The sequence below is a fragment of the Shewanella sp. YQ_9 genome (assembly GCF_043103185.1).
Lineage (GTDB): Bacteria > Pseudomonadota > Gammaproteobacteria > Enterobacterales > Shewanellaceae > Shewanella > Shewanella algae.
Map to the genome: position 1 here is coordinate 1 of NZ_JBICJO010000070.1, position 115,343 is coordinate 115,343.

Consider the following 115,343-nt stretch of genomic DNA (forward strand, 5'->3'; position numbering starts at 1 on the left):
TGAGACCGTTTTACCGCACGATTAAAGACAGATTTCCCCGCCTGATTAACACCACAGACCTGAAAGATATTTTTTGCGAGATCAATTCCAATTAGTGTAACGTTCATGTCAGGACACCTTTTGTTGTTTGAATGTGCAAATTCAATATGGCGCTAATGACGCCTTCTTAACAAGAGGTGTCCATCCCATCATCCTTGTAAGCTCTGCCTCGGCATCCATGCCTCGGAAGGTCACAGTTCCGCCTGTGCCTGGGAATTAGGTGTATATCTTTAGCAACTCAGTTGTGCTTCGGGTATTCCGGCAGTCAAAACCAACCGCTACGGCGATGAAGCCTTAACCCGCCTTCGAGGCATTGTCAGCTTTGGGGTGAAAGTCATCACCCGAGTGCATACATGGGTGCTTTCTCAACGAGAAATCTACAAAGAGTATCAGGCAGGAAGTACAAACCGCTTTACCTTGGAGTGCTGTCAATAAGTGTACAGACTATGTAAAAACCGAAAACCAGCTTTGACACTAATCATTTAAAAGCCAGATCAAAGACGGTAATATCTTTAGCTAACTAAAGGGAAGCCAAGCTTTTACATGCAAGCAGCTACTTAAGGATGAGCTATGGATCCACTGTCGCAACTGTTCGCCGCCTATCTGGAGATGGTGAGCAATAACATTGCCAATGCCTATGTTGATGCGGCAAACACCACTGTCACAGCCCAAACGCTCACCTACAAGGGCACCGACATTCGATTCCAGCACTTTCTCTGGCAGGTAAGGCAAGAAAGTGTCTGTGCCGACCTTAAGCAGCAAGCAACCGCCTATTCCAAATGCACCCTGCAAGCGAAAGCCATGTTCACGGATTTGTGCAATCAGCTATCCAGCATGAAAAACCTGAACTCAAAGGGCCGCAGCTTATCGCGGATGTATTGCAGTGCATCCCTTAATTACAGACCCGTGATAGCCAAAATAGGCGAACCGACCCCAAAGACTGGAAGATCATTTCTTTTCAATCCAAAGACAGGCGCCGCAGGCGAACCCGTACGGCAAACAGAGCAGCAGCTTAAAGAGAAAGAATGTAATCAGCTCATACTAAAAGCGATGAAGGACAGCAGCCCTGAATTGGCTAAACGCCGAGATAAAATCTGCGCTGAGGCAAAGTAACTGAAAAGTACCGTGTGGCACAGTACGAGTCGGACAAGAAGCCTGAAGACCCGTTTGTTGAGCAAACGCAACTTTTTGTAAGAAAGAGCAAATGTCCTAGAGACGATCGAAAAGAGCTGTGATACGTTCGAGCTAAGTGGAACACTTGTTCCATACAATCATACCCTTAGGGGGCGGCAGGAATGCTGGAATCCGAAATCCATGGGCGGTAGCGTGTCCGAAGGACAAGAAACAGAATAGTTTCTGTCGCTTAGCTGGCCCGCCACACGACAAAAATGTCGGGAACATTTTTGAACGGCTTTAGCAGTCCCGAAGGGTGAAATACAGGATGTGCGGAATAATTGGAAGCGTGTCCGAAGGACAAACAGCCTGCGCAGCAGCCAAATAAACGACCTGCTGATTGTACATTTAGCTTCGCCGATACATAAATCACCTGCTTCCTTAGAAGGTAGAACAAGCTTGCAAGGTAAGCTATCTTGCAGGGTCTCACTATTAAAATGTTAGCCTCTGAGGAATATATGGCAATTGAATTCACATTAGATCAGATTCCTGCAGGTTTCTCTGCTGGATTTGGTGTTGCGGGCGATAAAGTCCCAGTTATATCTAGAGAGCTAGTATATCCTCGTGACTCAATCCGTTTGCTTGACCGGCTTGAAGGTCTGCATCAAATGATATTCTCGAGGATACCTAATCTTCCGAAACCATCGGAAATAGATCATTTAGTTGTAATCATTAACCCTGATTTAAGCTGTACAGCCTACATAAATGAGTTAAAAATTGAGGCAATGGTTAAAGTTAATCGTAGTGTCCGGGCGGGAGATCCTTTATACAAAGGTGATATAAGACATGTTGAATCAGTTGATCTTGGAATTGAAATACCGTCGGACGTAGGAGTTATTGTTCTTTTATCCAGTGGCTGGAAGCGTTCGGTGTATTTTGATTTTGAGCCATTACAGCCCGAGTTTGACTCCGATGCTATCGATCTAAATAAAATTCTGGCTGTTCAGCAGTTGCTTCTTATGGATCTTCCTATTATGAATGGGACCAAAGAGGAAAGGATTAGTGAGTTCGAAAGAATGCAAACAGGCTACAAAACACTCAGCGAATATTTGAATTCAGGTATAAAGGAAGAAAGTAAATATCAAGAATTATTTTGTGAACACGCCTGGATGTTTGGATCGCAGTATAGTTCCGTTGATCGACACTCAGCTTTCAATGATGCGAATATACCAGATTTTACAGCCGTTAGGTGTCACGACAATTTCAGAGATATTATTGAAATTAAGCAGCCATTCTTAACGTGTTTCAAAACTGATGGTAATTTTGCTGCTGGCTTCAATGATTCATGGAATCAGGCAGAGAGATACTTATCTTTTGTGTTGAATCAGCGTAGCTACCTCAGAGATGAAAAAAATATGCTTTTTGAAAATCCCAGCTGTAGCCTAGTCATCGGACATGATCTAACTGATGAACAGTTGAAAAAGATTAGAGAAAAGGAAAGTCTTAGTAAAATCATTAGGATTTATACCTACAATCATATATTACGTTCGGCTGGCCACATTCTAAATCTAATTAGTCGAGCTGGTACAGAGCCTGTGTAATAAAGGCTAACAAGGCGCTGCCATTGGCCTCCGGCGGCTGAGCGCGGCGTTTGGTTTTACAGGAGAAATCTATGAGTTTCTTATCCAAGATATTTAGAACATTCGGTAATAGTCGTACCGAGGGAAACAAAACAACTGAGATACCTAGAGTAGGAAACAAAGAGCCCATTTGCCCTTATTGCAGTAGTACTTTGGATAAGATGCCTGGGCGAAAGATAAAATGCCCTAGTTGCAGTCAGATTATGTATGTTCGAACTTGCCCTGATGAACGAGTTAAGATTTTAGTACGTGAAGATCAAATTGAACTCATAGAAGAAAAGTGGTCAATTGAGAACGGTACTCATGAACAATTCTTAGCGGAAAATCGGGATAGAGAAGCAACAAAAAAAGCTTATGAGTCAAGGCTTCAACACTCCTACGGACTTAGATGTTAAGTGGGAAGAATTAAAAGTCTCATTGCCTAAACTAGCATCAGCGTATAAATGGGGGCTATATCGTAATGCTCGATTGGGAATGGGAGATGTTCTAAAGAAGCAAGGTAAATTATCTGAAGCGTTGGACACATATCTTGAGGTCTGCTTTATAGATCTAAATGGTCCAAATAATTGTGGAACGAAGGACCCTGAGATATTGAAGATGTTCCCCCCCATTCGATCCTAAATCTGCATTTTTAGCCCCGGGCGTACTAGTCTACATAGACAAACTGTATAAAGAACTTAATATAAATCCAGAAGACTTAGGCTCTAGGTTTATTGGTCTTTCGTCCAAAGTAGAATATCAACTGAAGTTACCTATATCCGCTAATGAAGCATGGAAAGAACTTACTGGTGAACTACGTTGAACCAAAACCATACAAAGCATTTAAGAGTGATTCCCAACGCTTGGCATTTCCAGTTCGAGGTTGGGTTTCGTGTTTACGGTGGTAAGGTTAAGTTTCGTGATGGCGTTGCTCACACCCTAACTCAGCGTTATAGCACAATGCAGAAAAGGAGTGTACGTTGATTATTGATTTCCCAACAAAAGACGATTTTTTCAATGCAGCTACGGATTATTTAAATTCCTCTTGGGATTCAGTTGTCGAACTAATTAGTGAGTTTGAAGAAATAGTAGGTCTAATTGATATTTCAAAGCAATCAGCTGAGAGTGAGAGGTATTGGGGGTCAGCCAAACAAACACTGATTAGTGCTACAGCTCTCGTGCAACAGGCAGTGGAATTCTATATAAAAGGCAGAATTACTGATATATCACCTTATTTGCTAATTTCTGGTAGCCCTCAATCTTGGCCAAAAGGTTGTAATAAAAAAGATATTGAGTTTTCACTGTTTAGAACTCTAGATGCGCAAGACTTACTAAAAGTACATGATACCGTCTGTGAAACAAGATTTACTGTTCAATTTGTACAGTGGTATGAAAAACTTCGTGTTATAAGAAATAAAGTCATGCATACGGTAGACAAATCGTTAACTGTAAAGCCTGTGGAAGTTATTGAATTTATATTATTTGCCTATCATTATTTTTCTGATTCAAGTAGTTGGTTCGAATCAAGAAAGCAATATCTCGATAAAACTCCTGTAAATTCAGTCCAAATGTTTAAAGAAGAAGACAATACTGAATCATATACTTTAAACGCATTACTAAACGAATTTAGAACTGTTACTGAAGTATTAACACCAACACAAGTCAATCTTTACTTTAACTACAATAAAAAGAAAAAATCATTTCATTGCCCAAATTGTTATCAAGTCGTTTCGCAAATGCACTTCTGGGATCACGAGCTTATTCATCGTTGTGCAGAGACATATCAATTAACCGAAACCGGTGATTCATATGAATGCTGCATTTGCAATTACAATGGAACACTTTTAAGTAAAATATGTGAAGAAGAATATTGTGAAGAGAAGCTGATTGATAGTAAATCAGGTCGTTGCCTATCATGTTTTTGTGAAAACGCGCTATAACAAGCAAAAGCAGGCGGACGCCAAATAGCCAGCAGGCTCGCTTCGCTCGAATTATAGCTGGCCATTTGTCGCCCCAGTTTTGGGCGTTAAATTGTACTAGCTCAGACCTGATCTGACAGTTACCCGATTTTTGGGTGCCGTTATCAGATTAGATGTACTAGCTCAGACCTGATCTGACAGTTACCCGATTTTGGGTGCCGTTGTCAGATTAGATTTGGGCTAAATTCTTTTCCGCCCAAATCCGTTGACCTTTCCCCGAGATTAGTACCAATCTCTTGATGAGATTTTCCAGCTTACTGGTGGTTTGCCCGTGGTTTCAACATCAGCCGCCACGCATCACGCTCCAACTGGTGATCGACCGACGCAGATCATGCAGATCATGAATGGTGACACTTTTGTCCTTGCCTTCGCCCGCAGTCCCGCTCTTTAAGTTATCCGGTACTAGAAGCTTCCCTGACTGGATTTTTCGGTCACACCGCCTGTAAGGCCGTTATCTGCATAAACATCATTCCAGTATTACTGGCCTATATCTATCCCATTGATTGTACAGGGCCTTCAACTCTTGTAAAATCCGGTAGCAAGCTTGAGTGCGGGCCACTTTTGTGGTCACTGGAAGGAAAATCATTAAATGGAATTAGTCAGCTCTTCGCATTGCGCAGCATCTTATGCTGCTACTCCATCTGTAATTGTCGATGTCATATTCGGTACACTTTTCGATGCACTTTACCGGGCATCTTGCAATCCATCTCGTTCTACACCTTCCAGCGCACTATCGACAGCGAATCAGGCCAAATTCAGGGCTTATGTCCCCCTAAGCCCAAGTTAATCAGAACGATAAAATCAGAACGATAAAACTACGGCGTCAAGCATCTGCAGTGGCCAACAGGCTTAGTAACTATACCCTACAATAAGTTGTTTATATTATGTCCCAGTTTATAGAATCCCTTCCCGACTACTTTAATACTGTTAAAAACAGTGACGGCTTTCCTGAGAAATTCATCAACGACCTTTTCCTGATTGGTAAATGCAGCGCCGATACCGACTGCGTGAAAGAGATCCGCCAACTGCTGAAACAGCATGCGAGCCAGGATATTCAGAATGCCTTCAAGTGCCGCAAGAAACTGATTAAAGGCGAGAAAGAGCCTGATATGAGAGATGTCTTCTGTGTCCTTTGCGAATATGCCAGCCTGTCGGCCGAGCTGGATGTCGATTATCTCTATGCCAGGCTTGGACATACCATCATAGATATTCGAGCCGGTCAGCCACTGGAGGCACTCTGCGAGCGCCCCGAGCTGTTGGCACGTTTCCCCTCGGTGACTTTTCTGGCCATCGAAGACGAGCCCTTTTGTGGACAACAGTTGCCGGAAAGTATCGGTAGCCTGCCACTGCTTGAAAAGCTCAACATTGAAGGCGATTACAAGACACTGCCCAAGAGCATTGAAAAGCTAAAGAAACTGCAAGAGTTTAAAATTGACTCAGTGCCGCTGGAAAGTCTGGATCTTGATTTTCGCCAACTGACAAACCTCAGCAGCCTAACCTGGTACGATACCCCTATCTGCGGCGCCGAGCTGTTTGATTTACCGGCAGGATTGACCAAGATTGATCTGGGCCGAATCCCTGATTTACAGCGCCTTGGCACTAATCTGGATAAGCTGCCACAGCTGCAACACTTGAAAGTCTCATGCTGTCCCCAACTTGCATCTATTGATGAGCAACTGACCTTAGCCAACCTCAATAAGCTGACACTATGGAAGAACCCGTTATTGAGTTCAATCCATGCCAATACGGTGCTTGGCAATCAAAAAACATCTTTCACTAATGGCATAGATATCCGTTTTGCCCCAAAGGTATATGAAGAGATAACCCGGCTTCAGATCCAAGAAAAGAAACTGCTGGCATTGGTCTGTGAGCATGCTGCATGTTTTCCTAATCTCAAAGAGTTGCACCTGGGTTACACCAGAGACTTAACCGGCATTCGCTTCCCTTTTGGGGCGTTTTCGCAACTGGAAAGCATCTGGGGGGCAGATTTCGTCGACGACGGCTTCTGGGATGAACTACCTCTATGTCAAAGCCTTAAAAATCTTAGTTTTAATTCGACCAGCTCGGAAACCATCCCCGAGTCGTTTAAAGAGATAGCGGCGCTGGACAGCCTCAGCATAATAAACGGCCAAAAACTCACCATAGATGCATCATTGTTGCCACGAAACATCAAAAAGTTGGAAATCGACCGTTGTCATCGCCTTATTGCCCCAACCGAGAGACTAACCCTGGATGAACTCATTCTAAGCCATTGCCCGGTGGACAACGAACGGCAGCTGTTCAGCAATATTTCTACAGCTGTGATGAAATACTACCCTGACGATGACACGCCGGACACGGGGGGAAGAGCTGTCTCAATACCTACCTCAGCCAGAGCGACTCACCTCCTTCACCACTAGACTGGCGACAACTAAAATCGCCGATCTATTAATGCATTGTCACAATCTAGCGTCGCTCAATATTGACCCGGCCCAAGTTGAGACTGAGCTTGAGGATGGGGACGCAGACCAAAGGGAGGCTTTACCTAGTTTGAATTGCCCCGCCGTTACCCAGTTGACCTCGCTGGAGCTGCACAATACAGACGTCGTTACTCTTGGCCCATTGTTAACGAATAGCCCCAAGCTAGAGACAGTTAAACTCAACAAATTCGACGATTTCCCTGCCAATATTTCGCTGCCACGGCTGAAAACCCTGTTGATTTCACGCAGTGATCTTAAAACCCTGGCCTCACTCGATGCGCCGGCATTGGAAACCTTGAAACTGGTCCTGTGTTATGAGTTTAGTCTGGAAGCCACCAAGGCCCTGGTGAAATATACCCACTTGCATCACCTTAAACTGATGGGAATGCACAAGAGCCTGGATCATTTCCCCATAGAGCTTAAGGCCCTACCGTTAAAACGGCTTTCTCTGAGAGGCGGCGATATCAAGGTTATCCCTGATTTTATCGGTGAGTTTACCGAGTTGGATACCTTATCTCTGGAGGACTTTGTCACTGAGTCTCTGCCCGAATCCATGTTGGCGTTTGAGAAGCTGGAACGCTTGAGTATCGATTGCTGCAAATTCCTTAAACCTATCCCTCCCAGCTTCAGAAAGCTCAAGCTGAAAGTCCTTTGCTACACCATAAGCAAATTCAGCGGTTTCAACATGAACCCTAAGCTGTATCAAAACTTGCTGACCCCGAATTACACCGAGCAGACCAAGTATCTCGACGATTAAGTTATTAGGTCGATTCAACAGAGACGCTCAGCGCCCCAGTAAGACTTAAACTCGAAAAAGGTTTACAAACTGGAACGCGATTTGCTGCACTGAAGCGCCATAGAGTCATCAAAGCCATTTTTTTGACAAGCGGTTGCCAGGTGGGTAAAGCGCAAAAGATTGTAGCCGGTAAACGCCTGTCGGCACTCGAAGGCCTGAGCATTGAGCCGCCAAATGCTGTGTTATGTGCCCTAATAGGCAGATTGAGGAGAAATCCCATTTGGCCAGGGCCATTAAGCTTCCAGCTTCTTGGCATACAACAAGGTGCTTACCGCCTTAAAATGAGCCGGGTATTTGAAGCTATGCTCTCTGGTACAGATTAAGACTTTGGCAAACGCTAAGTACCAAGGTACTGTATTATTTAAATTTTAAAGTCAGAATCCTATCGTCTGCCAGGCGGGGGTTACAATCTGGGTTTTAACACAGCCCATCTTCAACGAGGAAACCTCCATGACAGAGCTGTTTGCAGCCAATTTGCAAATCATCCAGTCCAGATGGCCACTGGCGGGGGCGATACTCAAACAACAAGCGCCCGGCAACCTGGATGCGGCCTTGGTGACAGGGCAAAATCAGACTATCAGTGTCGATGGTATTCAGCTCAGCAGCCGTCACAACCGTTTGGCAGAAGCCAGACTGTATATTGATACCCTGCCAGCCGGCGCGACCGAGGTCAGTCTCTATGGCGTAGGAATGGGCGATGTGCCCAGCGTATTGTTGGATAATCCTGCCATCACCAAGCTGACGGTAAATGTTCTCAACCCGGCCATTTTCGCTCTGGTACTCAGCTACACAGATCAATCAGAGTGGTTGAGCCATCCGGCCGTCACTCTGGAGTTGCAGCCGGGACAACTTAAAGTGACCCAGCCTTATATCGCTCTGATAGCCGACCTTGAACTCTGCAGTGATGAAAATGCCAGGCTCAGGGATCTCTTGGTGCTCGAGCAAAATCTGCCTTATATCAACCGCCGCCATCAGGCGACCGACCCTGCAATAATCAAGCGCCTGCAGGACAATCGCCCTTTTCTGCTGCACGACCCCGATGTGATTGAGCTTAAGCGGCAGGTTCACAGTCATAAGGCCCTGGTCATAGGCGCCGGGCCTTCGCTGGAAGAACATTACGATTACCTGGCCAAGTTGCAAACGCAGCGGCAAAGGCCGCTGATTATCTGCGCCGACACCGCCATGAAGGGCTTGCTGCACCACAATATCCGCCCGGACATAGTGGTTTGCATCGATGGACTTGTCGGCGAATACCACCTGCCTTTGGCACTCAGCGAAGGGATAGCACTGGCTTATTATCCCCGGGTCGCCCCCGAAATCCTCAATGGTTGGAGAGGCCCCAGGTTTAACGCCTATGGCAATAGCCCGCTTTATGATGCGCTGCTTAAAGAGATACCCAAGACTCGCCTTTACACCAACGGCAGCGTGATCCACCCGGCGATAGATCTGGCAGTACTACTGGGCGGACGTGAAATTACCCTGCTGGGCTGCGACTTTTGCTATTGCCACAACAAGAGCCACGCCTTTTGGGATGACTTTGCCAAGACTACTGAGGATAAAATGACCCAAACTTGGGTAAAAAACACCACACACAGAATGCAAAATGCCAGCCACTGGGTGCTGGATGGCCATGGCCAAAGAGTGGCAACCGATCTCAATCTCAGGGCTTATCTGCGAAATCTGGAAACCTACATAGCCAAGCGACCCCATGTCAGGTTTTATCAAACAAGCCTCTCAGGAGCCCGAATTAAAGGTTGCCAATACAAGGAGTTGAAACCATGATCCAAGATTCATTGCCACAACAGCTGCTCGACACGGCCACCGCGTTCAGGCTTGGCAAAGAAGCAGAGGCCTCCGGGCGGTTGAAAGATTGCATAGAGCAGATGCAAGCACGACTGGAACAGCAACAGCTGCCAAGTGAAGCGTTGCCACTGGTCCCCGGCATGTTGGCCTCGCAACAACGCCATGACTGGCTGGGGCTGGCCGACACCCTGGAATATGAACTCGTGCCTTTATTGGCCTAAGCACTCAGGAATACTCTTTCAGTGCCGATAAAGCACTTGAATCACCCAAGCGGAAGAAACTGATGAAACATACGCTTTTTATTGCCGAAGTCTCCAGCAATCATCACAGGGATCTGGAACGCTGTTTTGATTTTATCGCGTCTGCAGCGGCCATCGGCTGTGATGCCGTCAAGTTTCAGCTATTTAAAATTGATCAACTGTTCGCCCCCGAGATCCTCGAAAAGAGCGAAATGCACAGAAAGCGCAAGGATTGGGAACTGCCGGTCAATTTTCTGCCGGAGTTGAAACGCTGCTGCGATAGCCACGGCATTGCGTTTTCCTGCACGCCTTTTTATCTCGATGCCGTCAAAGAGCTTGAACCCTATGTCGATTTCTACAAAATCGCCTCTTACGAGCTACTATGGGATGAGCTGCTGATAGCCTGTGCCAAGACAGGTAAACCCGTGGTCATTTCTGCCGGTATGGCCAACTTCGACGAAGTTGATCACGCTATCTCTGTGTTAAAAGACTCAGGTTGCCGCGATATCACCCTGCTGCACTGCGTATCGGCCTACCCGACGCCTAAATCCGACTGCAACCTGGCGGTAATTGGCGCTTTTCGCGAGCGCTATGGGGTTAAAGTGGGTTGGTCTGATCACAGCGTATCAGCGGCGGTGATTCGCCGCGCCGTTGGCCGCTGGCAGGCCGATTGCGTGGAATTTCATATCGACCTGGATGAACAGGGCGCCGAATACGCCGCAGGGCACTGCTGGCTACCCCAGCAGATGCAGCCGGTGATCGCCGAATGTCGCGAAGCCGAGCTTATCGACGGTCAGAGCGACAAACTACTGGCCCCGAGCGAAGCGCCGGATCGCGACTGGCGCGCCGACCCCAGCGATGGTTTGCGGCCGCTGAAGCATATGCGGCAAAGCTATCAAGGCAATTGATAAAAAACGGGGGGCATAAGCCCCCTGTCTGTTCATGCCAAGTCGCGTTTCAGCATGCCGTTATAAAACGGATCTGCTCATAAACCCAAGTTACCCTCTGTTCCAGCTCTTGCATATTATCGGCCACGACAATAAACACCCCGACGCGATCGGCATGACTGGCAACAGGTTTAATCTGCTCTCCTGGCTTGACAAAAAACTCCAGCTTTTTGACAAAGTCTTGTTTGCTAACTTCAGCAACACCTTCAATGGCCGACAATTTTCCAGGCTCAGGAAAGAAGTATCGATTGGCAACCATCTGGTTAACCCTGGGGGTTAACGCCTCGAAGTCAGGTTTCTGCCCCAAGGCGATTTCCAGTGCCGTTTTGACATAGTTGATCCCCAGCCCGAGTGGTACCAGACTCTCGGAAAAATCCCCCCCGCTGAGGCGGGTGGCCACTTCTATCACCTTGGGACCATTCTGGGTATAAACGATATCGCCTTTAATCACCCCGGATGTTACACCCAAGGCATCAGCAACCTGATCTATCAAAGTCTCAACTTTGTTCCTTTGGCTTTGCGACAATCGGCTGGGTTGCCAACCACCATTTTCAATGATGTAGGGCGAGAACCTCTGCAGCATTTCGTAATTGCGGTCCACAAACCCGGGAGTAACGCTTTTTCCCTGATAAAACAAAGTTTCGGTGCTGATTTGTGGACCCGGCAAATACTCCTCAACCATGACTTGACCGCTAAAGGATTCATTAACCGAACGCTCATAGAGCATCTCGATATCCATTCCCTCTTTAAGAAGGAAAACCCCTCTCGCACCCGAGCGGTCAACCGGCTTAATGATCAGCGGAAGGCCACGTTCAGCAATCACTTCCAATAGCTGTTTCAGGCTATCTACGGCGCTGAACCAGGGGATAGGCAATCCATGAGCAGCGAAACACTGCTTCATTTTCAATTTATCTGTTGCTATCTCTGCCGCCTGCAAGGGAATACAGGGCAAAGACAGATGTTCAGCCAGGGCCGACACATATTGGGAAATATCACTGCCCATCACGGCGACACCGTGGACAGGATAGGTCAACCCATCCACAAATTGCTTTAACGCCGGCAAGTCTCTGGTACTGACAACCGCATATTCATCGGCAAACGCAAAGCCGGGGGAGCTGGGATTGCCATCCACAACAACGACCTTGAGCCCCATGCTCTTGGCGGTTTTGATTGCATACAGCTGATCTGCACTGCCGCCGAGCAACAAGATAGTTTTGCGCTCAGTTATCAAGAATGGCTCCTCCACTCACCGCAAGGATCTGACCGGTCATATACTGTTGCTCGTCCGATGCGAGCATAATGCAAGCGCTGGCAATATCTTCAATCCGCCCGGCCTTTTTCAACAGCGTCATATCCAACACCCTGGCACCTGCCGGAGAGTCAATTTCATCTGCAGTTTGATCTGTTCTAACCAAACCTGGCGCTACGGCATTCACCAGGATATTGTGCTCGGCGCCGTACCGGGCCAGGATTTTGGTCAGGCTATTCAGTCCGGCCTTGGATACCGCGTAATGCACGGTTTTAGGCCCGTGATACTGTCCGGCCACCGAGGAGATATTGATGATGCGGCCACCACCGTTTGCCTTCATCAGGGGAAAGATTTCCTGGCAACAGATAAAAGGCCCTTTGAGGTTGGTTCCCAAAATAAGATCCCAGGCCTCATCTGTGACTTCTTCAAACCAGCCCCTTTGATTAATACCGGCATTGTTGACCAGGATATCTACCCGACCGAAAACCTTTTTGCTCTCTTCAAGCATCGCCTTGATATCATCACGCTGCGAAACATCGGCCTTGACCTTCAATACCTTGCGGCCCATAGCCTGGATCTGTTCCGCAACAGAATTGGCGGCAGCATCATTGGCACGATAGTTAAGAATAATGTCGGCTCCCTCGCGGGCAAACGCCAGGGCTAGCCCGGCTCCAATGCCTCTGGAGGCTCCGGTTATCAGAGCCACTTTTCCCGCCAATCTACCCATGAGTCGTCTCCAGATACTCAGGCCAGCGTTGCCCAATTTGCTCATGAATTTGTGCCACACTGATCCCGGCTTCCTGGCTGCATTCCTGTTTACTGCCAGGGCGAACAAAGGCATCATTGACCCCGGTACGCAATATTCTGACTCGAATATCTGCATCGCTGAGCGTTTCCAGTACCGCGGTGCCCAATCCGCCCGCCAGAACACTCTCCTCCAATGTCACTATATCCATGCCCGGCAACAGCAGCTCTTTGAGCCTTGCCTCAGGGAAAGGCTTGATACTCTGAATGCAAATAATGCCGAAGTCTTTACCAGACTGTTGCAGCTTGGATTTCAACTCCCAGGCACAGGCCAGGGTGTTGCCTAAAGCTATCAAATAGCCATCCTGCCCTTCGGCGGCCACCGACAGACCACAAGGCTCCATCTGCCCGATAGCGGGTTCGGTTGCCAAGATGGGTTCATAAGGATGCAGGATCACCATAGGCCCCTTGGGCGCCGCAAGCCTCTGCGCCAGTACCTGCTCCGCTTCAGCAGAGTTGGCCGGATAGATAATCTGCATATTGGGGAAAGAACGCAGATAGGGAATATCATATAGACCATGGTGGGTTGAACCATCGTAACCTGCGAACCCGGCTCTGACCCCCAACACTGTGATCGGCAGGTCCATGTAACAGGCATCGTGCAACAATTGGTCAAATGCTCTTTGCATAAATGTGGTTTGCATGCACACAACCGGCTTTTTCCCTTCCAGGGCCAGGCCACAGGCCATACCCACGGCATGCTGCTCTGCCATCCCCACATCTATGACTCGGTCCGGATAGGTTAAAAATAATTTGTCCAAAGACGATGCATAGGGCGTTGCCGGTGTGATGACCTCAATATCACCATCTCTTTGCATCAAGCTCTCAAGCTTTTCAGCAAGCACTACGGCATAAGTTTTGCCCGCAACGGTAGGCGCAGCCCCCTGCCCAGTGACAGGATCAAACGGCATGGAAAAGTGCAACTTGTATGGATGCCCGGCAGCACATGCCAGACCGCGGCCTTTTTCGGTTTTCAAATGAACGACACAAGGTCGAGCCAATTGCTTGGCGGCCTCAAGAGCTTTCACTACGGCTTCAACATCATGGCCGTCAGCCACAGCAATATACTGATAACCCAAGCCTTCAAAGAAATGCCGCGACTTTTGCTGCCAATCTTTTCCCGTGGTGATGTTTCTCACGCCACCGACCGATGGCGCTATCGCCATTTCATTATCATTCAGCACCAAAACCAGTTTGAGGTCTTGTGCGCTTCCCGCGAAGTTCAATGCTTCAAATGCCATCCCTTCCACAAGGGAACCATCGCCAATAACCGCAACCGTGGAAGCCGTTTCATCCCGAGAGCGCAGCGCCGAGGCGATACCGCTTGATAATGAGATGGATGTACCGGCATGAGACGCATCTATGGTGTCGTGTTCACTCTCTTCTCTGGCTATAAATCGGCTCATGCCACGATAGGTATTCAAGGAGTCAAAAGCCGGCATTCGGCCGGTCACCAGCTTATGGGTATATCCTTGGTGGCCGGTATCGAATATGATTTTGTCTCTTGGTGAATCAAACACATAGTGAATAGCCAGCGTCATTTCCACCACAGAGAGGTTGGCGCCAATATGCCCACCAGTGGCAGATATTTTCTCGATAAGAAAATGGCGAATAGCGTCAGCCTGAGAGGCCAAGGCAGCTACAGGTAACGCCTTGAGTTCGGTTGGAGAGGTTGCAAACGGTTTGCAGGCATTATTTGCCATAGAAGTTAATCCTCAGCAATTATCGAATAGGATTGATACAGACCAACACAGTGTTTGTGCCGTAAGGATCGGCATTATCGTAGATAATTCCGGCCTTGATCCCTATAACCTTGACGACATGAAAATATTCGCCGACCAGCTTCAGGAGATAGTCCAAGTCATATTCCACCAAATGACAGGCATTAACGGGAATATGTCCCAGACTATTTTGAGGCGTACTCAACACCAGCATGCCCCCGGGGCGAATAATACGCTTGAGCTCACTGAGACACTCACGTTCAGGTACATGTTCCAGTGTTTCAAAGCTGGTGACTGCATCATAGCTGTTATCCGCAAAAGACATGGCGGTGATATCTTCAACAAAGAAATCCACGTTCTTTTGTGGTGAGTGTGCTTTGGCAAAGGCAACACTTTCCGGATCCAAATCGGCTCCGTGAACTTGCGCCAGACTCTCGGACATCATCCTCACGCCATACCCATCGGCACAAGCGATATCCAATACTTTCATATTGGGTTTCAAATAACGGAGCGCCAGTTCGTAATGAAAGCCCAACCTGTCTCCCGAGGCTATCCGCTTACCATTGACCTCCTGACGGGGGATCTCGTAAATAGCATTGGCCAGACGTCGACACTCAGACAGGTATTCATCCGAATAACTCGGGGTTGAAAGCAGGTACTCAAAACTGAATTCATGCCTGTTGAGGGCAAAATAACATTTGGGATGGACGTGAAACTTGGCATCTTCCGGAGCCTGCAATTGAGTGACAAGTTTTCTCAGCGCGCCGACTCTAAACACTTCGGAACTGAAATGGACCGGAAAATCATCGGGTAACTTAACGCAATCCAACTGACGGCTTTGAGCCAGCGCCAACATTTCCTTGCTGAGATCCGTATCAAAACAGAAGTGGATGCCATCGGCCCTTAAAATGTAATCCTCATCATTGAGATCTTCCGCGGCCGCCAGCATTCGCTTTAACGGGCTTTCATCATAGCCATAAAATGCAGTTAATCTGGGATCATTCAAGTCACTGACAATCTGATCCAAGGCGCCACTTCGATCAAATTCCGGCGCGGCAAGACGTACCTCATACTCAGGGAAAGCACTCAGGGCACGCTTAACGGTTCTGACAACGGCGATTTCGCCATCAACCAGTCCCATACATATATCGGTACCCCCGGCCCAAGAGCGGGAGCTGGCCTGAATCAGTACTCTGACCTTATTCATTGTTATCTCCTTGTTTTGTCGCGTCTGACTAGACCTTTCTGGCAAATAAAACTACTTCTCTTCCCAAGCCGGCATTGGCCAAGGCTTGATAGAAGGCCCGTTTACTCGAGTTACGACCTGCTTTATTCAATTGTGTATCGAATCTGATCCGTTTTTGATGACACGCCCGCCCCAACTGGCCGTCATCAACATAGTTGTCACCCATGAGTAAAAACATATCCATCGGAAATGTGGTTTCTTTCAGGAAGACGTCGAACCCCATCTTTTCAAGTAAGTTACCGAGTGAGTCAAAATCAAAGAAATTCAGATGATGAGGCGGAGCAACCCACCAGGGGCGATATCCCTCAATCTCTCTCAGAGTCTCTTGAAAGGGGTTATAGTCGTTGGGGACAACAACGCATAGCACTCCCCCGGAAACCAAAGACTCCCTCATTAAGGCTAACATTTCGATGGGATTGGGAATGTGTTCCAGCACGGCGTTCGCGTGGATAGCATTAAACTTACCCAGTTTGGCAGCGCTACTTTCGGTGAAGAAGTCCTCAATAACCTCAGTACCCAAGCTGCGGGCATGTTCACAAGCCCTAACAGAGGGTTCTATGCCGATGGCTGACCAACCGCGTTGCTGGCCGTGTTGGATGAAAAACCCCGGACCGGAACCCACATCCAGTATTCTGCGCTCATTCTCCGGCAAGCAATCTTCCAAAGTATCAAATCTATCAGAATACACCTGCTGCCACCATTTGCTATCTGCGGTACCTTCCTTGATAAACAATGGCTTATCACTGACATAGTATTCGTGCCGGTATACGGTTTCCAGCTCGGCTGCAGTGGGTAGCGGGTGCACATGTTTAAAACCACACACTTGGCAGTCTATGACCTGAAACCCGTCGACCTCATCGAGTAATGGGCCAGAGTGCTTATCACAACCAATTGATACCATGTGCTTTCCTCAATGCAATATGTGTCACTAATCCAACGCTGTCCGTATTGAATGCAAGTTATAAGCCAGGACTTATATATTCCTGGTTATCGGCCTCATTCACCCGGAATTGAATAATCTGTATCTAGTTTAGCGAGTTAAAGCGGGTAAAAGCGACTACTAACCTCGGATGGGCTTATCAAGTTGTTACTGGTCATCTCCATCGCATTTGTTATTATTCAAACATATACAGCTTTGACATCGACAAATGACCAGCCAAGCATCCATGCCAGCTTCAAACATACGGGTAGCCCTATACACGGTTTTTCACCTCAACCTGGCGTTTTCCTCCGTTGAAACAGAGCAGCACTCTGAGGTGGTAAAACGCTGCTACTGGCCATTGCTGCAGTTGGCTGAGGGGGGCATACCTGTTGGTCTTGAGCTAACCGCTTATACACTCGAGTGTATCAACGCGGTAGACCCGGCCTGGGTCATTCGCTTCAAAGAACTGTTGGAGCAACAAAAGTGCGAGCTGGTTGCCAGCGGCGACAGCCAAATCATTGGGCCGCTGATCCCGGCCGAGGTCAACTGTGCCAACCTGAGGCTGGGTCAAGAGGCTTATCAGCGCCTGTTGGGCATAAGCCCCAGACTCGCCTATCTCAATGAACAAGCGGTTTCAGCCGGCTTGCTTGATATCTACATAGATGAAGGCTTCGAAGCCGTGGTGGTAGAGTGGGACAATCCCTTTTCCCATAACCCAGAGTGGCAACGAGAGCGGTTAATGCGGCCACAATCGTTAAAGAGCGCCAGCGGCCGACAGATCAAGGTCATCTGGAACCATGCCATCGCCTTTCAAAAATTCCAGCGCTATGTTCACGGCGAGCTAACTCTGGAAGATTATCTGCAATATCTGCGCAAGGTGTTGAAACCCGGCACTCTGGCATTTCCGGTTTATGGCAGCGACGCCGAAGTGTTTGACTTCCGTCCCGGGCGCTACCATACCGAAGCCGAGCCAATAAGCGGCGAATGGCAACGCATAGCGCAGTTGTTCATGGCCCTCAATGACATGGACGGCTACCAGTGGAGCCTCCCCTCCAAGCTGCTGCAACATTGGCAAGGCTTAGAACCCCTGGCACTCACCAATGCCCAGCACCCGGTTTCGGTCAAGAAACAGGCCAAATACAACATTACCCGTTGGGGGCTGAGCGGCCGCAATGATCTCCACCTCAATAGCCTTTGTTACCAAAGGCTGGCTGAGCTCAAGGCGCAGCCCAATACAGACGATGCGAGTTGGCGAGACTTGTGCCGCCTCTGGGCCAGCGATCTCAGAACCCACCTGACCCAAGCGCGCTACGAGGCGCTGACATTGACCAAGATGGCTTCGGCCGCGCCAACATTTACGCCCTGGCAAACCCGTAAAGACATCCACATTCATTATGATGAGGCCAGACGCAGGCTGGAGGTGCAAACCCCGGACATCAGGCTGACACTCAACGGCAACCGCGGTCTGGCAATTGATACGCTGGCCTTTGCCAGCCATGACTTTGAAGCCGTTGTCGGTACCCTGTCACACGGCTACTTCGACCATATCAGCTATGGCGTCGATTTTTACAGCAATCACCTCCTGCTGGAGCGTTTTCGCGACCGCGACAGAGTGGCCGATCTCAATCGGGTGGAATACCAGCTAGGGGAGCAAGACGGCTGCCTGGTCATCTATTGCCGCCAAGCGCTCAAAAGCGGCGCGATATTAAAATGGTATCGGCTCGAAGGTGAGCGCCTCTTTAGCGGCTTTCATTTCGAAGAGACCTGTCGCCCGGAAGCCTCGGTACGCTTGGGCTTTATGACCCTACTCGATTGTGAGCAGCGAGCCTGGTATCAGACCCGTCTCGGTGGCCACAGGGATGAATATTTCCAGATAACCAGTGACATGGATCAGGGCGCGCCAATCTCCTCGATTGTCTCCTCATCCAGCGCTTTGGGGGCAACCTCAGGCTCCATCTGTTTTGGCACCCGGGCAAGAGGCATTCGCATTGACTGGAACCCCGCGCTTTGTGCAGCCTTGCCGATGATTTCCAGCAAAAAAATCGATGAACAGTATCTGAATCGGCTGTGGTTCTCGCTGGCTGAGGCCGATGAAACCCTCAAACCCGGCGGGCAACTGTTGAGCCTTGAGCTGTGCATCAGTCCAGATAGCCAAACTTCTCGCCCTTCGGCAACAGAAACATCCAAAACAGAGGAACAGTCGCTATGACCAAGACACTTGCCATTGTCGGGGCCAGGCTCAACTCCAGTCGTCTGGCGGGAAAACACTTATTGCCACTGGCCGGCGACCCCATGATTAGCCATATTTGGCGCAGACTGATGCAATGCCAAGAAGTAAACGACTGCGAACTGGCCACAACCGCAGATGACTTTAACCGTCCGCTGCTGGATTGGGCTACTGAGCATAGCGTCGAATGCCATCCCTATGAAGGCGATGTCAACGACCTGATGGCAAGGCTTGATAGCATAATCCAAAGGCAAGATCCGGATTATATTCTCTACGTCTGCGGTGATTGTCCGCTGATAGATCCCGGCTTTATCGACCATGGGCTGAATGCGCTCAAGGCATCGGGGAAAGACAGCATTGCACTGAACCCAGGCGTTGTTTCTATGCATGAAGGCATGGCCTTCTATAGCCGCCGGGGCTGGGACAAATTGATGTCGGTCAGTCAATGCGCCATGTCCAGAGAGCACGTAGGCTATGGGGATAAGTTAACCCCGATACTCGAACGTTTGAGCATTCCCGACAGCGGCGACTATTCAAAAGTCCAGCAGCGAATCTCTGTCGATACCCAGGCCGATTACCGCTTCATGACTGAGGTCTACCGCCGCTGGTACGCCGAGCATCCGGCAGACTCTATCGTTAGCCTCGCCTGGGTTCAGGAGCAACTGCTCAGTGACCCGGCCTTGAGCGCCATCAACGCCCATGTGCAGCAAAAGGCCGCTGATCGTCAATACGCCAAGGCCGGCATCTATTGTCACTTGGGAGCGGAGATCGGCCTGGGACACTTCAAGCGCGCCGAGTTGATCGCCGATGCCTTGCAGGAGTATCTGGCCATAGGTGCCCAAGTTCATGCGCTCTACGAAGGCTCGACACCTAACTCACTCGCCCAGACATCATCAGCAAAAGTCACTTGGTATCAAACAGAAGCGGAATGGCTTACTGCGTTGAAGGCCGATGCCAGCCCGCTGATCATACTAGATCTCCACCCGGATTTTATCGCTCTACCTGCCATCAAGCAGGCGCTGCAAAACCTAAGACACAAGGGATGCAAACTTGTCGGCATAGACAAACTGGCGCCGCTGTTACCTGAGTTGGATTGGCTGTTCATTCCCAGCTTCAATACCTCACTGCAACATCCCAAGGTATCTTCCGGCTGGCAAAACTACCTGTTCAGTCCCCTTCCCCAAAGGCCGAAGAAGCCTCAAATTTTGGTATTGACCGGCGGCAGCGATGCCCTGGGGTATGGCCAAGCGTTGCCTGGGTTACTGAGTCAACTGCATACCGATTGGCCGATAGTCTGGATCCAGGGGCCATTGGCACCGAGGCCACTATTGCCCGCCGGGTGTAATATCCAAGTGCTTAAAAATCCGGAAAATCTCAAGCAATGGATTGCCGAATCCGAAGTGGTGCTGAGCTGTTATGGCTTGTCGCTGTTTGAATCCATCTATGCAAGGGCGGCGACTTTGCTGCTGCCGCCAAGGCATCTGTGCGATGACGCCGAGCTGGCACTGTTGGAGAAAACGCAATCTTGCCTTATCAGCGACTCGCTCTCTGATGCCATTCACAAACTGGAACTGTTGCTCAGTGATGCCAAAGTGCGCGAAAATTTGCAAACAGAGGCCGCCAGGGTCTTTGCCAACCATGGCGGCATCAAGCAGTTGATGGCTGAAATCAGTTCGCTGCTAAAATAGCGACAAAGCTAGTGGCAAAAATAGTCGCAAAGAGTAAAGCAAACGGCAGCACGACAGTCTGACAATCTGACAGTCCCAAGCTGACATTTTCGAGTTTACATTCTCGAGCTTAAGACGCCGCCCTGGTATTTAAGCTGGAGGTCAACTCATCAAGCACCTTTTGCTGAGCGGTTTCATCCAGGGTCGGATAAAGAGGCAGAGTCAATATCTCCTGATAAAACTGCTCTGCAGCCGGGAAATCGCCTTCTTTGAAGCCAAGAGAGAGGTAATAGGGTTGTAAGTGCACCGGGAAGTAATGCACGTGCACCTGCACGCCCCGCTCTCGCATGGTATCGAACACCTCCCGGCGCCGCCCGGCCTCCTTGAGGCGTATCATATAAAGATGACGAGCACTCACGCTACCTAGTAAAGGCTCCACACTCACAACCGGCAACTTTGCCAGCGCTTGGCTGTAATAAGTAGCCAGTAGGTTGCGCTTGCAGACAAATTCATCCAAGCGCTGGAGTTGTGAAAGCCCCAGCGCCGCCTGCAGATCTGTCATACGGTAATTGAAGCCTAAGGTATGCTGCTCGTAGTACCAGTCGCCTTCATCGGGGCGCAATAGGGTATTGGGCTCTCGACTGATCCCATGACTGCGAAAAAGCGTCATCTTATCGGCCAATACCTGACTCTTGGTCAGTGCCATTCCGCCTTCGGCGCTGGTAATTATCTTGACCGGATGAAAGCTGAAAACCGTGATGTCCGAAAACTCACAGCTACCAAGCTTCTGCCCCCGATAACTGCCACCGATACCATGGGAGGCATCTTCGATGATCTTGAATCCATACGCTTTACCCAGCTCGGCGATAGCAGCCATATCACAGCTGTGACCACAGAGGTGAACCGGAATAACCACCTTGGGTAGAGCACCTTCTCGTTTAGCCTGCTCCAGCTTGGCCTTTAACGCCTCAGGGCACATGTTCCCGGATTCGGGATTGACATCAACAAAGTCCACTTTCGCGCCGCAGTACAAGGCACAATTGGCAGAAGCCACAAAGGTAATGGGGGATGTCCACACCCTGTCGCCTGGCCCGACATCGAGTGCCAGGCAAGCAATATGTAGAGCCGATGTGGCGCTGTTTACCGCAACGGCGAATTTGCCGCCAGTATAGTCACATATCGCCTGTTCAAACGCCGGCACCTTGGGGCCCTGTGTCAGCCAGTCGGATTGCAAAACTTCAACGACAGCATCAATATCGTCTTGGCTGATATTCTGTTTGCCATATGGGATCATACATCTGCATCCAGCTTGACTATTTCATCCCCGACCAGAAAATGAGGGTTGGTTCCCGAGTTATATTCAAATCCCATTGCTACCGGCTGCCCGGTCTCCCCAAGCGCATTGGTACAAAAGTCGATTTCACGGCCAAAGAACCGGATGCTTGGCGTGATAACAAAGTGATCATCAAACTCCAGGGTATGATGAGAGTCATCTGCAGGACACATGATTTCGTGCATTTTCTCGCCGGGACGGATACCGATAACATCATGCTCCAGGTGCGGAGCATAAGCCTTGGCCAACTCGGTAATACGCACAGAAGGAATTTTGGGCACAAAGATCTCTCCGCCCTGCATCCGCGCAAAGTTCTTCAGCACAAAATCTACCCCTTGCTGCAGGGTGATCCAAAAGCGGGTCATCTCCGGATGGGTTATCGGCAAGGACTCGGCGCCATCGGCAACAAGCTTCTTGAAAAACGGCACCACAGAGCCCCGGGACCCCACCACATTGCCATAACGCACCGCTGCAAAACGTGTTTTGCTGCTGCCGACTATGTTATTGGCAGCAATAAACAGCTTATCGGAGGCCAATTTGGTGGCACCATAGAGGTTGATTGGACTGGCCGCCTTATCGGTCGAGAGCGCGATCACCTTCTTCACTTTATTGCTGATCGCCGCCTTAATTACATTCTCTGCGCCATGGATATTGGTCTTGATACATTCCATCGGATTGTATTCAGCAGCCGGCACCTGTTTCATCGCTGCTGCATGAATCACATAGTCCACATCCTGCATCGCCTGCATCAAACGGTCACTATCGCGCACATCGCCGATAAAGTATCGCATGCAGGGATCATTAAACTGCTGCTGCATCTCGAACTGCTTGAGCTCATCACGGGAAAAGATAATTAAACGCTTGGGTTTGTAGCGAGCCAGCAGAGTTCTGGTGTATTTCTGTCCGAAGGAACCTGTCCCACCAGTAATAAGTATTGTTTGGTTGTTGAACATATATTATCCAGCCCTCTGCTTTTACGCTGACGATAAACCTGAATGGCTTTACGTCATCCTCTTATCCCGGTCAATATACAAAATCTGAGCCAAACCAAGCTATTAACCAACAACTTAAAGTATGCACAGTATAGGTTTCATTGTATAACAAAAACTTAGGAGACAAAGTCAAAAGCCGATTTTCAATACAGAGATCACTTCACCTCTTTGAAAACTGGCACATATCTTGAGATTATGGACTCAAGCACAGTAAAACGTCAGACAATTGGCGTCCAAGCCATCAGGGGCCCAGATGCAAAGCACTCCATCAGCCATGCTCAATACCTTTACCGTTAGCCGTTTCAACGAAACCTACCTGCCTGCGATCAACCGGCAGATGTTTGAACAATTCGACTCGGCAAGCCAATATCGCAATAAATTCGCCAAGCAATTAACGGCTGAAGACACCCTTTACATCTTCACCGGCATGGATTCCGGCTTGTTGGCCAACTATATACTGTCTATGGAGCTTCCAGCCGGAAGCCGCTTTATCTTCGTCGAACTGCCGGAAGTGTTGAGCCTACTCAATATTGACCTTCCAGATTCACTCAAGAGTAAGTTATGGATCACTACAGAAGCCGAATTGCCCGAGATACTCAAACAAGCCGGTAATGATATTTGTATCGCCAAAGGCCAATACCGCCATTACCACTCTATGGCCGCAGCAGCCGAGACGCTTCCCGAGTATATTTTGCTAAAAAGTGCTATTGCACAGGCATTGGATCACGAACGTTTCAATCAAGGTGTCAACTACAACCAGAAAGAGTTTGTACAGCGGCAACTGGAAAATGTCTGCGATAACCACTCTCCGGTAGAAATACTGCGAGGGCATTTTGAAGGGGAAACCGCCATTATAGTCGCGGGCGGCCCTTCAATGGACTTACAGCTCGATTGGCTCAAGGCCAATCAACAGAGAATGACCATATTCGCGGTTTCCCGCATTGCTGCCAAGCTCATCAATCACGGGATAAAACCTGACATAGTAGTGACAGTGGATCCGCAGGCATTCAGCTTTGATGTCAGTAGAGAGATGATGCAATATCCCGAAGATTTTCTCCTGGTTCATTCTTACCACGCCCACCCTTGGATAGTGGGCCAATGGGCCGGGGAAAATCTCTATCTGGGTGACCGCTTCCCCTGGCAAACCCATCACAGCAATATCATCACCAAAGGCCCAACTGTTACCAACAGTTCATTATTGCTGGCAATAGAGATGGGCTTTAGCCAAATACTGTTTACCGGCATGGATCTGTGTTACTCAAGGCATGGCGTTTCCCACGCATCCGGCACCCAGGAAGCGAAATTGGGTCCCAGCCTTGGGCATATGTGTGAATGGGTGGAGACCTACAGCGGCTATCTGGCAGAGACCCCTCTTCAGTTACTCCATGCCAGGCAGGCGATTGAAGATGAAATCGCCGCCCATCCCCAGCATGAATATATAAACCTTTCCGAGGACGCCGCCAGAATAGCGGGCATTGGTTTTTGCTCTCACGAGAACATAAAACTACCACAGCGCAAAAAACCCTTGTCAGAGCGGTTTTCAAGCTCAAACTTGAAACAAGTAAATAAGAAAGCCGATCTGCAACTGTGTTTTCAACAACTCGAACAAGCCAAGCAAAAGTTGACCCGAATTGAAAACCTTACCCATAAGGCATTCAAAGCCTGTCAGGCTGAAATCAATTCAAAAAACCCTTCGAACAAACTGTTAAAACAACTGCAGACCACAGAGGCCAAACTCAACAAAGACTTCAGTGACATGGCTCAACTGATCAAGTTTTATGGTTACCGGGAATTTTCAGCATTTCTAACCGCTCGCAGCAGCGACGAGTGGACTCAAACCCAAATGCAGCAGATGAACCTGGACTACTACCAGGCTTATTGTGTCATTGCCAAGCACTTGGGCGGGCTTGTTGACAGCGCCTTAACCCGGGTGAAATCCCGTCAAGAAGAACTCAGCCCGGATACCAAACTCGAGTCACTGGCCAAGCAGTGGCAGCAGGATAACACCCCAGGCAGAGTGCATATTTGGCGGCAAAACCATCAAATACGGCCTCAGGAACAAACTCTGGCCGATGAACTCGATAAGAACTTCCACGGGATGTTGACTACTGCACGCCAAGTTTATCGCGACGTCTTGGCCGACAGTAATACTCAGGACAGAATATTTGACAAGATAATGCTGTTTAAGAGTCAACGGCATCAACACGGTCTGCAGCAAATGGTGAATAACCTCGAATTCGTACTGCCGGAAAAACCCGAGCTCAAACGCCTCTATTGGCTGGCCAAGGCCAATTTGGAAGTACTTAAACAAGCCCCTGAACAAGCGCTGCATGCACTGCAACAGATAGATCAGCAACAAATAACCGAAACCGAGCTCAGAATGATTTCAGTGCTGGCGCTGCAGCTCAACATGCTGCCTCTGGCCGAAACCACTCTGGCGGAATTAAGCCACTTGAATGACAGTTTTCTGCCGCAATATGCCCACGTTTTACGTCTCAGTGGTAAAGGGCAACAGGCACTGGAAACCTATCTGGATTATCTAGGTAAATATCCGCAGGATCTGCAGGTATGGCTGAAGTTAGCGCAGTTCATGCAGGCAGTGCAGCAGGATGAAGCCGCAGTCACGGCGTTTCATAAAGTACTGGAGCTTGACCCGGATAATCTCAGCGCCAAGCAGGGATTAACTGAACTGCAAAACAGAAACTAAACGCCAAAGGCCGTTTCCTGCGGCCTTTCTTTTCCCCTTTCGCCACCGTTATAATGCCCCGGCAATTAAGCGCAGTTCCGGAGAACAAAACTTGAATCACAGCTATATTCCACTCGATCAGTATCGCCGCAAATGGATCTTCAACCATAAGGATCTGCCGGTCAGCGACCAGGACAAGGCGGCCATATTGCCACTGGATCAGAAGAGTGCCATGGAAGTGTGGAATCGCTGGATAAGCAATAAGAGCAGCTGCGCCGAGGATTTTACCAAGGGCGACTGGGCCAGCCGCAGTTCCACCTGGCATCAAACGGAATACTGGCAAAGCCATTGGGACAGTGAAGACAACAGCCTGCCGGAACCTCTGGCCGAATTTATCGACTGGCCGGCGGATGCCCCTGTATATTTCTGTTATGAAAAGTATCAGGTGATCCAAACATGCTGGGAAGTCTTCGCCCGGAACTGGAAATGCTTTCTATTTTTCGACGATGGTCCCTTACTGATAAGCCCCAAACACAAGCAAGCCGTCTGGTTCAGTCAGGATGGCAACTTCAAAATGGGCCTACGCGGATAGTTTTGACAAGCGTTCAATCAACAATAAAACCCTTGTTAGTTCATTAAGATACAAGCGACCAAGAGAGCAAAATGAAAAAAATAGCCTTAACCGCCCTGCTGTTGGGATTGTCTCTATCCACCACAATCAATGCCCGCGAAATTGCCGGTGAAAATATCCCGGAAACCCTCAGCATTCAGGCAGCAACCCCGCTTAAGCTCAACGGTGCCGGGGTACGCAGCAAGTTCTTTATGGATCTCTACATTGGGGGGCTCTATCTGTCTGCTAAGGCGACTACCACAGCCGAGGTATTGGAGCAGCCACAGGCAGCAGTCAGCTTAAAGATAGTCTCGGGTCTTATCACCGCAGATAAGATGCGCTCGGCGATTACTGAAGGCTTCGATGACGCAACAGGCGGTAAAACTGAGGCCATACAGGCCGATATCGACCGTTTTATGAGCCTGTTTCAGGAAGAGATCAAAGAAGGCGATACCTTTCTCCTGTATACCAGCCAGGAAAGTGGTGTCAGTGCCTATAAGAACGGTGAATTGCAGGACACCATCGCCGGGGAAAACTTTCGCCGCGCGCTGCTGAACATTTGGCTCGGCGATGAACCGGCCCAGAGCAGCCTGAAAAAGGCGATGCTGGCTAACTGAGCCTCTGAATGAATTTCCCGGGCCAATAGCTTAGCGAATGACCCGGTTTAATCGATGAAACTTGCCCGCTCATGCGGGCAAGTCAATCAAAAACTATAGCTGAGATGGATAGCGCCGGCCAGATAGTTATCCAACTCTCGCTTGATCTCCGGCTCGCTCAACTCAAGCTCGGGGTTGATGAAGTAACCCACATAGGCGTTGAGATTGAACCCTTGTCCCAACTGCCAGCCCAAACGGGCGAAGCTGCTGATTTCCGTCAGCTCCAGTGTCTGTTCGTTTTCCCCCACCAAAATCCGCTCAGTCCGATGAGATGACCCCAACCCCAGCTCCATCTCAGGCGAAATCCGATAACTGAACTCTATCCCGGCCGGACCGGTAAAACCTGCCTGAAAGGGGTTGCCCACCCGCCATCTGTCACTGAGTTGCCAATCGATAAGCAAGTAAGGAACTGTTCTTACCTCACTGATATCATTGAGATAAGCAACCCCAAAACCCAACATGTTACCCGAATCAAACCTGTGAACCGCGCCGGCGATGACACCATAGCTTCTGGCATCAGAAGAGGAAACATCATCACTGTAAGCATACTGCAACTGAGGCGCCAGCATCAGACTCCAATGCCGGTTCAGGGTATATCTCAGGCTGACAGAAGCCGAGTAACGCTGGGCCGAGTCAAACTGACTGGCAGCAAAAGCCATATCACTGGCGCCATTGGTTGGCAAAGCAGAGAAATCCCAATCCAGTTTGTCATAGCCAAGGCTGACACCCAGACCCCAACGTTCATCCAGTTGCCAATCTCCGCGCGCGCCCAGAAGATAGCTGCGGCGTCCCAGCTCTCCGCCACCGTCAATATCCGTATCGGCATTTTCAATGGCCGCCAGGCTCAGGGTATAGCGGGAGGTTGGTGCCTCTGCGGCCAATAAGCCAGTGCTGGCACTCATAGCGCCCAATAAGATAAATGCGGCCGTTTTTTTCATTTCATGTCCTTTTGCCGTTCAAAGAAAGCCCAATTATAACAGTACGCTATTCCAACCTATGCGCTTTGAGAAACAATCCCGCCGTTTCAATGCAATAATCCCTGTGTTGCGCCTCGAGTTGCCCTGTATCCAGCCCCAACTCTTTTCTGAGCCGCAGCTCACCAAACAACATTAGGCTCAGCCTCACCGCGGCCTGACGCTTGTTGCCGAAGTGATACCCGCCATGACGCTCAACCTGGGTAAAGAAATCCACCAACAGACCCAACATGTACTCGGGTCCGGCATCGAAATAAAGCTGCGCCGGTTCTGGATGAGTATCCACCTGGGAAACACAGGCGCGATAAACCGTAATGGCATCTTCGCTGACGATCAGCTCACCAAAATACTCAGCAAACACTGCCAGCGCCTGCTCCGGCCGGGCAGCGTCGGCCAACAGCACTTCAGCAATCTGGCGAACCACGCACTTGGATTCAATGGCCGCCACAAACAGCTCATCCTTACAACCAAAATGAGCGTAAACCGTTTGCTTCGACACCCCGGCGGTTTTAGCCACTTCATCCATGCTGGTATTGGGAAACCCTTGAGCGCAGAAGAGCTCGATTGCGGCTTCCAGTATCTGAGCCCTCTTCTGTTCACTACGACTTAATTGCTGAGTATTCATATCGTTATAACTAGTACCTAATTCGGCAACGCCTTGGAATGCATTAGACCACAAAATAGACTAGACAGTCCAGTTCTACCAAACTAGACTAGTAAGTCCATTTTAACCTATCAATAACAATTGTCAGTCAAAGCAGGGAGAGGACGTTGCAACAGACCATCAAGGACGCCGGAAAACCCAAGGTACCCCGGCCTGAAACCAAATACGTCAGCCACAGGAGCCTGGGCAGCGGTGCGCTGGTTGCCACCCTCACTTTGTTATTATCTCTATCCGCCTGCCAACCGCAGCCATCTGAGCACAGTGAAACCAAACCCCCAGTGGTCAACAGTGCCAACCTTGTGTTAAAGCCAGGTTACACCAAGCTGCAGCAATTCAGTGGCAGCGTGCGAGCCGGCAATACCACAGGCATAGGTTTCGAACTCGCAGGCAAGTTGCAAAAACTCCTGGTAGATACAGGTGACAGAGTTAAACCCGGACAATTGTTGGCACAGTTGGATACCAGCTTGCTGGAAGCCGAGCAGACCGAATTACAGGCAGCACTGGATCAGAATCAGGCCGATATCTCGCTGGCCCGGGCAACGTTGAAACGCTCACTGGAGCTCAGTGCCAAACAATATCTTTCCGAGCAGCAACTCGACGAGCTCAAAGGCAAGCTGGCCAGCCTGGAAGCTGGGCACGCCAGGCTGGAAGCCTCACTGAAGGCCAATGAGCTTAAGCGGCAGAAATCGCTTCTCATCGCCCCCTTTGCCGGTGTGATAGCCGCAAGAGAGCATAATCTCGGCGAAGTCATCGCCCTGGGCAGCCCGGTATTTACCCTGGTGCAGAGCGACAATCTGCAGGCACTGATAGGTGTGCCGCTGAATATTGCCGAGCAGTTGCAACCGGGAGCCATTCTCAGTCTCAGAGTTGCCGAACACTACTATCAGGCCCAACTGCAAGGGATCAGCGGCCAAATCAATCCCGTCACCCGCACAGTGCAGCTCAGGTTCAGCATCACCCCCACATCGGAAACGACACCTATCAATGGCGAACTGGCTTATTTGCAATACCGCCGTGAAGTTCCCCGTGAAGGCTACTGGGTTCCGGTATCGGCGCTCACCGACGGTATTCGCGGTCTGTGGAATCTGTACGTGCTCAAGCAAGATGTCGAAGGGTTTAAACTGCAGCGCCGCGATGTGGAAATTCTCTATACCGAAGGCGACAACGCCTTTATTACCGGTGCCATCAGCCCGGGAGAGCAGTTTGTCACCACAGGCCTGCATAAACTGGTTGCCGGGCAAAGAGTCTCACCGGGAGCGGCATTGACCGCAAGAGGTGGGCAATGAACGCTGTTATCAAGGCTTTTGTCGAGAATGGCCGCCTCGCCAGCCTGTTGATAGCCCTGTTGCTGGTTGCCGGGCTCGGCGCCATTTCCAGCCTGCCACGCACAGAAGACCCCCATATCACCAACCGCTTTGCCTCTGTGATCACCAGCTATCCGGGCGCTTCCGCCGAACGGGTCGAGGCACTGGTGACTGAAGTACTGGAAAATGAGCTTAGGCGACTTGAGGAACTCAAGCTTATCCAGTCCACCTCAAGACCCGGGGTCTCGGTGATTCAACTCGAGCTCAAAGATAACGTCATAGAAACCGAGCCGGTCTGGTCGAGAGCCAGAGATCTGCTGGCCGACAGCAGCGGCCGCCTGCCACAGAGTGTCAATCCGCCGGTACTGGACGATCAACTGGGTTACGCCTACACCGCCATCATAGGCCTGGGATGGCACGGCGGCGGAGAAGCGCGCCCCGACATTCTCAGCCGTTACGCCAAAGAGTTGCAAAGCAAACTGCGGCTCTTGAGCGGCACAGACTTTGTCAAACTCTATGGCGCGCCGACGGAGGAAATTCTGGTAACGCTGGATGGAGAGCGTATCAATCGTCTAGGACTGACACCGGGAGCCGTTGCCGGAATTCTCAATCAGGCCGATACCAAGGTGTCGGCCGGTGAAATCAACAACCAGAGCTTCCGGGCGTTGGTGGAAGTTTCCGGTGAACTGGACTCGCTGGAGCGTATCCGCCAGGTGCCGCTGAAGACCGACAGTTTCGGGCAACTGATCCGCCTTGGCGATATCGCCGTTATCAGCCGCCAGCCCAAGGATCCGCCGGATAATCTGGCGCTGCTGGACGGTGAGCCCGGCATCATGGTGGCCGCCCGCATGCTCAACAACACTCGGGTGGATATCTGGAGTGAACAAGTCCGCCAGGTTGCGGCCGAGCTGGAACAAGGCTTCCCTGCCAATATCCGCATGCAATGGCTGTTTGAGCAAGAGGGGTATACCAATGAGCGTCTGCAGGAGTTGCTCGTCAACCTGCTGCAGGGGTTTGTGCTCATTCTCCTGGTGCTACTGGTGACTGTCGGCATGCGCAATGCGCTTATCGTCGCCTTGTCGCTGCCACTGACAGCACTGTTTACCCTGGCCTGCATGAAGTTTACCGGCCTGCCCATTCATCAGATGTCGGTCACCGGCCTGGTAGTGGCACTGGGGATCATGGTGGATAACGCCATTGTGATTGTCGATGCCATTGCCCAGCGTCGCCGCGAAGGCATGAGCAAGCTGCAGGCGGTCAATGCCACCATCAGGCACCTGTGGCTGCCGCTCGCCGGCTCCACCATCACCACCATGCTGGCATTCGCGCCGATAGTGCTGATGCCGGGCGCCGCCGGCGAGTTTGTCGGTGGCATTGCCATTTCGGTGATCTTTGCCCTGCTCGGCTCCTACCTCATCTCCCACACCCTGATAGCCGGTCTCGCCGGACGCTTTAGCCGCGCCAGGGACAACAACCGCTGGTACCACCACGGAGTGAATCTGCCAAGGCTTGCCAGAGCCTATCGCCAGACTCTGCAACTGGCGCTTGATTACCCGAAAACTGCCGCGCTGCTGATTGGTATCTTGCCGCTGACAGGCTTTGTGGCCTCCGGGCAGATGACAGAGCAGTTTTTCCCGCCATCGGACAGAAACATGTTCCAGCTGGAGCTCTACCTCTCGCCCCATGCCAGCCTGGCGAGAACAGAGCAGAGAGTCAAACAACTCGATAGTGAGCTGCGCAGTACTGACGGCATAGAAAGCGTCAATTGGGTCATAGGCGGGAACGTGCCCTCCTTCTACTACAACCTGACTCAAAAGCAGCAAGGCGCCAGCCAATACGCCCAGGCAATGGTAAGAACCCGCGACTTTCGTACCGCCAATCGCTTAATCCCCGAGTTGCAACAGCGGCTGGATAAGGACTATCCGGATGCGCAGATCCTGGTGCGTAAACTGGAGCAGGGCCCTCCCTTCAACGCCCCTGTGGAGTTGAGGCTTTATGGCCCCAACCTCGATAGGTTGGCCGAGCTTGGGGATGAGGTGCGTCGAATGTTGGCCGAGACCCGGGATGTGATCCACACCCGGGCAACCCTGAGCCCGGGGGCGCCCAAGGTGTGGCTGCAGCTCGATGAAGATGCCAGCCTGATGGCCGGCCTGAGTCTGGGAGAAATCGCCTCGCAGATTCAGATGTCCACCACAGGCATCACAGGCGGCAGCCTGCTGGAGCAAACCGAATCGCTGCCGGTGAGAGTCAAGCTGGGTGCCGGTGTCGGCGAGCAGCAATCCAGGCTGTCACAGATAAGTCTGCTGTCGCCCAACGGTGAGTCGATTCCACTTTCGGCCGTGAGTCAAAGCCATGTCAATGCCAGTCGCGGCGCCATTCCTCACTATAATGGCCAGCGGGTCAATATTCTCGAAGCCTATATCGCCTCTGGCGTGCTGCCGCAAAAAGTGCTGGAGCGAGTCAAACCCAAACTGGCCGAGCTTAAACTGCCCGCATCCTACCGAATAGAGATAGGCGGTGAGAGTGCCAAACGTGATGAAGCCGTGGGTAATCTGCTCTCCAATATCGTCTTGGTGATCGCCGCATTGCTGACAGTGCTGGTACTCTCTTTCAACTCCTTCAGGCTGACGGGAATCATTCTGCTCAGCGCCCTGCAATCGGCGGGGCTCGGGCTGCTGGCGGTCTGGGCTCTGGGTTATCCCTTTGGCTTTACCGTGATAATAGGTCTGCTGGGCTTGATGGGCCTGGCTATCAATGCCGCGATAGTGATCCTGGCCGAACTCGAGTCCGAGCCTATGGCACGCGCCGGCGACACCGAAGTCATTCTCGCCGGGGTGATGAGTTGCAGTCGTCATATAGGTTCAACCACCATCACTACAGTAGGTGGCTTTCTGCCACTTATTCTGGGTGGCGGCGGTTTTTGGCCCCCCTTTGCCATAGCCATTGCCGGAGGCACGGCACTGACCACCCTTTTGTCTCTGGTTTGGGTACCTGTGGTCTACTCTCTATGGCTGAAACCTCGGCCCGAATGCTCCCGCGATTTGGCAATGGCGAACCAATATTGATCAAAAAAGGCACACCCTAACGGGTGTGCCTGAAGATCCAACGAGGATCAAGGGAGCGGCGTTAAAACGCCTGACGGAAGCCAGCCCAGTAGGTTCGACCCCGAATATCGTACAGGTTGGAGTTATAGCTGCCGTCGTAGGCCAGCACTGGGTCCTCATCGGTGAGGTTGGTTACCCCCAGCGACAAGCTGTTGTTCCAGGGCAAGGTATAGGTGTAACTGAGGTTGTGATACCAGATACTGTCGAGTTCATAGAGCTTGCCGTCATCAATAGTTTGCCCCGTCGCCGGATCCCAACTGTCATCAAGAACATCCCAGCTGGTTTGACTACCGATAAAATTACTGAAATAGCTGACGGCATGGTCGCCATAGTTCCAGTCCAGCGTCAGATTCAATCTGTCCTCCGGGGTGCCCTCTCGCCCGGCGACATCATCCCCCAGCACCTGTTCTCCGGCGCTGGCATAGGTATAGGTATACTTGAAGTAGTGTGACCAGCCGAGGCCCAACTTCCAGTCACCAAACTCTGTTTCCAAGGTGCCACTGAAGCTGAGATCCAGCCCCTCACGCTCACTGCGGCCGAGATTGAGTTTCTGACTCTGCACATAATCGATACGGCCATTACCCAAACGGGAAATCGCAGTGCCAGGATAGATATCGCTGACATCGGGTCTGGGCTGCCCCTGGGCATCTGCCGCCTGCCAGAGTCTTGCCTGGGTGCGGACGATTTCACTGGCCGACAACTCTTCGATCATATTGGTGATCTCCAACGACCAATAATCTACCGAGACATTGAAATTGTCATTGATATCCCATACCAGCCCCAGATTGTAGGATTCAGACTCTTCGGCTTCGAGTTCCAGATTGCCGCCGGTCAGGGTCGGTGCATTGTCGGTGCGGCTGCAAGAATCGATATCTTCCTGATTATCGTAACAACTCAGGTAGTTGGTAATATCGCCATAGCTTTCGCTGGTGCCCTGATAGAGATCCGACAGAGTCGGCGCTCTGAATCCTGTGCCCCAGGATGCCCTCAACATCAAGGACTCCAGCGGCCGATAACGCAGCGACAACTGGGGGTTGAAGGTACCGCCGAAATCCGAGTAGTCATCGTAGCGCCCGGCCAGATTCAACTCCAGCGAGTCAAACAGTGGCAGCATAAACTCGAAGTAGGTAGCCCAAACTTCACGCTCGCCCTCGCCGCCACTGCCACCGTTGCCGCCGGTTATCATGCCGGCCTCGGCCAAGGCATCCACCTTGGAATCCAGTGATTCTTCACGATAGGAAGCGCCGACATACAAGGCACTGAAGCCACCGGGCAACTCAAACAAATCCATGGAAGCGCCGCCATTGATATCCAGATAGGTGGCCGTCATGCGCTTATCATAGTTGGCGGTAGCGCCACCGGGCATGGGGGAATTCGGGTCTCTGGGATCCCAGCCGACAAAGCTGTTGCTGTTTGTGTCCCAATGACCGATAAGATCTGAGCTGGCGCCCTTGAGTTGATAGCCAGTCCCCCAAGTGAAGTTGCTGTATTTATTATAGTTGAATGCAAGATCCCAACTGATAAAGTCGGCAGTGCCGTTGAGCGCCAGCAGATAGTCAAAGATGTTGTCATGATGCTCGGCGACCCTGTCACCCGCGGTATCGAAGCGAAAGTTCATTCCGGCAGAAGGGTCGGCCATCAGCTCAACCAACTCGAGCCCCTCGGCTGTGGTATAGGCGGGTAAACCGTTGGGAATGCTGATCCAGGCCGGGACCGGCGCCGAAATATCCCGGGTTTCATTGGCTGCCCAATAGGCTCTGGCAGTCAGTTGCAGCGAATCACTCAGCTCATAGGTATAGTGCAACAGCGTATTGTTGCGGCTCTGATCCACTGTAGTGGCTGCGGCCTTGGTATAGTCATAGGCGCACAGGGTATCGCCGGGATAATCGCTGTCGTTCAGCACACCGACAAACTTGTCACCATAAACATCGGCGCAACCTCTGTCACTGTTGGCAAAGGGAGCCGAATAAACCCAGTTTCCTGCCGCCCCTTGGGTCAGCACCCTGCCGGTGGGCGAAATATTGACCCAATCCTGATAGTCGGATGCATCGCCACCCGGTACCACAAAGGGTTGGGTAAACCAGCGCTGCGACTGCATGATGGGTTTCTGCTCATAGTGTTCAAAGGTGAACACCAGGTGGCCCTTATCGGAATTGAGTCCACCGGTGAGCGACAGATTGGAGGAATCACCGCCTTCATTGCTGGGCCTGTCCATACGACCGTCGAGCTGGATACCCTCGAAGTCCTTCTTGAGAATAATATTGACCACACCGGCAATGGCGTCTGTACCGTAAATCGCCGAGGCGCCGTCTGTCAGTATCTCAATTCGCTCGACCGCCGCCATGGGAATAGTATTGATGTTGGCCGCGCCGCCATCCAGCACAGGGGACTTGGCCATACGTTTGCCATCCAGCAGCGTCAACGTATTGAAGGCCGAAGCCCCTTTGAGTTGTACCGTGGCCTGGGAACCCCAACCATTGTTGGAACCACCGCCCCAGGAACCGAAGGCGTTGAGGTTGGAGGAACGCAAGGCATCGCCGACCGTGGCAAACCCGGACTTGGCCAGCTCATCGGCGGTGATAGTGGTGATCGGGGTCGCGCCTTCCATATCGACACGCTTAATCCTCGACCCTGTAACTTCAATCCGTTCCACCTGTTCTGCTGTGCTCTGTTCGGCCCAAGCCGATGCCGAAGCCCCCAACAGGCAGGAAATGGCGATAGCCAATGGCTGCATTCTCATACTCGTTCTCCCTTCCTCTAATATTAATCAATCAGTTAGCTCTATTTATCTTTCTACTCCCTGGCTTGCCCCACTTTTGTTTTAACCCGTAGCGGTAACAAAACCGCAACTTTTATATCACATACTTTATTTTGTATACAATATAAAGAACTAAAAACTTGCCCAAACTGTACTGCTGTAATCAAGCTTCCTCTAAAATAAAGGGGCGAGCCCATAGTTAGATTCAGGTCAAAACTTGTTTAACGTGAATGAGATAAAGTTCAACAAACCGGTCATACAGGAATAACGATAATGAATTACCGCAACTGGCCTATCGCCAAACAGATCGGCACACTGGCTTTTGTGCTGACGATTTTGGTGTTTGGCATCCTGAGTAGCATCTCCTACCTGACAGCCTCATCGACCTTGAAAGAGAAAGCGATAACCGCCATGGAGCAACAGATCCATGGGGTCGATGATCTGCTGGCATTGCAATACGAGAGCCTGTTGTCCCTGGCCCGTCGCAATGCCGATGTATTCAGGGCCATGTATCCAGGCCAATTCCATAAACCGGAAAACAAAACTGTCAGAGTCCTGGGGATAGATACCCCGGCATTGATGCATGAAAAGGAACAGCTCAACTCCTCCCGCAGTAAAGTCGACAGATATGCCAACCTCACAGGCGGGAATGCCACTGTGTTCGTTCGTGACGGCGATGACTTTCTACGTATTGCCACCTCACTGAAAAAGGCCGATGGCAGCCGCGCTCTGGGGACTTATTTGGGAACAAAACACCCGGGCTATCAAAAACTTATTCAGGGCCAGGTCTATGAGGGCTATGCCAAGTTGTTCGGCCGCGACTATATGACGGTTTACCGTCCGGTCAAGGATGTTCAGGGCTCAGTGATAGGTATTCTCTATATAGGCTTCGACATCAGTGACTCTCTGGTGCAGTTGCAGCAGTCGGTCAAACAGCTGCGCCTGGAAGAAAGCGGCAACTACCTGCTGCTGCGCCGCGCCGACAAGGTGGTAGTGGCTCATCCCAGCCTGGCTCAGGGACAAACCGTGACAGAGGCAGAGCTCGATGGCTTGCCACTCGATGAGCTGATGAACAGTGAAGGGGTCAAGGGCTATCACAACAGCAAAGGCGTGGAGATGATTGCCTACAGCGCCACCATCCCCGGCTGGAACTGGGAGCTTATCGGTCAGGTCAAAGCCGCCGAGTTGAATGAGGAAAGCCAGACTCTTTTACTGATCAATGCCCTGGTTGCCGTGATTGGTATTCTGGTGATCACCGCCCTGCTCTCTGTCGTGCTGGTACGCACTGTCAGACCACTGCAAACCTTGCAGCGCCACATGGAAAACCTGGGCAAAGGCGACTTCAGCCATGACCTGCCCAAGCTAGACAGCCGCAGCGAAAACGAAGTGGTACGGATAAGCAACAGCGTCACCGAAATGACCCAGGGACTGAAACAGCTGATCCAGGCATTGCAGGGCTCAGTACAAACTCTGGAATACCAGGCCGAACAGGCCCAGGAAGTTGCCCGTCTCAACGGCGATGAAGCCCAGGCGCTAATGGCTCAAACCGATCAGATAGCGACCGCCATTGAGGAGATGTCCACTTCGATACGCGATGTGGCCAACCACGCCGGTGAAAGTGCCAACCAGAGCCAACAGGTAGATGAAGCCTCCCGCGCCGGACACCAGCAACTGACCCAGGTGGTGCAAGGGCTGGAAACCCTCAGCAGACAGTTGAGCGAGAGCCATACCGCCGTCGAAGGGGTGGCCAAAGAGAGTGAAGCCATCAACACCATCACTGAAGTTATCAATGGCATCGCCGAGCAAACCAACCTGCTGGCACTGAACGCAGCCATCGAAGCCGCCCGCGCCGGCGAACAAGGGCGCGGTTTTGCCGTGGTGGCCGATGAAGTGCGCACTCTGGCAAGCCGCACTCAGGCATCGATTTCGGAAATCGGCCAGACCATCACCTCACTGCAGGCCAAGGTCAAGGACACGGCTACACGCATGGATCAGAGTCATCAGTTGGGTAATCGCTCCGCCGAGCAGGGAGAGGAAGCCAACAATCAGTTGACCGCCATTGCCCAGCGAATTGCCGATCTGGCGGTATCTGTCAGCAGTATTGCCAGTGCCACAGAGCAGCAAAGCGCAGTGGCCGATGAAGTCACCCGTAATCTGCACCAGATAACCGATCTGGCCCGCGAAGGCGATATCCGCGCCACAGAAACCGTCAACTCCGCCAGAGAGTTGACCGAGCTGGCCGCCGCCTTGAAGAAACAGATAAGTATATTCAGAGTGTAACAAGTAAAAAGGCGCCCAAGTGGCGCCTTTTCATATCCTGCGGCAACGCTTAACGCTGATCCAATTGCGGTAAAGGCACCGCCTTCATCAGCACTTCGGTGGTAAATTTGTCATTGTTGATCACAGGGTATCTGTCATAGGTCTGGAATATCACTCGCCCCTGATACTGGATCATGGCCACCACACCATAGTTGACATTGGACTCAACGGTTTCCGCCGGCAAAATGAATTTGAACGGCACCGGCGCCCTGGCAATATCAAAGCTCTTTTGCGCCACGATTACCCCTGGGGTATCCAAATCTATGATGGCAATTGTGATACTTGAGCCTTGAGGCAAGGCCACTCTTTCCAGGTAGCCCGCCGCCCCGTTGACGATAACCGGTGCCTTGGGGTCAACCGTAACACAGGCACCGAGAAAGACTATCCCGGCGGCAACGACCAGCCCTTTTACATATTTAATCATCTTTCATTCCCTTATTTGGCAGTCATACGTATCAGGCCTTCCTGAGTGGCCGAAGCCACCAGTTCTCCCTGTTGGTTGAAGAACTGCCCTCTCACATAACCCCGGCCACCACTGGCATTGGGGCTCTCTATGGCATACAGCAACCACTCGCCCATATTGACCGGACGATGGAACCAGAGTGAATGATCTATGGTGGCCATCCGCATCCCTGGGGTCAGAAATGACACCCCATGAGGCTGAGCTGCCGTCACCAAAAAGTTAAAATCCGAAGCGTACGCCAGCAGGTAATCGTGCATTTCATGCTCAGGCGGCAAGGCGCCATTGGCCCGCAACCAAACATGGCGTACAGGTTCAGTCGCCGCAGGTGCCACAGGGTTGAGCGGATTGACCAGACGCATCTCTATGGGGGCATCGGCCATAAACTTCTCCAGCATTTTGGCGGGCACCTTGTCTCTCATGGTCATCGCCAATTCCTGCTGATTGAGTATCCCTTCAGGGCCGGGAACCTCCGGCATTTCTGCCTGGTGGCTGAAACCCTCCTCCGGCTCCTGGAAGGAACAGGTCATGTAGAAAATCGGCCGTCCTTTCTGAATCGCCTTCACCTGACGGGCACTGAAACTGCCGCCATCACGCATGTTTTCGACTTCGTAGACTATCGGCAACTTTTCATCGCCTGCCCGTAAAAAATAGGAATGCAGTGAATGCACCTGGCGCTCTTGCGGCACAGTGCGACGGGCAGCGCTGAGGGCTTGGCCCATGACCTGACCCCCAAACACATGACCAAAACCCAGATCCTGGCTCTGGCCCCGATAAAGTCCAATTTCTATCTGTTCAAGCGCGAGCAGTGACAAGAGATCATCTAAAACCTGGCTCATAAAATTCTGTTAACTGGCTGACATATACCGCAAAGATTAACCCAGAACCGCCCTTCGTGACCAGAAGCCTTTATTCTATCTCTATATCATGCTCGGCAGCGGCCTGCCTGGCCCATTTGACGATTTGTGCCTCTCCGCTGTCGCTGAATCCCAGCGGAGTGGCCACACTCAGCTCCGGCCATGCTCTGGCCAAAAGCTCAGGCGTACAGGCGCCGGCATGAAAATAACCCGGCTCGGTTTCAGCCATTCTCACTCGGCTGATACTGCCGGCCGCCGCCAAAAGATGCTGGCCATTAGGTGCCTGTTCACTGAGCAGAAACAACCCGGCCGCCAAGGGTGCATTCACCCCAAACAGGGGTTGCACCGGCAGTGCCAGATGTTTTTCCGTCATGGGAGTGGTGACCATGGGGCAGAGGCTGTTCACGCGGATATTGTGAATACTGCCTTCACGACTGAGACTATTGGTTAATCCAAGCAAAGCCATCTTGGCACTGGCCCAGGCACTTTCGAACAGATCGCCGAAAACACCGCTGACACCGCCGAGCAGCAGGATCCGGCCATACTCCTGTGCCTTCATTCGCGACCAGAGGCCGTGACAAAGGAAGAAACTGCCATCGAGATCCACCTGCAACTGCCGTCGCCACTGTTTGGGAGTCAACTTTTCAAATGAGCAGGGATGGTGGATCCCGGCGCAGGCCACCAGCAGCTCTATGGTACCAAAGTGGTCGCAGGCTTCATGCAACACCTTGGCGACCCGCTGTTCGTCGGCAACATCACATTGCCAGGCTTTGGCATCCGCCCCCAAAGCAGAAAGCGCATTCAAGGTATCTTTACAGCTGTCGATATCCAGCAGTGCCAGGCTGGCGCCCCTTTGTGCCAATCCTATGGCAAAAGCCCGCCCCAAGCCCGAGGCGGCACCGCTGATAAGGGCTGTCCTGCCCCCAAACCCCATCATATTAACCTCTGCATTAGCATTAAGCCCATGAAATACCGGGTATTCTTTAACAATAAGAACACATAAAACCCAAGGGTAATTTGATTATGGCTGCATTTTTTTAATCCGCACGGGTACAAATGTGCGCTGACTCAAACTCTGTTAAATGCATTTATCCGATTGTGCTAACTTTCAAGTGGAAAATTGGTATCCTTAGCTTGTTTTTCCGTCTTTAACTCTGAAGAAAGGACAAGATGAACCCCTGGATTTTAGCCTCACGGCCGCGCACCTTGCCTGCGGCGATAGGACCCTTGCTGATAGGTAACATACTGGCTCTGCAACTGGAGAGCTTCAGTTGGGCCATTGCAGTGGCGTCCATGGTCTGTGCCCTGTTGCTGCAGATTGCAGTTAATCTGGCCAATGACTATTTTGATTTCAAAAACGGTATAGATACCGAGGAGCGACTGGGGCCGATAAGGGTCACCCAGAGTGGCTTGCTCGATCCGCAGAAAGTACGCAACGCGATGATTTTTTGCCTCTTGCTGGCATTGGTAGTGGGGTCTTTCCTCATTTGGCACGGAGGCTGGCCGATTGCCATCCTGGCGGCGGCTTCCATTATGGGTGCCCTGGGTTACAGCGGCGGCCCATACCCGCTGGCCTCACACGGCCTTGGCGAAGTGGCGGCCTTTATCTTCTTTGGCTTGGTAGCCGTTGTCGGCAGTTACTATCTGCAGGCCGGTGATACCAGCACCGCAGCCTGGATTTTGGGTAGCGCCGTGGGCCTGCTCAATGCCGCCATCTGCCTGGTTAACAACACCCGCGATATCTATACCGACGAGAAAGCCGGCAAGCGCACTTTGGCGGTACGCATAGGTGAGGCCCAGTCCAAGGTGCTGTATCAGGCGTTGGTTTACTTACCCTTCGGCCTGATTATCGCAGGCTTTCTGCTGGGCTTGCTGCCTGGGCTGCCTGTGCTGCTGACGGGCCTCGCGCTGCTGATGGCCCGCAGGCTGTCCAGCGATTTCACGCAAGTATCGGGCGCGGCGCTGAATCCCCTGCTGGGACGCACAGCCAAACTGACCATGATGTTCAGTGCCCTGTTCAGCTTAGGTTTGGTATTTACCATTTAACCCAGGGAAGCAATAACAAAGGCTTCCACTGCCATGCAGTTGGAAGCCTTTTTGTTGTCCGGCGATTATGTTCTGCCCGACCCGGTTTTCCCTCAATCCAGCTTAATCAGCGGCCGCTTGGGGCCACTCCAATCCAGGTGATAACGCTCGTTGGCAGCTTGGTCTATGCGCTCAAAACTATGCGCTCCGAAAAAGTCCCGTTGTCCCTGCAACAGATTGGCCGGCAGCGTCTCACTGCGATAACTGTCGTAGTAAGAAAGCGCCGATGAGATGCAGGGCACAGGCACACCAGCAAGTACCGCCTTGGCAACCGTTTGCCGCCATGCCTGCTGGCGCGCCGAAAGCGTTGAAGCAAAGCCATCGGCCAACAGTAAATTGGCTAATTCCGGCTCGCTGTCGTAGGCTGCGGCTATGGATTGCAGGAATCTGGCGCGAATAATACAGCCGGCGCGCCAAATCCTGGCGATGGCGGCAAAATCCAACTGCCATCCCTGCTCCTGAGCCTGCATCGCCATCAACTGGAACCCCTGGGCATAACAGCTCACCTTGGCGCAATAGAGTGCACTCTCCAGGCCATCAATAAAGCTTTGTTGCTCGTCCGAGGCCGCCGATTGAGTGTCTCGCGCTTCGGGACCGACCAACTTGCTGGCCAAACTCTGGCGCAGAACCTTTTGAGTGCTGATGGCGCGGGCATAAACCGCTTCTGCGATAGTGGGCGCCGGGCAACCTATCTGCAGGCTGCTGACAGCCGTCCACAGGCCAGTGCCCTTCTGCCCCGCCTTATCGAGGATCATCTCAACCAGAGGCTTGCCGCTCAATGGGTCCTGTTGCCGCAAGACCTCGGCGCTGATTTCCATCAGATAACTGGAGAGCACACCTGTATTCCAGCGCTCGAATACCTGGGCAATGGCGTAGGCATCAAGGCCCAGCACTTGGCTTAGCAAATGATAAGCCTCGCAAATCAACTGCATGTCGGCATATTCAATGCCGTTGTGCACCATCTTCACATAGTGACCGCTACCGGCCGGGCCTATGTAAGCCGTGCAGGGCTCCCCTTGGGTAACCGGGTTGCCGGGCTCAAATCGTTCCAGCGGCAATCCGGTGTCACCATCCACCTTGGCAGCTATCGCCCGCCAAATGGGAGCAACCCGCTCCCAGGCCTTGATGTCACCGCTTGGCATCAGCGAGGGCCCGAATCTGGCCCCCACCTCACCGCCGGATACGGCTGAGCTGAAGAAGATAAACTGATCGCGATAGCGCTGCTCCCGCGCTATGGTGTCTGTCCACAGGCTATTGCCCGTGTCTATGACTATATCCTCGCGCTCAATCCCGGCATCGAGCAGGGATTGGCATACGGCGTCAACCGCCGTACCGGCCGGAATGGACAACAGCAGGATGCGCGGTGTTGCTAAATTTGCCATCAAATCAGTAAGATTATTACAGCCAAACAGCAATTGTTCCCTCTCGGTCACTTCCACCTTGGCCTGGTTTTCGGCAGCGGTCACTTTGCGACTGTCCAGATCGAACGCCGCGACCCGATAGCCGTTATCTATGATATTGAGAGCGAGATTCTTGCCCATAACACCCAGGCCTATGACCCCGATGTCAGAAAGATGCTTGTGGGTTTGCATTGTTGTTAATTCCACGGGTAGCAGAGGAGCCGGCCATTTTGTGAGCAAACAGCCGGCCTTGAGTGGATTAATTATACTGATTAACGAAAGTTAATTACCAGTCACCCTTGGCGATAACCTTGTTTGAAAAACACGATTAACAGGCAAACCTCCGGGTTCAGCTGGCCAGTTTCAGCCCCAAGACACCAATAAAAATCAACAGTAAACTGCCGATTTTCATCAGGCTGGCGCTCTCGCCGAACAGCCAGATACCCACCAATGCCGTGCCCATGGCACCTATGCCAACCCAAACACCGTAAGCCGTGCCTATTGGCAATGACTTGGTCGCCAGCCCAAGCAAACCGACACTGATGGCCATGGCGCCCAAGGTCAGCAGACTCGGAGTTAACTTGGTAAAGCCCTGAGTATATTTAAGGCCTATGGCCCAACCGATTTCGAACAAACCTGCGAGGATTAAGAGTATCCAGTTCATGGACTCGTCCCTTTTTAAAAAGGGGTCGTCCCCGGTAATAGATAAGGCGCTTGCAGGGTCGTCCCTGCGGCCTGAATGATAAGGCTACATATGTAGCTTAAGTTGCAAGCCTGAATGTAAAGCTTGGATGCAACTACTTTGAATGTAACTACTTGTTGCCCAGAACGGAGCAGCGGCATCTTAGCAAAGGCCGACTAAAAGGGCAAAGTGTAAGAGGCGCGCCTTTGCAACATGAAAAACAGCTAAAAAAACGCCTGCTGACGGCAGGCGCAAAAGGAGAAAGTCAACCTCAGGCGTGCTCTTTCACCAGAGAATCGGCATAGCCCATGCGGGTCAGTGCGGTGCGTACCAGATCCAGAGTAGCGGGATCCTCTATGGTTGCCGGCGCCTTGAACTTCTGGTTGTCGGCAATTTTACGCATGGTGCCACGCAGTATCTTGCCGGAGCGGGTCTTGGGCAACTTGGGCACGGCGCTCACCAAACGGAATGCCGCCACCGGGCCTATTTCCTGGCGCACCAGAGCCACCAGCTCCTTGTGTAGCTGCTCTTCGCTCAGGGTATTACCCATCTTGAGCACCACCAACCCCAGCGGCACCTGGCCCTTGAGCTTATCTTCCACACCGATAACCGCTGCTTCAGCCACTGCCGGATGCTGACAAAGCACCTCTTCAAAACGTCCGGTCGATAATCTGTGACCGGCCACATTAATGATGTCATCGATGCGACTCATGATGTAAAGATAGCCCTCTTCATCCATATAGCCGGCATCTCCGGTGAGATAATAGCCGGGATACATGGCCAGATAGCTGTCATGGTAGCGCTTATCGTTTTGCCACAGCGTGGTCAGGGTTCCGGGCGGCAGAGGCAATTTGATCACCACATTGCCGGACTGCCCGGGAGCCACCTGCTCACCCATTTCGTCCAATACTTCCACCTGATAACCGGGCACGGCTCTGGCCGGTGACCCGGCTTTGACCTGAATAGGGGCAACCCCCATCAGGTTGGCGGCAATCGCCCATCCTGTTTCGGTTTGCCACCAGTGATCTATTACTGGCTTGGCCAGCTTCTCGGCCGCCCAGTTGAGGGTATCCGGATCACAACGTTCGCCGGCCAGAAACACATTTTTCAGGCAAGAGAGATCGCTTTGAGCTACATAGCTTGCCTCCGGGTCCTCACGTTTGATGGCACGAATCGCAGTCGGTGCGGTGAAGAAACTCTTGACCTTGTACTTGGATATGGTGCGCCAGAAAGTGCCGGGATCCGGGGTGCCCACAGGTTTGCCTTCAAACAGCAAGGTGGTGGCGCCTACCAGCAGCGGTGCGTAGACAATATAGGAGTGACCCACTACCCACCCCACATCCGAGGCTGCCCAGAAGACATCGCCTGCGTCTATGTCGTAAATAGCCTTCATCGACCAGGCCAGAGCCACGGCGTGGCCGCCATTGTCGCGCACCACACCTTTTGGCTGCCCTGTGGTGCCGGAGGTGTAGAGAATGTACAGGGGATGAGTGGCTTCGACCGCCACACAATCGGCCGGGCTCGCCTGACAGATGGCATTCTGCCAGTCATGATCCCGCCCGGGCTGTAACTCGGCCTGATACTGGCTGCGGCCGAGAATAAGGCAATTTTCCACCTTGTGCTCAGACTGTTCCAGCGCCTTGTCCAGTAATGGCTTATAAGGCACAACGCCTGAGGGTTCTATACCGCAGGAGGCAGACAACACCAGTCTGGGTTTGGCATCGTTGATCCGGGTTGCCAACTCATTGGCGGCAAAACCGCCGAATACCACTGAATGTATCGCCCCTATGCGGGCACAGGCCAGCATGGCAAACACGGTTTCCGGCACCATGGGCATATAGATAACGACTCTATCGCCCTTATTGATACCGACAGATTGCATCCAGCCCGCCAGGCGGCTCACCTGCTGCTGCAATTCGTTATAGCTGATGCCGTACTCGGTATCTGTTACCGGGCTGACATATTGAATGGCGGTCTGTTCGCCACGCCCTGCGGCCACATGCCTATCCACCGCGTTATAGCAGGTGTTGAGCATGCCACCACTAAACCAGCGGTAAAATGGCGCCTCACTCTCATCCAGCACCTGCTCCCAGGGCTGTTGCCAATCTATGGCACGGGCACACTCGCCCCAAAACTGTGTCTTGTCCTCGAGTGACGCCTTATACAGGGCTAAACCCGGATCTATCATTATCTGTCCTCCCAAAGGACGCCGTTCTGCGACGGCACTGCGTTCCCTTCCTTCCTGAGACAATTAATAGTCTTTTTTGGCCCTATCCCCAATTAGACGTTAGCCTAAAACCCTGCTCTAACTGCGCCTTTTGGCTTGCGGGCATTTTGCTGTTCATCCGCTCCGGCCTTCAACAACGATTGGAATGCAAACATAGGCATAGCGAAGGGCAGCATGTATCGCTATCTGCTGCTGTGAGATAAATGAACAGCCAACTGAAACGAGTGTTTCAATACGGGCAAAGGCCGATGGCAGCAGGGATTGACACCTCACAGTTCGCAAAATGCCACAACAAACTTTACCTTTACGTAAACTTCATATATCTTGCCAAACAAGTTCCATTTTATGGTGTTATCGATGAGCGCAAACCACAATCCACAAACCACTTACTCCATCAGTGATCTGTCAAAGGAATTTGATATCACCACCCGTAGCATCCGCTTCTATGAAGATCAGGGTCTGCTCAAACCCAGGCGTCGTGGTCAGACCCGTATCTATAGTCTCAAGGACAGAGTCAGACTGAAACTGATCCTGCGCGGCAAGCGTCTGGGCTTTTCCCTGGCGGAAACCCGCCGACTGTTTGAACTCTACGATGCCGACAAGAGCAGCCATGCACAGCTCAATACCATGTTGGCCCTGATCGAAGAGAAAAAAACCTCACTGCAACAGCAGATGGACGATATCAAGGTGGTGTTGATGGAACTCAATTCTGCCGAACTTCAGTGCCGTCAGGCGCTGGATGACATGGAGCAGGAAAGAGCCTGAGCCATTGACCAAACACCATAATAATAAAATAAAAATATTAACTTACAGGACATCAAGCCAATGAACTCTCTCTACTCAAGCCTCAACTTTGGACTCGGTGAAGAAATCGATATGCTGCGGGATGCAGTCAACGGTTTCGCCGCCAATGAAATCGCCCCCATTGCCGCCAAGGTGGATCAGGACAACGCCTTCCCCAACGAGCTTTGGCCTCAGTTCGGCGACATGGGGCTGCTTGGGATAACAGTCCCCGAAGAGTTCGGCGGTGCCAACATGGGTTATCTGGCGCACGTCGTCGCCATGGAAGAGATCTCCCGCGCTTCGGCGTCCATAGGTTTGTCCTACGGCGCCCACTCCAACCTGTGCGTCAACCAGATCAACCGCAACGGCAATCAGGCCCAGAAGGAAAAATACCTGCCCAAACTGGTCAGCGGCGAGCATATAGGCGCACTAGCGATGAGTGAACCCAACGCAGGTTCGGACGTGGTTTCCATGAAGCTGCATGCCCGCAAGGAAGGCGACCGTTACATTCTCAACGGCAATAAAATGTGGATCACCAATGGCCCGGATGCCCACACCTATGTGATTTACGCCAAAACCGACTTGGACAAGGGCCCGCACGGGATTACCGCCTTTATCGTCGAGCGCGGCTTCAAAGGCTTCTCCCAGGCGCAGAAGCTCGACAAGCTGGGAATGCGCGGCTCCAACACCTGTGAACTGGTATTCGAAGACTGCGAAGTCCCGGAAGAAAATATTCTCGGCGGCCTCAACCAGGGTGTAAAGGTACTGATGAGCGGCCTCGATTACGAGCGGGTGGTGCTCAGCGGCGGCCCTCTTGGGATAATGACCGCCTGCATGGACATAGTGATGCCCTATATGCACGAGCGGGTGCAGTTCGGCAAATCCATCGGCGAATTCCAACTGGTGCAGGGCAAACTGGCCGACATGTACACAGGCATGAATGCCGCCAAGTCCTATATCTATAACGTCGCCAAGTCCTGCGATCGCGGCGAAACCACACGTAAAGATGCCGCCGGTGCCATTCTCTACAGCGCCGAGCTCGCCACCAAAATGGCACTGGACGCCATTCAGTTGCTGGGCGGCAACGGCTATATCAACGAATACGCTACAGGTCGCCTGCTGCGCGATGCCAAGCTCTATGAAATCGGCGCCGGTACTTCGGAAATCCGCCGCATGCTCATCGGCCGCGAGCTGTTCAACGAAACCAAGTAATGGCGAATGCCGGGGCCGTTCAAGCAAGCGGCCCTTCACGCTCCCCCATTCAGTCGAAAAGGATGACAAGCCGTGCCTCAAATCAGCAGTAGAATCAACGCCCGCAGCGATGAATTCAGGGAAAAACAAGCCGCCATGTCCCACCTGGTGGCCGATGTCCAACAAAAGCTCAACAAGATAGTCGAAGGCGGTGGCCCTGTGGCCATGGAGCGCCATCTGTCTCGCGGTAAACTGGCGCCGCGCACCCGGGTAGAGAAACTTCTGGATCCCGGCTCGCCATTTCTGGAACTGAGCCAGTTCGCTGCCTTCGAAGTCTATGACGAAGAAGTGCCCGCCGCCGGCATCATAGCCGGGATCGGCCGGGTCAGCGGAGTCGAGTGCATGATTATCGCCAACGACGCCACGGTCAAAGGCGGCACTTACTACCCGCTGACGGTGAAAAAACACCTGCGGGCTCAGGAGATAGCCGAGCGCTGTCACCTACCCTGCATCTATCTGGTGGACTCGGGCGGTGCCAACCTGCCGCGCCAGGATGAAGTGTTCCCGGACAGGGATCACTTCGGCCGTATTTTCTTCAATCAGGCCCGCATGTCCTCCAAAGGGATCCCGCAAATCGCCGTGGTCATGGGCCTGTGTACCGCAGGTGGCGCCTATGTGCCGGCGATGGCGGATGAATCGATTATTGTCCGTGAACAGGGCACCATCTTTTTGGCCGGCCCGCCGCTGGTGAAAGCCGCCACAGGTGAAGAGGTCAGTGCCGAAGAGCTCGGCGGCGCCGAGGTACACACCAAGATAAGCGGTGTGGCCGATCATCTGGCTCAAAACGACGACCACGCGCTGGAGTTGGCCCGCAATGCCGTCTCCCGCCTCAATCACCAAAAACAGATTGCCCAGACTCTGAGCCAGGTAAAGCCACCCAAGTACGATATTCATGAGCTCTACGGCATAGTCGGCACCGACTTGAAAAAGCCCTTCGATGTCAAAGAAGTGATTGCCCGCATCGTCGATGACTCAGACTTCGACGAGTTCAAGGCCGGTTACGGTGCCACTCTGGTGTGCGGTTTTGCCCGTATTCATGGCTACCCGGTAGGCATAGTGGCCAACAACGGCATTCTGTTTTCCGAGTCGGCACAAAAAGGCGCTCACTTCATCGAGCTTTGCTGCCAGCGCAAGATCCCGCTGCTGTTTTTGCAAAACATCACCGGCTTTATGGTCGGCAAGAAATATGAGCATGAAGGCATAGCCAAACACGGTGCCAAGATGGTGACTGCAGTATCCTGCGCCACTGTGCCCAAGTTTACCGTGATCATCGGCGGCTCCTACGGCGCCGGTAACTACGGTATGTGCGGTCGCGCCTTTGAACCCACCATGATGTGGATGTGGCCCAACGCCCGCATCTCAGTCATGGGGGGCGAACAGGCCGCCGGAGTGCTGGCCACAGTGCGTAAAGACGGCCTGGCCCGCAAGGGGCAGACCATGAGCGCCGAGGAAGAAGCCGCCTTCAAGGCTCCGGTGATAGCCCAGTACGATAAAGAGGGTCACCCCTACCATGCCAGCGCCCGTTTGTGGGACGACGGCATTATCGACCCGGCCCAGACCCGGGATGTAGTCGGCCTGGCATTGTCGGCGGCGCTGAATGCGCCCATAGAGGACACACGTTTCGGCGTGTTCCGCATGTAATGGAGGCCGGTATGGATTATCAATATCTGACCTTAACCACCGACTCCCGCGGCGTTTCATCCCTGGTGATGAATCGCCCTCAGCTGGCCAACGCCTTCGATGAAGTGATGATTGCCGAGCTCATTCATGCGCTGGAGTCCCTGGCCCGGGATCCCGCCTGCCGGGTGCTGCTGCTGAAAGCCAACGGCAAACATTTCAGCGCCGGTGCCGACCTGAACTGGATGCGCAAACAAGCGGCGATGGACTTTGACGACAACCTCAAAGACGCCGCCGAGTTGGCCCGGTTGATGGCCACTCTGGATCAATTCCCCAAGCCGTCGTTGGCACTGGTACAGGGTGCGGCCTTTGGCGGGGCGCTTGGGCTGGTGTGTTGCTGCGATATCGCCATAGCGACGCCCAAGGCCAGCTTTTGCCTGTCCGAGGTGAAGCTTGGCCTGATCCCGGCGGTCATCAGCCCCTATGTGCGCCGCGCCATGGGTGAGCGTCAGGCGAGACGCTATATGTTGACCGCAGAGCGTTTTGATGCCGAAGCCGCCAAGACTTTGCAACTGGTGCATCAGGTAGCAGACGATCTCGAGGCCGCCGCCGCGCCCCTTATCGAGTCGCTGCTGGGCAACAGTCCGCAGGCGCTCAACTGGTGCAAACAGCTGATAAGCGATATCCGCCACGGACTGATAGATGAACAGACGCTGGCGCTCACCGGCGAGGCCATCGCCCGGATCCGGGTGTCTGCTGAAGGCCAGGAAGGACTGAACGCCTTTTTCGAAAAACGCCCGCCGAACTGGCAAGGTTCAAGTAACAACCCGGCCAACAACTCCAGTTGCCATCCAGGCAATAGCTCAAACCCGCCAGAGCGCCGTGACTAAGGAAGGATGTAAGATGTTCAACAAGATTCTGATTGCCAACCGCGGCGAAATTGCCTGTCGCATCATACGTACCGCCAGGTCATTGGGTGTGCGCACTGTCGCACTGTTCTCGGATGCCGATCGCCATGCCGCCCATGTGGCCATGGCCGATGAAGCCTTTTATCTGGGGGGCTCGGCGCCAGCCGACTCCTACCTCAGGGGCGATGCCATCATCGATATCGCCAAGGCCTGTGGCGCCGAGGCGATCCACCCGGGTTATGGCTTTCTGTCGGAAAACGCCGGTTTTGCCGCAGCCTGTGAACAGGCCAATATCGCCTTTATCGGTCCCAAGGCCGATTCCATAGAAGCCATGGGCAGCAAGAGCGCCGCCAAACTCATCATGGGCCGCGCCGGAGTGCCGCTGGTGCCCGGCTATCACGGTGATGACCAGAGCGATGAAGTGTTGCTCAGTGAAGCCGAAAAAATCGGTTTCCCGCTGCTGATCAAGGCCGCCTTCGGTGGCGGCGGCAAGGGAATGCGGATTGTCCGCAGCCTCACGGAAGTCAAGTCGGCCATCGACTCTGCCCGCCGTGAAGCCGCCTCCAGTTTTGGCAATGACAAGCTGTTGATGGAGCGTTACCTGGAGCAGCCGCGCCATGTGGAAGTGCAGGTATTTGCCGACACCCAGGGCAATGCCATTTATCTGTCAGACAGGGACTGCTCGATTCAGCGCCGCCACCAGAAAGTGGTGGAAGAAGCGCCGGCCCCCGGCCTCAGCGACGCCCTGCGCCGCCGCATGGGTGAAGCCGCCGTAGCCGCCGCCCGCGCCATCGACTATGTGGGTGCTGGCACGGTCGAGTTTTTGCTGGACACCCATGCCACAGAGGAAGACGGCAGCTTCTTCTTTATGGAGATGAATACCCGTTTGCAGGTAGAGCATCCTGTTACCGAGCTGGTAACCGAGACAGATCTGGTGCACTGGCAGTTGCTGGTCGCCGCCGGAGAGCCTCTACCCCTGACTCAGGAGCAAGTTGCCATTAATGGCCATGCCTTTGAAGTGCGAATTTATGCCGAAGATCCGGATAACGACTTCCTGCCCGCCAGCGGCAAGCTCAACTTCCTGCGCGAGCCCAAGCCATCGCGCCATGTGCGTATCGACTCGGGTGTCCGTGAAGGCGATGAAATCTCCAACTTCTACGATCCCATGATAGCCAAGCTGATTGTCTGGGATGAGTCACGCCCAAGAGCGCTGCAGCGCCTGCAAAGGGCTCTGGATGACTTCCAGCTCACCGGCCTGAAACACAATATCGGTTTCCTGGGTAAAATCGCCGCTCACCCGGCCTTTGCCGGCGCCGACTTCAGCACAGATTTTATTGAGCGCTATCAAGCACAGCTGCTGCCTCAAGCGAAAGACAGCGCCCTGCCCTTACCGCTGCTGGCCAAAGCCGCACTGTATGAAATGCTGTGGCGCAAACGCGACTCCCAAGCCAAACAGGCAAACAGTCAGGACCCTTCCTCGCCCTGGGGCAGCGCCAGTGGCTTTAGACTCAACAGCGCCAAGCGCCACGATATCGCCCTGATGGACGATGAACACCATATTCATCACCTGCAGTTGACTGAGCTGGCCAAGGCCGATAGCTGGCAACTGACACTGGATGGCCAAACCCTGGTTATCGAAGGCGAGCTGAGCACAGATGAGGCCGGTGGTGACACGCTTCGCTGTGTGGTCGATGGGCATATCAGCAGCCAGCGAATCAGCCGCCAGGGCATGGACTTTACCCTGCTTAGCCGCTCCGGCGAGCTTAGCGCCTGTCATTTCCGCGCCATTCAGAATGAGCTGGAAGAGGAGCAGGCCAACCACGCCGATCTGCTCAAGGCGCCGATGAACGGCACCATAGTCACCCATCTGGTGGCTGTGGGCGACAGCGTTAAGGCCGGCCAAGGGCTGATGGTGATGGAAGCGATGAAGATGGAATACACCATAGCCGCGCCTTTCGATGGCACTGTGAGTAAGTTTTTCTTCCAGCCCGGCGAACTAGTCAGCGATGGCGCCCAGTTGCTGGAGCTCAGCGAACAACTCAAGGAGGCTTAAAAATGCTGCCTCCCAAGGTAAGCCTGTTTGAAGTGGGCCCAAGAGACGGCCTGCAAAATGAAACCTCGGTCAGCACTCAGGCCAAGATAGCCCTGATTGAAGCCCTGGCCGATGCCGGGGTGAAACGCATCGAAGCCGCCAGCTTTGTGTCGCCCAAGTGGGTACCGCAAATGGCAGACTCGGGCGAGGTGCTACGCAGCATTTCACGCCGCGCCGGCGTCTGCTACAGCGCCCTGACTCCCAATCTCAAGGGCCTGGAGTTGGCGCTGGATGCCGGCGCCGATGAAGTGGCGGTATTTGCCGCCGCCTCCGAAGGCTTCAGCCAGAAGAACATCAACTGCTCCATCGAAGAGTCCATCGCCCGCTTCGAGCCCCTGCTGAGCCGGGCCAAGGAGCAAGGCATTCGGGTTCGTGGCTATGTTTCCTGCGTACTGGGTTGCCCCTATGATGGTGAAATCGCCCCGGCAGAAGTGGCTCGGGTCGCCGACATTCTGCATCAATTGGGCTGCTATGAAATATCCCTCGGCGACACCATAGGCGTAGGTACACCGCTCAAGGCCCGCAAAATGGTGGAAACCGTGGCCGAGCGCGTACCGGTAGAGCGCTTGGCGCTACACTTCCATGATACCTACGGTCAGGCGCTGGCCAACATTCTCGCCTGCCTGGAAACCGGCGTCAGTGTAATAGATACCTCGGTCGCCGGACTCGGTGGCTGCCCCTATGCCAAAGGCGCATCCGGTAATCTGGCCAGTGAAGATCTTGTCTACATGCTGCATGGTATGGGTATAGACACAGGCATAGATCTCAACAAACTGGCCCAGGCCGGACGGCAGATAAGCCAGCAGCTTGGCCGGCAAACCAGTTCAAAAGTGGCCAGAGCCCTGGGAGCTTAAGGCTTCCAGGCGGAACAACAGATAAGCAGTATAACGACAGATAATAAACAGCAAGGACATCACTATGGCAGGACTCAATAAAGTCGTCGGCAGCTACGACGAAGCGCTCGCAGGTCTCACCAATGATATGACAGTCATGGTGGGCGGCTTCGGCCTTTGCGGCATTCCCGAAGGTCTTATCAATCAAATGGTCAAGCTGGGCGTCAGCGGCCTGACCGCCATCTCCAACAACGCCGGGGTGGACGACTTCGGGCTGGGGCTGCTGCTGCAACATAAGCAGATAAGCACAATGATCGCCTCCTATGTGGGTGAAAACGCCACCTTTGAGCGGCAGATGCTCAGTGGCGAACTCAATGTGATCCTTACCCCGCAAGGCACTCTGGCGGAGAAGATCCGCGCCGGCGGCGCCGGGATCCCCGCCTTCTTTACCGCCACCGGCTACGGCACCCCTGTGGCCGAAGGCAAAGAAACCCGCGAAATCAATGGCCGCCACTATGTGCTGGAAGAGGCACTGACCGCCGACTTCGCGCTGATCCGCGCCTGGAAGGCCGATACCATGGGTAACCTGGTATTTCGCAAGACAGCCGCCAACTTCAACCCCATGATGGCCACCGCCGGCAAGATAACAGTGGTGGAAGTGGAAGAGATAGTCGAGCCGGGTGAGCTGGACCCGGATCATATCCACACCCCGGGAATCTATGTGGATCGCGTCATCAAGGGTGTGTTCGAGAAGCGTATCGAACAGCGCACAGTCAAACAGGCATAAGGGCAGGAGAGCAAAATGGCACTTTCAAGAGAACAACTGGCCCAACGCGTCGCCAAGGAACTCAAAGACGGTTACTACGTCAACCTGGGGATAGGTATCCCCACTCTGGTGGCCAACTATATCCCCGAGGGCATGCAGGTGATGCTGCAATCGGAAAACGGCCTCTTGGGGATGGGTGAATTCCCCACCGAAGACACTATAGATCCGGATCTGATCAACGCCGGCAAGCAAACCGTTACCGCCGTCAAGGGCGCGTCTTTCTTCTCCAGCGCCGAGAGCTTCGCCATGATCCGTGGCGGGCATGTGGATCTCACGGTACTGGGCGCGTTCGAGGTGGATGTCGAAGGCTCTATCGCCTCATGGATGATCCCCGGCAAGCTGGTTAAAGGCATGGGCGGCGCCATGGACTTGGTGGCCGGTGCCGACAATATCATAGTCACCATGATGCACGCCGACAAACACGGCAACTCCAAACTGCTGAGTAAATGCGAATTGCCGCTCACGGGTTATGGCTGCATCAAGCGGGTACTGACAGACCTGGCCTTTATCGAAATCAAGGACGGCGCCTTCCACCTGCTGGAGCGGGCGCCAGGTGTGAGTGTCGAGGAGATAGTTGCCAAAACCGCCGGCAAGCTTATCGTCCCGGAACATGTGCCAGAGATGGCACTGTAAATCAGACCCTTTGCCCCCGCAGAGATGTGATATCCCAAACACCCGCCGTTGCGGGTGTTTTTGTATTCAGTCAACAGGGACAATTCCCCCACCAACACTTGCAGGGCTTACGGCGGTGGATTTTCTCATTACCTGCCGCAAATTTTCGCACTGGCACATCTGTGACGCGGCGCGAGTTGCATAGCTAGTTGCATAGCTAGTTGCGTAGCTAGTTGCGTAGCTAGAGCAAGGTGCTTTCGAGCACGAACCAAGGAGGGTGAGCTGGCTCATTATCCCTCGAGGCTATGTCTCGGCCATACACTTCCCTGAGTATGAGCCAGTTCGGCGTCCATGCCTCTCGTTCGTAGCCAACGCAATGCGTTACTAACCATGCTCCGGAAGGTCAAAGTTCACCTGCGCTTAGAAAATAAATGCACTACCTAAGGAAGGTGCGAACAAGTCCCATGTGTGCTCTGCGTCGACTTACAGGCCTGTATGCAAGGCGTGGTTCGCAGCAAATGGCCCTAGTCCTTTGCAAGAAGCACAACACAGCAGGCTGGCCTGTAAGCCATGTCCCCGAACAAAGTGTTTACCAATTTCCCGGTCTATACACTCTTGTATCCCCTCTTGTATACACAGTGGCTATCCATTAACCTGAAACGGCATTGGCAATGGATGGCTTGACGCGAATCTGACGCCAGTCAAGAGCGGCTAACGCTTTTATACTTTAGAGCTTGGATGCTACGACTAAGGCTCGATTCTCTGCCTGTTACATCAGGCAGCTGCATGCGACAGGGAAAGTCGGGCTCTCTCCCCTCTTAGTGAAACCCCAAAATACTGCCCAGCCGATGTTGCAAAGCCCCTTAGTCCGATGCAGCTCGTATCCAACACGGATATAGGGTAAAAAAAACAATCATAATTTGGAGACTCAATTTGGCCACCAAAGTACTGCTTCTTCTTGCCTGCCTAGCGGCATCGAGTATTGCCCAAGTTCATGCAACCGCCACAGAAGCTGCCGCTTTAGGCACAGAGAGTACAAAGAGTGCACTGCAACAACTCAGTGCCAAGAGTAAGCTGCAAACCCAGGTGATGGTGCTTGGCAGCCTGCACCTGAGCAATATCAAACAGCAATTGGACAGCTGCTCTCTATCCTCGATCCTTGAGCCACTCTCCCGTTACCAGCCTACGGCCATAGCTGTAGAGTCACTGCGGCCACAGGATATCGCCACCATGATCAACGGCTCAGGCGAGTATCAGACTGTATTGGATCATTTTGTGGGACAAAGATTTCTGGCGTTGGCGATAAAGGAGCAGCAGGAATTGCGGCTCTCGGCGCAAAAGGCGCTTGAGAGTCTGGAGCCCTTATTGGACGAGACCAGCCTTGAACCTGTGCAGCGAGCAAGGCTCATCAAGTTGGCCGTTGCCGCCTATCACAAAGAGATAGCCCTGCTGCACTGGCATTATTTGGACAAAACCGCGGCGAGCCCAACGATTTCCACCGAGTTGCGGCACTATCTGGAGCAACTCGCCGCGAGCAATAACGAGAAAAACACCCTTGGCAATAACCTGGCCATGGCATTGAAGCTCAAGCGCATTTATCCGATAGATGATCATCTGGATAAAGATCTCTACCGCCCCATCGAAGCGCGGCTGCTTGAGTCTTACAATCAGTCGCCTCATGCCGCCGCTCTGGCCAAAAGCGACTATATCAACAAGCCACAAAGGCTAAAGACAGAGGCGCTTGAGACAGGCAACTGGTTGCCGCTCTTTTTCTGGCTAAACAGCCAGGAGTACCAGAGGGCCGTCATTGACCAGGAGTGGAGCCTGTTTATCGATAAAGATTTAACCCAGGATGCGGCGCTCTCCCGGGTTGCCCTTTGGGAGATACGCAATCTCAACATGAGCTCGCACATCATGCGCGTGGTGGCAGCTAACCCTGGAGGCCGGGTGCTGGTGATAGTCGGTGCCAGTCACAAGGTGTTTCTGGAGCAGTATTTGGCCAATATGTTGGGGGTTAAACTAATCCAACCGCAGCAGTATTTTGCCGCCCCAAAGAGATCAAAGGGGCAATCACCACAGCACTTGTTCTCATATAAAGAGCAAAGATAGAGAGCATGAACTGTCCATAACACACGGTCAATAAAGCATCGCCCATGAAACATAGCTCACGAAATAGAAACAGCGGCAAAGGGTCATCAACTGCGCACAGCAAGACCCACTCCGGTTGGCTTGTTGGCCTGCTCATGGGGCAACTGGCCGCTCTGGTGTTTGCCGTGCCGACCGCGGCGCTGCTTTGGTTGGCAACCAATAAACATCTGGCCCTGTGGAGCAACGGCCAAGCCTTTATCGGCAGCCAGGGTTGGTGGCTGACACTGGCAGTATTTGCCCTAACTGCGCTGTTACTGCCGCGACTCTTCCCGAGTCTGCTGGGGAAAGTCTGGCAGTTATTGATTTGGTTTTAGTTGTAAACAAGGAACCCCATGAAACAATTGCAAAGTGTAGCCTGGCTATATGAAAAAGACGGTAAAGTCTTGTGTGTCAAATCCAAGGGCAAAGATAAGTACTTTATTCCCGGCGGCAAACCTGAACCGGGTGAAACCCTTGAACAAGCCCTGACTCGGGAGTTGAAGGAAGAGCTCAGCATAGATCTGCAGCAAGACACCATTTGCCACAGGTTCAGCATTACGGATAAGGCCTTCGGCTTCGAGAACACTGAGCTGACCATGCATTGTTTCAGCTCGGGCTTTAGTGGCGACATCATTACCGCCGCCGAGATAGAAAGCCTGGACTGGATAGACATGGTGGGTATCATCAAGTGTGCACCGGCGGCGCAGCAGGCGATTGCAAGACTGCTTGGCGACCATTGAATCGACGTTCGCTGGAGCAGCTTTGTCCATCTTGGTCTATCCTGCTGCCAGATAACACAGAGTCAGGCTCGCACTCGCAAGCGAGCCAGGGAGAACACAAATGGACAAAAAATTGCAGCAAACCGACGGTAGTGTTTCTATCGACCACAAGATTGCCGCCCTGGGCGGCTGGCGCGCCGAGATGCTTGGCCATATCCGCGAACTTATCAAGGCAGCTATTCCCGAGGTAGTTGAAGAGTGCAAATGGGTAAAGCCAACGAACCCGTCCGGCGTACCTGTATGGTCAAGCCAAGGCATACTCTGTACCGGCGAGTCATACAAAGCCAAATTGAAACTGACATTTGCCAATGGCGCTTCGCTGCCGGATCCCCACAAGCTGTTTAATGCAGGTCTTGAGGGCAAACAGCGTAGAGCCATAGATATTACCGAGGGCCAATCCTTGGATGAAACGGCTTTCAAGGCACTGATAAGCGCCGCTGCCGACTTCAACCACAACAAGGCCCTGAAACAATCAAAGCGGTAAGTGGGCTGCTAGAGCGGCAGCAAAGATGCACCAAGCTATAGCTATAGATATACAAATCTAAGGAAGGTCAATGAATAACCCGTTTATTCGCCGTTTGGCACTATTGTTTTTCCCCTTGTTTTCCCTTTACCTGGCGCCTGCGGCATTTGCCGAAGTAGATGAGCTTTTTATGCAGTATCTGCAGGGCCATTATCAGCTGGTTGGCAAAGCCATTGACTCAGATGCCAGCTACACGGGCAAGATGAGCATTTATGAGCAGGACGGCGAACTTAAGGTGCGCCGGGAGATAGAAGGCTTAAGCATTCAAGGAACAGCAGCCATAGAGCCGGTGCTGAACGGCGATGCCAAGGTGCTTAGGATCCGTTTTCAGCAACAAGAGCGGGATATTGAAGCCAGCTGCCTGTGGCGCGGCGATCTGGATAACTATGCCCGCATCAGCTGCTACCTGTATCATCCGGGGGAAGACACAGAAAACCCAGGTTTGGAGGCGTTGTTTCACTTGAGATAATTGCCAGGATTAACAACCCGGCTTGCCATTACGCGTTCAACACCTTTAACTCTCTTTAGCAATCAAACAGGGAAGTCACTATGAATCGGAAACTCATCACCTTAATCAGCAGCGCCTTCATGCTGGTTATCGGCACTACGGCGCAGGCCTGCACCCGCGCCGTCTATCACGGCGAAGAGCAGTTGGTGATCACCGCCCGCTCCATGGACTGGCGCGACGAAATCCCGGCGAGCCTCTGGCTGTTTCCCCGCGGCATGCAGCGCCATGGGGCAGTCGGCGACAACTCAGTCACCTGGACTTCACGCTACGGCAGCCTGGTCACCAGCGCCTTTGATATCTCCAGCACCGACGGCATGAACGAGAAGGGCCTGGTGGCCAATCTGTTATGGCTGGCAGAGTCGAGTTATCCCGAGTACCAGGGTAAACGAAAAGGCTTGTCGGTCGCTGCCTGGGTGCAATATGTGCTGGATAACTTTGCCACTGTCGCCGAAGCCGTCGATGCACTGAGAGCCGAGCCTTTTGTAGTGGTTTCCGCCAATATTCCCGGTACCCAACGTTTTGCCACCCTGCATCTGTCGATTTCCGATGCCGCCGGTGACAGTGCCATATTCGAGTACATAGACGGCAAGCTGGTGATCCATCACGACCAAAAGTACCGGGTCATGACCAACTCCCCCATCTTCGAGCAGCAACTGGCACTGAACCAGTATTGGCAACAGATTGGCGGCTTTACCATGTTGCCGGGAACCAACCGCGCCGCCGACCGGTTTGTCAGGGCCTCTTTCTATATGGATGCCATTCCCAAGACAGCCAATACCCGGGTGGCGGTTGCCGGCGCCTTCAGCGTCATTCGTAACGCCTCTGTGCCTTTCGGTATAGCTTCCGAGACTGAACCGAATATCTCTTCGACCCGTTGGCGCTCGGTCTCGGATCATAAAAATCGGGTGTATTACTTTGAAACCGCCTTAACCCCCAACACCTTCTGGGTCGATATGAAGGGCATCGACTTCAATAAACAGCAAGATGTGAAAAAGCTGACCATCAACAACAACAGCATTTACTCAGGTAACGCGCTGTCGGACTTTGTCACGGCCAAGCCCTTTACGTTCGCCGGGCTTTAATCTTTAAGGCAGGGAGCCAAGGCTCCCTGTCTATCTTTTTGACCTCACTGCCGAGCCTGCGTTCGCGCAAACCGTATCAAGGACTCAAAGCTGTTCAGCCCGGCTTAAGGCTGATGGCGGATACTGTGAACTCTGAGAATCTTTGCAGGAGTCCTGTGAATGAAGCTAGCCAACACCTTAGGCAAGTATTTCCCTAACCCCAAAACCGCTCTCTGGATGTTTTCGGCCCTGGCCCTTGGCACACTCTCCGGCTGCGGCTGGTTTGCCGCAGATGAAAAGGCGCAACTGGAGCAGCAGTGGCTCGCCAAAGATCAAGAGTTGCAACAAGCCATTGAGCAGATCCGCTCTCAAGGTCTGGAGGCCATCAATCGCAGCGCCGAGGTCAGCTCGGTAACCGCCTGCGTCGCTGAAAAGCTCAGCCGCGATCCGCTTGGTGAGCTGATCCAGGTCGATGGCGTATTGGCCGAGCCCGCCAGGGTCAGCGAGCTGCTCGGCCAAATTCAGCAATTACTTGAGCAGGGCTTTAGTTTTGAAAATGCAGCCGCACTGCTGAATAAGGGAGCGGATCTCGCCGCCTATGTCAGCACACTTATCGAATCCCAGGGAATAGACAAGGCTTTGGCAGATGTCGAACAGCTACTGAAAAACGGCACTGATATCAAGGATCAGCAGCTCGGTGGCCACTTGCAAACCCTGCTGAACCAATGCCGTCAATCCCCTCCTAAAGGAAATGGATAGCGGCCGAACGTCATTCCTGCAAAAGACGGTGGCTGCAAACAACTTGCCGCCGCTCTCCCCTTGCCCGCCAAGGACTTGACCACTGGCGCCACAGACTCACCAGATAAAAGAAAAATCCCAGTTATTCAATTAGCCATTCAAACCAAAAGCCAGTTTTTATTGCCACCAACACAACAAAAACCAGACAGTTGCGCCATAGCTTTAAATCTTGGCTGTGATAGAGTCTCTTTGAACAAGGATCCGAGTCTGAATGTAATGGAGGCCATATGAGCACAGCAGTTCCACGTACCGTCACATCTCCCAAAAAGTTCATTATTGGCAAAGGGTTATTGTCGCAAATGCACGAATATGTGCATGACTTCGGCGACAATGCTTTTATTATTGCCGATGAGTTTATTCTCGGCAGGCTTGAGGATGAAGCCCTGACGGGTCTTGAGCAAAATGGCATCAGCAACCAACTGGAAAAATTCAACTACGAGTGCAGTGAAGCCGAGATCCAGCGGCTTGCCGCCCTGGCTGAGCAGGCTCATGCCAACGTAATAGTGGGTGTCGGCGGCGGTAAGACCCTGGATGCCGCCAAGGCCGTTGCCTTTCACCTTAAGCACCCCGTCGTTCTCTACCCCACCATAGCGTCAACCGATGCTCCCTGTACGGCTCTGTCAGTGATTTATACCGAAGCGGGTGAGTTTGAACGCTATCTATTCCTGCCACAGAATCCGGATGCCGTGATTGCCGACACCAGCATCATCGCCGCCGCACCGGCGCGTTTCTTTGCCGCGGGTATAGGTGATGCCCTGGCCACCTACTTTGAAGCCAGGGCCTGTTATCAGGCCGATGGCGTTAACCTGGTGTTGAAAAAGCCCTCGCGTACCGGCCTTGGACTGGCGCAGCTGTGCTATCAACTGCTGAGTGAAAACGTTGCCGCCGCCATGGATGCGGTAAACAACAAGATAGTCACCCCGGCGCTGGAGCAAACCATAGAGGCAACCATCTATTTAAGCGGTGTCGGCGCCGAAGCCGGTGGCCTGGCGGCAGCGCATGCGGTCAACAATGGTATGTCGGCGGTTGCCGAGCTGCATGGCGCCCAACATGGCGAGAAGGTGGTCTTTGGCCTCTTGACCCAACTGGTGCTGGAAAACGCTCCACAGAGTGAAATAGACAATGTTGTCCGCATCATTAAAACCGCTGGATTGCCGCTGACTCTGGCAGATATGGGGCTGAAGCACTTTTGCGAAGAAGAGTGGCGCAAGGTCGCCGAAATCGCCTGCGCCGAAGGCGATACCATGGGCAATATGCCGATGGCTATCAGCGTCGATGATGTCTATCAGGCGATGATAGCTGCCAACGCCATGGCCGAGCGCTATCGCCGCCAGGACTGACAACAGCCAGAGCTGCAAACCCTCCGCGAGTTGGTTTGCAGCCTTCTTTAAATAACAGCAAGGCCCAAGGTTACATTTTTGTTAGTCAAAGATGTTTTTAAGTTTTTTAAAAACAAAGACCTAACAAAAAAGGATTAAAAATCACCGGCCGGCAGAACCCCGGGGATTTGCGTGACACTCATCACACAACTATCGCCATTTAAGGAGTAGAAAGGTTTGAGCTTTATTTCCAGCCACTCGCCTCTGAGGGCCGGAATCCACGATAAATCCAAACATTTTCACCCGATGCCAGGAGTTGGCATCAATACCCTATTACTTGCAACGCTGGGAGGAACACATGGCATATGCAACGATCAATCCCTTCACAGGAGAGCTCATCAAAGAATTCCCCAACGCCACTGACGCCCAAGTCACCGAGGCGATTGAATCGGCCCACCAGGCCTTCTTGAGCTGGCGCAATACGCCCTTTGCCACCAAGGCTGAAATACTCAATCGGGCTGCAGCCCTACTCAGAGACAGCAAGCGCCGCTATGCAGAGCTGCTGACTCTGGAGATGGGTAAAGTCATTGGAGAGGCGGAGGCCGAAGTAGAATTGTCGGCACAAATCCTCGAATACTATGCAGAGCATGCCGAGAGACTGCTGGCACCGCAGAAACTGCCGGTGGCCGATCCCGCCGAAGGGGAAGCCCTTTTAGTCAATGAACCTCTGGGGGTATTGTTGGCCATTGAGCCATGGAACTTCCCCTACTACCAGATTGCCAGGATCCTGGCACCACAGCTTTCAGCCGGTAATACCCTGCTGCTGAAACACGCCTCCAATGTGCCTCAGTGCGCCGCCGCCTTTGAGAGCCTGATGCGTGATGCCGGGCTGCCGCAGGGCGCCTTCCAAAACCTGTATGCCACCCGGGATCAAATCGAACAGATCATTAACTCACCCAAGGTGCATGGCGTGGCCCTGACCGGCTCTGAAGGTGCCGGCGCCGTTATCGCATCCCAGGCCGGCAAGGCGCTGAAAAAATCCACCCTGGAGCTGGGCGGCTCTGATGCCTTTATCGTGCTGGAAGATGCCGAGCTCGAGAAAACCATAGATTGGGCGGTGTTCGGCCGTCACTGGAATGCGGGTCAGGTTTGTGTTTCATCCAAGCGAATGATCCTGGTGGAAGCCATCTATGACAAGTTTATGGAAGGCTATACCCAAGGTGTGGCCAAGCTTAAAGCCGGCGACCCCATGGATCCTAATACTACCCTGGCCCCACTGTCATCCCAGGGCGCTGCAGATGAAGTGAAGCAGAAAATTCGTGAAGCGGTTGAGCATGGTGCCACGGCTACCGAAGTCGGCCCCAAAGTGCCGGAGCAAGGCGCCTTTGTGCAGCCGACCATACTCACCAATGTCACCCCGGACAACCCGGCTTACTACTGGGAGTTCTTTGGCCCTGTCTCCATGATCCTCAAGGCCAAAGATGAACAGGAAGCGATTGCCATTGCCAACGACTCTCCCTTCGGCCTCGGTGGTTCGGTATTCACCGCCGACAAACAACGCGGTCTGGCGGTAGCCAAACAAGTCTCTACCGGGATGATGTTTGTCAACCACCCCACCATGGTCAAGGCCGATCTTCCCTTTGGCGGTATCCGCCGCTCCGGCTATGGCCGCGAATTGATCGACTTAGGACTGAAAGAGTTCGTCAACCTCAAGCTGATCAATGTGGTGGATATCGACGCCCCCTTCTGATCTCACTTGAATCACGCAGCTATCAATGACAGACCCGGCCATTTGGCCGGGTCTTTTTGTGTAAGTCCATGAACTGACACAGATACTGACAAGCAAGGCTTACAGGCTGGACCAGATTGCTTAAATGGACAGCATCGACTATAGATTTGTGACCCGGCATATTCCCGGCAACCGGCAGTAACACAAAGACAAGGAAGCCCAAGGTTATCGCCACTTCAGCCATGTCATGGAGGACAGTCTATGAACTCACAAATAAGCCAAGGTTTTGAAATCGCTACCTGGTACGATACCTGGAATCCTGTTGGCCTGAATAATCTGGTCAACAACCTGGTCCCGTTGCACCTTGCCAGTCGCTACAGCCTGGCATTCGGCCAGTTGTCGGCTATTCACTCTGGTGGTTACTGTATTGAAATGAGTGGCAAATATGCCGATGCCATCAAAGATCAGCTGCTCTCTCAAGCGCCGGGTATCGAGCTTTATGCCGGAATTGGCAGTGAAGGCATACAGGCAAGCGTTGCCAGTAACAAGAGTGACAACAATCTCTCTACCCGCAATATTGTCTCCTGGCTCAAGGACAATCACTACACAGGGATAAACATAGACGCCGAAGAAAGAGAGGCGATGAAGCAAGTGGCCGAATTCGTCACTCAGTTGGGGCCTGAATTTCGTGCTGCCGGTCTCGGAATTGCCGTTTCAGTCCCCTGGCCCGGGGAAGGGCCGAGTTACCTCTACGGAGAGGGAGCTATCCAGGCCTTTAACGATAATGTCGATGCGGTGGAAATGCAGGACTACTCCTCCATCAATACCGCCCGCGATGCTGCGGTTTGGCTTGATGCCGGTTTAAAAGCCGAGATATTGATGGGCGGAGTCTGCAGTGAAAACTCCCGGGTACAAACCCCGCTCGAACAAGTTGAGCAGTGGACTGAGTTCGCCATTCACAATGGCTTGCGGGGCATGTTCAGTTGGCGTTTGGATAACGATCACGGCTCAGACGGCACCCGGGAAGACGTAGGCCCCAACTTTGCCTGCGCCAAGCACCTCTACGATACCCTGATGAAAAACAGATAGGCAGCACCTATCCCGGCTGGCTCACCAAGCCAATGCTTGCCAGCATTGTTGCCTGAACGGTTTCAGAGCCGCTGCCGGGAAATCTATGTCACGCGACCCGGCCGCTGCTGGCACTCTGGCATGTAAATTTAGGCAAATCCCTTATCCTTGAGAGCTCCCTGACAGTTAAAGTGTTTATTCGCTGCGCTTTTGCAATGCTGTCCCGGTTCATATCCACGCCACTGCCGCGCGGCGGCCTCTAGTCAATGGAGTCCTCAATGAAACAACACAAATACAGTATCAGTGTCGAGCATCTCGAAGATCAAAACGGTATGCCATCAAACTATCAAAAGGCACTCAAATTCGAAGTCGGCAATCACGACGATATCTTTGCCATAGTGGACAAAATCAAACAGCGACAGGACTTTGATGAAGATCAGGCTGCCGCCTTTGCCGTTGGCCTTAAACTCTTCAGTGAAGTGATGCTGGAGCAACGTAAAAATCCACTCTTCGATGAGTTTCGGCCTCACTTTATGCAGTTTATGAAACAGCTCAAGCAAGGAAACCGCAGCGCCTAAATAGCTTCATGGCAAGGAATCACCCTGGCAAGAGCCCCAGGCGTTAACAACTTGTATTTAGTGCTTGTATTCACAGCTTGGGCCGTGTCATCTTAAGCGGCATCTAATACTCACAGCTGCATCATTCATGTCTGGACTGGAAAAGAAACTGCCGCCCCTGGCTCTCTTGTTGCTGTTTGCTCTTTTGCTGCAACTGACGTCCTATTGGCTGCCCTCTTCCGGCCTGCCTTCCAGCCTCAGCCTGAGCCTTGCTTTTTCTCTGTTGGCGGCCGGGCTGATTATCCCATTGGCGGGAGTGCTCAGCTTCAAACGCCATGGGACGACACCGGATCCCAGGGTGCCGGAGCAAAGTTCAGCGCTGGTAACCTCGGGGATTTATCGCTGCTCACGCAATCCCATGTATCTGGGATTTGTGTTCTTGCTGCTGGCGCAGACATTTTTCCTCAACTCACTCTGGCTGCTGCTCTTGGTCGCCCTGTTTATTGCCTATTTACAGCGCTTTCAGATCCTTCCCGAAGAGCGGGCGATGCAGCAACTCTTTGGTGATCCCTACCGCGCCTATTGTCAGAGAGTCAGACGCTGGATCTAACCCGGGCCTCCTCTTGTAAACCTGCCCCAGGCAAAAAACCACATTCGAATGATGCCACAAGGGGACAAGCTGTGATCCAGCGCATAAAGGCTTTGCCGTCAGGCAATTGTGGCTCCCAGTTTGCACCTTTCGCGGCCACCGTCGCCTCCATCGCGATTCATCTCTGTCATAATTGCCCTTGACGGTCAACCCATACGCTTTTTGAGACACTGCCATGCCCCTGTTTGCCAGAGCCTCCGCCTTCGCCGATTTTATCTATCGCCATTCCCGCGCCGTACACACGGTAAAACTGGCCTTGGCGCTGTTTATTGCCGCCGCCATCAACGCCATCTGGTCTTTGCCTCACTTTGTCTGGAGCATGGTCACCATAGTGATCATCATGATGGGCCTGCCACAAGTGGGCGGCGCTATCGAAAAATCGCTGCAGCGGGCCATAGGCACCTGCTTGGGCTCGGCTTATGGGGTCTTGTTGGTGATCACCATGGGCGGCTATTGGGACTTGATGGGCTTACTGATCCTCGGGGTCAGCATAGTCTGCTATATCAATGCCGGCCGCTACAGCTATGCCTACCTGGTGGCTGGGTTCACCATGATCATAGTGATAGGTGACGCCAACCACGACACCTCGGAAGCCTTATGGCGCACCGCCAATATTCTCATCGGCTGCGTGATTGCCGTGCTGGTATCCCTGTTTGTGCTGCCAATCAAGGCCAAACAGGACTGGCGGGCCCAACTGGCAAGCTCACTGAAAATCATGACCCAAGTGCTGGAGCAACATCTCAATGCCGGCCAGGAAGAGCCGGAAAATGCCCGTAAGTCGCTGGAAACGGCAATGAAGGCGGTGCTGGCGCAGAAAAAACTGCTGTTTTCGCTGGAGTGGGAAAGCCAAACCTTGAAGAAAGAGGCCGCTACTCTGACCGAGCTGGCCAACAAACAGATAAGGGTGATCACGCTTTTGGAGCTACTGCTGCTCACCCGCTGGAAGGCCGAAGAGGATGAGGCCTATGCCAGAGTCAAACAGGTAGCCAGCGGGCTACAGCGAGAGTTTGCCTATCTGGCGGACTATGTGGCCGGCAACACACCCGACTGCCCCAAACTCCCCCTGGGACTCGGCTATCAATTGCAGCAACAGCTGCTTAAACAACTGCCATCTGAGCCGAGCGATGACTCGCCGGAAGCGGCCCATCAAGGTTTCGCACTCAGTGGTTACAGCTGGCTTATCTATCAACTGGCCCAGGCGCTGTTGGCCATTCATGGCGAGCTGGCCAGCCTGGATCTGGCTTATAAGCGCAAAGCATCTTCCCAGCGCCAGTTGGATATTCCCGAGTAACTGGCCACCGGGCGTTACAGCCGCAACAGGTCCTGCTGATGAAAGTGGATCACCACTTCAGGGTCAAGCTCGAGTGCCAGATCCAGTATATGGCTGATGCTGATGGGCGCCTCGCCAATCTGGCTTAAGCTGTTGTAATAGCCCAGTAAGGGTAAGGCCCAGTCGCGACGCCTTTCAATCAGCTGCTGGTACAACAGGGCGGCCTCTTGGTATTGTTTCTGCTCATAGATCAGCATGGCTTTGAGATAGACAAGCTGAAAATACGCACGGCCCTGACGCTTTAATCCCTTATCGAGCTGCGCCATAGCCTCATCGGATCGCCCCAACGCCCGCAAGCTGACGGCCTGATAAAACTGCAGCTTATCCAGATAGTCATACTGTCTCGCGGCTCGTTGATAACTCTTGAGCGCCGCCTCATGCTGGCCCATTTGTGCCAGGATATTGCCTTTGAGCATCTGGCCATCGGCCCAAAGCTGAGGCTTGTTATTGAGATAGCGGTTTATCTGCTCCAGCGCTGCCGGATAGTCCCGGGTTTCATAGAGTGTCCTGGCAATATCCAACCTGAGATCACGCTCCGATCCCAAAGCCTCGGCTTTGCGGTAATCGGCCAGAGCGCCGGCATAGTCCGGACGCAGACGCTGGGAATAAGCGGACAGCACCTGAGCCTTGGCTGCGGCGCGGAAAAAATACAGTTCAGAGTCCTTGGACAGCATGGGCTCGGCCTTGTCATAGGCCGCCACCGCCTTGGGATAATTGGGGATATTGCTGAAGTAATAAAGCTGCCCAAGCAAAAATGCCAACCGCCCGGAGTCCGGATAGTTTTCTATGGCCGCATCCAGTCTGGGCGCCGCCTCTGCCATCTTCCTTTCATAAATAAGCTTTTGAATCACTTTAATTTCTGAGGCGGGAACGGCTTTATCTGCGACGGCCTGCAATGGCAAAACTGAGCCCAGCAATAACAGCAACAAACCCGGTAACCGCTTTCTGGATATACGGCTTCCAGCAGGGGAAATTGACGACATAAGCTTCCTTTCTTTATCTCTTTATCTCTTTATCTCTTTATTTATATCTTTGGCTGTTCGCCTGGGCTTTTACTATTGAACTTGTCGCTTCGGGCTTGCAAACGCAACGCCTCGCATCAGTCCCAAATCAATTCGCGGTAGTGCTTACGACAGACAGACTCATAACTCTCATTGCCGCCTATCGCCACCTGCTCACCCTCACGCACCGGGTTACCCGCCCCATCACGACGGATCACCATATTGGCCTTGCGACCACAGTGACAGATGGTTTTCAGTTCTACCAACTTGTCGGCCCAGGCCAACAGGTACTGACTGCCAACAAACAGCTCGCCCTGGAAGTCGGTACGCAAACCGTAACAAAGTACAGGAATATCCAGGATGTCGACCACATAGGCCAGCTGTTTGACCTGCTCTTTACTGAGAAACTGGGATTCATCAAACAGCACACAATTCAGGTGCTGACGCTCATGTTCGGCGCGGATCATCTCGAGCAGATTGTCATCATGGGCAAAAATACGTGCATCACATTCAATACCGATCCTGGAAGCGACCTTTCCCACTCCAAAACGGTCATCTATGGCGGGTGTCATCACCAGGGTATGCATGCCGCGCTCGCGATAGTTATAGGATGACTGCAGTAAAGAGGTGGATTTCCCGGCATTCATCGCCGAATAGTAGAAATAAAGTTGCGCCAAAACGGCTCTCCCCTGAGAAAAATTCCGGCCGCAATTTTACACTTTTTACCACATAAATACAGGATGCATGCCCCATGCAGCCAAACTTGAGCATTGATTCAGCATTCGCTGAATCTGCCCATTAAAATCAATTTGTTACACTTCTTTATCAATAAGCTGCTGGCCTGCAAACATCGCGATTATGTAGGCTATAAACATTAAATTCAGCCACTTTTAAGCAACAAGTGCTAAGTTGCGCTAAAAAACTCATAACTAAAGATGGAAGTCATAACAATGCGAAAATCTCTTCTGGCGCTGGCCGTTGGCGCCACACTGGCTATTTCTGGCTGCAGTACTCACACGCCTCAGGACAAAAATCTGGCAAGTGCTGAAGCCACTCAAAGCAATCCACTTTTTGCCAAGAGTACCTTGCAATATCAGGCCCCGGATTTTCGCCTGATCAAAGATGAACACTTCAAGCCTGCACTCGAAGCCGGTATTGCCGAGCATTACCAGGAAGTGTTGGCCATTGCCAACAACCCAGAGAAACCCACTTTTGCCAACACCATAGTCGCCCTGGAAAAATCCGGTGAACTGCTAAGCCGCGCCTCAAGCGTTTTCTATAATCTGACCGGCTCCAACTCCAACCCTGAACTGCGTAGAATTCAGGGTGAAATGGCGCCCAAGATGGCGGCCCACTCAGACAACGTCAATCTCAACCCGGAGCTGTTTGCCCGCATCGACAGCCTCTACTCTCAGCGCCACCAACTGGGCCTGAGCAGCGAAGAAGTGCGCCTTATTGAGGTGTATCACCAGCGCTTTGTGCTCGCCGGCGCCAAGCTGACCGAGAACGAGAAAGCCCAGATCCGCGCCTTGAACGAAGAGCAGTCCAAGCTGGTGAACGAATTCCAGCAACGACTGATGCGGATGAACAAAGAGATTGCCGTAACTGTGGCTGACGTTGCTCAATTGGACGGTCTGTCCGACTCAGCCATTCGCAATGCCGCGGCCGATGCCAAGGCAGCCGGTCTCGATGGCCAATACCTCATCAGTATCACCAACACCACTCGCCAGCCGGTGCTGGCTCAGCTGAAAAACCGAGAGCTGAGAAAACAGATTTGGGAAGCCTCTGCCTATCGCGGCCTTGAAGGTGAAAACGAAACTGCCTCTCTGGTAGCCCGCCTGGCGCAGCTGCGCGCCGAACGCGCCGCCCTGCTGGGATTTGATAACTGGGCCAGTTACCGCCTGAGCCCACAGATGGCCAAGACACCCGAGGCCGTCTATGAGATGTTCGGCTCCATGGTGCCGGCCGTTGTCGCCAACACCCAGAAAGAAGCCGCCGATATCCAGGCGATGATCGACAAGACTGGTGGCAAGTTCCAGCTCAAGCCTTGGGACTGGGCCTTCTATGCCGAACTGGTGCGCCAGGAGAAATATGATCTGGATGAAGCCAGCCTCAAGCCTTACTTCGAATTCAATCGAGTGTTGGAAGACGGCGTCTTCTTTACCCTCAACCAACTCTATGGGGTAACCTTCAAGCCACGGCCGGATCTGCCGGTTTATCACCCTGATGTCAAAGCCTGGGAAATGTTCGATGCCGATGGCAGCAGCATGGCCATCTTCTACGGCGACTATTTCGCCCGTGAAGGCAAGCGCGGCGGTGCCTGGATGAGCTCTTTCGTCAACCAGAACCTGCTCAAGGGCGACAAGCCCGTGGTGGTCAATGTGATGAACATCAAGAAGGCACCGGAAGGCGAAGCCACCTTCGTCAGCTATGACGAAGTAACCACCATGTTCCACGAGTTGGGTCACGGCACGCATGGCATGTTCTCCAAAGTAACCTACCCCAGCCTGTCCGGTACTGCGGTATCCCGTGACTTTGTCGAGTTCCCATCCACCTTCGAAGAAGACTGGGCCGGTCATCCACAAGTGTTGGCCAACTATGCCAAGCACTACCAAACCGGCGAGCCTTTACCCAAGGCGATGCTGGACAAGTTGCTGAAGTCCCGCAGCTTCAACCAAGGCTTCGACACCCTGGAGTATATGGCAGCCGCTCTGGTAGACATGGAGTGGCACTCGCTGGACAAGGACGCACCGCTGCAGAATGTCGCCGAGTTTGAAGCCAAGGCGCTTGAAAAGCACGGCCTGAACATTGAAGCCGTGCCACCACGTTACAAGTCGACCTACTTTGCCCATGCCTTCCCGGGTGGCTACAGTGCCAGCTACTACGCCTATATGTGGAGCGAAATCCTCGCGGCCGATGCCTTTGCCTATGTACAGACCCAAGGCGGCCTGAAGCGGGATATCGGCATGAAGTATCGCAAGACTATCCGCGAAGTGGGTAACAGCGTGCCACCTATGGAAGCTTACAAAAACTTCCGTGGTCAGGAGCCGACAACCGATGCCCTGCTCAAGCGTCGTGGTCTGCTCTGATAAGTGAGCGCTGAAAACCGTTTAAGTCCGAGGGGCGAGATTACACCTCGGACTTAAGCATAAAAAACACCTGAGTCTTCCGGCTCAGGTGTTTTTTATGACAAGCTATTCGACTTCCAGCACCGGCAATCATTCTCCCCGTAATCGGGGCCGGGTCTATTTTGCAAACCATTGAAAATGGACATGTGATACCTAAGGAAGGTACGAATAAGTCCTCGTGACGTTCTCTTTTGTAGAGAGTGGCTTGCACAGCAACTTGCCGTTCAAGACATCTGACTGAAGGCATGCCGGGGCCTGTCGAAGTCGGATTGAATCGTTAATGTTTCTTTAAAGAATTTTTAGTGGCTTATTCCTGTGAGTGGAGAAAATGTTGAAATACACACTATCCACTATTTAAGGCTTGCCAGGTTCCAAGAGATAGGTTTATAAGGTATCCACGCAGGGAGGAGCCTCCTCCCGTATTTTCTGTCAGCCTGGATTTTGTATGTCATTGGTCACTTCCACAAGTTGTTTGCAGCCTAGTCGCCAACAAGTGACCGTCGCCAATCTCCTCCTGCTCTCTCTGGAACTCAACCGGGGCTGACAGGCTATTATCTTTTATTTTCTGTCAGTGAGAGTCGCTGGCAGAGTCATCAAAACGCTCACTTGCTGGTTACTTCAAAGCTGACATATTTGAGGAAGACTATGTTAAGTGCACGCAATATCGCCGCTTTGGGGTTTATGACCTTTGCCATGTATTTAGGCGCCGGCAACCTTATTTTCCCATCATTTTTGGGTTATCAGGCAGGCGACAACCTGTTTCAGGGCATGGCAGGCTTTCTACTGGCCGGTGTGGGCTTACCCGCCTTTGCTTTGGTCATTGTGGCTCTGGTGGGGGGCTCCGATAACCTGACTTCAGTACTTCCCCGCCCTCTGGCTACCACGTTCTGGATTATGGTATTTATCGTGATTGGCCCGGCATTTGTCATTCCTCGCGCCATCACAGTCGCTTACCAATTCGGTTTTAGCCCGTTTTTCGGGGACAACGCTCTGGGTCCTTTTTCAATTATCTTCTGCATTATCGCTGTGCTGTTTTCCCTGTATCCGGGCAAACTGGTCGACAACCTGGGGAAGTGGTTGACACCGGCGCTAATGGCTATCCTACTGGCAATGGCTATCGCCGCGCTGTTGTTTCCGAGTCAAGGAATTTCCCAGGCGACCGGCGCCTATGTAAGCAGCGCATTTGCCGAAGGTGTGACTCAAGGATATATGACCATGGACGCCTTGGGTTCTATCGGTTTTGGATGGGTTATCTTCCGCGCGATTAAAAGTATGGGTGTCACTCAGCCAAAGGCGATTACCAGGTACACCCTGATTGCCGCCTTGATGTACGCTGTGGCTATGGCACTGGTATACATCTCCCTGGCTTATATCGGCGCCAGCAGCGTCGGTGAATACAGTAACGGCGGGGATATTCTGACCACCTTTACCACAACACATTTTGGTATTTTAGGTACCTTGCTGTTGGGAGCTGTGATGATATTGGCTTGCCTGACGACGATAATCGGCGTGACGACTGCCGGCAGTGAGTTTTATAGCCGCACATTCAGTAACGTGTCTTACCGTAACAGTGTGCTGGTCACCATGATAATTGGAGCATTGGTTGCCAATATTGGTCTGGAGCAACTTTTACAGATCACCCAACCCGTCGTGGTAGCCCTGCATCCGATTGCGATTGCCTTGTTGTTGATTGCCCCGCTACGGCGCCTTGTCTCCATGTCTGGCGTACTTGCAACCTTAGCGGCTGCGTTGATCTTTGGCGCTCTGGACGCCTTGCATATTCTCGGCAGTATGCCTGCCAGCCTGGATGCAATTTTGAACCAATATCTACCCTTATACGCTTGCTATGCAGCTTGGATTGTCCCGACGATTATTGTTCTGGCCATAGCGACGAGTTTGACTCTGTTTGCCCGCTCGGCATCGGTTCGCATCATCACGGAAAACTCAATAGAGCTGCCACAAAAATAATTGGCGAGGCCGGTTTGAATCAATAGGTATTTAGCCTGAATATCCAAGACGAGAGTATGCCTCCAACTCCAATGGCCCTGAAATATAGGTAACAAAAAACGCTGCCAAAGCAGCGTTTTTTAATTGGCCGGTTAGGCAGCACTGTTTTTGGGCTGCTGCCACTTGAGCCACACCAGCCCCAGCATGAACAGCACACAACTGCTGGCAAGCCCAAGCCCTACCGACTCGGTAAAGCCGAGTACTATATAGCCGCCGAGGGAAATAACTGCTACCAAGACCGCATAGGGCAACTGAGTCAGCACATGGTCGATATGATGGCAGCTGGCACCTGTGGATGACAGAATCGTGGTGTCCGATATCGGCGAGCAGTGATCGCCAAACACAGCCCCGGAAAGCACGGCGGCCAGCATAGGCAACATCATGCCACTGTGGCTGCCCATGGCCATATCGGCGGCAATCGGCAACATGATACCAAAGGTGCCCCAGCTGGTGCCGGTAGAAAAGGCGGTAAGCCCTGCCAAAATAAATAGCACGGCCGGCAGCAAGGCAAAGGGAATATTGCCACTGGCGAGACTGGCCATAAACTTGCCGGTTTCCAGTGAGCCTATGATCCCGGCTATGGTCCAGGCAAACATCAGAATATAGATGGCCGGCAACATGGAACGGGCACCCGAGGTGAGTGCCTTGAGGATCATCTTGGCTTCAATCTTCTGGATAAAGGCCAGCAGCAGCGTCACCATCAGACCGATGGAAGCGCCGAAAAACAGTGACGAGCCCACATCGGTTTTCTCGAAGGCACCTATGATACTAAAAGGCAGGCTTTCTGCCGCCAGGGCATCGGCACCACTGGAAACCATAAAATAGAAGGTCGCCACCACCAAGACACCTATGGGCAGGAACAGGCCGTGCACCTGGCCGGTTTCCGCCTCGGGCAGATCGGCATTGGCACCGGGGGGCAACCCCTTGGACTCATCATAGAGATTGCCCTTGCGGGCGTTGAGCTCGTGTTTGCGCATGGCGCCAATATCCAGCTCCATAAAGGTGACGCACAGCAAGAGTGCCAGGGCAAACAGGGCATAGAAGTTCATCGGGATCATCTGCACGAAAGCGCTCAGATGTCCGGTCTCGGTAAACCCGTGGGCGGTGAGAATGCCGCCGATAAGGGCGATAATATAGGCGCCCCAACTGGACACCGGCGAGATAACGCACACGGGCGCCGCGGTAGAATCCAAAAGATACGCCAGTTTGGAGCGGGAGATATAGTATCTGTCGGTCAGAGGCCTAGCGATACTGCCCACCACCAGGCTGTTGAAGTAGTCATCGATAAACACCGCACAGCCGAGAAACATGGTCAGCAGCTTGGCATCACGGCGATTACGGATATGCTGTCTGGCCCAGTTGGCAAAGGCTCTGGCCGAGCCACTGACGGTGATCAGCGCAGTGATCATCCCCAGCAGCACCAGGAACCCCAGAATATACAGGTTCCAGGCATTGAAAGCGCCATCGTCCCATACCAGGGAAAGCACCCTTTGCCCCAGATAAACCCCGGTGTCCAATACCGACCATTGATTGAGCAACAAGGCTCCAATCAATATCCCCAGCCCCAGCGATAACAACACCCGACGGGTGAGGATCGCCAATAAAATTGCCACAACCGGCGGCAACAAAGAGAGTGCCGAGTCGGCATAACTTGTTAGTGTCATTGAGTCTTGTTCTTCGTTAAATACGAATGGAGGGCAACTGAACTGGTGGGAAAAGGCAATGGCATACCGAGTAGCACCTGTCCTTTCAGTAGCGCTCCATAGTAACGTCAATCTGTCATCCCGACAGAATATACTATGGCAGTGCTGCCCCTATTTGGTAACAGCCCCAGCGGTGGACCTTGATAAGTCGCAACCACTTCGGCACCAAATCCTTTCGCGATACATAAACGGAATCACCCTGCTTACCGCTACTGATATTTAGTGCGCCTCTACTTCTCAGGACGCCTGATGTCAGGCGTGAGGCACATAAAAACATAGACGGCTTTGAGGATGCTACCCCAAAGCCGTCTATCGTGACCTAGATCACAGATTAAATCAACTCGTTCAATTTAGGCACAACATCAAACAGGTCAGCTTCCAAGCCATAATCGGCAACCTGGAAGATAGGCGCTTCAGGATCTTTGTTGATGGCCACAATGACTTTTGAGTCCTTCATACCGGCCAGATGCTGAATCGCCCCGGAGATACCCACAGCGATATAAAGCTCTGGCGCCACGATTTTACCCGTCTGGCCAACCTGCAGGTCGTTGGGAACAAACCCGGCATCCACTGCTGCCCGCGATGCACCTACGGCGGCGCCAAGCTTATCGGCCAATGCTTCCAGCATGGCAAAGTTTTCGCCACTACCCATACCGCGACCACCGGAAACAATGACTCTGGCGCTGCCAAGCTCCGGACGAGCCGACTCGGTCAGGCTCTGGGATACAAAGCTGCTCTTGGCGTCAAAGACACTATCGAGCTGATTGATTTCAGCTGAACCTGTCTCGGCAACGGCGTCGAAGGCGCTGGCGCGCACAGTGGCCACTTTCTTATCGTCCAGGCTCTTAACGGTCGCCATGGCGTTACCGGCATAAACGGGACGGACAAAAGTATCGGCATCAATCACCTTGGTGATCTCAGAAAGCTGAGCCACATCCAGCAAAGCCGCCACTCTTGGCAGTATGTCCTTACCCTGGCTTGAAGCTGCAGCCAGAATGTGGCTGTAGTCGCCACTCAGAGACAAGATGAGTTCACCAATATTGTCGGCAAGATGAGCACCATAGGCAGGGTTATCGGCCAGCAGTACTTTACTGACGCCTTCAAGCTTGGCGGCAGCATCGGCGGCGGCCTTACAATCCTGACCGGCAACCAAGAGGTGAATATCTCCCCCTATGGCTTTGGCTGCGGCGACAACTTTGGCTGTGTCCTGTTTCAGGCTAGTATTATCGTGTTCTGCTATTACTAATACGGCCATTTAGATCACCTTCGCTTCGTTTTTCAACTTGTCCACCAGCTCCTCAACGGAAGCCACCATCACACCCGCCTGACGGCTGGCCGGCGTTGCTACGTCCAACACCTGTACGTGCTGCTTGAGCGCCACTCCCAGGTCATCAATGCTCATGGTCTCCAGCGGCTTGCGCTTGGCTTTCATGATATTGGGCAAAGAAGCATAGCGGGGCTCATTCAGACGCAGATCTGCGGTGACCACGGCAGGCAGAGGCATGGACAGAGTCTGTAAGCCGCCATCCACTTCCCGGGTGACCAGCAGAGTTTCGCCTTCCAGCTTCACTTCAGATGCAAAGGTTGCCTGAGGCATACCGGCGAGCGCCGCCAGCATCTGTCCTGTCTGATTGTTATCGCCGTCGATGGACTGCTTACCGAGCAGAATAAGTTGCGCCTGTTCCTTGTCCTGCACCGCCTTGAGCAGTTTGGCAATAGAAAGGGGCACCAGCTCTTCATCGGTTTCGATGTGAATGGCACGGTCGGCACCCAGAGCAAGTGCGGTACGCAGCTGCTCCTGTGCCGCCTTGGGACCTATGCTGACAACGACAACTTCAGAAGCACTGCCGGCTTCTTTCAGACGCACGGCTTCTTCTACCGCAATCTCACAAAATGGATTCAACGCCATTTTCAGGTTGGCTGTTTCAACGCCTGTGTTGTCGGCCTTGACCCTGACCTTCACATTGGCATCGACCACACGTTTTACTGGCACCAATACTTTCATAGGGTTTCCTTCCTACACCTTGTATCTAATGTGGGTTGCGTACCGATGATACCAGGGCCATCAGTACAGGATGGCTCAACTTTACGTGCTGTTGACGTTAACGTCAACAGCAACTTAAACGCTCGTTTGTCACTTCTGTCACACTTTAAGGCCAGTTTTTTGAACACTTGGCAACTTTCATGGTCATAGAATTGAGTTAAATAAAGAAATTAATGTCAATTGGCGTAAAAATATTTGATCCAGACTCTTATAGTTTCTATTATTTATAGCGATGTTCACCATAACCCAATTTATAAATTAGCGTGGGACCAAAATACTTATGAGCGATTTTCTTGATATATTGACTCACGGTCGTCGTTTTAAGGCCGCAGTAAAAGAGTTGAGCGTTGCAGATCTGCGCGATCTGGCTGCCAAATTGGATAAGATCATTATTGATCGTGAAGAGGAAGCCAAGGAAGAAGAAAAGGCACAAGCTGAACGTCTTTCTAAAATAGAAGATATCCGTAAGCAGATGGAAGCCGTTGGCCTGTCTGTTGAAGATCTGGGTAATGTTGCTGCCGCCAAGGCTGCTCCCAAGAAGCGTGCTCCTCGCCCACCAAAATACAAAATCGTTGTAGATGGTGAAACTATTACTTGGACCGGCCAAGGCCGTATGCCAACTGTATTCAAGAACGAAGTAGACAAAGGTCGTTCAATGGATGACTTCCTGATCTAATCAGGCATCTATTTACTTAAGCCTCGACAGTGTCGGGGCTTTTTTATGTCTGATAGACGTCTGGCATCTGTTAAAAAGCCTTACAATTACGCCTTGGCATTTACATTTTGACTGGGTTAACTTTTATGGGCATCAGCACACAGCCATGTATCCCGTCGGCCTCAGATACCTTTTTGTATTATGGATATCTGTAACTCTTTGGTAAAAAAGTAGTGAATATATACTGATATTCATATCTTTTTACTGATAGCTGTGACTTTTCCCCAAAAGAATAATGACAAGGTAGCCACAACAGATGAAACCCTCTTTCCCCGCCGCAAAACTGCTGTTTATCAGCCTTGTGACCTGCAGCGCCTACGCCGATGAAACGCAACTGACAGACAATACTCCGAGATTGACCGCCTTAACCCACGCCAAACTCATGCTCTCCCCGGGTAAGCAATTGGATAACGCTACCCTGCTTATTGAAAATAACCGGATAAAGCAAGTTATTTCCAATAATGAAATTCCACAAAATGCTTATAAGATAGATCTCAATGGTTACACCATCTATCCGGGGTTTATCGATCCCTTTGCCGAATATGGCTTTGAGTATTCAGAATCGCCGGCAACTATTGAAGGCCCTGTCTATCGGATAAACCCCAAAGGGGCTGTGGCTGCAAATGGGGCTATTCACGCAGAGAAAGAATGGTTTTCCTATGTATTGGCAGATAAAGAAGCCGCGTCAAATTGGATAAGCAATGGCTTTACCAGCGTTCAGAGTGCTCATCTTAACGGAATATTCAGGGGAATTGGTGTTTCACTGTCTTTGGCGGACAAGAATAGCAATCAACTGATATATAATCCCCAAAGTCGACATTTTATGGCTTTTGATAAAGGCAATTCACCACAGGACTACCCCAACTCCCTGATGGGAAGCATAGCGTTAATAAGACAGACTCTCAGTGATGCCAACTGGTATAACCAGAATAAAATGAAAGCAGCCGGTCGCGAGGATTTATTGTCACCGGAATTTAATATCGCCTTTGAGCGCTTGCACGATATAAAAACTCGTGGTGCGATATTTGACACCCGAAACCTCAATAACCAGTTGCGTGCAGCCAAACTCTTGAGCCAAGAAGATATCCAGCCAATCTTACTGGGAAATGGCCAGGAATATGCAAGAGTGAGAGAACTGCAAGAATATCGACCCGTGTTGATATTGCCGTTGAACTTCCCCGCTGCCCCTCAGGTCAGTGATGAAGACAATGCCAGGGAAGTACCACTCAGAACCTTGAGACACTGGGAGCGGGCACCGAGCAATCCTGCTGTGATGGCCGCCAACAATATCCCCTTCTCCTTCACCCAATACGGCATGGACGGTAAAGCCTTTTGGCCCAGGTTGAGAATGGCGCTGCAAGCCGGTCTCGACGAAGAAACCGCATTGGCAGCGCTGACCACAGAAGCCGCTGCGGCCGCCGGCATAGATAATTTGGTCGGTAAACTGGCGCCCGGCTATATGGCCGATCTGGTGATAGCCAAAGGCAATCTGTTTCAGGACGGCGAAATAGTCAGCGTATGGTTGCAGGGCGAAGAGCAAAAACAGCTGGCTCCGGAATTCCAGTGGCAAGGCAGTTATCGCCTGCATTTGGCTGAACTGGAATTGGATCTTGAGCTGCAACTGACCCAGCAAACGCCCCGAAAACTCAGGGGCAACCTCAGCAGTGGCGATCAACAGATAGCGCTTGCTCACCTGAAAGCCGACAGCAAACGCCTGAGTTTCAGCGTCAATTTGCAGGGTGCCGGCATAAATGGCATCAGTAGATTGACTCTATGGCAAGATGATGAAGGGTTGAGAGGAAGACTCTTGAGTGCCGATGGCGCCGTGACTCAACTGGCCGGCTCAAGATTGCCGCACGCGCCTTTAATGCCAGAGACAGAAGAGGATACACGGACAAATACTCAGGCAACAAGCCCCAAAACTGTGTCAAAGACCGGGCCAAAGACTGAACCCGAGTATCTCAGTCGTTTGACGAGTCCACTGCAAGCCTATGGCCGCAGTGAGCTGCCAGGTACGGAAAAACTGCATATCCGCAATGTCACCCTCTGGACTTCAAGCGAGGCCGGCATTATTGGCAACAGCGACCTGCTTATGGCCGATGGCAAGATTGAAAAGATTGGCACAGATCTCAGCACTCCGGCAGGTTATCAGGTCATAGAGGGAGCAGACATGCACCTGACCGCCGGGATCATAGATGAGCATTCCCACATTGCCGTCAACGGCGGCCTCAATGAGATGTCCGATGCCATCACCTCAGAAGTGCGAATAGCCGATGTGCTTAACCCGGATGATATTGCCATCTATCGCTCCTTGGCCGGTGGCGTCACTACCGCCAATCTGCTGCATGGCAGTGCCAACCCTATAGGTGGCCAGTCGCAGGTCATTCAACTGCGCTGGGGGGAGTCGGCCGAGGGACTCAAGTTCGCCCAGGCCCATCAGGGGATTAAGTTTGCTTTGGGGGAAAACGTCAAACAGAGCAATTGGGGCGAGCGTTATACCCGTAGATTCCCGCAAAGCCGCATGGGGGTGAAGGCCCTGATGAGCGATGCTTTCAATGCCGCCAGAGACTATAAAGACGCCCAAGCCCAATATGCCGAGCTACGCTCACGGGAGAAACGTAAGCAGCTCTCCCCTCGCCCCGATTATCGTTTACAGGCGATTGCCCAAGTGCTGAATGGCGAGCGCGATGTGCATATTCACTCTTATGTCCAGTCTGAAATCCTGATGTTCTTGCGCCTCGCCGAGGCTTACGATTTCAAGGTCACCGCCTTTACCCATGTACTGGAAGGCTACAAGCTGGCCCCCGAGTTGGCGGCTCATGGTGCCGGTGCTTCCACCTTTGCCGACTGGTGGGCCTATAAATTTGAGGTCTATGATGCCATTCCGCAAAACGCCTGTTTGATGATGAATACCGGCGTGCTCACCTCGATTAACTCAGATGACTTTGAGATGCAGCGGCGCCTGAATCAGGAAGCCGCCAAGTCGGTGAAATACTGCGACATGTCCCAGGAAAATGCCTGGAAGATGGTAACCATCAACCCCGCCAAACAGCTCGGAATAGACGCCATAACAGGTTCGGTTGAAGAGGGGAAACAGGCAGATTTGGTGCTCTGGGATGCCAACCCCCTATCGGTTTATGCCAAGAGCCAGGCAGTGTGGATTGGCGGCAAACGCTACTTCGACCGCGCTGAGGATAAGCAAATGACCCAGGCTATTGCCGGCGAGCGCCAGGCGCTGATCCAGAAAATTCTTGGCAGTGACCCGGCGCGGCTTCAAGGCGAAACAACGTCTGAAATCATAGAGCCCTTGTGGCAATGCGATACCCAATTCAACGCCTGGGGCCAGAATAAGGAGAGCCGCCTGTGACCAAGTTTCCTCTATTGCCACACATGGCATCTATGCTGGTATATCTGCTGCTGGGTGGTTCGCTATTGATGTTCGCACCGGCAAAGGCCCATAACCTGATCCCGGCCGAGCGCCAGCAGCAAGCCATATTATTGAAAAACGCCACGGTTCACACCGTCAGCCAAGGCACACTCGAAAATACCGATGTGCTGCTCGAGCAAGGCGTTATCAGCGCCGTAGGCCCAGGATTAACGGCTGAAAATGCCCGGGAATTTGATCTCAGTGGCAAACACCTTTATCCCGGCCTCATCGCACTGGATACCACCCTGGGTTTGGTAGAGATAGCCATGGCCAGGCCAACAGTCGACAGCCGCGATGTGGGCAGTGCCAATCCGCAGCTTGAAGCCGCCAGCGCCTTCAACCCGGATTCGGAATTGTTGCCCAGTGTGCGGGCCAACGGAATCACCCATGCCCAGATAGTGCCGAGAGGCTCGGGCATTGCCGGGCAATCGGTACTGGTCTCACTGGATGCCTGGACCATAGAAGATGCCCAGGTCCCATCCAAACCACAGTTCCACCTCTATTGGCCAACTGCGCCGCAAAAACAAGGTACCAGCGAGGCAGATAAGCAGGCGCAAATGGCCTATCACGGCGCTCTGTCACAGATACACAAACACTTTGAAGCGGGTAAACGCTACGCCTTGAGTCAGCAAGGCAGTGAAGGCGCACTTGAAGACAGCCGCTGGCAAGCGCTCTTGCCTCTGTATCGCCAGGAGGCGCGGCTATTTGTTCATGCCGACAGGCAGCAGCAGATAGAGGCTGCCATTGCCCTGGCCCGTCAGTATGGATTCAAGTTAACCCTGGTCGGTGGCTATGATGCCTGGCGCCTGGGCGCAGCGCTCAATGAAATAGAGGCAAATGTCATCTATACCCATACGCTTGACTTGCCGCTACGAGAAGATGAGCCCATAGGTCAGGCATTTAGAGTACCGGCATTGCTCAAGCGCGCCGGTATTCCCTTCGCCCTCGGCTTCAGCTCCGATTGGGACAGCCGTAACCTGCCGCTGGCCGCGGGCCAAACCGTGGCTTGGGGGCTCAGTAAAGAGCAGGCGCTCAAGGCCATTACACAAGATGCCGCCAAGATACTGGGGGTAGACAACCTGGGGGCGGTAGCGCCCGGGTTTCAGGCCAATATTGTGGTCAGCAGCGGCGATATTCTCGATCCCATGAGCAGCCGGATAGAGCTGATGTTTATCGACGGCAGGCAGGTGGATCTCAACAATCGTCATCGGCAGCTTTATCAAAAGTATTTGAAGCGATAGAATTTCCCATACAGCTCCCGGGATGGCCGGGAGCATGGACGAATAACTATAAGGCCGGGCCATGAAACCGATTTTTCTCTCCACTCTGGTACTGCTGCTTGGCGGCTGCGCCGGGGAATACAGCTTCAATTCCAACCTGGACAGCCAGGCTATCCAGGAGTATTTCAAACCCTCGGAAGTACAGCTGTTCGATGGCAGTCGGCCAACAGGCCAATATGAAGTGCTGGGATTGGTTGAAGGCAATGCCTGTCAGTCTGAGCTCGATGGTGTACCGGCCACTATGGCCGATGCCCGCACTGAGGCGCGCCGGGCGGCGGCCGATATGAAGGCCAATGGTCTTATCATTAAAAACTGTGTCGAAACCCAGGAAGCCGCAGCCGGTTGCTACACCAGCGCCATGTGTGTCGGCCAGGCTATTCGCCTGGCAACCCCGAAGGAGTAAACCTGACGTTATGGGGTTTTCGACTCAGATAGAAGCGGTTGCCTATTGCCGGACACCATATAAACAGAAGTTTGGTATTCCTCGTCAGCCGGGCTTGGTGGATTTTGTTCGCGGTTTTGTAGAACTGACAGCGCCCTACAATCATATTGATGCGGTGCGTGGGCTGGAGCAGTATTCCCACCTCTGGTTACTGTTCTGCTTTCATGAAAATCTGGCCCAGGGCTGGAAAACCACGGTGCGCCCTCCCCGGCTCGGCGGCAATGAAAAGCTTGGGGTGTTTGCCACCCGCTCCACCTTCAGGCCCAATGGCATTGGCCAATCTGTGGTGAAGCTGCATCAGATCCACCAAGGCAAAGGCAAGGTGGTCCTGGAGATCTCCGGCATGGACCTGCTCGATGGCACTCCGATAATCGACATCAAGCCCTACATCCCCTTCTCGGATGCGATACCCGAGGCGATAGGCGGCATAGCGCAGCAGGCTCCCGAGCAGGTTGAGGTCAGCTTCAGCAATCTCGCAGTAGAACAACTGATCCGACTCGAGAAACGCTATCCCGGGCTGGATAAGCTCATTCAGGCGGTGCTGGCCCAGGATCCGAGACCCGCCTACAAGAAAGGCAAGCCGGATCCCAAACGCTATCAAGTAGCTCTGTATGATCTGGATATCTTCTGGCATGCCCAAGAGCAAGGCATTGAGGTCGAAACCATACAGCCCTTTTGTGCCAAAGCGTCCGGCGCCGCCGGTGCATGAGTGATTTTACCCCCTCAGCTGATGACTATCAGGCGCAACACAAGAGGCGCCTCTCCTGGATGCCCTGGCTCTGGTATCGCCTCAAACCCAAACATCTCGAGTGGGCCCTTCCCTGGCAACAGGCGATTCAGGCCAGGCTCCAAGCCCTTGAAACCATCAGCATAGGGCAAAACTGCTTTATCGCCCCCGAGGCAGAGCTGTTTGCCGAACCCGGCAGGCCGATAACCCTGGGCGATGAGTCCATGATAGCCGCCAACTGCTTTCTGCATGGGCCGATACAGATAGGCCGGGAGGTCAGTATCAACCACGGCTGCTCGCTGGATGGCGGCAGTCGTGGCATAGTGATAGGTGACAAGACCCGTATTGCCAACAATGTCACCATCTACGCCTTCAATCATGGTATGGCGCCGGATATGCCCATCTATCGTCAGAGCAGCCAATCCAAGGGGATTGTGATTGGCGAGGATGTCTGGATTGGCGCCCAGGCCGGTATCGTCGATGGTGTTACCATAGGCGACTGCGCCGTCATTGCCATGGGCGCCATTGTCACAAAGTCGGTACCCGCGTTTGCCATAATGGCGGGAAATCCTGCTAGAGTAGTGGGAGATAGACGCGATAAGCCACTGACGGGTAGTGAAAAAAATCAATAAGAGGAAGTTGAGCGCCATGGATTGCCAAACCCGCCCAAACACACAAACACCAAGAAGCACGTCACTTGGCTTGCCGGGGATCCGCAGCCGGTTACTACTGAGTTTTTTTCTGCTTGCCGGGCTGATAGTGTTTTTTGGCGGAGCCAGCCTCTGGGTGATGGAGCGTACAGGCAAGGCCCATATCGCCGAGCTCCAGGATCAGAAACTGCTGCTGCAAACCATCAAAGCCAACCAGATGCAGCATCTGGCACTGCTGAAACTCAAAAACAACTGGCCTACCTATCCCTCCAACGAGCGGGAGGCGATCCTCGACGAAACCAGGCAGAGACAACAACAGATTATAACCACCCTGAGTCAGTTTACCCTGGCGGCCAAAGAATATGACGAGGCCCTGGCTCTTGGACAACAGCTGTCAGTGATGAGTGGTCAGCCTTTGAGAGCACCACATATGACCGGCATGATAAGTGCCATAGATAATCTTTCTCTGCGCCTATCCGGCATAGGGCTGACCCACCTGGATGCCCAGGCACAAAAGAACAGCAAGTCGCTGATGCAAACCTTGCTATGGCTGGTGCTCGGGTCACTGGCGCTGATAGTTCTGAGTCAAACTGTGGCCTGGGCTGTACTTGGCCGCCACCTGCTCAAACCCTTGTTGCAGACCAGCCACAAGCTCAGCGAATTGGCGGAACAAAACTTCGGTGGCAACTCCCCAAATGCCGTGAATCGGGAAACACTCAAGATAAACCATGCGCTGTTGTCTCTTGAGGCCCAAATGAGTGCCTTGACCAGCGAGCAACAACAGGACGAACTCACAGGGCTCTATAACCGCCGCAGCTTCAACCAACTGTTGAAGCAGGCCTGGCACAAAGCGGTAGTGAAACAGCACAGGATAGGCCTGTTGCTCATTCAGAGCGATCAGGCCATTGCCAGCGAAACCCTGTTGCATTTGGCCCAAAGGCTGCTGGACTTTGACGTTAGCGGTGAACATTTTCTGGCGCGATTGCAACAATCTCAGTTGGCACTGTTACTGCCAGACCGGGATCCGGAAGCCTGTATCCGCATTGCCCAGAGCCTCAATCAATTTGTGCTGGCGGCCAATCTGAGAGCCAAGGCCCAAAGCCCAAGACTGACAGTCTCTATCGGTGTGGCCAACATCCAACCGGCCAGGCAACTCGGTTGGGACACCCTGGTATTTCAGGCTGAAGAAGCCCTGCTCAGCGCCCAAAACCGCGGCGGCAACTGCAGCGCCGGCGCCAATCAGTAGCCGACGGGCTAAATTCGAGCAAGGAAAGGGGAATTTATCCGCCCTGGCCGCGTGACATCATCAAAGCAAGTGATAAAATGGCGGCCATTCAATTCATTTCGGACCCAAGGTAATGCGAGTCAGTCAATACCTGTTATCAACACAGAAAGAAAACCCTGCCAATGCAGAGATAGTCAGTCATCAGCTTATGCTGCGCGCCGGTATGATACGTCGCAACGCCTCAGGCCTCTATAGCTGGCTGCCGTCCGGCCTGCGCGTACTGCGCAAGGTCGAAGCCATTGTGCGTGAAGAGATGAACAAGGCCGGTGCCATCGAAATTCTGATGCCCATGGTACAGCCGGGGGATCTCTGGGTGGAAACAGGTCGCTGGGACAAGTTTGGCCCGGAACTGCTGCGCTTTGTAGACCGTCACAATCGTGACTTCGTTCTGGGCCCGACCCATGAAGAAGTGATTACCGATCTGGTACGCAAAGAAGTCAGCTCCTACAAGCAACTGCCGCTGACCCTGTATCAAATCCAGACCAAATTCCGTGATGAAGTCCGCCCACGCTTCGGTGTCATGCGCTCACGTGAGTTCCTGATGAAAGATGCCTACTCTTTCCATCTGGATCAGCAAACCATGGATGATACCTATCAGGCCATGTACACGGCTTACAGCAACATCTTGTCGCGCATGGGCCTGGCCTTCCGCCCTGTACTGGCAGATACCGGCTCTATCGGTGGCAGCATGTCACACGAGTTCCATGTACTGGCCAACAGCGGTGAAGATCTGATTGCCTACTCCAATGGCAGCGACTATGCCGCCAATATTGAGAAAGCCGAAGCGCCGCTGCCAACCACAGAGCGTGCCGCGCCCACTCAGGAAATGACCTTGGTAGACACACCCAATGCCAAGACCATAGACGAACTGGTTGAGCAGTTTGGCCTGGATATCACCAAGACGGTTAAGACCCTGATAGTCAAAGGCGCCACCGAAGAGGCCCCGCTGGTAGCCCTGATTGTCCGTGGCGACCATGAGCTGAACGAAGTCAAAGCCGACAAACTGGAACTGGTTGCCGCGCCGCTGGAATTTGCCTCTGAAGCGGAAATTCGTGACGCGCTGGGAGCCGGCCCAGGTTCTCTCGGTCCAGTCGGTCTGACTATTCCTGTGGTCATAGATCACAGTGTTGCCGTGATGAGCGACTTTGCCGCCGGTGCCAACCTAGACGACAAACATTATTTTGGTATCAACTGGGAGCGGGATCTGCCGCTGGCCAGCGCCGCCGATATCCGTAACGTAGTGGAAGGCGAAACCACCCCTGACGGCAAAGGCTCTTACGCGTTCGCCCGCGGTATTGAAGTTGGCCATATCTTCCAGCTGGGCACCAACTACTCTGCCGCCATGAACGCCACTGTGCTGGACGAGAATGGCAAGTCTCAGACCCTGCTGATGGGCTGTTATGGTGTCGGCGTCAGCCGCATCGTTGCCGCCGCTATCGAGCAGAATCACGATGACCGCGGTATCATCTGGCCGGAAGCGATTGCCCCATTCACAGTGGGTATTCTGCCGATGAACATGCACAAGTCACACAGAGTAACTGATACTGCCGAGCAGCTTTACAAAGAGCTGACCGATGCAGGTATCGAAGTGCTGTTTGACGACCGTAAAGAGCGCCCTGGCGTGATGTTTGCCGATATGGAGCTCCTGGGTCTGCCTCACACCATAGTGATTGGCGATCGCAATCTGGATGCCGGTGTTTATGAATATAAGAACCGCCGCACCGGAGAAAAGCAGGAAGTGCCTATGGCGGAGATAGTGGACTTTATCAAAAAGGCCGCTGGCCAGAAGTAAGCTCCTGAATTCAAGAGCCCCCAGGCTCCAGAAAACCCAGGAACAAGAAAGCCGAGCTTAGCTCGGCTTTTTCATGGCTGGAAACCTGCTTGCAAATAAAAAACCGCAGATAAGTCTGCGGTTTTTTAGTCTCGCCGCTATGGGCGTTTTAGTGCGCTATCAGGCTTGGGTATCGACACCTTCACCACCCTTGGACACCATTACCATGGCAGGACGCAGCAGACGCTCATTGAGCTGATAGCCCTTTTGCATAACCAGCATCACAGTATTGGCCGGGAACTCGGCGCTTGGCTGCATGCCAATGGCTTGATGCTGCTCAGGGTTAAAGGCTTCACCCATAGGATCTATCTGCTTGACCCCGAACTTCTCCACCGCGGACAGGAAGCTTTTCAGTGTCAGCTCAACCCCTTCAAACAAAGGCTTGGTGGCTTCATCGGCCTTATCGGCACCCACCAGAGCACGCTCCATGTTATCGATCACAGGCAGCAGCTCATTGCTGAACTTTTCCAGGGCAAACTTATGCGCCTTCTCCACATCCTGCGCCGCCCGGCGACGGATGTTGTCAACTTCAGCTGCGGCACGGATGACAGAATCTTTCTGCTCCTCAACTGTCGCCTGTGCGTCAGATAAAGCCTGCTCCAGCTCCTCAATACGGAAGTTCGCCTGAGTCAGCTCGTCGATAATGCCGCCTTCCTCAGCTATGCCCTCGGTGGTTTCAACCTGGTCAACCACTTCTTCGACCTGTTCCTGCTCTGCTTTAAATGACTCTTTGTTCATTTCTACTCCAGCTAAAAATGCTTTGTTTCTGCATACTCTGGGCATATTATGGGGATCAAATTGACCGTTTCAACCCCCAGAGTTCCCAAAATCTATGTCCACTGAGTTTCATACTATAGGCCTGATAGGAAAACCCCACCATCAGGGGACCAACCTGACCCTCAAGCGCCTGCATCATTGGCTGAAAATGCAAGGCTATGATGTGCTGGTGGAAGAGAGAGTCGCGGCCGAACTCGGGAAAGATGTGCGCGCGGTAGACCTACTGGATATCGGCGAACACTGTGATCTGGCGATAGTCGTCGGGGGGGATGGCAATATGCTGGGCGCGGCCCGGGTTCTGGCACGCTTCGATCTCGGCGTTATCGGTGTCAACCGCGGCAATCTGGGGTTTTTAACCGATCTGCCGCCGGATGCCTTTGAAGAATCTCTGGCCAAGGTGCTGGATGGTGAATATGCCACAGAACACAGGTTCCTGCTGGAAGCCGAGGTTTATCGCCACGGCGAAGTCAAAGCCAGCAATACCGCCGTCAATGAGGCCGTACTGCATCCGGGCAAGATAGCCCATATGATCGAGTTTGAGGTCTATATCGACAACCAGTTCATGTACAGCCAACGGGCCGATGGCATGATAGTGTCTACACCGACCGGCTCAACCGCCTATTCGCTGTCGGCCGGCGGCGCAATATTGACCCCCAATCTCGAGGCGCTGATCCTGGTGCCCATGTTTCCCCATACCCTCTCCTGCCGCCCTATAGTGGTCGACGCTTCCAGCACCATCAAACTGGTGGTGTCACCGGAAAACGGCGAAAACCTGGAAGTGAGCTGTGACGGCCATGTCACCTTATCTGTAATGCCGGGCGATGAAATTATCCTGAAGCGCAGCAAGGAGCGGCTCAAACTCATCCACCCAAAGGGGCACAACTACTTTCACGTCTTGCGCAACAAGTTGGGCTGGGGCAGTAAACTCTTTTGAAGCCGGCGCTTGGGCGATGTCAGCTTGCCACTCAATCCAACTTAGTTAAAGCACCTGAGAATAAAGGTGCTTTTTTGTTATTTATTTTCAAAAAATGTAAAACATCATTCACGTGACCAAGATCACAATTTACTGCGCTCGATAAAACAGTGATCTGCATCACTCATAAACAAAAGTCAGAACAATCACAACCTGTTGATTATTAACAATATAAGCAATATCACATAAAATCCAACTTCACCAAACACTCAATTAGTGTGACATGAATCACATTCAAGTTTTACGATATAAGCCTGCGTTTCCATCATAAATGAAATAACAGGATCACTTTATTACCGTTTTGAGCAAAACAAAGCCATAATTCCAAGGGTTTTGGGTCATTTCCAAGATTTCTATTCCCCAAAGTTATATAAGAGCCCCACCAAAAGTGATCTTGATCACATTTAGCTATTTTGTGGCGGAGATACTGCTCCCATAACCAAAAACTTAAGCCACATACGAAAGGCAAGATGATCCAGATCATTTTGGTTCCGGGTAAATTAACCATGATAAGCACGCACAACAACAAAAGGGAAAGGCGATAGCACTTTCTCAACACCACAATAAGCACAAGCAACATATGAAATGATGAGGCAACCATGACATTTCTACAGTTACTCGCAAGCCTGACACCCGTGATCAGCGTCATGCTGTTCCTGGTGTTGCTCCGGATGCCCGCATCCAGAGCTATGCCAATCTCCATGGTGATCACCGCCCTGGCCGCCGTTTTTATCTGGCAGATGGACACTACCCTGCTGGCCGCCTCCGTGGTTGAAGGCCTGCTGTCGGCGATTACTCCTTTGACCATCATCTTCGGTGCGGTCTTCCTGCTCAACACCCTGAAATATTCAGGCGCCATGGATACCATTCGTGCCGGTTTTACCAATATCAGCGCAGATGCCAGGGTCCAGGTGATCATCATCTGTTGGCTGTTCGGCTCCTTTATTGAAGGCTCAGCCGGTTTTGGTACCCCTGCCGCTATCGGCGCACCTCTGTTGGTACTCTTGGGTATCCCACCGGTTGCGGCCGCCGTGGTTGCCCTGATTGCCGACTCAACTTCAGTGTCTTTCGGCGCAATTGGTCTGCCGGTACTCTTTGGTATGGAGCAGGGTCTGCTCGAAGGCGGTACCAGCATGGCTGCGGCACAAATTGCCGAACATGGCGGCCACTTCAGCGATTATGCCCAGTTCATTGCCATGCATATGATCACCATAGATCTGATAACAGGTACGCTGATCCCCTTGGTAATGGTGTCTGTGCTGACTGGCTTCTTTGGTCGCAATAAGTCCTTCAAGGAAGGCTTTGCCATCTGGAAATTTGCCCTGTTCGCCGGTTTGGCCTTTACTATTCCTGCCTGGTTGATCAACTTCTTCGCCGGCCCAGAGTTCCCTTCCGTGATTGGTGCCCTGGTCGGTATGGCACTGGTTATCCCGGTTGCCCGCAAAGGCTGGTTACTGCCGAAAACCCCTTGGAATGACTTTGCCGAAAACGACAAGGAAGCAGAAACAGCCAAAGTGGAAACCAAGGCACGCTTCTCTCAGTTGGCCGCCTGGACTCCGTACCTGATCATGGCCGCTCTCTTGGTGCTTTCACGTGTGGTACAGCCACTGAAAGCCTGGCTGAACGGTTTCAACATCAGTTGGACCGGCCTGTTGGGCACTGAGCTCAAGGCCAGCTTCGCCACCTTCTTTGCACCGGGCGCCTTCTTTGTTGCCGTGTGTATTCTGGGCTTCTTCCTGTTCAGAATGAACTCCAAGGCCATTAAAGAATCGGTCACGGTTTCCTGCAAGTCCATGGTGCCAACCATTATCTCTCTGGGTGCCTCTGTGCCCATGGTGAAAATCTTCCTTAACTCAGGCACTAACAGTGCCGGTCTGCAGTCAATGCCGGTAGCACTGGCGGATATGCTGGCCGGAAGCCTCGGCAGTGTCTGGGCCTGGATTTCACCTATAGTCGGTATTTTCGGTGCCTTCCTGTCGGGTTCGGCTACCTTCTCCAACATGATGTTCTCCGGCTTGCAATACAGTGTGGCCGATAATATAGGAGCCAACCACGCGCTGATCCTGGCACTGCAAGGTATTGGCGCCAACGCCGGTAACATGATGTGCGTGATGAACGTAGTCGCGGCGGCAACTGTGGTCGGTATGGCCGGTCGCGAATCTGAAATCATCCGCAAGACTATGCCCGTGGCGCTTGGCTATGCTTTACTGGCCGGTACCCTGGCGGTGATCTGGGGCGGATTCTAAAAACGATAATAATCCTTCGATAAGGCAGCCGCCTTTAGCGCTGCCTTTATTATCAAATTCAATGTGTAGAGAAATGTCTTATGTCTATCAACTATGAAGCCGTGATCCGCGACCTGCGTAAACAGTTGGGAGAAGCCGCCGTCAGTGATGATCCTGTGCGCCGCTTTGCCTGGTCAACCGATGCCAGCTATTTCCGAATCGTGCCCGAGGTGGTGGTACATGCCGAAGAGCTGGAGCAGGTAAAACGTACTCTGGCGGTGGCCAGAAGCTACGGCGCTCCGGTAACTTTCCGCGCCGCTGGTACCAGTCTGTCGGGTCAGGCCATAGGTGAAGGCATCTTGCTTATCCTGGGGTTCGACGGTTTCCGCACTCTGGATATCAGTGAAGACAGCAACAAGGTCACCCTGGGTGCTGCTGTTATTGGCGCCGACGCCAACGCCGCCCTCAAACCTTTGAATAAGAAAATAGGCCCGGATCCGGCAACTCTGGCTTCGGCCATGGTGGGCGGTATCGTCTCCAACAACGCTTCCGGTATGTGCTGCGGCACGGCTCAAAATAGCTACCAAACCATCTCCTCAGTAAAACTGCTGCTGGCCGATGGCACAGAGCTGGATACCGGCAGCGAAGAATCCAAAGAAGCCTTCCGTCAGTCACACCCCGAACTGCTCAAGGCACTGGCAGATTTGGGTGCCATGGCTCGCGGTAATGAGACCCTGGCAGCGCGAATTCGTAAAAAGTTCGCCATTAAAAACACTACAGGTTACAGCCTCAACGCCCTGGTGGATTTTGAAGACCCCTTCGATATCATCAACCACATCATAGTCGGCGCCGAAGGCACCCTGGCGTTTGTTAACGAAGTCACCTATCACACAGTGGACGAAGCTAAATTCAAGGCCTCGGCCATGGCGGTATTCTTCAATATGGAAGATGCAGCCCGGGCAATCCCCCCTATTCAGGGCGAAAGCGTGGCTGCGGCCGAGCTGCTGGACTGGGCCTCCATCAAGGCGGTAACAGGCAAAAAGGGCATGCCGGATTGGCTGGCCGAACTGCCGGAAGGCGCTGCGATTTTGCTGATAGAATCCCGTGCCAATGATGATGAAACTTTGGAACGCTATACCCAGGACGTTATCGCCAAGCTGGCGCATATTGAGACCGAGCGCCCCATCAGCTTCAGCCGTGACCCGGCCGTTTACGGTAAATATTGGGCCATGCGCTCCGGCCTATTCCCCATTATCGGTGGTGAGCGTCCCAAGGGCACTTCGGTAATCATCGAAGACGTGGCCTTCCGGGTTGAAAACCTGGCCAGTGCCGCTCACGATCTGACCGAGCTGTTCCATAAGCACGGCTATCCTGAAGGGGTGATCTACGGCCACGCGCTGGCCGGTAACTTCCACTTTATCATTACCCCTAAATTCGGCTCCCAGGCCGATATCGAACAGTTCCATCAATTTATGGAAGCGGTCGCCGATATGGTGATCAACAAGTACGACGGTTCTATGAAGGCCGAGCACGGCACGGGCCGCGCCGTGGCACCTTTTGTGGAAATGGAATGGGGCAGTGACGCCTACACCCTGATGAAAAACATCAAGCAGATCTTCGATCCCGAAGGACTGCTGAACCCTGGGGTGATCCTCAACGACGACAAGCAGGTACACATCAAGAATATCAAGCCCTGTCCCGAAGTGGACGACCTGGTAGATAAGTGTATCGAGTGCGGTTTCTGTGAAAAGACCTGCCCCACCTCGGCGCTGAACCTGTCACCCAGACAGCGGATAGCCACCTTGCGTGAAATCGAGCGTCTGGAACAGAGCGGCGACAAGGAAGCGGCCGAGAAGATGCGTGCCGCCGCCAAGTATGATGTGGTGGATACCTGCGCCGCCTGTCAGCTGTGTACCATTGCCTGCCCGGTAGACAACAGCATGGGCCAACTGGTCCGCAAGCTGCGTACTCCCTACATCACCACCACAGAGCAGAAGGTTCTGGACTTCCAGGCCAAGCACTGGGGCGCCGTCAACCAGGTGCTGAGCACAGGCTTTGATGCCCTGGGCACAATACACAAACTCACGGGCACGGGTATCACCTCTGGGCTGATGAACATGGGCCGGGCGATTTCCAAAGAAGTGCCTTACTGGAACCCTGACTTCCCCAAAGGCGGTAAGCTGCCCAAGCCTTCGGCGCCCAAAGCCAACCAGGAAACCGTGGTCTACTTCGCCGCTTGCGGCGGCCGCACCTTCGGCCCAACGCCACTGGATCCCGATGACCGCACCCTACCTGAAGTGGTAGTGACCTTGCTGGAGCGTGCCGGCTATAACGTGATTACGCCGGCCAAGACCCGCAATCTGTGCTGCGGCCAGATGTGGGAATCCAAAGGGGATTTCAAAAATGCCGACATGAAGCGTGATGAGCTTATCGATACACTTAGTGCCATGACAGAAGGCGGCAAGCTGCCCGTGGTTGTCGATGCCCTCTCCTGTACCTACCGTGCCCTTTCCGGTAATCCCAAGGTTGAACTACTGGATCTGGTCGAATTCCTGCACGACAAGGTATTGCCGAAACTCACCCTCACCAAGAAGGTCAATGTGGCACTGCACCTGGGGTGCTCGGCGCGCAAAATGAAGCTGGAACCCAAGATGCAAGCCATTGCCGATGCCTGCTCCGACAAGGTACTGCGTCCTGCCGGCGTCGATTGTTGTGGTTATGCCGGTGAGAAAGGTCTCTACAAACCTGAGATCAACGCCTCGGCACTGCGGAACATCAAGAAACTCATCCCCACTGACTTCAAGGAAGGCTACTATGCCAACCGTATGTGTGAGGTGGGCCTGAGCCACCACAGTGGCATCTCATACCGCCACCTGGCCTATCTGCTGGAGGAATGCAGCCGCTGATAACCGAGAGAGGGAGCACTAAGCTCCCTCTTTTTTCATCTGTGTCAAATAATGGATTTCCGTTCGGATTACGAAACAAAAACCAAGATATTTAATCAATAAAAATCAGCTAGTTACAATATTCTCATTTTTGCAAAAAAGATTTTACTCATTTACTGAATTAGCACTATTTATTGTGTGGTTATAGGCTTATATTCAAGCATATTTACCCTATGTCAGGTGATGTTCAAATACAGAGTCAGAAAGCATCTGGCCACACCGGACATAGATGATGTCGGTTAACGCAAGCAACATCCAATTAGGAAACACCAAATGAAGATAGCCTTGTTTATTCCCTGTCTGGTCAACCAGATGCTGCCGGATGTGGCCATCGCCACCTTGGAACTGCTGGAGAAACTGGGGCACCAGGTGATCCTGCCTGAAGGCCAAACCTGTTGTGGTCAGCCCATGACCAACTCGGGTTGTTTTAACGAAGCCCGCAACACTACTATGAAGCTGCTCAACGCCTTCAAGGGAGTCGAATGCGACGCTATCGTCTGTCCTGCCGCCTCTTGCCTGGTGGCAGCCAAGGAAAACTTCCATGAGTTTGACGACAGCCCGGAAGCCGCAGCCGTTATCGCCAAGCTGTACGAACTGACCGAGTTCCTGCACGATGTCGCCCCGGTAGAGAGCTTCCCCAAGGCCTTCCCCCACAAAGTGAGCCTGCAGTTGAGCTGTCACGGTATCCGTATGCTGGATCTCGCCAGCCCCAGCGAATATATGGGCCCACGTTACAACAAGATGGAAGCCCTGCTGGAACGCATTCCCGGCATAGAGATCACCTATCCGGATCGCCGCGACGAATGCTGTGGCTTCGGCGGTACCTTTGCGGTGGATGAAGGTGCAGTGTCGGCCAAGATGGGTAAAGACAAGGCTCAGGCCCATGCGGCTACGGGAGCAGACTTTGCCGTCGGTTTCGACCCATCCTGTCTGATGCATCTGGATGGCATGATCCGCCGCCAGAAGCTGCCGATTGAAACCCGCCATCTGGCGCAGATCCTCAACGCTGCCATTTAGGGAGATAGCCATGTCACAGACACAAGGGGCCAACGCCCACGCCAGCCAGGCAGAGATCTTCTGCCGTGATGAGTCCAGAGTCGATTGGCATTCCAAAGCCCTGTGGGTGCTGCGGGAAAAACGCGACCGCGCCGCCGGCAGCCTGCCCGAGTGGGAACAGCTGAGGGATCTGGGTTCGGCTATCAAGTTGCATACCCTGACCAATCTGGCCAAGTATCTGGAAGAGTTCGAAGCCAACTGTATCCAGAACGGCATTCAAGTGCATTGGGCCAAAGACGGCGCCGAGCATAACCGTATAGTGCATGAGATTCTGGCCAACCATCAGGTGAAGAAACTGGTGAAGTCCAAGTCCATGCTCACCGAAGAGTGCCACCTAAACCCCTTCCTCGAGAGCAAGGGCATAGAGGTTATAGACACTGACTTGGGTGAACGTATTATTCAGCTGAAAAAGCAGCCACCTTCACATATTGTGGTTCCCGCCATTCACCTCAAGAAAGAGGAAGTGGGCGAGTTGTTCCATGAAAAACTGGGCACAGAAGCCGGCGCCAGCGACCCAACTTACCTGACCCGCGCCGCCCGAGCCCATCTGCGTGAGCAATTCCTCAGTGCAGATGCCGCCATGACAGGGGTGAACATGGCTATCGCCGACAAAGGTGCGGTAGTGGTCTGCACCAACGAAGGCAACGCAGATATGGGCTGTAACCTGCCCAAGCTGCAACTGCACTCCATGGGGATAGACAAGCTGGTACCTTCAGTGGAAAGTGCCTCGGTTTATCTGCGCACCCTGGCCCGTAACGCCACGGGGCAACCGGTAACCACCTACTCCAGCTTCTACCGCGGCCCACAGGCCGGTGGCGAGATGCATGTCATCATAGTGGACAACGGCCGCACCGAGATGCTCAAGGACAAGATCCTTGCCGAATCTCTCAAATGTATTCGCTGCGGTGGTTGTCTGAACACCTGCCCTGTATATCGTCGCAGTGGTGGCTACAGCTACAACTACACCATCCCGGGCCCGATTGGCATCGCCGTAGGCGCCCAGCACGATGACACCAACTCCATCGCCTGGGCTTGTACCCTGTGCGGCTCTTGCTCCTATGTGTGCCCTACCAAGGTGCCATTGGACAAGATCATCTTCCGTCAGCGTCGCCTCAAGGCCGAGTCGGGTCAACTGCCATATGGCAAAGGCAGTTATATGCCTTTGGTCGGTAAGTTTATGGCCAGCACCACTATGCTGAACTGCTCCATGAGTATGGCAAGACTGGGCTTGAGAATACTGCCCGGCAGCCTGCTCAAGCCGTTCTCCGGCGCCTGGGGTAAATATCGTGAACTGCCCAAGGCACCCGCCTCCAGTTTCGAGGCCTGGTTCAAGAAAAACAGGAGCTAACCAGATGTCCAGCAAATCTCTTATTTTGGATGCCCTCAAGTCCTGTGCACTTGAAGGACACAATATGCCGACCATAGATGTGGCCCCCCGACTGGATGACCTGATTGGTCAGTTTGAAACCAATCTGGGAACCGTTGCCGGCAAGCTGCATAAGCGTGGTGGTTTTACCGAGCTGCAGCAGCAGGTCGATGCCTTGATTGCCGAAGGCAAGCAAGTGATTTCTCAGGTGGAAGGGGTAACAGGTAACCGTGAAGTGCCCGCTGACAGCCATGATCTGCGTGATATCGATTATGCCGTGATCAAGGGTCAAGTGGGTGTTGCCGAAAATGGTGCCATCTGGGTCAGTCAGAAATCTCTGTCCCACAGGATCACGCCCTTTATCTGTGAGAACCTGTTCCTGGTACTGGAAGCCGATGCCATTGTCGCCAACATGCATGAAGCGGCCGACAAGATAATCTTGGACTCGGGTGAGTTTGGGGTGTTTATCGCCGGCCCATCCAAGACGGCTGACATTGAGCAGGCCCTGGTGGTTGGTGCCCACGGCGCCTGTAGCCTGAATGTCTTCCTTATCTAACTCAGGATGAGGATGACAAAAACGCCGGCAACCGCCGGCGTTTTTATTACCATCAAGACAGAGTTAATTGAACGACATCCGAAATTCAAGCTTTGATCTTGTAGTGGCTATGACCGGCTTACCATCAACAAACTTGGGTGCATAGCGCCACTTTGACAAAGCTTTGACTGTTTCTGTTTCAAACTGCTTGCCCCCCTTGGAATCCAGCACTTCCACATGGCTAACGGAGCCTTGCTCATTCACGGTCACTTCCACATCGACCCAACCTTCACGCTTCAACTTAGCGTACTGGGTTGGATAGCTAGGAGCAATACGGAACAATGGCTTTTGTTCCAAATTTTGCTGCCAAGGACGCATATTGCCTATCGCCTGACAATGCTGAGTCGCTTTGTCTTCTTCTCCATTGCGGGAATAGAGTTCAACCAGGTAGGCATGAGCCGTCAGTGATAAGGGAGTATCAAAGGGTAATACCTCGAGCTGCTCTATCACTTCCATCAACAGAGGTTTGGCCTTGGCGTACTTTTGCTCCGCCAGATAGATGGCGGCCACAGCTGTATCGGCATTGACCCTCTGCAATGAATCCTTTGGTGCAAGTTCGTGGTAAATCTTCTGGGCATCAAGGGCATAGGCCCGAACCTTACGGTCATAGGCTTCGGTACTATTAAGATCGTGAAATGCTTCCAGCCGCACTGCAGCAGACAGTAGCCGGTCATTTTTGCCATCGGCCAAGGCTATGGCCTGTTGGTAAAGCTTAGCCGCCTCTTTGGGATTGCTGCTGTGCGCAAGTCCCATCATAGGGTCGAGCACTTCCAAGGCCTGTTCGCCATACAGCGCTTGATAGCTTTGCAGCGCTTGCAGGTATAAGGCTTCGCTCCTCTGTTGATTGGCAATTCCCTGCTCATCCAACATCTGATTACGCGGCTGTTGCAGCGCCTTGGCCAGATTCATCGACAACGCCAAAGTCGTCCTATCGGTTGCACCCAATTTGGCTTTACCGTCGGCATAGGCCTGCTCGGCAGCACTAATTATCTGAGCCTTGTCACCCTTTTCCAACGCTTGTTGATAGGCCTGATAACTTTCATCCAACCCGGCTTGGGCAGTACCGAATATAAGGGGCAGCAGTAACAGCGACAGTTTGGATACTGAAACAGGGATAGATTTAGTAGATTGCGAGAAGTTGAACATGGCGCGTCTTCCTTAACACTGAATACTTTTTGTTATGTAGGTAATCGGCGCCTGATGACTTGCATTCGGCAACTGACTCGGCGGGCCTACTACCGAGCAAATCACAAACGCCAATAACTGCTCAAAGTAACAATATATAAACCTATTGTAAATAGCTGGTATTTTAAACAGCTCTCGGGCTAGTTTTTTGATTTTTCGGTTAAATCTTTAAATGCACCATTTAATTTACTCAGTAACTCAAGCGGCAGCGGAAATAGGATAGTCGAATTGTTTTCTGCCACAACTTCCGTCAGGGTATGCAGATAGCGCAGCATGATGGCATTGGGTTCTTTCCCCAGCGTCTGCGCCGCTTCCACCAGTTTTTCCGAGGCTTCCATCTCCCCCAGAGCATGGATCACCTTGGCCCGCCGCTCCCGCTCGGCCTCGGCCTGACGGGCAATAGCGCGGATCATACTTTCATTGAGATCCACGTGCTTGATTTCCACATTGGCCACCTTGATGCCCCAGGCATCTGTGTGGGAGTCGAGGATCCTTTGAATGTCGGCATTGAGCATCTCTCTGTTGGCCAACATCTCGTCCAGCTCATGCTGACCGAGCACGGATCTCAGGGTGGTCTGTGCCAGTTGACTGGTGGCAGCGAGGAAGTTCTCCACATTGATAATCGCCTTTTGCGGGTCGACTACCCGAAAATAGAGCACTGCATTGACCCGCACCGAGACATTATCACGGCTGATCACATCCTGAGAGGGCACATCCATCACTATGGTTCGAAGATCCACCCGCACCATCTGCTGCACCACAGGGATCAGTATGATAAGCCCAGGCCCCTTGACCCGGTAAAAACGCCCGAGAAAGAAAATCACCCCACGTTCATACTCCCTGAGGATGCGGAACATGCTGATAAGCAAGGCCGCAAACAGCACCAATAACACCCCAAAGGAAATATTCAAACTACCGCTGATAGCTTCGCCCATGTCAGTCTCCTCTGCGTTGATTTTCAGTCGGCTCGATATCACCACTTTTCACCTCGGCCAGCTTGAGTACCAGCCCCTTAAGGCCCAAAACCCGCACCCGTTGCCCGGGGTTCAAGGCCTGTTCGCTGTCACCTTGCCAATCTTCTCCCATAAAATGCACCCGGCCGCGCCCGGGAAAACCCTCTATCACCCTGGCATATTCCCCTACCATCCCCTCGGCGCCGGCCACTCCGGACAATTTGCGAGTTTTGAACACAAAGCTGATCAGTAGCAGGAAAAACAGCAGGCTCACGACGCTGACCAGGGCTATCACAGGCCAGGCGATACGAAAGGCTTCAACTTCACTGTCCACCAAAAATACCGACCCCAGCACAAAGGCGGCCAGGCCGCCGAAGCCTAAAATCCCAAAGCTCGGCAGCATGGCCTCGGCGAGCAGAAGAATAATTCCCAAGAGCAATAAACCACCACCGGCATAGCTGATGGGGAGCAGTTGGAAGGCATACAAGGCCAACAGCAGACAGATCCCCCCTATTACGCCGGGCAACATGGCGCCAGGACTGTAAAACTCCAGCAGCAAACCGTAGATCCCCAATAACATCAGTATGTAAGCGATATTGGGGTTGGTGAGCAGATTGATGAAACGGGCACGCCAATCCGGGCTGCGATCCAGCACTATGGCGTTTTCGGTTTTGAGTATCCTAATGCCGCCTTGCATGGCTACCGACTTGCCATCAAGTATGGCCAGGAGTTGCTGCGGCGTATCGGCGATATAGTCGATAACATTGGCCTCCAGCGCTTCCGAGGCCGTCAGGGTCGCCGCATCACGTACCGCCTTCTCGGCCCACTCGACATTACGCTGACGCAGCTCCGCCAGTGCCCGAATATAAGCAATGGCATCATTGAGCTGCTTGCGCTCAAGTTTTTGACTGTTGCTGTCGCCCACTGGTTTTTTGGCTTCATTCTCTGACGGCTTGGGCTCCGGTGGCTCATTTCCCATGGGACCAAGTTGCACAGGGGTTGCCGCCCCAAGACTGGTGGCACTCGCCATGGCGGTGATATGACAGGCATATAAGATGTAAGTCCCGGCGCTGGCTGCGCGGGCACCGGATGGATAGACCAGGCAGGCAACCGGCACCCTGGAGCCGAGAATCGCTTGATTGATATCCCGCAGGCTGGATACCAGGCCTCCGGGGGTATCCAGAGTGATCAACACCAACTGACTGCCTGGGGTTGCAGCTGCACTCTCTATCCCCCGGATCAGATAGTCGCTGACACCGGGCCCTATGGCTCCTTTGACACTGAGCAGGGTAATGGTCGGCGCTGCGGCCGGGGAGTAAGGCTTTGGCCGGACGTGGTCTGCACCTAAGCCAGGCAAGATCCACAACAGAGCCAAGAGTCCTACACAGCCGCAGCGCCGGAACAAAGTATTGGCCGGCCAGCCTTTCATAACGCCCCCGGGTGGGTTTCCCCATACCTTAAGGATAGTCGGCTTTGGGGATTAGGCATAAAGCACTCATGTGACGGCCTTAAACCGAGCCGGTAAAAATGAGCAGAAGGAGAGACCAATGAAAAAGGCGCCGAATCAACGGCGCCTGGTATTCAATGAGGGTTAGCGGACTATGCTGAGTCAACGGCAGGAATCAAGAGATTGAAACCTGCCACAAGGCTTATATATTTCAGCTCAAGGCTTATATATTTCAGCTCAAGGCTGTTTCAGCCTACCGCCCAAACAATCGCCTGCAGTGACAACATTGAGAAGATGCCGGCCAGAATATCATCGGCCATGATGCCAAGGCCGCCATGCACCTTGGCATCCAGCACCCGAATGGGCCAGGGCTTGAAGATATCGAAAATGCGGAACAACACAAAGCCCTGCAGCAACCAGAGTACACCGGCGGGCGCTGCAATCATGGTGATCAGTAACCCTGCTACTTCATCCCAAACTATGGCGCCGTGATCGTGCACCCCCATATCTTTGGAAGTCTTGCCGCACAGATAGATGCCACCGATACAGGCCAGCAGCGTCACGGCAATATACACCCCCAAACTGAACTGGGACAGCAACAGATATACAGGCACGGCTGCCAAGGTTCCAAAGGTCCCCGGCGCCTTGGCCGCGAGGCCGGAGCCAAAACCGAGTGCCAGAAAATGCACCGGGTTCTTGAGGCTGACCCTTGCGAGCGCCTCGTCATGAGCAAACCACTTCATCTAAAAATGCTCAAATCCTGTCTGTTGCGGCTCGAATACCTCGCCATGATATTGCAGCCTGAGTTGATTACCGGCAAGTATCTGGCCGACTTGATAGAACTTGACTCCGGCATGGCCCAAGGCGGTTTCCAGCGCGCCGCGCTGCGCCTCCGGCACAGTGAACAGCAGCTCATAGTCTTCGCCGCCACAGAGGGCATAGTCGAGTGCCGCATCCGCTGTGACAGTATCTTTCATCGCCTGGGACAGCGGCAGCTTATCCACTTCAATAACCGCACCGACGGCCGATGCCTTGAGGATATGCTTGATATCCGACAGCAAGCCATCTGAGAGATCTATGGCGCTCGATGCCAAGCCCCTCAGGGATTGACCAGCCAGGACTCTGGGGGAGGGATGATAATGGCGGTTAACCAGATATTCCTTGTGCTCTGCCCTCGCCTTCAATTCACCGCGGATAATATCCAGCCCCAGGGCAGAATCACCCAGGGAACCTGTGACATAAATCCAATCACCGGCGCGGGCACCGCTACGGGTGAGCGCCTTGCCCTCCGGCACTTGGCCATGAACCGTGATATTGATGGCTCTCGGGCCGCGGGTGGTATCGCCTCCGACCAGAGAAATACCATAGTAATCAGCCGCTTCAAATAAACCGGTACTGAATTGCTCCAGCCAGGTTTCATCGACACTGGGCATGGTCAGTGCCAGGGTCATCCATGCGGGCTCGGCCCCCATGGCAGCAAGATCGGATAGGTTGACCGCCAACGCCTTGTAGCCCAATGCCTGGGCCGGCATGTCCGGCAAGAAATGGACATTTTCCACCAAGGTATCGCAGGAGATGGCAATGGATTTGTGTTCGGCGGGGTGCACCAGGGCACAATCGTCACCTATGCCGAGGCGGACATCTTTGCGCGCTTGGCCACGACCATGGAAATAGCGCTCGATAAGTTGAAATTCTTTCACTGTTGACTTGGCCACTGGTTCGCAGCCTCCCGGTTTTCCAATGAAAAAACGGTATCTTACGATACCGTTTGTCTAATTTCTTTCTGGTTCAGCGACGAGCTACCAGCTTGTCCAATATGCCATTGACAAACTTGTGGCTGTCCTCGGCGCCGAACGCCTTGGCCAACTCGATAGCCTCGTTGATTACCACTTTGTAAGGCGTATCCTTGCGGAAAGTCAGCTCGTAAGCCGCCAAACGCAAAATGGCCTTCTCCACAGGATCGACCTCCTCCATGGGACGCTGATCCAGATGGGGGGCAATTAACTCGTCCAGTTGAGCCTTTTTGGTTGCCGCTCCGGTGAACAGTTCACGGAAGTAGGCGACATCCACGCCGTCTATGTTTTGCTCGGTCAGAAACTCGTGCTCCACATCGGCAATATTGTTCCCGCTCAGTTGCCATGAATAGATGGCTTGAACCGCTAAACGGCGGGCTCTGCGGCGCTCTGAAGGCTTCATGCTTTTTCCTGTATTACAGCTGTTGCTCAAGTTGTTGCAGCACGTTCACCATTTCCAGCAGACCCAGGGCAGCTTCGCCGCCTTTGTTGCCAGCCTTGGTGCCGGAACGCTCAATGGCCTGTTCGATAGTGTCTGTGGTCAGTACCCCGAAAGAGACCGGGATATCGAATTCCAGACCCACTTGAGCCAGACCCTTGTTGCATTCACCTGCAACGAAATCAAAGTGTGGTGTACCACCACGGATCACTGCCCCCAGGGCGATGATACCGTCGAACTTGCCACTGGCGGCAACACGACGGGCGGCCAAAGGCAGCTCGAAAGCACCAGGTACGCGTACCACAGTGATGTTGTCTTCACTTATCTGACCGAAACGCTTAAGAGTGTCTACGGCACCCTCCAGCAGACTTTCAACCACAAAGCTGTTGAAACGGGATACAACGATCGCGACTTTGGCGTTTTTTGCTTCGATATTACCTTGAACTATGTTCATTATCTTACCTAACTTAGCTAAAGCACCCGGCCGGGGGCAAAAAGTGGCGCTATGATAGCACGCAATTTACCCCTTCGCCCTATGCAATTATTCGGAAATGGTTAATTAATTTGGTCGGCTCATTCGCCGGGAATATACTCAGTGACTTCCAGACCAAAGCCCCCCAAAGAGTGATAACGCTTGGGCGAGCTGAGCAGGCGCATTTTGTTGACACCAAGCGTCGCCAGAATCTGTGAGCCTACGCCAACCCTTTGGGAGGTTCCCTGCCATTTGGCGGTCACCGGCACTTCACCCTTGTCTTCGGCTTCGAAAGCCTTGACCTTGGCGATAATGCTCTCGTTAGGCTCCTGGTTACCCAGCAGCAACAGCACGCCACCATCGGCGGCAATCCGCGCCATGGCTTGCTCAAGCGGCCAGCTGCGCACTTCATCGCGCTCAGAGAACAGCAGGTCATTAATGGTGTTTTGCAGGTGTACCCGCACCAGAATATTGTCAACAATCTCGCCCTTGACCATGGCAAAGTGCAGTTGATTATCTATGGTGTCGCGAAAGGTGTGTAGCTCAAACTCACCGAAACGGGTAGGCAGCTTGCACCTGGCCTCACGCACCACTGTGGTTTCTGTGTTATTGCGGTAATTGATCAGATCGGCAATGGTGCCCATCTTAACGCCGTGCTCCTTGGCGAACACTTCCAGATCCGGACGGCGCGCCATGGTGCCATCCTCGTTAAGGATCTCCACGATCACAGCCGAAGGTTCCAAACCGGCCAAACGCGCCAGATCGCAACCGGCTTCGGTATGACCGGCGCGCACCAGCACTCCGCCATCCTGCGCCATCAAAGGGAAGATATGCCCGGGCTGAACTATGTCGGACGGCGTGGCATTTTTAGCCACAGCCGCCTGTACTGTCACGGCGCGGTCATGGGCGCTAATACCTGTGGTCACCCCTTCAGCGGCCTCGATGGAGACGGTGAAGTTGGTCGAAAACTGGGCGTTGTTATTGCTGACCATCAGCGGCAGATTCAGCTGCTGGCAGCGAGCCTTGGTCATGGTTTGGCAGATAAGACCACGGCCGAAGCGAGCCATGAAGTTGATCGCTTCCGGGGTAACTTTCTCCGCCGCCATGATGAGGTCGCCCTCATTTTCTCTGTCCTCATCGTCCATCAGGATAACCATTTTGCCCTGACGAATATCCTCGATGATCTCTTCGATACTGTGTAGCGCCATTGTAAGACCTTTATCTCTTGTTCTGTGTAATCAATGAATTCTAACCTGTTAGCGCGCGATAACCAGTGGGCTGGCGCACATCTAGCGCATGAAGCCGGCCTTGGCGAGCATAGCCAGGGTGACACCTTCGCTCGGCTGCGCTTCCTCTTTGTGCTGCATCAGACGCTCAAGATAGCGGGCTATCTGATCCACCTCCAGATTGACCTTATCGCCGGGGCGCAGCTCAAGCAGAGTGGTTTCACTGGCGGTATGCGGCACTATGGTGAGACGGAAATTGCGGCCATCGACCTCGTTAACCGTGAGGCTGACGCCATCGACGGTAATGGAGCCTTTATGGGCAATGTAACGGGCCAGCTCAGCGGGTGCCTCGAGCCAAAACTCCAGCGCCTTGCCCCTTGGAGTCACACTGATGACCCGCGCCATACCATCCACATGGCCACTGACCAAGTGCCCACCCAAGCGGGTGTTTGGCGTGACCGCCTTTTCCAGGTTGACTTTGGTGCCGACGCTGTAGCGGTCAAAGCCGGTGAGACTGACAGTTTCGGCCGAAACATCGGCCACATAACCCTCCGCCAGGCGTTCAACCACGGTCAGACACACGCCGTTGGTGGCAATGCTATCGCCCAGACGCACATCACTGAGATCCAACTTGCCGCTGGCCACAGTCAGACGAATATCATCACCACGGCGCTCCAGTGCCCGTATTGTACCGACAGCTTCAATTATTCCGGTAAACATTCAATCACCTATCTTGAGAGTAAGCCGGGTATCATTGCCAAGCTTACGTTGATCTGTTACCCGTATCGCCGGGGTATCGGCTATCTGCTGATAGTTTGGCAAGGCCAGCAGGTTTCGGCCAGCGGCGCCAAGCAGTTTCGGGGCTTGATAAAGCAGCAGTTCATCGGCCAACCCGGCACTAATAAAGGCGCCGCAAAGCGTTGCCCCGGCCTCGACCAACACCGCATTACAGCTCTGGCTCAGGTGTTGCAGCAACGCCGCGATATCGACTCTGTTGTCTTCACCGGCCAGCACCAAAGTGGTGACATAAGGCGGCAAAGCGGCTAGGAATTCATCCTCATAGGGACGGCAGCTGACCAAGAGCACCGGGCTGGCAATTTGCAACAGCCTGGCATCGAGCGGCATACGGCAGTTGCTGTCGAGTATCACTCGCAGCGGTTGAATAAGCTGTTGCTCGCTGAGGGTTTCACCCAGGCTGCCAAGCTCAGCGTGCCGGACATTCAGGGAAGGGTCATCGGCCAATACGGTTTCAATGCCGGTGAGCAGAGCGCAACTGCGGGCTCTGAGCCTTTGCACGTCGCGGCGCGCCTCGGGGCCGGTTATCCATTTGGACTCACCGTTGGCCAGTGCCGTCTTGCCATCGAGACTCGCCGCCAGTTTGAGGGTGACCCAAGGGCGATTTCGCTCCATTCGCGATAAAAAGCCCGGATTCAACTCTCTGGCCTGCTCGGCCAAGAGACCGCTCTGCACCTGGATCCCAGCTTCCTGCAGCATGCCGATACCTTGGCCGGCCACCTGAGGGTTGGGATCTGTCATTGCCACCACCACCCGCTTGAGGCCATGTTTAATTAAGGCTTCGGCACAGGGCGGCGTGCGACCATAGTGACTGCAAGGTTCGAGGGTGACATAGGCAGTAGCACCGCGGGCCTTGTCAGCGGCCATTTTCAGGGCATGTACTTCGGCATGGGGCTCACCGGCACGCTGGTGCCAGCCTTCGCCGACAATCTTGCCACCGGCATCTATGATGACGCAGCCGACATTGGGGTTGGGGCGGGTTGTATAACGGCCACGGCGAGCCAGCATTATGGCGCGGCTCATCATGGCGATATCAGTATTGGACCACATGGGGGTTTCCGTTACTTAACAGTTGGCTGTGACTGACAGCCTATTTTTTCTCCAGCTTGGCAATCGCTTCACCAAACTCTGACACATCTTCAAAGGCACGATACACAGAGGCAAAGCGAATATAGGCCACCTTATCCAGCTCAATAAGATGATCCATCATCAGATTGCCGATCATTTCCGAGGTCACTTCCCGCTCGCCTGTGGCTCTGAGGGTGGACTTGATCTTGCTGATCGCCTCTTCAATCTTATCCATGGAAACCGGACGTTTCTCGGCGGCGCGCAGCATACCGCCGCGCAGCTTGTCCTCATCGAACGGTTGCCTGCTGCCATCGCGCTTGATCACTCTGGGCATGACAAGCTCGGCACCTTCAAAGGTGGTAAAGCGTTCATGACACAGAGTACATTCCCGGCGACGGCGCACCTGATGACCGTCTGCCACCAGCCTGGAATCTATCACCTTGGTATCCGTCGCACTGCAAAATGGACAATGCATTATGCCTCCTGGTGCTCAGTTGCCGGCAGCGGCTGCTGCTAAATGGCAGAAACAAAAATGGCCGCTGAATTCAGCGGCCATCGAAGTTTATCCTATTCCCTTGAAAAGGTTAACCGTAAACAGGGAAGCGAGCGCACAGTTCCAGCACCTGGCCCTTCACTCGCTCGATAACGGCGTCATCGTGAGCATTGTCGAGCACATCACAGATCCAGCCGGTCAGTTCACGGGCTTCGGCTTCCTTGAAACCGCGGCGAGTGATGGCCGGAGTACCGATACGCACCCCGGAGGTCACAAAGGGTGAGCGGGGATCATTAGGCACTGAGTTCTTGTTGACTGTGATATTGGCACGGCCCAGAGCGGCGTCGGCTTCTTTACCGGTCAGCTCACGGCCAATCAGGTCCACCAGCATCAGATGGTTGCTGGTACCGCCGGAAACTATCTTGTAACCGCGTTCGAGGAACACCTCAACCATGGCCTTGGCGTTATTAACCACCTGCTGCTGATAGGTTTTGAATTCCGGCTCCAGTGCTTCTTTGAAGGCCACGGCTTTACCGGCGATAACGTGCATCAGAGGACCACCCTGACCGCCCGGGAATACCGCGGAATTCAGCTTCTTGTACAGATCTTCATCGTCGGCAGCCGACAGAATCACACCACCGCGGGGACCGGCCAGTGTCTTGTGAGTGGTCGAAGTCACCACGTGGGCGTGCGGCACAGGGTTAGGATAAACACCGGCAGCGATAAGACCGGCCACGTGGGCCATATCGACAAACAGGTAAGCGCCAATTTTGTCGGCGATTTCGCGCAGCTTGGCCCAGTCAACTATGCCTGAGTAGGCCGAGAAGCCGCCGATGATCATCTTGGGCTTGTGTTCCAGCGCCAGCGTTTCGAGTTCGCTGTAGTCAATCTTGCCGGACTCGTCGATACCGTAAGGAATGATGTTATACAGCTTGCCGGAAAAGTTAACCGGAGAGCCGTGGGTCAAGTGACCACCGTGAGCCAGGTTCATCCCCAGTACGGTATCGCCGGGTTGCAGCAACGCCATATAAACCGCGCTGTTGGCCTGTGAACCTGAGTGTGGCTGAACGTTGGCGTAAGTAGCGCCAAACAGCTGCTTGGCACGCTCAATTGCCAGAGTCTCCACCACATCGACATACTCACAACCACCGTAGTAACGCTTGCCTGGATAACCTTCGGCATACTTGTTGGTCAGTTGTGAGCCCTGGGCTTCCATGACTCTGGGGCTGGTGTAGTTTTCGGAGGCGATCAGCTCAATGTGCTCTTCCTGACGACGGGTTTCATCCTCAATCGCCTTGAACAGCTCAGGATCATAGTCGGCAATGTTCATACTTTTCTTCAGCATCTGTCACTCCAGCTGGCAAATCTTATTGGTAGGGTTGCGCGGTATTCTACTCTGAGTGTGACAAATATCCCAGTCGCAGGATGATGAAAATCCTTGTGTCAGCAGATGACTATGTTTCATTTGCTGAACAATGGTGCCGCTATCTGGCCGCATCTGGCAGGAGCCCTGTCAAATTGGTAAACTGCCGCCAGTTTAGGAAAACTCAGTTCAGGACAACAGAGAAACAATATGGCTCAGTTTGTATACAGCATGCTGAGGGTCGGTAAAATAGTGCCGCCCAAAAAGCAGATCCTCAAAGATATTTCATTGAGTTTCTTCCCCGGCGCCAAAATTGGTGTCCTGGGTCTCAACGGCTCGGGTAAATCCACCCTGTTGAAAATCATGGCAGGTCTGGACACAGAAATTGAAGGTGAAGCCCGTCCCATGCCGGGACTCAAGATAGGTTACCTACCCCAGGAGCCCCAGCTTGATCCCAACAAGACAGTACGGGAAACCATAGAAGAAGCCGTCAGCGAAGCCAAAAACGCCCTCAAGCGTCTGGATGAAGTCTATGCGGCCTATGCTGAGCCGGATGCCGACTTCGACGCCCTGGCCAAGGAGCAAGGCGAGCTGGAAGCCATCATTCAGGCCCAGGATGCCCACAATCTGGACAACATTCTCGAGCGCGCCGCCAACGCCCTGCGTCTGCCGGAATGGGACGCCAAGGTGGAGGTGCTCTCCGGGGGTGAACGTCGCCGGGTGGCCATCTGTCGTCTGCTGCTGGAAAAGCCGGAGATGCTGCTGCTGGACGAACCGACCAACCACCTGGATGCCGAATCCGTTGCTTGGCTGGAGCACTTCCTGCAGGAATACTCAGGCACTGTGGTCGCCATTACCCACGACCGTTACTTCCTCGACAATGCCGCCGGCTGGATCCTGGAACTGGACCGGGGTGAAGGTATCCCATGGCAGGGCAACTACTCCTCCTGGCTGGAGCAGAAAGATGCCCGTCTGAAGCAGGAAGCCGCCAGCGAAAGCGCCCGCCAGAAGACGATTGCCAAGGAATTGGAGTGGGTGCGTCAGGGTGCCAAGGGACGTCAGTCCAAGGGCAAAGCCCGTATGGCCCGCTTCGAAGAGCTGAACAGCTCAGATTATCAGCGCCGCAACGAGACCAATGAGCTGTTTATTCCGCCCGGTCCTCGCCTGGGTGACAAGGTGATTGAGGTGCGCAATCTCACCAAGAGCTATGGTGACCGCATTCTGATAGACAACTTAAGCTTCAGCGTTCCCAAGGGCGCCATAGTCGGTATTATCGGTGCCAACGGTGCCGGTAAGTCGACCCTGTTCAGAATGCTCAGCGGCGCCGAGCAGCCGGACAGCGGTGAAATCGAGATAGGTGATACAGTCCAAATCGCCTCTGTGGAACAGTTCCGTGACTCGATGAACGACAAGAACACGGTTTGGGAAGAGATTTCCGGCGGTCAGGACATAATGCGGATCAACAATCTGGAGATCCCGAGCCGCGCCTATGTCGGTCGCTTCAACTTCCGTGGTGGCGATCAGCAGAAGATCATCGGCTCACTTTCCGGCGGTGAACGTAACCGGGTGCATCTGGCCAAGCTGCTGCAAGCCGGCGGCAACGTGTTGCTGCTCGACGAACCGACCAACGATCTGGACGTGGAAACTCTGCGGGCACTGGAAGAAGCGCTGTTGGAATTCCCCGGCTGCGCCATGGTGATCTCGCACGACCGTTGGTTCCTCGACCGTATCTGTACTCACATCCTCGACTACCGTGACGAGGGGCAGGTTAACTTCTACGAAGGTAACTACACAGAATACTCGGCCTGGCTGAAAAACCAATTCGGTGCCGATGTGATTGAGCCACACAGACTCAAGTACAAGCGGATGACCAAGTAATAGAAAAACCGTACAAAAAACGGAGGCAAACGCCTCCGTTTTTTATTTCCTTTAACCCAGGCCCGCTTCAGAATCGTCCAACTGCCTGCCACTGTCCGAGCGAAACGCCTGCTCTCTGGGCACACACTCAAACACTTCACGCACATAATGGCGTTTGCCGCGGTTACCTATCCGCTCCAGCTTCATTCCCGGCATCTGCCGCTGGTAGAGCTCGGCCTTGGCCGGATCCCAGGAGACCCGAATAATCTCCTGCGCCGCTCTTGTTGTTTCCACCAGGCACTTATAGTCCTGACGTTGCCCCTTGGGCTGTGCGGCAGCCAGGGGCAGACTCAAGAGTATGGCCAAAGACAACATCAGCTTGTTCATCATCCGCTCCTCAGTTGGCCTGATAGTAATAAATCTTGTTGGTAGACGGGCCGCCGCCGACACACTTGTGATCGCCAGCTGGGCAGCCTGGATCCGGCTTCACCTTCTCCATATCTTCGCCGGCATTGCCAATGCCTATCAAATACATATAGCTATCGGCCACAGTGCCATCACTCCTGATATTGGGCGGCACAACCAACTGCGGTGTATCCGGGACACTCTCTCCCATCTCCAGATAGGTTTTTGTGTAACTGCGGGTGCCCTTGTGCAGATCAAAGCCATAGAGGTAGCCCTGCCCGGCAACCAAACACTGGTTGGTGGAGGTCTGCGAGCCGGGCACATAGGAGGTAAAGAAAACCCGCCCTTTGATGATACTGGCATCGGAAAGGCTTTTTTCACCATTGCGGGTAAAGTCGTAATACCAACCGCGCTTGCGGCCAAAAGCAATATGTTCTTTCTCTGAAGTCGGCGCCTTGGCAGTCACATCGTAAAGATCCGCCAACGTCAGTGCCTGAGGCACTGCCTTGCCCTTGAAACTCTGACTGAGGGTATTTCTGTCCTGCAGAACAAAGAACATGTCCGAGCGACTGGTGTTCGATGGAGATGGCCTGAGTCCGGAGCCGACCACCACGGCATCGTAAGGGATCTGCTGCGCCGAAATCACCGTCTTTGACTGGCCGTTGACCGTGACACGGTTCTCGCTCAGATTGCCAAACATGGTTTGCGCCACCACAGGGGCGGCAAAGAAGCGCCTGTCGGTATTCTCTGTGCTGCCACCAAGAGAAGCAAACTTGAAGGCACTCCATTGTTTGGTGTCGGCACCAGCCATATCCAGCCGCCAAACATTGGCCCCGGTATCTGTGGCATAGATACGGTCAGTAACGCCATCACCATTGCTGTCAAGAATCGCGACCGAATTGGGAATGCTGTCCCTCAGCCCCGGCATTGGAGTATCACCGCCGGGGCCAAATCTGTGCAGTAACTTGCCGGTTTCGGCATCCAGAATGAACACCCCTCGGCCCTGGCTATCGGCGCCACCGACCTCCAGAGTATCCTTGGCCGGAGAGTACCCTGCCCCAAAGATGAGCACCGGCTTATCACCCTGACCTGGAATGGTGGTCACCACAGGCTTGGCCCAGCTTTGCCCCAACTCACTCATGCCGGCCGAGTCTGCGCTGATATGCCACATCAGGCTAGGCTTATCCGGATTGGTCACATTCATGGCGTAGTAACCACGGCCACCACGCCGCAGCCCCATAAATACCCAAGCCTTCTCCATCTTGTTGCCGCTGCGCTTGATATAAGCCACGGGTGAGCCATCAAAACCATAAACCGAATGCACGCCGGAAGGTACGTTGGCTCTGAGCGTTGCCAGATTGGGCAAAAATTCCCAAGGCATAAAGGCCCAGCTCTCATTGACCGAGTCCCCTTTGTCCTGAAACATATGCAGCATGCCGTGGTTACTGCCCACCAGAATACGGATATCCGGGTTCTTTGCGGACGAACCGAAATCTATGGCCAAAGGTTTGGAATGCAAGGGGTCGCCCAGAAGGTCATGGCGCTTATCGCTGCGGCTGTTGTTTTGGTTGTCATCGTCAATATCCTTGCCGATAACCCAGTCGAACAGATCCTGCAGTTGGCTTTTGTCTACTCCCATATGCTGCGCCAGCTTGGCCTCGCCACCGGCGTAACTGCTGGCCGCGGCCTTGGTCAGGGGCGACAAACCGCCTTTGGAAGCAAAATTGCCGTAGAAAGTGCGCTGCTTTTGGTTATAGAGGGCCTCGGCCACCCCACCTTTGGTGACATCGTCGCCATCACCACCGGCGTTGCAAGCCGCCTGAGAGCTCCAGAAGGAGCAGGCCGAGGTATTGATATTGCCATTGTCGGCAATGGCCGGATTGCCGTTTTTGTCTACCACATCCCCTGTGCCTGTCACCCTGAATTTCTTGATATTGCCACGCCAACGGGGGCCCTTGTTGGGCAGGAACATGGAATAGTACACAGAGTCAAAGGTCTGCACCTTGTTAAAGTTGTTGCTGGCCACTGAGGGCGAGGTGAAACTGGCATTCTTCTCCAGAATTTGATTGACCACCAACTGGATTGCCGACTGCAGCTTGCTGGCATTTTGGGCATCAAAGTAACGGCCGCCGCCTTTTTCAGCAGTCTTTCTCAGCAAGGCTTCCGCCCTGGCCGCCCCCTCACTGAAACCTATGGTAAAAGTATTGACCGTCTGTTTGCCGGCCATATTGGGGTTGACATCATTGCTGGCCATCCAGCTGCTCAGGGCACTGAGATAACTGTTGCCATTACGGCTCACATAGGCATCCTTGCCCCCGGTCATCCCCTGCACCAAGCCGTCAGCGGCGCTATCCAGCGTCGGCTCACCGTCTGTGATATAGATTACATAGGCTTGGTTCTGACATTTTTTAAACGGTGAATCATAGATGCCATTCTTGATAATGCTCGGATCCGCTTGCGGCGTATTTTCCGTAAGGTAGGTGCGGGTGACTATGGGGCGGCCCCAACGATCAGTGACAACCCGCCCCCAATAGTCCCTCTTGTAGAAAGTGTAATCGCTGTCATCGTCTCCAAAATACACCCCTTGACCACTAAAGTAACGATAGGCCTCGTAGAGGGTTTCACACAAGGGTGTATTCTGGGCGTAAGCGATTTCCTTGACACTCTCGATAAGTGCTATCTTACTGGCAGCACTCTGCTGTTTTATCCCGGAGATGATCCGCCCGCCGTCACGCACTCCTTCCCTGTCATGGTTGAGGTTGAATATGGCCAGTCCCAAATCCACCCCGGGAGTCGTCACAATCACGTTCTGAATCGCTTCCTGGGCGAGTTGCAGGCGAGTCTTGGTGACCTTTTTCTTGTCGCTGTGGTACCAGCGTAGATAATCTTCTGTGTAGAGGGTCACCACACGACCTGTGCCAAAACCTGTGCGCTCGGCCGCGTCCTTAGCCGCCTTCTTCTGCGCCTCGGTCGAGCCATTGCTGACCTGGGTGTAGCTGATCACTTGATTGCGGTTACCGGCACTATCCAGCGGCAAACCATCGGGTATCCCTTCGGCATTGCCATAACGCTCATCCTGAATATCCTCGAAACAATCTACCAGGGTAACATTGGCACCATTGTTTTCGGGCAACTCTTTCCAGGTGCCATTTTGTCCGGAGAAACTGTATTCACGGACAAAACCGGTATAAATCCCATACTTGTTCAGATATTCCCAGGACGTTTGGCAGCCGTTATTGCTGCGCAAAAAACGCCAGGTCTTATCCTGCTTGCCCGGAACCGGCATATTGTCTGAATCAGGAGCACCTTTGGTGAAGTAAATAAATTCTTTCTTGGGCTCAAGAGCGCCACCACCTGCGCCGGGAGAATAACTCTCATCCACATCGTATACATAATTACCCATACTGGCTGAGTTATCGAAAATGATCAGCATTTGCGGCCGGGCACCGCTGCGCGATGAGGACTCATAAACATAGAGTTCAGTGTCATCGGCCAATAATGGGCTGGCCAATATAAAACTGCCAATACAGGAGAGCAACAAGGCCAGGAATCGCCTGCTGATTTGCCGCCAACAAGGGCCGATACATCCGTGATTTGTCATGGTAGTTACGTCGTGTTTTACCGGTGTTTATTCCACTGTTCTGATAGAGATAAACAAAACACCGGACTGTAAAATAAGGCTTTTATCTCTTCGAGCCTCTATTTACCACGACAGGAACACCCAAACAACAAATTAATCAAATTATTTACATTAATATCAAAATGTGTCGATTTGGCCTCAGGTTAATCAAACAGATTTGACCTTAGCCAAATATCTGACTCGACTTCAACATTTAACCGAACACCCGCACAATATCAGCCAGTTCATTTTAGAAGATCCGGTATTCACTACTATTATGGTGTTTTTAAAATGACCTTTATTCAAAACAGGAGTGGCACACCTCTTGGCTGCGCCGAATCAAATGTAAAATATATGTACCAAAACCTCAATTATAATTAACATGGCATTTGCTGATATCCTAAAAACTCGGAATAAGGCACCGAAGAAGAAAGTTATCAATAGGAGAGACTTGGCCACGAAAGAAACCTCTTGTTCGGGCATTTACCTATTTGATGCAAACAGAGCGATGAAGCCAACCCTGGGTTTCTCAGTCCAGATTTTTGCCGGCCTGGTCGATTTTTCTTCCTGTGGCAGAGTAAAATTCCTCATTCCTTGATACGCACTCAAACACTTCGCGTATGTAATGGCGCTGCCCACGATTGCCAATCCGCTCCAGCACCATTCCCGGCATCTGTCGCTGATAGAGTTCCGCCTTGGACGGATCCCAGGAGACCCGGATGATCTCCTGCGACGTTCTT

92 protein-coding genes, 1 pseudogene and 1 riboswitch (1 of these 94 running past the window's edge) are annotated in these 115,343 nt (G+C 52.9%); of the genes and pseudogenes, 55 read left to right on the top strand and 38 right to left on the bottom strand.

Translation table 11 applies throughout. The features are described from left to right. Positions 1-107 (bottom strand): annotated as a pseudogene (locus ACF8D4_RS19180) (IS110 family transposase); the annotation flags it as partial. A 502-nt stretch (positions 108-609) separates the two neighbouring features. On the opposite strand from ACF8D4_RS19180, the gene ACF8D4_RS19185 reads away from it, so the two are divergent. The 8 genes from ACF8D4_RS19185 (at position 610) to ACF8D4_RS19220 (ending at position 10,955) form a co-directional block, all read left to right on the top strand. After that, positions 610-1,152 carry a hypothetical protein gene (locus ACF8D4_RS19185; RefSeq protein ID WP_335921938.1) on the top strand — a complete coding sequence of 181 codons (543 nt, stop codon included), beginning with the start codon at positions 610-612 and terminating at the stop codon, positions 1,150-1,152. Between the two features lie 518 nt (positions 1,153-1,670). Continuing rightward, positions 1,671-2,753 carry a Shedu anti-phage system protein SduA domain-containing protein gene (locus ACF8D4_RS19190; protein WP_392466367.1) on the top strand — a complete coding sequence of 361 codons (1,083 nt, stop codon included), beginning with the start codon at positions 1,671-1,673 and terminating at the stop codon, positions 2,751-2,753. 998 nt (positions 2,754-3,751) lie between these two features. Next, positions 3,752-4,711, top strand: coding sequence for a hypothetical protein (locus tag ACF8D4_RS19195; RefSeq protein WP_335921935.1), 960 nt, complete (start codon positions 3,752-3,754; stop codon positions 4,709-4,711). A 923-nt stretch (positions 4,712-5,634) separates the two neighbouring features. Further along, positions 5,635-7,149 carry a leucine-rich repeat domain-containing protein gene (locus ACF8D4_RS19200; RefSeq protein WP_392466370.1) on the top strand — a complete coding sequence of 505 codons (1,515 nt, stop codon included), beginning with the start codon at positions 5,635-5,637 and terminating at the stop codon, positions 7,147-7,149. A gap of 130 nt (positions 7,150-7,279) precedes the next feature. Beyond that, positions 7,280-7,966, top strand: a complete 687-nt coding sequence (locus ACF8D4_RS19205) for a hypothetical protein (protein ID WP_392466371.1) — start codon at positions 7,280-7,282, stop codon at positions 7,964-7,966. 489 nt (positions 7,967-8,455) lie between these two features. After that, positions 8,456-9,787 (top strand): motility associated factor glycosyltransferase family protein, encoded by a 1,332-nt coding sequence (locus ACF8D4_RS19210; RefSeq protein WP_392466372.1) that lies wholly within the window; start codon positions 8,456-8,458, stop codon positions 9,785-9,787. Further along, a complete protein-coding gene (locus tag ACF8D4_RS19215; protein WP_392466375.1) occupies positions 9,784-10,029 on the top strand; it encodes a hypothetical protein in 246 nt (81 codons plus the stop codon). The genes ACF8D4_RS19210 and ACF8D4_RS19215 overlap by 4 nt, the downstream gene beginning before the upstream one ends. 62 nt (positions 10,030-10,091) lie before the next feature. Continuing rightward, a complete protein-coding gene (locus ACF8D4_RS19220) occupies positions 10,092-10,955 on the top strand; it encodes an N-acetylneuraminate synthase family protein (RefSeq protein WP_335924944.1) in 864 nt (287 codons plus the stop codon). A 49-nt stretch (positions 10,956-11,004) separates the two neighbouring features. Here the strand turns inward: ACF8D4_RS19220 and ACF8D4_RS19225 are convergent, their stop codons facing one another. The 5 genes from ACF8D4_RS19225 to ACF8D4_RS19245 are packed head-to-tail and all read right to left on the bottom strand — an operon-like array spanning position 11,005 to position 16,915. Continuing rightward, the gene (locus tag ACF8D4_RS19225; protein ID WP_392466377.1) at positions 11,005-12,225 is read right to left on the bottom strand and encodes an ATP-grasp domain-containing protein; all 1,221 of its coding nucleotides are present in this window, start codon (positions 12,223-12,225) and stop codon (positions 11,005-11,007) included. Continuing rightward, positions 12,215-12,970: an SDR family NAD(P)-dependent oxidoreductase gene (locus tag ACF8D4_RS19230; RefSeq protein WP_025009379.1), complete on the bottom strand. Its 756-nt coding sequence runs from the start codon at positions 12,968-12,970 to the stop codon at positions 12,215-12,217. The genes ACF8D4_RS19225 and ACF8D4_RS19230 overlap by 11 nt, the downstream gene beginning before the upstream one ends. Further along, on the bottom strand, positions 12,963-14,750 hold the full coding sequence (locus ACF8D4_RS19235; protein ID WP_107005728.1) for a 1-deoxy-D-xylulose-5-phosphate synthase: 1,788 nt from the start codon (positions 14,748-14,750) through the stop codon (positions 12,963-12,965). Before ACF8D4_RS19235 ends, ACF8D4_RS19230 begins: the two co-directional genes overlap by 8 nt. A 19-nt stretch (positions 14,751-14,769) precedes the next feature. Next, positions 14,770-15,975, bottom strand: a complete 1,206-nt coding sequence (locus ACF8D4_RS19240) for a bifunctional 2-polyprenyl-6-hydroxyphenol methylase/3-demethylubiquinol 3-O-methyltransferase UbiG (RefSeq protein WP_107005727.1) — start codon at positions 15,973-15,975, stop codon at positions 14,770-14,772. 28 nt (positions 15,976-16,003) lie between these two features. Next, positions 16,004-16,915 (bottom strand): class I SAM-dependent methyltransferase, encoded by a 912-nt coding sequence (locus ACF8D4_RS19245; RefSeq protein WP_144158985.1) that lies wholly within the window; start codon positions 16,913-16,915, stop codon positions 16,004-16,006. A gap of 265 nt (positions 16,916-17,180) precedes the next feature. Between ACF8D4_RS19245 and ACF8D4_RS19250 the strand changes: the two genes are divergently transcribed. Further along, complete coding sequence (locus tag ACF8D4_RS19250) at positions 17,181-19,145, top strand: glycoside hydrolase (RefSeq protein WP_345858462.1); 1,965 nt, start codon at positions 17,181-17,183, stop codon at positions 19,143-19,145. Then, complete coding sequence (locus ACF8D4_RS19255; RefSeq protein ID WP_392466384.1) at positions 19,142-20,851, top strand: cytidylyltransferase domain-containing protein; 1,710 nt, start codon at positions 19,142-19,144, stop codon at positions 20,849-20,851. The genes ACF8D4_RS19250 and ACF8D4_RS19255 overlap by 4 nt, the downstream gene beginning before the upstream one ends. A gap of 109 nt (positions 20,852-20,960) precedes the next feature. Here the strand turns inward: ACF8D4_RS19255 and pseC are convergent, their stop codons facing one another. After that, on the bottom strand, positions 20,961-22,124 hold the full coding sequence (gene pseC / locus ACF8D4_RS19260; RefSeq protein WP_392466387.1) for a UDP-4-amino-4,6-dideoxy-N-acetyl-beta-L-altrosamine transaminase: 1,164 nt from the start codon (positions 22,122-22,124) through the stop codon (positions 20,961-20,963). After that, positions 22,121-23,116 (bottom strand): UDP-N-acetylglucosamine 4,6-dehydratase (inverting), encoded by a 996-nt coding sequence (gene pseB / locus ACF8D4_RS19265; RefSeq protein ID WP_044734046.1) that lies wholly within the window; start codon positions 23,114-23,116, stop codon positions 22,121-22,123. Before pseB ends, pseC begins: the two co-directional genes overlap by 4 nt. A gap of 292 nt (positions 23,117-23,408) precedes the next feature. Here pseB and ACF8D4_RS19270 point away from each other — a divergent pair, with 292 nt between their 5' ends. From ACF8D4_RS19270 to ACF8D4_RS19280, 3 genes are all read left to right on the top strand, one after another. Further along, positions 23,409-25,862 (top strand): 6-hydroxymethylpterin diphosphokinase MptE-like protein, encoded by a 2,454-nt coding sequence (locus ACF8D4_RS19270; protein WP_392466390.1) that lies wholly within the window; start codon positions 23,409-23,411, stop codon positions 25,860-25,862. Between the two features lie 91 nt (positions 25,863-25,953). Beyond that, positions 25,954-26,433: a DUF2947 domain-containing protein gene (locus tag ACF8D4_RS19275; RefSeq protein ID WP_045282504.1), complete on the top strand. Its 480-nt coding sequence runs from the start codon at positions 25,954-25,956 to the stop codon at positions 26,431-26,433. A gap of 71 nt (positions 26,434-26,504) precedes the next feature. Next, complete coding sequence (locus ACF8D4_RS19280; RefSeq protein ID WP_144134483.1) at positions 26,505-27,068, top strand: chalcone isomerase family protein; 564 nt, start codon at positions 26,505-26,507, stop codon at positions 27,066-27,068. Between the two features lie 86 nt (positions 27,069-27,154). On the opposite strand, the gene ACF8D4_RS19285 is transcribed toward ACF8D4_RS19280, so the two are convergent. Next, the gene (locus tag ACF8D4_RS19285; RefSeq protein WP_144134481.1) at positions 27,155-28,045 is read right to left on the bottom strand and encodes a DUF6268 family outer membrane beta-barrel protein; all 891 of its coding nucleotides are present in this window, start codon (positions 28,043-28,045) and stop codon (positions 27,155-27,157) included. Positions 28,046-28,091: 46 nt separating this feature from the next. Beyond that, positions 28,092-28,706, bottom strand: a complete 615-nt coding sequence (locus ACF8D4_RS19290; protein ID WP_025009386.1) for a TetR/AcrR family transcriptional regulator — start codon at positions 28,704-28,706, stop codon at positions 28,092-28,094. Between the two features lie 236 nt (positions 28,707-28,942). On the opposite strand from ACF8D4_RS19290, the gene ACF8D4_RS19295 reads away from it, so the two are divergent. After that, positions 28,943-30,031, top strand: a complete 1,089-nt coding sequence (locus tag ACF8D4_RS19295) for an efflux RND transporter periplasmic adaptor subunit (protein WP_037436431.1) — start codon at positions 28,943-28,945, stop codon at positions 30,029-30,031. Further along, complete coding sequence (locus tag ACF8D4_RS19300; protein ID WP_062793297.1) at positions 30,028-33,114, top strand: efflux RND transporter permease subunit; 3,087 nt, start codon at positions 30,028-30,030, stop codon at positions 33,112-33,114. Before ACF8D4_RS19295 ends, ACF8D4_RS19300 begins: the two co-directional genes overlap by 4 nt. Before the next feature lie 61 nt (positions 33,115-33,175). Here ACF8D4_RS19300 and ACF8D4_RS19305 read toward each other — a convergent pair whose 3' ends face one another. After that, complete coding sequence (locus ACF8D4_RS19305) at positions 33,176-35,893, bottom strand: TonB-dependent receptor domain-containing protein (protein ID WP_392466395.1); 2,718 nt, start codon at positions 35,891-35,893, stop codon at positions 33,176-33,178. 291 nt (positions 35,894-36,184) lie between these two features. On the opposite strand from ACF8D4_RS19305, the gene ACF8D4_RS19310 reads away from it, so the two are divergent. Next, on the top strand, positions 36,185-38,191 hold the full coding sequence (locus ACF8D4_RS19310) for a methyl-accepting chemotaxis protein (RefSeq protein WP_144377510.1): 2,007 nt from the start codon (positions 36,185-36,187) through the stop codon (positions 38,189-38,191). Positions 38,192-38,240: 49 nt separating this feature from the next. On the opposite strand, the gene ACF8D4_RS19315 is transcribed toward ACF8D4_RS19310, so the two are convergent. From ACF8D4_RS19315 to ACF8D4_RS19325, 3 genes are all read right to left on the bottom strand, one after another. Then, complete coding sequence (locus ACF8D4_RS19315) at positions 38,241-38,654, bottom strand: YbaY family lipoprotein (RefSeq protein WP_025889849.1); 414 nt, start codon at positions 38,652-38,654, stop codon at positions 38,241-38,243. 11 nt (positions 38,655-38,665) lie between these two features. After that, on the bottom strand, positions 38,666-39,529 hold the full coding sequence (gene tesB, locus ACF8D4_RS19320; RefSeq protein ID WP_208180961.1) for an acyl-CoA thioesterase II: 864 nt from the start codon (positions 39,527-39,529) through the stop codon (positions 38,666-38,668). Positions 39,530-39,599: 70 nt separating this feature from the next. Further along, positions 39,600-40,484 (bottom strand): SDR family NAD(P)-dependent oxidoreductase, encoded by an 885-nt coding sequence (locus ACF8D4_RS19325; protein ID WP_392466399.1) that lies wholly within the window; start codon positions 40,482-40,484, stop codon positions 39,600-39,602. Between the two features lie 233 nt (positions 40,485-40,717). Between ACF8D4_RS19325 and ACF8D4_RS19330 the strand changes: the two genes are divergently transcribed. Continuing rightward, positions 40,718-41,593, top strand: coding sequence for a 1,4-dihydroxy-2-naphthoate polyprenyltransferase (locus ACF8D4_RS19330; RefSeq protein ID WP_025009392.1), 876 nt, complete (start codon positions 40,718-40,720; stop codon positions 41,591-41,593). A gap of 92 nt (positions 41,594-41,685) precedes the next feature. Here the strand turns inward: ACF8D4_RS19330 and gndA are convergent, their stop codons facing one another. The 3 genes from gndA to ACF8D4_RS19345 all read right to left on the bottom strand — a co-directional run bounded on the left by gndA (position 41,686) and on the right by ACF8D4_RS19345 (position 45,902). Beyond that, a complete protein-coding gene (gndA, locus tag ACF8D4_RS19335) occupies positions 41,686-43,224 on the bottom strand; it encodes an NADP-dependent phosphogluconate dehydrogenase (protein ID WP_392466403.1) in 1,539 nt (512 codons plus the stop codon). A 157-nt stretch (positions 43,225-43,381) separates the two neighbouring features. Further along, positions 43,382-43,696: a quaternary ammonium compound efflux SMR transporter SugE gene (sugE, locus tag ACF8D4_RS19340; RefSeq protein WP_025889847.1), complete on the bottom strand. Its 315-nt coding sequence runs from the start codon at positions 43,694-43,696 to the stop codon at positions 43,382-43,384. Between the two features lie 289 nt (positions 43,697-43,985). Continuing rightward, positions 43,986-45,902: a propionyl-CoA synthetase gene (locus ACF8D4_RS19345; protein WP_392466407.1), complete on the bottom strand. Its 1,917-nt coding sequence runs from the start codon at positions 45,900-45,902 to the stop codon at positions 43,986-43,988. Positions 45,903-46,298: 396 nt separating this feature from the next. Here ACF8D4_RS19345 and ACF8D4_RS19350 point away from each other — a divergent pair, with 396 nt between their 5' ends. From ACF8D4_RS19350 to ACF8D4_RS19450, 21 genes are all read left to right on the top strand, one after another. Further along, entirely contained in the window at positions 46,299-46,706 is a 408-nt protein-coding gene (locus ACF8D4_RS19350) for a MerR family DNA-binding transcriptional regulator (protein WP_117200473.1), read from the top strand. 60 nt (positions 46,707-46,766) lie between these two features. Continuing rightward, positions 46,767-47,936, top strand: coding sequence for an isovaleryl-CoA dehydrogenase (locus tag ACF8D4_RS19355; protein ID WP_025889846.1), 1,170 nt, complete (start codon positions 46,767-46,769; stop codon positions 47,934-47,936). 72 nt (positions 47,937-48,008) lie between these two features. Further along, positions 48,009-49,616 (top strand): carboxyl transferase domain-containing protein, encoded by a 1,608-nt coding sequence (locus ACF8D4_RS19360; protein WP_025009397.1) that lies wholly within the window; start codon positions 48,009-48,011, stop codon positions 49,614-49,616. A gap of 11 nt (positions 49,617-49,627) precedes the next feature. Then, on the top strand, positions 49,628-50,482 hold the full coding sequence (locus ACF8D4_RS19365) for an enoyl-CoA hydratase-related protein (RefSeq protein WP_392466410.1): 855 nt from the start codon (positions 49,628-49,630) through the stop codon (positions 50,480-50,482). Positions 50,483-50,495: 13 nt separating this feature from the next. Beyond that, a complete protein-coding gene (locus ACF8D4_RS19370; protein WP_208190131.1) occupies positions 50,496-52,553 on the top strand; it encodes an acetyl/propionyl/methylcrotonyl-CoA carboxylase subunit alpha in 2,058 nt (685 codons plus the stop codon). A 2-nt stretch (positions 52,554-52,555) separates the two neighbouring features. Further along, complete coding sequence (locus tag ACF8D4_RS19375; protein ID WP_392466413.1) at positions 52,556-53,446, top strand: hydroxymethylglutaryl-CoA lyase; 891 nt, start codon at positions 52,556-52,558, stop codon at positions 53,444-53,446. 64 nt (positions 53,447-53,510) lie between these two features. Continuing rightward, positions 53,511-54,212 (top strand): CoA transferase subunit A, encoded by a 702-nt coding sequence (locus ACF8D4_RS19380; protein WP_071476287.1) that lies wholly within the window; start codon positions 53,511-53,513, stop codon positions 54,210-54,212. Positions 54,213-54,227: 15 nt separating this feature from the next. Further along, positions 54,228-54,884, top strand: coding sequence for a CoA transferase subunit B (locus ACF8D4_RS19385; protein ID WP_025009400.1), 657 nt, complete (start codon positions 54,228-54,230; stop codon positions 54,882-54,884). A gap of 912 nt (positions 54,885-55,796) precedes the next feature. Beyond that, positions 55,797-56,972 carry a DUF5694 domain-containing protein gene (locus tag ACF8D4_RS19390; RefSeq protein ID WP_392466417.1) on the top strand — a complete coding sequence of 392 codons (1,176 nt, stop codon included), beginning with the start codon at positions 55,797-55,799 and terminating at the stop codon, positions 56,970-56,972. A 44-nt stretch (positions 56,973-57,016) separates the two neighbouring features. Continuing rightward, the gene (locus tag ACF8D4_RS19395) at positions 57,017-57,325 is read left to right on the top strand and encodes a hypothetical protein (protein ID WP_223828923.1); all 309 of its coding nucleotides are present in this window, start codon (positions 57,017-57,019) and stop codon (positions 57,323-57,325) included. A gap of 18 nt (positions 57,326-57,343) precedes the next feature. Continuing rightward, a complete protein-coding gene (locus ACF8D4_RS19400) occupies positions 57,344-57,730 on the top strand; it encodes an NUDIX domain-containing protein (RefSeq protein ID WP_392466419.1) in 387 nt (128 codons plus the stop codon). Between the two features lie 100 nt (positions 57,731-57,830). Further along, positions 57,831-58,253, top strand: coding sequence for a DUF1801 domain-containing protein (locus tag ACF8D4_RS19405; protein WP_101059733.1), 423 nt, complete (start codon positions 57,831-57,833; stop codon positions 58,251-58,253). Between the two features lie 70 nt (positions 58,254-58,323). Beyond that, complete coding sequence (locus ACF8D4_RS19410) at positions 58,324-58,761, top strand: hypothetical protein (RefSeq protein WP_144220337.1); 438 nt, start codon at positions 58,324-58,326, stop codon at positions 58,759-58,761. 80 nt (positions 58,762-58,841) lie between these two features. After that, complete coding sequence (locus ACF8D4_RS19415; RefSeq protein WP_028779082.1) at positions 58,842-59,882, top strand: linear amide C-N hydrolase; 1,041 nt, start codon at positions 58,842-58,844, stop codon at positions 59,880-59,882. A gap of 159 nt (positions 59,883-60,041) precedes the next feature. Then, complete coding sequence (locus tag ACF8D4_RS19420; protein ID WP_306822439.1) at positions 60,042-60,620, top strand: hypothetical protein; 579 nt, start codon at positions 60,042-60,044, stop codon at positions 60,618-60,620. A 266-nt stretch (positions 60,621-60,886) separates the two neighbouring features. Continuing rightward, complete coding sequence (locus tag ACF8D4_RS19425) at positions 60,887-61,999, top strand: glycerol dehydrogenase (protein ID WP_107005709.1); 1,113 nt, start codon at positions 60,887-60,889, stop codon at positions 61,997-61,999. 337 nt (positions 62,000-62,336) lie between these two features. Further along, a complete protein-coding gene (locus ACF8D4_RS19430; protein ID WP_208194054.1) occupies positions 62,337-63,728 on the top strand; it encodes an NAD-dependent succinate-semialdehyde dehydrogenase in 1,392 nt (463 codons plus the stop codon). Positions 63,729-63,968: 240 nt separating this feature from the next. Then, positions 63,969-64,796 carry a hypothetical protein gene (locus tag ACF8D4_RS19435; RefSeq protein ID WP_025009407.1) on the top strand — a complete coding sequence of 276 codons (828 nt, stop codon included), beginning with the start codon at positions 63,969-63,971 and terminating at the stop codon, positions 64,794-64,796. A 257-nt stretch (positions 64,797-65,053) separates the two neighbouring features. After that, positions 65,054-65,353: a DUF3861 domain-containing protein gene (locus ACF8D4_RS19440; RefSeq protein ID WP_392466424.1), complete on the top strand. Its 300-nt coding sequence runs from the start codon at positions 65,054-65,056 to the stop codon at positions 65,351-65,353. Between the two features lie 127 nt (positions 65,354-65,480). Beyond that, positions 65,481-65,942, top strand: coding sequence for an isoprenylcysteine carboxylmethyltransferase family protein (locus ACF8D4_RS19445; RefSeq protein ID WP_044734027.1), 462 nt, complete (start codon positions 65,481-65,483; stop codon positions 65,940-65,942). Positions 65,943-66,156: 214 nt separating this feature from the next. Next, positions 66,157-67,272: an FUSC family protein gene (locus tag ACF8D4_RS19450; RefSeq protein ID WP_044734026.1), complete on the top strand. Its 1,116-nt coding sequence runs from the start codon at positions 66,157-66,159 to the stop codon at positions 67,270-67,272. 14 nt (positions 67,273-67,286) lie between these two features. On the opposite strand, the gene ACF8D4_RS19455 is transcribed toward ACF8D4_RS19450, so the two are convergent. Together ACF8D4_RS19455 and ACF8D4_RS19460 are read right to left on the bottom strand one after the other, a co-directional pair. Next, on the bottom strand, positions 67,287-68,132 hold the full coding sequence (locus ACF8D4_RS19455) for a tetratricopeptide repeat protein (RefSeq protein ID WP_186295207.1): 846 nt from the start codon (positions 68,130-68,132) through the stop codon (positions 67,287-67,289). Between the two features lie 278 nt (positions 68,133-68,410). After that, a complete protein-coding gene (locus ACF8D4_RS19460; RefSeq protein ID WP_025009412.1) occupies positions 68,411-68,989 on the bottom strand; it encodes a thymidine kinase in 579 nt (192 codons plus the stop codon). Between the two features lie 273 nt (positions 68,990-69,262). Here ACF8D4_RS19460 and ACF8D4_RS19465 point away from each other — a divergent pair, with 273 nt between their 5' ends. Together ACF8D4_RS19465 and brnQ are read left to right on the top strand one after the other, a co-directional pair. Beyond that, a complete protein-coding gene (locus ACF8D4_RS19465) occupies positions 69,263-71,401 on the top strand; it encodes a M3 family metallopeptidase (protein WP_208160716.1) in 2,139 nt (712 codons plus the stop codon). Positions 71,402-72,085: 684 nt separating this feature from the next. After that, entirely contained in the window at positions 72,086-73,408 is a 1,323-nt protein-coding gene (brnQ, locus tag ACF8D4_RS19470) for a branched-chain amino acid transport system II carrier protein (RefSeq protein WP_345882026.1), read from the top strand. A 131-nt stretch (positions 73,409-73,539) separates the two neighbouring features. Here brnQ and ACF8D4_RS19475 read toward each other — a convergent pair whose 3' ends face one another. The 3 genes from ACF8D4_RS19475 to ACF8D4_RS19485 all read right to left on the bottom strand — a co-directional run bounded on the left by ACF8D4_RS19475 (position 73,540) and on the right by ACF8D4_RS19485 (position 77,155). After that, entirely contained in the window at positions 73,540-75,111 is a 1,572-nt protein-coding gene (locus ACF8D4_RS19475; protein WP_392466429.1) for a Na+/H+ antiporter NhaC family protein, read from the bottom strand. 81 nt (positions 75,112-75,192) lie between these two features. After that, a riboswitch (Lysine riboswitch) is annotated at positions 75,193-75,391 on the bottom strand. Positions 75,392-75,481: 90 nt separating this feature from the next. Beyond that, entirely contained in the window at positions 75,482-76,405 is a 924-nt protein-coding gene (locus tag ACF8D4_RS19480; protein ID WP_109248488.1) for an electron transfer flavoprotein subunit alpha/FixB family protein, read from the bottom strand. Then, positions 76,406-77,155, bottom strand: a complete 750-nt coding sequence (locus ACF8D4_RS19485) for an electron transfer flavoprotein subunit beta/FixA family protein (RefSeq protein ID WP_129978785.1) — start codon at positions 77,153-77,155, stop codon at positions 76,406-76,408. 319 nt (positions 77,156-77,474) lie between these two features. On the opposite strand from ACF8D4_RS19485, the gene ACF8D4_RS19490 reads away from it, so the two are divergent. The 8 genes from ACF8D4_RS19490 to ACF8D4_RS19525 all read left to right on the top strand — a co-directional run bounded on the left by ACF8D4_RS19490 (position 77,475) and on the right by ACF8D4_RS19525 (position 87,512). Next, entirely contained in the window at positions 77,475-77,870 is a 396-nt protein-coding gene (locus ACF8D4_RS19490; protein WP_025009415.1) for an H-NS family nucleoid-associated regulatory protein, read from the top strand. Positions 77,871-78,165: 295 nt separating this feature from the next. Continuing rightward, positions 78,166-81,276, top strand: coding sequence for an amidohydrolase family protein (locus tag ACF8D4_RS19495; RefSeq protein ID WP_392466434.1), 3,111 nt, complete (start codon positions 78,166-78,168; stop codon positions 81,274-81,276). Positions 81,277-81,308: 32 nt separating this feature from the next. Next, the gene (locus tag ACF8D4_RS19500; RefSeq protein WP_208158418.1) at positions 81,309-82,577 is read left to right on the top strand and encodes an amidohydrolase family protein; all 1,269 of its coding nucleotides are present in this window, start codon (positions 81,309-81,311) and stop codon (positions 82,575-82,577) included. Between the two features lie 61 nt (positions 82,578-82,638). Further along, positions 82,639-83,019, top strand: coding sequence for an Rcs stress response system protein RcsF (gene rcsF, locus ACF8D4_RS19505; RefSeq protein WP_025009418.1), 381 nt, complete (start codon positions 82,639-82,641; stop codon positions 83,017-83,019). Positions 83,020-83,029: 10 nt separating this feature from the next. Beyond that, on the top strand, positions 83,030-83,767 hold the full coding sequence (tsaA, locus tag ACF8D4_RS19510; RefSeq protein ID WP_342172695.1) for a tRNA (N6-threonylcarbamoyladenosine(37)-N6)-methyltransferase TrmO: 738 nt from the start codon (positions 83,030-83,032) through the stop codon (positions 83,765-83,767). Further along, positions 83,764-84,417, top strand: coding sequence for an acyltransferase (locus ACF8D4_RS19515; protein ID WP_025887628.1), 654 nt, complete (start codon positions 83,764-83,766; stop codon positions 84,415-84,417). The genes tsaA and ACF8D4_RS19515 overlap by 4 nt, the downstream gene beginning before the upstream one ends. 16 nt (positions 84,418-84,433) lie before the next feature. Then, the gene (locus tag ACF8D4_RS19520) at positions 84,434-85,681 is read left to right on the top strand and encodes a diguanylate cyclase domain-containing protein (RefSeq protein ID WP_144191087.1); all 1,248 of its coding nucleotides are present in this window, start codon (positions 84,434-84,436) and stop codon (positions 85,679-85,681) included. Between the two features lie 112 nt (positions 85,682-85,793). Continuing rightward, entirely contained in the window at positions 85,794-87,512 is a 1,719-nt protein-coding gene (locus tag ACF8D4_RS19525) for a proline--tRNA ligase (protein WP_144134446.1), read from the top strand. A gap of 159 nt (positions 87,513-87,671) precedes the next feature. On the opposite strand, the gene grpE is transcribed toward ACF8D4_RS19525, so the two are convergent. After that, complete coding sequence (grpE, locus tag ACF8D4_RS19530) at positions 87,672-88,289, bottom strand: nucleotide exchange factor GrpE (protein ID WP_025009423.1); 618 nt, start codon at positions 88,287-88,289, stop codon at positions 87,672-87,674. Between the two features lie 94 nt (positions 88,290-88,383). Between grpE and nadK the strand changes: the two genes are divergently transcribed. The 6 genes from nadK to ACF8D4_RS19560 all read left to right on the top strand — a co-directional run bounded on the left by nadK (position 88,384) and on the right by ACF8D4_RS19560 (position 97,449). Next, positions 88,384-89,262 carry an NAD(+) kinase gene (nadK, locus tag ACF8D4_RS19535; RefSeq protein WP_062793309.1) on the top strand — a complete coding sequence of 293 codons (879 nt, stop codon included), beginning with the start codon at positions 88,384-88,386 and terminating at the stop codon, positions 89,260-89,262. A 638-nt stretch (positions 89,263-89,900) separates the two neighbouring features. Next, complete coding sequence (locus ACF8D4_RS19540) at positions 89,901-91,547, top strand: L-lactate permease (protein ID WP_044734016.1); 1,647 nt, start codon at positions 89,901-89,903, stop codon at positions 91,545-91,547. 80 nt (positions 91,548-91,627) lie between these two features. Further along, positions 91,628-94,432: an FAD-binding and (Fe-S)-binding domain-containing protein gene (locus tag ACF8D4_RS19545; protein ID WP_025887620.1), complete on the top strand. Its 2,805-nt coding sequence runs from the start codon at positions 91,628-91,630 to the stop codon at positions 94,430-94,432. Positions 94,433-94,744: 312 nt separating this feature from the next. Next, a complete protein-coding gene (locus ACF8D4_RS19550; RefSeq protein WP_025887618.1) occupies positions 94,745-95,488 on the top strand; it encodes a (Fe-S)-binding protein in 744 nt (247 codons plus the stop codon). Positions 95,489-95,498: 10 nt separating this feature from the next. Further along, positions 95,499-96,875, top strand: a complete 1,377-nt coding sequence (locus ACF8D4_RS19555) for a lactate utilization protein B (protein ID WP_028779061.1) — start codon at positions 95,499-95,501, stop codon at positions 96,873-96,875. A 4-nt stretch (positions 96,876-96,879) separates the two neighbouring features. Continuing rightward, on the top strand, positions 96,880-97,449 hold the full coding sequence (locus ACF8D4_RS19560; protein WP_054744010.1) for an LUD domain-containing protein: 570 nt from the start codon (positions 96,880-96,882) through the stop codon (positions 97,447-97,449). A gap of 63 nt (positions 97,450-97,512) precedes the next feature. Here ACF8D4_RS19560 and ACF8D4_RS19565 read toward each other — a convergent pair whose 3' ends face one another. The 12 genes from ACF8D4_RS19565 to glyA form a co-directional block, all read right to left on the bottom strand. Beyond that, positions 97,513-98,634: an energy transducer TonB gene (locus ACF8D4_RS19565; RefSeq protein WP_144191083.1), complete on the bottom strand. Its 1,122-nt coding sequence runs from the start codon at positions 98,632-98,634 to the stop codon at positions 97,513-97,515. A gap of 179 nt (positions 98,635-98,813) precedes the next feature. Continuing rightward, the gene (locus tag ACF8D4_RS19570) at positions 98,814-99,608 is read right to left on the bottom strand and encodes a slipin family protein (RefSeq protein ID WP_392466442.1); all 795 of its coding nucleotides are present in this window, start codon (positions 99,606-99,608) and stop codon (positions 98,814-98,816) included. A 1-nt stretch (position 99,609) separates the two neighbouring features. Next, a complete protein-coding gene (locus ACF8D4_RS19575; RefSeq protein WP_392466444.1) occupies positions 99,610-101,055 on the bottom strand; it encodes a nodulation protein NfeD in 1,446 nt (481 codons plus the stop codon). 266 nt (positions 101,056-101,321) lie between these two features. Continuing rightward, positions 101,322-101,816 carry a phosphatidylglycerophosphatase A gene (locus ACF8D4_RS19580; RefSeq protein WP_144134436.1) on the bottom strand — a complete coding sequence of 165 codons (495 nt, stop codon included), beginning with the start codon at positions 101,814-101,816 and terminating at the stop codon, positions 101,322-101,324. After that, on the bottom strand, positions 101,817-102,773 hold the full coding sequence (gene thiL / locus ACF8D4_RS19585; RefSeq protein WP_144134508.1) for a thiamine-phosphate kinase: 957 nt from the start codon (positions 102,771-102,773) through the stop codon (positions 101,817-101,819). Positions 102,774-102,861: 88 nt separating this feature from the next. Further along, positions 102,862-103,269: a transcription antitermination factor NusB gene (gene nusB, locus ACF8D4_RS19590; RefSeq protein WP_025009430.1), complete on the bottom strand. Its 408-nt coding sequence runs from the start codon at positions 103,267-103,269 to the stop codon at positions 102,862-102,864. A 13-nt stretch (positions 103,270-103,282) separates the two neighbouring features. Next, positions 103,283-103,759, bottom strand: coding sequence for a 6,7-dimethyl-8-ribityllumazine synthase (gene ribE / locus ACF8D4_RS19595; protein ID WP_144191080.1), 477 nt, complete (start codon positions 103,757-103,759; stop codon positions 103,283-103,285). A 119-nt stretch (positions 103,760-103,878) separates the two neighbouring features. Next, positions 103,879-104,985, bottom strand: coding sequence for a bifunctional 3,4-dihydroxy-2-butanone-4-phosphate synthase/GTP cyclohydrolase II (ribBA, locus tag ACF8D4_RS19600; protein WP_144191079.1), 1,107 nt, complete (start codon positions 104,983-104,985; stop codon positions 103,879-103,881). Between the two features lie 81 nt (positions 104,986-105,066). Beyond that, positions 105,067-105,723, bottom strand: a complete 657-nt coding sequence (locus tag ACF8D4_RS19605; RefSeq protein WP_392468924.1) for a riboflavin synthase — start codon at positions 105,721-105,723, stop codon at positions 105,067-105,069. Then, positions 105,724-106,848, bottom strand: a complete 1,125-nt coding sequence (gene ribD / locus ACF8D4_RS19610) for a bifunctional diaminohydroxyphosphoribosylaminopyrimidine deaminase/5-amino-6-(5-phosphoribosylamino)uracil reductase RibD (protein ID WP_392468926.1) — start codon at positions 106,846-106,848, stop codon at positions 105,724-105,726. It lies immediately after the preceding gene. Between the two features lie 40 nt (positions 106,849-106,888). Continuing rightward, positions 106,889-107,341 (bottom strand): transcriptional regulator NrdR, encoded by a 453-nt coding sequence (nrdR, locus tag ACF8D4_RS19615; RefSeq protein WP_025009434.1) that lies wholly within the window; start codon positions 107,339-107,341, stop codon positions 106,889-106,891. A 109-nt stretch (positions 107,342-107,450) separates the two neighbouring features. Beyond that, positions 107,451-108,704, bottom strand: coding sequence for a serine hydroxymethyltransferase (gene glyA / locus ACF8D4_RS19620; RefSeq protein WP_025009435.1), 1,254 nt, complete (start codon positions 108,702-108,704; stop codon positions 107,451-107,453). Positions 108,705-108,932: 228 nt separating this feature from the next. On the opposite strand from glyA, the gene ettA reads away from it, so the two are divergent. Then, complete coding sequence (ettA, locus tag ACF8D4_RS19625) at positions 108,933-110,600, top strand: energy-dependent translational throttle protein EttA (protein ID WP_025887609.1); 1,668 nt, start codon at positions 108,933-108,935, stop codon at positions 110,598-110,600. A 51-nt stretch (positions 110,601-110,651) separates the two neighbouring features. Here ettA and ACF8D4_RS19630 read toward each other — a convergent pair whose 3' ends face one another. From ACF8D4_RS19630 to ACF8D4_RS19640, 3 genes are all read right to left on the bottom strand, one after another. Continuing rightward, positions 110,652-110,969: a TapY2 family type IVa secretion system protein gene (locus ACF8D4_RS19630; protein ID WP_144159086.1), complete on the bottom strand. Its 318-nt coding sequence runs from the start codon at positions 110,967-110,969 to the stop codon at positions 110,652-110,654. A 7-nt stretch (positions 110,970-110,976) separates the two neighbouring features. Beyond that, positions 110,977-114,495: a pilus assembly protein gene (locus tag ACF8D4_RS19635; RefSeq protein ID WP_392466449.1), complete on the bottom strand. Its 3,519-nt coding sequence runs from the start codon at positions 114,493-114,495 to the stop codon at positions 110,977-110,979. A 637-nt stretch (positions 114,496-115,132) separates the two neighbouring features. Continuing rightward, positions 115,133-115,343: the end of a TapY2 family type IVa secretion system protein gene (locus ACF8D4_RS19640; RefSeq protein ID WP_308810758.1), read on the bottom strand. Its footprint extends 233 nt past the window's final position; the window shows 211 of its 444 coding nt (coding positions 234-444); its start codon lies off the right edge, out of view; it ends in the stop codon at positions 115,133-115,135.

What these genes read in the sequence shown, in the direction of transcription:
- ACF8D4_RS19385 (WP_025009400.1), top strand. Translation starts at nt 54,228, where the DNA reads ATGGCACTTTCAAGAGAACAACTGGCCCAACGCGTCGCCAAGGAACTC.
- ACF8D4_RS19330 (WP_025009392.1), top strand. Translation starts at nt 40,718, where the DNA reads ATGAACCCCTGGATTTTAGCCTCACGGCCGCGCACCTTGCCTGCGGCG.
- ACF8D4_RS19310 (WP_144377510.1), top strand. Translation starts at nt 36,185, where the DNA reads ATGAATTACCGCAACTGGCCTATCGCCAAACAGATCGGCACACTGGCT.
- ACF8D4_RS19545 (WP_025887620.1), top strand. Translation starts at nt 91,628, where the DNA reads ATGTCTATCAACTATGAAGCCGTGATCCGCGACCTGCGTAAACAGTTG.
- ACF8D4_RS19490 (WP_025009415.1), top strand. Translation starts at nt 77,475, where the DNA reads ATGAGCGATTTTCTTGATATATTGACTCACGGTCGTCGTTTTAAGGCC.
- ACF8D4_RS19450 (WP_044734026.1), top strand. Translation starts at nt 66,157, where the DNA reads ATGCCCCTGTTTGCCAGAGCCTCCGCCTTCGCCGATTTTATCTATCGC.
- ACF8D4_RS19550 (WP_025887618.1), top strand. Translation starts at nt 94,745, where the DNA reads ATGAAGATAGCCTTGTTTATTCCCTGTCTGGTCAACCAGATGCTGCCG.
- ACF8D4_RS19570 (WP_392466442.1), bottom strand. Translation starts at nt 99,608, where the DNA reads ATGGGCGAAGCTATCAGCGGTAGTTTGAATATTTCCTTTGGGGTGTTA.
- ACF8D4_RS19630 (WP_144159086.1), bottom strand. Translation starts at nt 110,969, where the DNA reads ATGATGAACAAGCTGATGTTGTCTTTGGCCATACTCTTGAGTCTGCCC.
- grpE (WP_025009423.1), bottom strand. Translation starts at nt 88,289, where the DNA reads ATGAACAAAGAGTCATTTAAAGCAGAGCAGGAACAGGTCGAAGAAGTG.
- ACF8D4_RS19250 (WP_345858462.1), top strand. Translation starts at nt 17,181, where the DNA reads ATGCCAGCTTCAAACATACGGGTAGCCCTATACACGGTTTTTCACCTC.
- ACF8D4_RS19190 (WP_392466367.1), top strand. Translation starts at nt 1,671, where the DNA reads ATGGCAATTGAATTCACATTAGATCAGATTCCTGCAGGTTTCTCTGCT.
- ACF8D4_RS19445 (WP_044734027.1), top strand. Translation starts at nt 65,481, where the DNA reads ATGTCTGGACTGGAAAAGAAACTGCCGCCCCTGGCTCTCTTGTTGCTG.
- ACF8D4_RS19500 (WP_208158418.1), top strand. Translation starts at nt 81,309, where the DNA reads ATGCTGGTATATCTGCTGCTGGGTGGTTCGCTATTGATGTTCGCACCG.
- gndA (WP_392466403.1), bottom strand. Translation starts at nt 43,224, where the DNA reads ATGCAAACCCACAAGCATCTTTCTGACATCGGGGTCATAGGCCTGGGT.
- rcsF (WP_025009418.1), top strand. Translation starts at nt 82,639, where the DNA reads ATGAAACCGATTTTTCTCTCCACTCTGGTACTGCTGCTTGGCGGCTGC.
- ACF8D4_RS19365 (WP_392466410.1), top strand. Translation starts at nt 49,628, where the DNA reads ATGGATTATCAATATCTGACCTTAACCACCGACTCCCGCGGCGTTTCA.
- tsaA (WP_342172695.1), top strand. Translation starts at nt 83,030, where the DNA reads ATGGGGTTTTCGACTCAGATAGAAGCGGTTGCCTATTGCCGGACACCA.
- ACF8D4_RS19480 (WP_109248488.1), bottom strand. Translation starts at nt 76,405, where the DNA reads ATGGCCGTATTAGTAATAGCAGAACACGATAATACTAGCCTGAAACAG.
- ACF8D4_RS19405 (WP_101059733.1), top strand. Translation starts at nt 57,831, where the DNA reads ATGGACAAAAAATTGCAGCAAACCGACGGTAGTGTTTCTATCGACCAC.
- ribE (WP_144191080.1), bottom strand. Translation starts at nt 103,759, where the DNA reads ATGAACATAGTTCAAGGTAATATCGAAGCAAAAAACGCCAAAGTCGCG.
- ACF8D4_RS19370 (WP_208190131.1), top strand. Translation starts at nt 50,496, where the DNA reads ATGTTCAACAAGATTCTGATTGCCAACCGCGGCGAAATTGCCTGTCGC.
- ACF8D4_RS19280 (WP_144134483.1), top strand. Translation starts at nt 26,505, where the DNA reads ATGAAAAAAATAGCCTTAACCGCCCTGCTGTTGGGATTGTCTCTATCC.
- ACF8D4_RS19290 (WP_025009386.1), bottom strand. Translation starts at nt 28,706, where the DNA reads ATGAATACTCAGCAATTAAGTCGTAGTGAACAGAAGAGGGCTCAGATA.
- ACF8D4_RS19515 (WP_025887628.1), top strand. Translation starts at nt 83,764, where the DNA reads ATGAGTGATTTTACCCCCTCAGCTGATGACTATCAGGCGCAACACAAG.
- ACF8D4_RS19560 (WP_054744010.1), top strand. Translation starts at nt 96,880, where the DNA reads ATGTCCAGCAAATCTCTTATTTTGGATGCCCTCAAGTCCTGTGCACTT.
- ACF8D4_RS19200 (WP_392466370.1), top strand. Translation starts at nt 5,635, where the DNA reads ATGTCCCAGTTTATAGAATCCCTTCCCGACTACTTTAATACTGTTAAA.
- pseB (WP_044734046.1), bottom strand. Translation starts at nt 23,116, where the DNA reads ATGTTCAACAACCAAACAATACTTATTACTGGTGGGACAGGTTCCTTC.
- ACF8D4_RS19245 (WP_144158985.1), bottom strand. Translation starts at nt 16,915, where the DNA reads ATGGTATCAATTGGTTGTGATAAGCACTCTGGCCCATTACTCGATGAG.
- ACF8D4_RS19285 (WP_144134481.1), bottom strand. Translation starts at nt 28,045, where the DNA reads ATGAAAAAAACGGCCGCATTTATCTTATTGGGCGCTATGAGTGCCAGC.
- ACF8D4_RS19185 (WP_335921938.1), top strand. Translation starts at nt 610, where the DNA reads ATGGATCCACTGTCGCAACTGTTCGCCGCCTATCTGGAGATGGTGAGC.
- ACF8D4_RS19430 (WP_208194054.1), top strand. Translation starts at nt 62,337, where the DNA reads ATGGCATATGCAACGATCAATCCCTTCACAGGAGAGCTCATCAAAGAA.
- ACF8D4_RS19555 (WP_028779061.1), top strand. Translation starts at nt 95,499, where the DNA reads ATGTCACAGACACAAGGGGCCAACGCCCACGCCAGCCAGGCAGAGATC.
- ACF8D4_RS19395 (WP_223828923.1), top strand. Translation starts at nt 57,017, where the DNA reads ATGAAACATAGCTCACGAAATAGAAACAGCGGCAAAGGGTCATCAACT.
- ACF8D4_RS19525 (WP_144134446.1), top strand. Translation starts at nt 85,794, where the DNA reads ATGCGAGTCAGTCAATACCTGTTATCAACACAGAAAGAAAACCCTGCC.
- ACF8D4_RS19355 (WP_025889846.1), top strand. Translation starts at nt 46,767, where the DNA reads ATGAACTCTCTCTACTCAAGCCTCAACTTTGGACTCGGTGAAGAAATC.
- nadK (WP_062793309.1), top strand. Translation starts at nt 88,384, where the DNA reads ATGTCCACTGAGTTTCATACTATAGGCCTGATAGGAAAACCCCACCAT.
- ACF8D4_RS19440 (WP_392466424.1), top strand. Translation starts at nt 65,054, where the DNA reads ATGAAACAACACAAATACAGTATCAGTGTCGAGCATCTCGAAGATCAA.
- ACF8D4_RS19455 (WP_186295207.1), bottom strand. Translation starts at nt 68,132, where the DNA reads ATGGCAGAGGCGGCGCCCAGACTGGATGCGGCCATAGAAAACTATCCG.
- pseC (WP_392466387.1), bottom strand. Translation starts at nt 22,124, where the DNA reads ATGATCCCATATGGCAAACAGAATATCAGCCAAGACGATATTGATGCT.
- nrdR (WP_025009434.1), bottom strand. Translation starts at nt 107,341, where the DNA reads ATGCATTGTCCATTTTGCAGTGCGACGGATACCAAGGTGATAGATTCC.
- ACF8D4_RS19230 (WP_025009379.1), bottom strand. Translation starts at nt 12,970, where the DNA reads ATGGGTAGATTGGCGGGAAAAGTGGCTCTGATAACCGGAGCCTCCAGA.
- ACF8D4_RS19235 (WP_107005728.1), bottom strand. Translation starts at nt 14,750, where the DNA reads ATGGCAAATAATGCCTGCAAACCGTTTGCAACCTCTCCAACCGAACTC.
- ACF8D4_RS19435 (WP_025009407.1), top strand. Translation starts at nt 63,969, where the DNA reads ATGAACTCACAAATAAGCCAAGGTTTTGAAATCGCTACCTGGTACGAT.
- ACF8D4_RS19465 (WP_208160716.1), top strand. Translation starts at nt 69,263, where the DNA reads ATGCGAAAATCTCTTCTGGCGCTGGCCGTTGGCGCCACACTGGCTATT.
- ACF8D4_RS19270 (WP_392466390.1), top strand. Translation starts at nt 23,409, where the DNA reads ATGCAAAGCACTCCATCAGCCATGCTCAATACCTTTACCGTTAGCCGT.
- brnQ (WP_345882026.1), top strand. Translation starts at nt 72,086, where the DNA reads ATGTTAAGTGCACGCAATATCGCCGCTTTGGGGTTTATGACCTTTGCC.
- ettA (WP_025887609.1), top strand. Translation starts at nt 108,933, where the DNA reads ATGGCTCAGTTTGTATACAGCATGCTGAGGGTCGGTAAAATAGTGCCG.
- ACF8D4_RS19575 (WP_392466444.1), bottom strand. Translation starts at nt 101,055, where the DNA reads ATGAAAGGCTGGCCGGCCAATACTTTGTTCCGGCGCTGCGGCTGTGTA.
- ACF8D4_RS19345 (WP_392466407.1), bottom strand. Translation starts at nt 45,902, where the DNA reads ATGATAGATCCGGGTTTAGCCCTGTATAAGGCGTCACTCGAGGACAAG.
- ACF8D4_RS19315 (WP_025889849.1), bottom strand. Translation starts at nt 38,654, where the DNA reads ATGATTAAATATGTAAAAGGGCTGGTCGTTGCCGCCGGGATAGTCTTT.
- tesB (WP_208180961.1), bottom strand. Translation starts at nt 39,529, where the DNA reads ATGAGCCAGGTTTTAGATGATCTCTTGTCACTGCTCGCGCTTGAACAG.
- ACF8D4_RS19300 (WP_062793297.1), top strand. Translation starts at nt 30,028, where the DNA reads ATGAACGCTGTTATCAAGGCTTTTGTCGAGAATGGCCGCCTCGCCAGC.
- ACF8D4_RS19210 (WP_392466372.1), top strand. Translation starts at nt 8,456, where the DNA reads ATGACAGAGCTGTTTGCAGCCAATTTGCAAATCATCCAGTCCAGATGG.
- nusB (WP_025009430.1), bottom strand. Translation starts at nt 103,269, where the DNA reads ATGAAGCCTTCAGAGCGCCGCAGAGCCCGCCGTTTAGCGGTTCAAGCC.
- ACF8D4_RS19520 (WP_144191087.1), top strand. Translation starts at nt 84,434, where the DNA reads ATGGATTGCCAAACCCGCCCAAACACACAAACACCAAGAAGCACGTCA.
- ACF8D4_RS19540 (WP_044734016.1), top strand. Translation starts at nt 89,901, where the DNA reads ATGACATTTCTACAGTTACTCGCAAGCCTGACACCCGTGATCAGCGTC.
- ACF8D4_RS19495 (WP_392466434.1), top strand. Translation starts at nt 78,166, where the DNA reads ATGAAACCCTCTTTCCCCGCCGCAAAACTGCTGTTTATCAGCCTTGTG.
- ACF8D4_RS19400 (WP_392466419.1), top strand. Translation starts at nt 57,344, where the DNA reads ATGAAACAATTGCAAAGTGTAGCCTGGCTATATGAAAAAGACGGTAAA.
- ACF8D4_RS19325 (WP_392466399.1), bottom strand. Translation starts at nt 40,484, where the DNA reads ATGATGGGGTTTGGGGGCAGGACAGCCCTTATCAGCGGTGCCGCCTCG.
- ACF8D4_RS19220 (WP_335924944.1), top strand. Translation starts at nt 10,092, where the DNA reads ATGAAACATACGCTTTTTATTGCCGAAGTCTCCAGCAATCATCACAGG.
- ribD (WP_392468926.1), bottom strand. Translation starts at nt 106,848, where the DNA reads ATGTGGTCCAATACTGATATCGCCATGATGAGCCGCGCCATAATGCTG.
- ACF8D4_RS19420 (WP_306822439.1), top strand. Translation starts at nt 60,042, where the DNA reads ATGAAGCTAGCCAACACCTTAGGCAAGTATTTCCCTAACCCCAAAACC.
- ACF8D4_RS19240 (WP_107005727.1), bottom strand. Translation starts at nt 15,975, where the DNA reads ATGAATAAGGTCAGAGTACTGATTCAGGCCAGCTCCCGCTCTTGGGCC.
- sugE (WP_025889847.1), bottom strand. Translation starts at nt 43,696, where the DNA reads ATGAACTGGATACTCTTAATCCTCGCAGGTTTGTTCGAAATCGGTTGG.
- ACF8D4_RS19425 (WP_107005709.1), top strand. Translation starts at nt 60,887, where the DNA reads ATGAGCACAGCAGTTCCACGTACCGTCACATCTCCCAAAAAGTTCATT.
- ACF8D4_RS19305 (WP_392466395.1), bottom strand. Translation starts at nt 35,893, where the DNA reads ATGAGAATGCAGCCATTGGCTATCGCCATTTCCTGCCTGTTGGGGGCT.
- ACF8D4_RS19580 (WP_144134436.1), bottom strand. Translation starts at nt 101,816, where the DNA reads ATGAAGTGGTTTGCTCATGACGAGGCGCTCGCAAGGGTCAGCCTCAAG.
- ACF8D4_RS19565 (WP_144191083.1), bottom strand. Translation starts at nt 98,634, where the DNA reads ATGTTCAACTTCTCGCAATCTACTAAATCTATCCCTGTTTCAGTATCC.
- ACF8D4_RS19410 (WP_144220337.1), top strand. Translation starts at nt 58,324, where the DNA reads ATGAATAACCCGTTTATTCGCCGTTTGGCACTATTGTTTTTCCCCTTG.
- ACF8D4_RS19215 (WP_392466375.1), top strand. Translation starts at nt 9,784, where the DNA reads ATGATCCAAGATTCATTGCCACAACAGCTGCTCGACACGGCCACCGCG.
- ACF8D4_RS19380 (WP_071476287.1), top strand. Translation starts at nt 53,511, where the DNA reads ATGGCAGGACTCAATAAAGTCGTCGGCAGCTACGACGAAGCGCTCGCA.
- glyA (WP_025009435.1), bottom strand. Translation starts at nt 108,704, where the DNA reads ATGCTGAAGAAAAGTATGAACATTGCCGACTATGATCCTGAGCTGTTC.
- ACF8D4_RS19350 (WP_117200473.1), top strand. Translation starts at nt 46,299, where the DNA reads ATGAGCGCAAACCACAATCCACAAACCACTTACTCCATCAGTGATCTG.
- ACF8D4_RS19605 (WP_392468924.1), bottom strand. Translation starts at nt 105,723, where the DNA reads ATGTTTACCGGAATAATTGAAGCTGTCGGTACAATACGGGCACTGGAG.
- ACF8D4_RS19415 (WP_028779082.1), top strand. Translation starts at nt 58,842, where the DNA reads ATGAATCGGAAACTCATCACCTTAATCAGCAGCGCCTTCATGCTGGTT.
- ACF8D4_RS19475 (WP_392466429.1), bottom strand. Translation starts at nt 75,111, where the DNA reads ATGACACTAACAAGTTATGCCGACTCGGCACTCTCTTTGTTGCCGCCG.
- ACF8D4_RS19375 (WP_392466413.1), top strand. Translation starts at nt 52,556, where the DNA reads ATGCTGCCTCCCAAGGTAAGCCTGTTTGAAGTGGGCCCAAGAGACGGC.
- ACF8D4_RS19485 (WP_129978785.1), bottom strand. Translation starts at nt 77,155, where the DNA reads ATGAAAGTATTGGTGCCAGTAAAACGTGTGGTCGATGCCAATGTGAAG.
- ACF8D4_RS19255 (WP_392466384.1), top strand. Translation starts at nt 19,142, where the DNA reads ATGACCAAGACACTTGCCATTGTCGGGGCCAGGCTCAACTCCAGTCGT.
- ribBA (WP_144191079.1), bottom strand. Translation starts at nt 104,985, where the DNA reads ATGGCGCTACACAGTATCGAAGAGATCATCGAGGATATTCGTCAGGGC.